Raw genomic sequence first — 115,343 nt, 5'->3', positions numbered from 1 at the left:
GAATGTCATCGGGGGCGGACTCATTACGCTTTTTAGCAATCAGGTAATTGGCAATTCCGATTTTCTTACAGGGGCTTTCCCTGCCGAGTACGGCAATGCGCTCGCAGCTGTTTTTGATGTGAAAATGCGCACTGGTAACACTTCCCGCTACGAGCATACGGCACAAGTGGGCGTATTAGGGCTCGACTTTGCTTCTGAGGGTCCGCTTTCACGCGCCAAAGGCTCTTCTTATCTTTTTAACTATCGCTATTCTGCTTTGGGATTACTCAATGATTTGAAAATCAATAAAACCGGTCAGCATATTAAGTACCAAGATTTTTCGTTTAAACTAAATTTCCCTACCGAAAAAGCAGGTACATTCTCTCTTTGGGGTATCGGGGGGATTGACAACACTCATAAAGATGCTTTAAACTCCCCAACCGACTGGAAAACTGATATCGACCGCGTGAATAACAATTGGGATACTTATGTGGGTACAGTAGGGTTGCGCCACCAAATCACCGCTGGCGAGTGCAGTTTTGTAGAATCACACGTCGCTTTTTCGGGTACTGATGACCGTATTAGCACCGATTACCTTTCCGATGATGCTTCTGTGTTCACCCCCGATAGCCGACTTAAAAAACAAAACGGCACACTCACTTTGGCGACCTCGCTCACTCATAAACTCTCTCCTTTGGCTACTTTAAAAGTAGGGATTTCATCTAAACAACTTTTCTACAAGTATAACCTCAGCGCTGCACAGGATTATGTGCCTTCCACTTATGCACGTATCGTCAATTCGGCAGGCAACACGCATCTTACCGAAGGCTATGCTCAACTCAAATACCAGCTATCGCCTTCACTTTTGGCTAACGTGGGATTGCGCACTCACTATTTTGGTTTGAGTAAAGAACTCTCTCTTGAAAGTAGGGCAGGATTGGTTTGGAAACTTTCCGATAAACACAGTTTGAGCTTTGGTTATGGCAAACACTCTCAAGGAGAAGATTTGAATGTGTATATGATAGAGGTAGGAGGCGTAGCTGTAAATAAGGATTTGAAACTTAGCGATGCACATCATTTTGTGTTAGGTTACGACTGGATGCTTACCGATAAATTGCGTTTCAAAGCCGAAGCCTATTATCAATATCTGTGGAATATACCAGGGGAAGAGGGTACTAGCTACTCACTTATCAATTTGCGACGGGCGTTGTATCTCAACAAAGCACTTGTGAATAATACCAAAGGGCGCAATTATGGTATCGACCTTACTTTGGAGCGCTTTTTGGGTGATAATTATTATTACCTTATCACGGGTTCTATCTTCAAATCCGAATACAAAGCGGGTGATAATGTGTGGCGTAATACGCGCTATAACAAAGGTTTTGTACTGAATGCCCTCTTTGGTAAAGAATTCTATTTCGCCAATAACCGCAAGGTGCTCGATGTGAATGCGCGTGTGAGTGTAACCGGAGGTGAGCGTTACAGTCCGATTTTGGAAAGCCAATCGTTAGCCCAAAAACGCGTAATATACGATGAAAGTCGGGCTTTTAGCGAGCAATTCCGCACCCTTACCTACGCCGACCTTACTGTGAATTACCGCATCAACCACCGCAAGAGCAGTAGCGTGTTCTCTTTCCAAATGAAGAATGTACTCGGTGCGCCTATCTATATCGACCATAATTACAATTACCAAACCGGCGCGATTGAGCTCAGCAAAGCTACTTTGGTGATTCCTAATATCAGTTATAAAATAGAATTCTAGTGCGAGCCGCACAGGCACTTTTCACTATTCATTATTCACTTTTTACTTATGAAAAAATATAATCACCCTATTTTGTTTTTTACCCTTTCCCTTGTGATTCCTTGGGTATTGTGGTTTGTGGTGGCTTATTGGAGTCACCAGCCAAAAGCACCTAATGCTTTTTGGACAGGCTTTTTTGAATTGGCAGGTTTGTTAGCGCCTATGGGCGTGGCTACCTACCTCTTTACACGCAATAAGGAGCTCTTATCCGACCTCAAAACGCGTTTTATAGGTAGAAATTTGCTCACCAACCGCTATTTTTGGATTACCCTCTTGTTTCCACCCCTTTCCATTGTCGTGGCACAGCTACTTTCGCTCGATTTAGGACATAGTCTCGACCAGTTTTACATTTCGGGAGAGCCTAGTTTCAGTTCAGCTCCTTTCAACGCTTGGTTTGTGCTCTGTTTGGCGCCAGTGGTCGAAGAATTGGCTTGGCATACTTACGGCACTGATGCTTTGCGTAGCAGGTGGACGCTTTTCACCTCATCGCTCATCTTTACCGTGTATTGGGGGTTGTGGCATTTGCCCTTGTTCTTTGTAAAAGACTACTACCAAAGCAATGTACAAGCCGAGGGGTGGCTCTATACAGCCAACTTTTTCGTGAGTCTGTTTGCCTTTGTGTTTATCATCAACTGGCTGTATTACAAATCGGGGCGCAACGTGCTGGTAGCCATATTGTTCCATTTGGTAGCCAATGTTTCCAACGAAATCTTCGCCACCCACCCCGATAGCAAACTGATACAAACAGGCTTATTCGCTGTACTAATGGTATATATATTAGTGAAAGAGAAAAAACTATTTTTCAGTGGAACCTAAGCCCCTAACACCTATCTCCTAATTTGGTTATTAGCAAATAAATACCTACTTTTGTGGAGTAAAAACACCTTTCAGTTATGCAAAAACAAAGAACAGGTATCATTCACTTTCTTACTAAAGAAGAAAGCGGACGGCAACACCCTCCTACGGGTGAAGTCTATTATGCCACCACTCATATTGCGCAACTGGATCAGCCCAATTGGAGTATCGTGATTACCTTTGACAAGCCAATAAAAGAGGATGAATACAGTGCTTTATGCCAAGTGAGATTCTTGTTTGACCACGCCCCTCACCCTATTTTGGACGAACTGAAAGAAATGGAGGTCTATGAAGGCGCTAAAATCGTAGGAAGAATTGTGTTTGAATAATGAAAATGCTATTAAACAAATTACCCTATTTACTGATACTATTTCGGTTTTTATTAGCCCCTACCATCTTGTGGGTGGCATATAAAGTAGAAGAACCTACAGCAAGACTATGGATAGTAGTCTTTATTGTATTAGGATTGTTATCGGATATTTTCGATGGGATTATTGCACGCTATATGGGAGTATGCACCGTGGCAATGCGGCGAATGGATAGTCAAACGGATTTGATATTTTGGCTGTGTGTGGGCGTGGTGTGTTATCACCTGAATCCTACCTTGATAGCTGCCTATCGGTATGAAATCATTGCCCTTTTTGTAATGGAAGGACTCTGCTATGGTGTGAGTTTTTGGCGGTTCGGCAAAGAAACTTGTACACACGCTTTTCTTTCCAAGCTGTGGGGTGTATGCTTATTAGTGGCTTTTATCTCGCTTATAGGCTTTGGTTATGGAGGTTTCTCTTTACTCTTGGCAATCTATTGGGGGCTTTTCTCACAATTAGATGTCATTCTTATCATTTTGTTACTCCCTAAATGGCAGAACGATATCCCCAGTGCTTATCACGCTTACCTACTGAGAAAAGGAAAACAAATAAAGAAACACAAACTATTCAATTAAATAATTAATAATATGAATTATCTGAGGAGATTAAAACAGAGTGGGGAATTTGAGTACTCTCTGGGTGCTAATGCGGATGAAATTAAGCATATAGAAGATGAATTAGGCATATTACTCCCTGAAGTATATGTAGATTTTCTATCGGAATGTGGGTCGTGTAATTATGGAGATGTTTACATCAATGGTATTTACAAAGAAGAGGGTAGCATATCCTATCCCGTTGTAACACTGACCAAGCAACTAAGGGAGGATTTGCATCTCTCGGAGGATTTCATTGTACTACACTACGAAGTAGATGAGTTTCTAACGCTATATAAAGTATCTAATAGAATTCGCCTAAAAGATGCTAAAGTTTTTGGAGCAGAGGTTTGCTGTAATGATAAGGGCATCTTTGAAATATATAAACCAACCCCTATGTTTGATTCTTTTGATGCATATTTTGAAGATTTTTTAGCTTTAGGGGAAGAAGAAGAGTAAACAAATGAAAACAGAAAAAATATTATTAGCAGGAGCAACCGGCTATTTAGGTCAGTATATACTGGCTGCACTCTTAAGAGAAGAATACCCGACCCGCATTGTGGTACGCAACAAATCGAAGCTCTCCCCTGCCCTACTCACACACCCACTATTGGAGGTAGTGGAAGCAGAGGTAACACAACCTGACACCTTACAAGGGGTATGTAAAGGGGTGCATAAGGTGATTTCTTCTGTAGGGATTACCCGCCAAAAAGATGGACTCACCTATGAGCAAGTAGACTTCCAAGCCAACAAGAACCTACTCGATGAAGCCTTGCTCGAAGGCGTACGTAAGTTCATATATGTATCCGTATTCAAGGGAGAAGCCATGCGACATATAGCCATTGGAGCGGCTAAAGAGCGCTTTGTAGATACGCTTAAGGCCAGTGGATTAGACTACTGTATCATACGCCCCAGTGGTTTTTATAGCGATATGACTGTCTTTTTGAAAATGGCGAAGAAGGACAAAATATGCCTATTTGGCAAAGGACAATATGCTATGAATCCCATTCATGGGGAAGACTTAGCCGAGGTCTGTGTCGCCCAATTGGAGGGTTATGAACGGGAAGTCAATGTAGGAGGAGCTGAGATTTTTACACAAACAGAGATGGCTCGTTTGGCTTTTGAGGTACTACATAAGCCAGCTAATATAAGTTATTTACCTGACTGGGTACGGCGTTTGATCCTAAAAATGGGCAAATACCTCCTCCCTAAAAGTATCTATGGTGCTATAGAATTTTTCCTTACCATTATGGCAATGGATGCTGTAGCTCCTATGCAAGTAGGTAAGCATCGGTTAAAGGCGTTTTTTGAATCTATAAATTCATCAGCTGATAGATATTATCTAAAACGATTAAAACAGAGTGGAGAATTTGAGTATTCTCTAGGGGCTAATGCTGAAGAAATTAAGCATATAGAAGAGGAATTGGGCATATTGCTTCCTGAAGTATATGTAAATTTTCTTTCAGAATGTGGTTCTTGCAACTATGGCGATGTGTATATCAATGGTATTTACAAAGAAAAAGACAGTATATCTTATCCTATTGTGGAACTAACTAAACAACTAAGAGAGGACTTACATCTCTCAGAGGATTTTATCGTACTACATTACGAGGTGGACGAGTTCCTAACCTTATATAAAGTTTCTAATAGGGTACGCCTAAAAGATGCGAAGGTCTTCGAAGCAGAGGTTTATTGCAATGATAAGGGGGCCTTTGAAATCGACAAACCTACGCCCATGTTTGATTCCTTTGAGGAATATTTCGAAGACTTTTTAGACTTAGCAGAAGATTAACCCAATGAAAACAGAAAAAATATTATTAGCCGGAGCGACCGGTTATTTAGGTCAGTTTATATTAACTGAACTCTTAAAAAAAGAATATCCTACCCGCATTGTAGTGCGCAATAAGTCAAAAATAGCGCCCGCCTTACTTACCCACCCATTATTAGAAGTAGTCGAGGCTGAGGTAACAAAACCCAATACTTTACTCGGTGTGTGCAAGGGGGTTACCCAAGTGATTTCCGCTGTCGGAATTACTCGGCAGAAAGACAAACTCACCTACGAGCAAGTAGATTATGCAGCTAACAAAAACTTACTTGACGAAGCACTGCGCTCGGGGGTACGTAAGTTCGTATATATTTCCGTATTAAACGGCGAAGCACTACGTCCTATTGCCATTGGGGCTGCCAAAGAGCGTTTTGTAGAGGCTCTTAAAACCAGTGGGATGGACTACTGTATTGTGCGACCCTCGGCTTTCTATAGCGATATAGCCACCTTTTTCAAGATGGCAAAAGAGGACAAAATACGTCTGTTTAGCAAAGGACAATACGTCATGAATCCTATTCACGGTGAGGATTTAGCCCAGGTGTGTGTAGCGCAATTAGAGAGCTCCGAAAAGGAAGTGAATGTAGGAGGGGCTGAGGTGTTCACCCAGTATGAAATCGCTGCTTTGGCTTTCGAGGTGTTACATAAGCCTGTGAAGGTCAGTTTTTTGCCTGATTGGGTACGGAAGTCCGTTTTGAAAATAGGCAAATATCTCTTGCCTAAAAGTGCTTACGGCACTATAGAATTCGTTTTCACCGTAATGGCAATGGATTCGGTAGCGCCAATGAAAGTAGGAAAACATAGGCTGAAGGCATTTTTTGAGGAACTAAACCAAAAATAATACTTCCTTAGGGAAAACATCAGCCTCTCCCAAAGTACATCTATATACCCTAAGAAAAATGAGAAGAAAAGTCTTTCCTAATGGAAAGACTTAAAATTTTCCTCTATTTTAGCCACGATTTTCTTAGCAAGTCGGAGGGCTTCAGTACCTTGTAGAAGCGTTACAATAGGAGTGGTATCATTCTCAATAGCATCGGCGAAGGTTTCTAATTCGTTAAGGATTGCATTGGAAGGGAGTACCTCTGGATATTCAAAGTATATCTGCTTACGTTCCCCTTCAGCATTCTGGAGAACTATATCATATTCATTAGGTTCCTTAGGAGCATCCTTCATGCGCACTACTTCCACTTTTTTCTCCAAGAAATCCACTGAGATATAAGCATCCTTCTGAAAGAAACGGCTCTTACGCATGTTCTTCATGGAGATACGACTTGCCGTAAGGTTTGCCACGCATCCGTTCTCAAACTCAATACGAGCATTGGTAATATCGGGGGACTTACTAATGACCGCCACTCCACTGGCTTCTATGTGTTTTACAGGGGATTGTACTACACTCAGGAGCACATCTATATCATGAATCATCAAGTCAAGTACTACGGAGACATCTGTTCCTCTTGGATTGAACTCAGCCAACCGATGTGCCTCAATGAACATAGGGTTTTCAATAGAATGTTTAGCAGAAAGAAAGGCAGGGTTAAAACGTTCTACATGTCCTACCTGTCCTTTAAGATGCTTTTTCTCTAATAGGTGAAAAATTTTCTCTGCTTCTTCTACGGTACTGGTAATTGGCTTTTCAATAAAAAGATGTCTGTTCGCCTCAATAGCCTTCATAGCACACTCATAATGAGAGAGTGTAGGAGTTACAATATCCACTACTTCCACTGCCTGAATGAGTTGGTCTATATTATCATAATAGGTATAGCCAAACTCCTCTACTACTTTTTGGGCTTGTTCTCTGTCTGGGTCATAAAAGCCCATGAGTTCATATCTTTGAGATTGACTAAGGAGTTTCAAATGAATTTTTCCTAAATGTCCAGCTCCTAGAACTCCTATTTTTAGTTTACTTTTCATCTTAATTCATAATTATTTTTTAGTAATTTCCATTTTCTCAGCGAAATATTCACAGAAATCACGCATAGTGTCGGTCATTTTTTGGTCTTGTGTCGCTTTATAGAAAGTATCTGCCATAGTTTGAAATGTTTGGTAAAAAAAAACCTTCATTTCATCCAGGGGCATATCCTTTGTCCACAGATCTATTCGGAGGGCTTCTTTGGTTTTATGATCCCATACTGCCAGAAACATAGCTTTTGCTTCTTGGCGGGAGATCCCTCCATCAGGAGCATCCCAAAGGATCCGTTCAGGGACACGGTTTTCATCCAGTTCTACTTTCAAATTTATTTCAGAAGTATGATTCATTTTCTATTTTTTAGGTTTATAATTTGCCTTTTTAAAGAGTTCCTCCGTAGAAATTAATCCTAATTTTTGGAGAGCCTCAGGATGTTTTTCCATATATTGTTTCACAATAGAAAGCCCTATGAATCGTCCTACACCTCCAGGGGATTGGTTGTCCAATTCTAAATAAAATTTGGAGAAAGGAGCTATATCGATAAATCTGCTAAGTATCTTTCTATCGGTACTATATAGGAGTTGATTTTCTATAAAATACCGCCATATTTGAGCCTCATTCTCCTGTGCCCATTGGTATTTTTCCTGAGTATATTTTAATATATCTTTCTCTTGCATAGAAGGTAAGAAACGTTGTGCTAAGTAAAGTATTTTTCCTTCATATACCATAGCATCCAAGAAAGTAGCATTCCGCTCAGGAGGAATGATTGCTCGAGCAAAAGCTAAAGCCACATCCACGGGGAGATACTTTTTATCCATTTCCTGTGCTATATATCCATCAATATCCACATAAAAGGGATGTTTCGCTCCTAAATAATTGTCCAGACCTATGACCAGTAAACTGTCTGCATATATCACTCGAGAAGAATAATCCACATCAGAGGTTACGGTAACTACCTTAACAGATTTAAAATGAGGAAAGTAATACTTGATATGCTGGTAAATACGCTTAATTTCTTTCTTCTCTTGAGAGAAATCTCCGAAAGTTCTCTCTGTTTCCGAGAAGAGCGCCCTTTGTAAAGAATCTGCCTGTTTCTCAAGCCATTCTTCATCTGTAGTATTTTCAGGAAAAAAAAGAGGATATTTAGCCTTTATTTGAACGAATTCTTTAGCAGGGGTATGAAAAAAAATAGAATCAATTCGTAATACCTTCACTTCCATAGGAATTTGAGCTATCTTCCTTTCAGTACGGTTACATCCTAATAGGATAAGACTTAGTGTTATAAATAAAAAATAGAAATATTTCATCTTCTAAAAATTCAGTGGCAAAAATAATAATTTTTATCGGAAAAATCACTAATTTTGTTGCTAATTTGTAAAAACAATGATGAAAGCTACTTATCAAAAATATACCCTACAGTTCAAGCGACCTGCGGGTACCTCGCGTGGGGTACTAACCGAGAAACCTACTTGGCTGCTGACCATAGAAGATAACGGACGTCATGGTATAGGCGAATGTAGTCCGCTGCCAGGTCTAAGTATAGACAACCTGTCCGATTACCAACACAGCAAACTTCTATGGACTTGTAATCATATTTCCTTAGGCAAAGATATCCTTTGGGAACAACTCAAGAGCTACCCCTCTATCCAGTTTGGAGTGGAGCAGGCTTTCCGTTCACTAGAAGCCCAAGAGGAAGGAGTGCTTTTTCCCTCAGCCTTCACAGAGGGGAAGGAGGCGATCCCCATCAATGGGCTCATATGGATGGGTGATAAGAACTTCATGCAGCAACAAATACGAGAAAAACTCTCTCAAGGCTTCCACTGTATCAAGATGAAGATTGGGGCTATAGATTTTGAGACAGAATATGACCTCCTTAAAGGCATTCGTCAGGAATACACACCTTCTGACATAGAACTTCGGGTAGATGCTAATGGTGCCTTCTCGCCCCTCGATGCCTTGGAAAAACTCAAACGGCTTTCTGACCTACAGCTCCACTCCATAGAACAACCTATTCGGGCAGGACAGTATGAGGCGATGGCTCACCTTTGTGAAACCTCTCCCCTACCCATTGCCTTGGATGAGGAACTCATAGGTATTGTTTGCCCTTATCGGAAAGAAGAGATGCTTCAATGGATAAAACCTGCCTATATTATCCTAAAGCCTTCACTCATAGGCGGGTACAAAGGTAGTGAAGAATGGATTTCTCTTGCAGAAAAAGAAAACATAGATTGGTGGGTTACCTCAGCCCTTGAGGGAAACGTAGGGCTTTCTGCTATTGCTCAATGGACTTTCACCCTAAAGACTAATATTCCACAAGGTTTGGGCACAGGAAGTCTCTATACCAACAATTTTCCAAGTTCTCTGAAAGTAGAAAAAGGAAAACTCTGGTACAAGCCTACATCCTCCTTATCCTGAATATGTATGTACACTCATCTGTGCTGTAGGTAGGTAGTTCACACCAAACCAACATATTAGCAGAAGAAGAAAAGCAACTCCTACAATTACAAAGCTCTGAAAAGGTTTCTTTTCTTTGTGATTGTACTTATGATGAAGATACACTAAATAGCCAAGCCATGTGATAAAAGCCCATGTTTCCTTAGGATCCCACGTCCAATAGTGCCCCCAAGCCTCCTTAGCCCATAATGCTCCAAAGAGCAAGCCAAAGGTGAGAAATACGTAGCCGACCTTAATGAGCTGGTCGGTTATTAAGAATACTGAATGTACCTCTCGTCCTTTTCTATAGCGATAGATGCCGTAGAAAGCGGTGAGTGAAGCCATACCCAGCATCGCATAAGCAAAGATATATACGATAACATGTGGGATAAACCATACACTCTGCAAGGCAGGCATCAGGGCTTTGTTCATCGTGTCGGGGTGAGTGAAGGTAAGCATTACGAACACAATCCCCATTACAGCCGAGTAACTAAGCATCCACTTTTGGCGATAGAGCAAGTAGATAGCATAGCCTATAAGCCCCATAAAGAAGGCATACCAAATACGTGTTTCAGCAAGGGTACGTAAGGGTGGACGCTCTAAGCTTTGCCAAAGAGCCACAATAAAAACCCCTACCCCTAAGGTAGCCACCAAATGACCGATAACCCCTATCTTTCTGAAGGCTCTGTTTTTGCTATAAATAAGCACCCCTCCTAATAGCCACAAGGCTACTGATAAATAGGTTACTATATCAAAATAAGACCACATTATTAATGATTAATTTTTAATGATTTGTCATTATGAATAGATTAAGAACTCTAATCCTTTTACTTTTTACTTTTTATTTTTTACCTCAAAGAGCATTGCTACACCTCCTGCAATAAGTAGGAAAATACCAACATAAACTAAGGGTAGCCAAGGGTCAGAGATAAGCTCTACGACACTGAGCTCTGACCAACGTCCCATGCGTTCATCATAACTGACCTGGTATATGCGCCATCTATCTACTTTGATAGGATGATTTACCTCTATTTTCTCTTCCAGGATCTCATTTTTCCCTTTTTGGTACACCAATATTTTTGATTGAAATTTGCGAGCCTCAGGGGGTGCCATCACTAAGGTATGTTCTTTGTCCAAATCAATAGCACGCGGTGAAAATTGGAAATTCCCTGCTGATATCCAATCGGTTTTCTTCTGATGAGTACGAAGGTCTTCTACAGTTACTTTAGCTGCATTAGTCGCTCCCCACATAGTATGATTCACATAAGTGCTATCGGTATTTGGAATTGCCTTTTCAAGATATTGGTGTAGGGTAATCCTCCAGTGAAGTAATGTGGTACTCTCCTCGTCTTTCTCAAGCATAAAACCCTGTGGTTTTTCCTTAGGTAAAGCTGAACCTGTGGAATCTATCACGAAGAGTTTATTAGGGTAAATATCTATACTGAACTCCTTGAGTTCTAAAGCAAGAGGGAGTTGTACTATTTGGTTATCCTCCGTAAAGGCACGCCATTCGGGCTTATCCTTGTATAAGTTCATCTTGAGACGTACAATATCACCTTGTCCCAATATACCTGCGAACATCGTAAGCCATAAGCCAAAATGATTGAGGAGGAAAGGGATATTCTTTCGTTGGTATACCATCGATCGCTTAAGGATAGAGAACCAAAGATTCATCAGTGCCAATAGGAAGATGATGCCAAAGTACCACGTTTTGGTAAGATCCTCTAAGCCCAATTTGCCCACGAAGCTATGAGCCACTTCTTAAGGATTTACATTGATACTTCCTAACCCGATAGTGAGCGTCCCAAGGGTTACGACTGTAACAATAGCAAAAGGTGCTGAAGAGAAGCGTACAATAAAGTTCGTTTTCCTACAGATAAAATATACAGCCGTAGTGAGTACCACAAAGGCAAAGCCCTCTATCACATTGTAAGGAAAGCTAAACCAGCTTTTGCTAATACTCCCTAAGGTGAGTTGTAGTACCAACCCTATCATAAGGGATACACATGCTACGAGAACAGCGAAAGGATATTGCTTCATTTGTTAGTGAAAAGAAAGCCCCAAAACTTCCTAAGAGGAACAATCTGCAAAAGAGATTATAAATTAAGGGGTCATTATGAAAATAAATATTATTAATGAGAAACTTTGCCAAAGTTTGAGACTTTGGCAAAGTTTGTATTTATTGCCTATATGGGCAAATTGCCTCTTGCTATATAGACAATTTTTGTTTTATGGGCAAATTACCTTTTGTTATATAGGCAAATTTTGTTTTATGGGCGAATTGCCATTCGCCCCTACATTGTCATTTGTAATTCATCATTACTTTTGAGTTACTAAACGACCTTCTTTTTTGGCTTCTTCTATCCATTTAGGGACGATTGTCTCCAAGAAGCGTTTCTTAGCAGCTTTTTCTTTTTCCATATCCAAACCTATTTCTTTTTGAGCTTTGGCTTTAGTGCTGATATCAGGCATTACGAAAGCTGCTTTAATATTCAGTTTGTTAGTGAGGTTATCCATATCAGTTTCGGCTTGCATAGCAAAAGTCATACCGTCACTAAGTACACGCATAGCTTCTACTGGAGCATGAAAAGCAGCACCATGGGAAGCGGTGATATAGTCCCAACGCCATTGAGATTTGCGTAACAAAGCCAAAATAGGTTTCATTTGTTCTTCAGTAGCACCATTATCCCATAAGAATTTGGCTTTAAAGTGATCCTTAGCCAATTGCTTTTCTAAACGGTTGCGCAAAGAGAATACAGCATTTTGACGGTCTTCAACATTTTTAACCAATTCTTTTTCACTTTGACGGTGGCAAGTTTGGCAACTTGCTGTTACGTTACGTAAGGGACTGCTAATTTGGTGATCAGAGAATTTCACAGCGCCATCGGTTTTGTAAGGCATGTGACAGTCAGCACAGGATACACCACGTTGTGCGTGGATACCAAATTGTGAAATTTCAAAGTCAGGGTGTTGTGCCTTGATAATAGGAGTACGGCTTATTTTGTGGACATAATCTGTCCAACCGGATTCATCATAATATTTCTCCATATCCTCCACTGCTTTTCCCTCATCCCAAGGGAAGGTAAGATATTTTTTATCTCCTTTGAAATAATACTCTACGTGGCACTGAGCACATACAAGTGAACGCATTTCTTGGTGAGTAGCCTTATTAATATCGCGACCTTGGCGAGCAAAAGCCTCAACAAGAGCAGGCTGAGAAATAGCAAGACTCATTGTTTTGGTATTGTGACAAGTAGCACAACCAATAGGGTTTACGATCTCACTACCCCACTTGTCCCAAGGAGCACTATAATAAGCTTCCAATCCTACTTTCTTCATTAGGCGAGGTACATCAGGGCTTTTACAAGTCCAGCAAGTACCTGGCTGGGGAGAATGTGTAGAATCGGTAGGGGCACCCGTACGGAGGATTTTGGTAACATCCTCAATGGCATGCATGTGTCCGCGCGGAGCATTGTATTCCTTAGAGAATGCATAACCTGCCCAAAGTATGACCATTTCAGGACGTTGCTCAAGCATATCGTCATCTTGACTGCTCATATACTTAGAATGAAAAGTGGTATCGGCAGTAGCTGCCCAAGAGTCATACTCGCGAGGATAGAACGGTGCATACAGTTCATTACGACACTCTTGATCGGCAAGGTTATTACCTTCTTTAGCAATTATTTTAGCTTCCGTTGATCTATTCATTATTGAACTTGCTAGTAGTCCTAATAAGAAGGTAACTATTGCCAATATACCTGCAATTAACCAATGTTTCTTTTTCATCATCATATAAATTATAATTTCATTTTTAGTGTTACTTTTTACTTTTAGTGGCTATTTCTTGTAGCCAATCGGGGATATTAGCGCTCATGTCATCAATAATAGGTACAGGAGCGTCAGGAGTAGCATTAAGTCCACGTACACGGCTGTGTGGCACCTCACGATGGCATTCCCAGCACAATTTACCATTATTGGCATGTGCCATAGGGGCAGTTACCTCACCCGCTTGTACTTCACTGACTAAAGTACTGTGGCAACGGATACAGTTCTCTTGTACTACCTTTTGTCCTGGAGCATGCATTTTTATTACTTGGGGTTCCATTCGAAAAGTAAACATGGTCGCATGGCGAAGCCCATCATTAGCTTTGAAATAGTACTTGCGAAACACATTATCATGAGGTACATGACAATCGTTACACACGGTATTACGTCCGTGTGAGGAATGAGACCATGTAGCATACTCAGGTTTCATAATATGGCAGTTTACGCACGCATTAGGATCGTCGGACAGGTAGGAATGAGCCTTAGAGATATAAAATACATACCCACTAAGTCCTATCAGTATTCCTACTAACGCAGGAATAAGGAACCGAAAAAAGCGATTCTTATTAACTGGAGTTTCTTTATTGGATACTGTCATATATACTATATATAGTTAAACTTTTTAATATATCTGCGTTGCAAAATTAAAAAAAATTTTTAATTTTGCAACGCAAGAACATCATTTACAGTATTTTATTTTCATTCTAAATAAAAATACTATATTAATTTCAAAAATTATAAATATGACATATTATGAAAGTTAATTTTTTATCTATCACAACATTGGGCATTGGTTTTATTCTGTGTCCCAATCTAGTGAAAGCACAGGAAGAGATTTCTACCACAGAAGGTTTGGATACAGAGCCACAAAATGCTTTCACTCTTTCCGCTCAATTACGCCCGCGTCTTGAGTATCGCAATGGTGCCTATCGCCCTTTACAAGAGGGAGAAGCCCCTGCTATTCTCACTAATAACCGATTGCGACTGAACTTTGACTACAAGCACAGTGATCGTTTGCATCTATACGTTTCTCTGCAGAACGTAAACGTTTGGGGACAAGCCCCTCAAATACAAGCGGTGGATAGAACAGGAGGCATGTCGGTCTTTGAAGCGTATGCGGCTTTCCCACTTGCCAATACACTCAATGCTAAGATTGGTAGGCAGGTAATCGCCTTAGATGATGATCGTATCTTCGGGTCACTTGATTGGCACCCTGCCGGTCGTAGTCATGATGCTGTGAATCTCAACTGGATGCCTTCTGAACAATGGACTCTTCGCAGTTTCTTTGCTTACAACCAGTCGGGCAATGCAACAGCATTATTGAACGTAAATACCCCCAGTGGGCAACACTTTACCCCAGGGGCTGGACAAGACTACCAACACTTAGAAGCCCTCCATGCCCATTACAGTATTAGTGAAGCACAACAGCTATCATTCTTGTTTGCTAATTTAGGATATCGTACAGATAACAGTGCCGACCAAAATATGCAAACGTTTGGAGCATATTATACTGGCAAAAGCAACCCGTTAAGCTATAGTGCTTCCGCCTATATGCAAACAGGTAAAAATGCTAGTGGTGCTAAAAAGAGTGCTTTCTTACTCGCTGCAAATGTAGGTTATAGGGTTACCCCTTCCTTTGGACTCACTGCTGGAGTAGATTATCTCAGTGGAAATGCTTCTGATGATACCTCCGGCAAGGATAAAGCCTTCAATCCTTTCAGTGGTACTAACCACAAGTTCTATGGCTTTATGGACTATTATTATGTAGGATTCACCCCTAATGTAGGCTTACTTAATCCTTATCTTACTGCCAATGTACGCACTGGAGAAAAGAGTAACCTCAGTGCTACCTATCACTTTTTTGCGCCCGCTGCTAAGTTTAAAACTGATAAGAAACACAATAGTCTCGGCAGTGAAATAGACCTTGTGTACAACCTAAAACTACAATCCTTCATTGGATTGCAAGTAGGGTACTCTACTTACTTTGCTAATGATGGAGCGAAAGCGCTCAAAAATACTCCCAACGCTCGCAGCTACCAAGATTGGTTCTGGTGTAGCCTCAACATCAATCCAGAAATATTTTCAGCAAAATTTTAAGGAATTCCTAAGAGGAGAGGCTTTCTGAAAAGGATAGCCTCCCCTTTTTCTTTATTTAGTACCTCAAGATCACTTCTTATTATCCAATAGAACTTCTGACTTCTCCAAGACAGCCCCATTATTCCTTAAAAAACTTCTTCTTTTATAGCATAATTCTCATAAAAAAATCGGATATTTGCACCAAAATACAAAAGAATGGAACAGGTTTATATCTTTACCCTTTTTGCACTTTTTGTTTTAGCCACTTTTGACCTTACTGTAGGGGTGAGCAATGATGCGGTGAACTTTCTTAATTCCGCAGTGAGTTCACGTGCTGCCAAACTTCGCACTATTATGATAGTGGCAAGTATAGGGGTTGGAATAGGAGCTATCTTCTCCAATGGAATGATGGAAATCGCCAAGAAAGGTATCTTTAATCCGGAGATGTTCTATTTTGAAGAACTGATGGTTATCTTTGCCTCCGTCATGTTAGCAGATATTGTTCTTTTAGACTTCTTTAATAATATAGGCTTACCCACTTCCACGACTATCTCCATTGTTTTTGAACTTTTAGGAGCTTCTGTAGGGGTTGCTTTTGTCAAGGAATTAAAGGTCAATGATAGGATTATTCATGTAATAGATGCTGTAACGGATTATATCAATACAGGCAAGGTAGGGCAGGTAATTTCAGCCATCTTTATGTCGGTATTCATTGCTTTTGTAGTAGGTTCCTTTATACAATTTATCACACGCCTTATCTTTACCTTTAATTTTGAGAGGAGGATGCGCTACTTTAGTGGTATTGTAGGAGGAATTTCCCTTACTGCCTTAAGTTACTTTCTAATCATCAAAGGATTAGGAGGACTTTCTTTTATTCATAAGGAGCAATTAGAATGGGTAGAGACCCACACCTCTCTTCTTCTGGGGTGCTTTTTTATTTTCTTTGCTTTCTTAGGGCAAATACTCTATTGGTGTAAGGTAAGCATCTGGAAGGTAATTATTCTTTCAGGAACTTTTGCTTTAGCTATGGCTTTTGCAGGGAATGACTTGGTTAACTTCATTGGAGTCCCTGTCGCTGCTTGGGATTCCTTTCAACTATGGGAGGCTGCAGGAACCCCCAACCATTCCTTAACGATGGAAGCTTTACGAGAGAATGCACAGACTCCTCAGATATTCTTACTGCTGGCTGGTCTGTTAATGATTCTTACCTTATGGTTCTCTAAGAAAACTTTGCATGTCATGCAAACCGAGATGAAACTCTCTCAGCAAAGTACTGGAAAAGAAAGATTTGAAGCTACAGGGCTCTCTCGTGGCATTGTCCGTTTCAGTGTATGGATTACCTCTGTGTTGGAAGAATTTATTCCCAAGAAAATATTAGAACGTATAAATAGTCGTTTTGAGAAACCCTTAGAAAGAGAAGATTCCTCATACGACAAGCCTGCTTATGATGTCATTCGTGCAGCAACCAATTTGGTAGTCTCCAGTAGCCTTATTGCTGTAGGCACTTCCTTCAAACTTCCCCTTTCCACTACCTATGTTACCTTCATGGTAGCTATGGGTACTTCACTTGCTGATAGGGCTTGGGGGAGAGAATCTGCTGTATTTCGCGTAGCAGGTGTGTTCAATGTTATTGGAGGGTGGTTTATTACCGCTGGCGCTGCCTTTGTTATGGGGCTTATTATCGCTGCTATTCTCTTCTATGGGGAAATTTATGCCCTAATTACCATGATATTCCTTGTAGGTTATCTGGTCGTTAGAAATGCTATTGCTTATCGGAAAAGACAAAGAAAAGAGAAAGAGGCTCAGAAGAAACGTTTTAATAAAGAAGACCTTATTACCATCAGTGGGATTATGAAAATTAGCTCCCAGAATATTGCAGGAGCCGTACAAACCATTGATGAACTCTACAATGAAGTGATAGATAACTTAGCGGTAGAGAATCATAAGGGATTAAAAGTTTGTAAGAAGAAAGCCAAAGCTCTCTCCTCCGATATAGAAGATCTGAAAAGTGATATTTATTACTTTATCCGCTCCATTGATGATAGTTCTGTAACTTCCAGTAAGTTCTATATTCTAATCTTGGACTACCTCCATAGTATGTCCAACTCTATCAGCTTTATTGCGGACACTAGCTATACTCATGTGGATAACAATCACAAAAAGCTAAAATACAATCACATACGTAACCTGAAGACCATCTCTGAGAAAATGCACCGCCAATTCCAGAAGATATTAGAAATCCTTAATATCTCCATGTATTCCAATTCTACAACACAGCTTATCAAGGATGTAAATGCTATTAAGGATGAGATTTCTGAGCTGATAGAGAAACAGATTCGCGACATTCGTACCACTGAGTCCAGCCCCAAGAATACCAAACTTTATTTCAGTTTGTTATTGGAAACACGGGTATTGATTCGTTCTATCATTAACCTAATGACACTGTTTAAGAACTTCAAAGACCAATACAAGGAGATTTAGAATAATAACCAATGATTATAATAGAAAAGTGCTTACAGCCCAAAACTGTAAGCACTTTTTAATGGTAATAGGTTAATGCTTATCGTAAGCGTTAATCATTGAATCATATTAAAATCCTAATTCTTTTTTCACATCATTGAACAGGTCTTTACCTTCAGCTACAATCACTCCTGCTCCTGTAGCGGAGTCCAATACATACTGATAACCCTGTGCCTTAGCTACCTTCTGTACAGCCTTTTTAGCTTTTTCCATAATAGGTTCTATTAAGGTTTGGCTCTTCTTTTGGTATTCTTCAGCAGCGGTTTGTTGTGCTTGACGGATATTATTTTGCATAGTCTCCAAGGCTCTTTGTTCCTTTTCAAGTTCTGCTTGTTTTTCTTTAAGTTGAGCTTCAGTAAGAGCATTTACCTTACGTTGGAATTCTTCTACTTTCTTTTGATATTCTTTTACAGAAGCTTGGATATCATTGGTATAGGATTGTTCCAATTTTTGTAACTGCGCTTGAGCAGCCTTCATTTCAGGCATTTCTTTAAGGAGCTTTTGAGAATCAATATGAGCTATTTTGACTTGTGCCATAGCGATAGTTGTTCCTCCAAGGATAAATGCAGCTGTAATTACCCAATTTCTAATTTTTTTTATCATTTTTCTATGTGTTAAATTATTTATTATTATTTGTTTGTTGCTTTTGTTGTTGTGCTTTTTCTGCTTTTTTCTTTTCTATTGCTTGAGCACGTTCTTGTTCTCTTTTTTGTTTTTCTTCTAATTGTTTTTGCTTGATACGTTCTCTTTCTTTCTGTCGCTTATCAAGGCTTTCTTTATATTTTTTCTCACGTTCTTCTACTTTACGCTGTCTTTCATCTTTGTACTCAAAGTTAAGGTTTTCCTTAAGCAAAGTACTTATTTCTTTATTCCTGTCCTCTGCATTATCTTTTCTCTTGAGCAATCGCAGAACTATCTTGGTAATATCATTTTTCTCATCTGCATAGATAGAGGCTGCATCGTCTGAGGTAAAAATATAATCATATTTTCTTGTTTTTCCTATCTGTTGTGCTATATTGAACACTTGGTCTTGGATAGGCTGGATGAGCTTCCAACGTTGTGTGATATAATCCCCTGTTTCGGCTCCAAATCGTTTTTGCTTATAATCATCCAAGTTCTGTTGTAATACTTGAATTTCTTCCTCTCTATCTTTGACCATCTCAGAGGTAAGGAGGGGCTTTTCAGCTTCAAGCTTTTCCTCACGGCTTTTTATATCGGCTTGCTTCTGTTCAATATCTTTCTCCCACTGAGCCACCTTTTGGCTAAGTTGTTCACTGGCTACCTTATATTCGTCCATGTTATTAAGGATATAATTCATATCCACATAAGCTATCCGTGTTGCTTTCTGTGCAAACAGTGGAAAGCTTAAGCACAACAAAAATAATGAAAAAGAAAATCTTTTTTTCATGGCACTTTAAAGACTATAAAATATCGTGCCAAAATTAAGCATTTTTTTTTGAATAACTCTGTTTTAAGAATTATTTATGCTTACTATAATGTTTTTTTAAAATCTTTATTAGCTTCTCACTCTTCTCTCAAGGACATTCCCAAGAGATATCTTCTACAGGAGAGGTCATTTCAGGACGGTATTCATAATGCCACCATTCTGAGAAAATAGACTTAAAATTGTACTTATTCATTACCTCCTTAAGTAGTTTACGATTCTCTAAGACCTCCTTAGGCAACTTAGTATAGCTATGGTGTGCTTTTTCTCCAAAGAAGTCAAAAGGTGTCCCCATATTGAGTTCTTTTCCTGTTTTAAGTTCTACTAAAGTAATATCCACAGCAGCTCCCCGATTATGCTTAGAGCCCTTAGCTGGATTGGCCACATAATGGGTGCCTGGTAGGATTTTCCACATCTTCTTTTGGATAGAAAGAGGGCGATAACAATCAAATATCTTAATTGCATACCCTCTTCTTATGAAATCCTTCTGTGCCTCCAATAGTGCTTTAGCAGTAGCTTTCCTAAGATAACATTTAGGGCAATCATACACCTTTTGTTTGAGAAAATTGTCAGTGGTGGCATACTTCATATCCAATACAAAATCCGAAGAAAGCTGTTCTATATTCACAAACTTGGTATGAATATCCTTAACAGATTTCACTCTTGGAAGGCTATCCTTAGGAAAAGTATGAGCTCCTATATGGATATTCCCCATCATAAGAAAGGTTATAAGGATACACACTCCCCTACTATACATCAGATAATTAATATTCATAAAAATAGTTTAATTAGGCATCCTTAGCCATCTGAGAAGTTCTTTGTAAGAAGGTTTCTTTCCATAGGAAAGGATTCCTATGCGATAGATTCTGGCTGCCACCCATAGGGCAAGGAAGAAGAAACCGTATAATAGTACTAAGGAAAGTATAATCTCTCCCCATGATACCCCGAAGGGGATACGCATGAGCATTACCACTGAAGAGGTCAGTGGTATATGAGAGAATATGACAGAAACGCTTCCATGAGGGTCTTCTATTACTGTAAAGAAGCCAATATAAATGGCTAATATCAAAGGGAAAAGTACCGGAAGAAGGAATTGTTGTGTATCTGTTTCACTATCCACAGCAGCTCCTATAGTAGCATAAAAGGAACTGTATATCAAATACCCTCCAATAAAGTATAAGAAGAAACAAATAGATAGTTTTACCAAAGGCAAAAGGCTTAGTTCCTTGAGTAAATCTGCTATTATATGAGGATTGGAAGTAGCCCCAGCAGTTCCTTGTAGAGAGGGTAATAGTGACAAAAGCAATATTCCCAAGAGGAGCCAGATAAGAAATTGAGTAATCCCCACCAAAGAGGTCCCTATTATCTTTCCTAAGAGCAAGGTATGGGGTCTTACAGAAGAGACTATCACTTCAACAATGCGATTTACCTTTTCCTCTATGACACTGCGCATAATCATATTTCCATAAACAATGATAAACATCATTAGCAAATAACCCGCTGTTCCTCCAAAAATAAGCCGAAGCCAACTTGCCATCTGAGAACTCCTATCTCCCGAATAATTTAGTAAAGTAATGGAAACATTCTCTTTAGCATTGGCTATCTGTGAAGGATTGATATTCTCCTGCTGTAGATTATGAAGGAAAAGACCTTGCTCTATAATTTGTTGTAATTTTTCTATAAAGGAAGGGCTTGGAGACTCTTCACTGAAGAACTGAAAATGGTTTGCTCTCTTATCTATATACAGGAATCCATATACTTGTTTCTCTTCGGATACTTTTTTGAGCTGTTCCAAACGACCCTCGGTAGTGTAAGTATAAGTGATTCCCTTCTCTTGAGCAAAAACTTGCTCAAAGTAACCACTCTCATCCAAAATATCAACATGATGTTGGGTTGCATTGTTCAACTGAGTAAGGTAAGCAATTAATAAGGACAAAGCAATCACTGCTAATGGACTTAAGAGTGTCATCAGTAAGAAAGATTTATTGCGTACCTTAGTGAGGTATTCACGGAAAATAATAAGGCGTAACTGTTTCATAACTTGTGCAAAGTTACAATTTTATCGGCAATTATCCAAAGGGTTTTTCACAAATAATAACTATTCTTTCCGCTTCTGAGGTTGTGGTGAAGAACAGATAAAGATTTCCACCTTCCTTGATATGGAATTGCTTACGAATCTGCTCAACAGAGAGAGGAAAGTTTCGTATAGTAATATTTGCCTGAGAGATTGCACTTTGCCTTACCATTGTTTTGGAAAAAGGTATTTTCTCTTTTATCCTAAAAATACGTCCTTGAAAATCAAGCAGATAATTTTCTCCTATAAGTAAATGAGAATCAGGCGCTACCTTCATAAGCCCATACTCTTGAGCAAGTAAATCAGTAGCTCCTCCCTTGAGAATAGAAGCATTGGGCTCATACAAATATTTTCCTTCTGTCCCATAAAATCCCACCACTGCTTTTTGTTTTTGTGACAGATAAAAAGAGAATATATCTGAACGATAAGCACACATATTAACCATTCTAACAAGTGTATTGGTTCTTTCCTTCTTTAATAAGAACAAAAGTTCTTTAACCTCATTTTCTACAGCTACGATGTGTACTTGAGCGGTTTGTGGAAGTTGAATAAGTGCCTGAGTGATATCCAGCATAGGAGAGGTTTTTATCAAGAGGGTATCGGTATATTGCCAAAGAAAATCCAAAGTATCAGGGACATTGGGTAAACAATCCTCTAAGAGGAAAATTCGCCTCTTCTGGTTATCTCGCCTTGAAGGATCTAAATAAATCACATCAAAGAAAAATCCCTTATCATAAAGATACTTATATGAGTCCTCACTTACACAGTGAATCTTGGCTTGTAATAGCTTGAAATTATGCTGCACAATTTCAGAGAGTTCCTTCTGAAGTTCGCAATGCGTAACACTTTTGCATCGCTGAGAGAAGAAATAATCATCCACCCCGAAGCCTCCTGTGGCATCAAGCAAATTTCCACTAACCAAAGAGGCTTTATAACAAGCTGTAGCTTCAGAAGAGGCTTGCTCCAAGGATAGCTTAGCCGGATAATAAATCCCCTCTGTAGCATACCAGAGAGGAAGTTTCGTTCTACTTCTTGCTTTTCCCTCAATCTGGGTGGCTAATTCTGCAGAGGTAATCCCCTCAAAAGGAGATTTTTTCAGAATGAGATTTGGAATATTAACTTTCAGATTCCTCTGTATAAAAGCCTGTACATCGGAATATAATATTCTGTAGTTCAGCATTTTATATTTTAGAAGTAAGCATTTGAACAAATTTATTATTAGGAAAAACTGCCTTAAGAATGACCTTGAGTACAGTATAAGCAGGAATTGCCACAACCATCCCTACAATCCCGAAAAGAGTTCCACTAATTAAGGTAATCAAAAATATCTCCAAAGGATTGGATTTTACTGAATTAGAAAAAATGATTGGCTGACTGAACACATTATCAATTAGTTGAGTAATAAGAAATCCTATAAGCACATAGATAGTTTTAGGGAGTATTACGCTTTGTACATCCGCATCCATAAAATTAGAAATAGTAAGTACAGAGATTACCACAGCCCCTATGATAGGTCCCAGATAGGGAATTAGGTTCAGCAGTGCACACAAGAAAGCTATAATCACAGCATCCCCTACCCCAAAGATAAGCAGCACAATGGTTAAAAGTACAAAGATAACGGTTAGTTGCAAAAATAATCCTACAAAATAACGAGAAAGTAAGTTCTTAATCTCCTCCAGTGTTTTCTTAATCTTAGGCAATCGCTTAGGATCTGCCAAACTTAAAAAGGAGTTACTAATAGCCGTTCCATCCTTCATAAAGAAAAAAGCAATGAAGAAGACCGAAAAGAGTCCCATGCCTAAGTTACTGATAATCTCAATAAAACCATTAACCACTGAGGAGACATCCTGCATATTAAGCAATTCGGGGATATTCGTTATATTGGATTCCAATTTCGTAAATCCTAAAGAAAGAAGAATATTATCCAAAAAGAGAAGAATATTATCATTCAACGCCTGGAAATCAATAGAAGCCAAATTCTTCCCTTGCGTAATTAACATAGGAATAAATAAACTCATAAGTCCTATAAAAAAACACATAATAAGCCCTATAGAGGTAATGGTTGCCCAAGTGTTCTTAAACTTTAATTTTTTCTTTAGGAATTGTATTATGGGACGTCCTATTAAGGCAAGCACAGAAGCCAATATAACATAGATAATTACATTCTGTAGCTTGTAAATTCCCAAGCATAGGAGGAATACTCCTACAATCATTCCTACGGCTTTAAGGATTCCCTGAGCAATTATATTTGCATTCATATTTTTCATATTTTCATTCAATAGTTGCTAAAATCATTCTATCATGATTTGATAAATCTTTTTGTAATACTACTTTTCTAAATCCTTTCCTATTAAGCATTTGTATCATTTCTTTTGCTAAGTATTGATTCATTTCAAAAAATAACTTTCCTTGCTTGGACAAATGTTGATGGGCTAATTCTGCTATCTTTTCATAGAAAAGCAAAGGATTATCATCAGGGACAAATAGTGCCAGATGAGGTTCATGTTCCAAAACATTAAGCGCTATTTCTCTTTTTTCTGAATTCCTTACATAAGGAGGATTGGAAACAATAATATCAAAAATCCGTCCTAAGTGTGTTACCTTTAGAATATCTTCCTGTAAGAAGTGAACAGAAACCTTATTCTCTTTAGCATTCCTTTGAGCTACTTCAAGAGCTTTTTCACTTATGTCCAAAGCAAAAACTGTAGCCTCAGGCAAGTATTTTTTTAGGGCAATTGCTATAACTCCACTACCGGTGCCTATATCAAGAATTTGTAAGGGGGTATTCTTAGGGGTTTCCCGCAATATCCATTCCACTAATTCCTCAGTTTCTTGTCTGGGAATCAACACATTATCATTAACAAAGAAAGACATTCCATAGAAGTAAGTTCTATGAAAAATATACTGTATAGGGACATTTTTCTTAAGCTCACTCAGTACTTTTGCTACCTTATTTATCTGTTCTATGGAGAGTTCTCTTTCTCTATAGAGAAAATAATCTGCTTTATTGATTGCCAAACACTCTTCAATAGTAATGAAAAATAGACTATTTCTCTCTGTTACATCATACTGGATAAGTTCCTGAAGGAATTGATTTTTAAGTGTTGTGAGTATCATTGCTTATTCTTTGCCTTACTTCCAAAGATTCCCTGTATCAGTTGCTTAAAGGTTTCAAAATCCACCTTATAAGTAAGTCCTACCCCTTGAGAGTAATCTATTTTATCAATAAGGTATTGTTGTAATTCATTCTCACGGTTGAATATCTTAGCACTAAGCCTACCGTCCTTAGTTAGAAGGAATTGGACTTCAAAATCTCCTGCTACAGCCGTTTGAGTAACTCCTCCTATAGGAATTCCTAACTTTCCATTAAAGAATATCCGATCCGTCACTTGAGTAGAGACGGTAATTCCTAATCGGTCAGAGCTATTGTAAGTTCTTTCAGGGGTTACCGTACCACTCTCATAGCTTACCCCTAAGTTAAGCTTATCATCATCACTCGATAGCAATTGATTAAAAATACCTGCTGCAGTCTCCAGCATATTGTAAGATAACAGTTTTTCCCCTGCAGTAGCATCACTCATAAAGTTCCCTTGTGCCAAGAGAGAGAAAGCTTGTAGCTGTTTCTTATCAGAATCCTCCAGGCGATAATTCAGTTCAGAGACCAGGCTCGGACTACTATCAGGGAAAGTAATATCAAAAACCGTTTGAGGGTGTGACAAATCTCCTTGTAAGTTTATCACCACTTGAGTTTGTATCTTCCTATTGTATTGATTGGAATCCAAGAGAACAGAGGGATTTACATAAAGAGTATAGGCAGCTTTTAGGTTTTGTAAGGTTGCCCCCATGGGGTCTCCATTCCATGAGATAGAACCATTAGGGAGTACCTTAAATTTCTTATCAATCAAGCCTTCATACTTAAAGTTATACTCTCCTGTAGTTGTGATAAAGTCCCCCCACATATTGAACTTACCATTGGTATTTATTTCTAAAAGAACTGTTCCCGCACCACGCCCTATAAGGCTTGAATTATTCTTTGGGTCTACGATGATTTCAATTTCTGCTGAAGGAAGAACATCCAAATCAAAATTCATTTCAAGCCCTTGATAGGTTTTTGAAAGGGTTTGTTGGTTATTCGCTTTTTCCTTAGAGGTAAATGTAATAAAAGAATCATCTCCGACCGTTTGAGTATCACTTAAAGGAATTTTAAATTTAGTTCCCTCTCCTGTTACTGCCTTCACCCCTATGGTAAGGTCATTAACATTTCCTGTTATGCTTGCTTTACCAATGATAAACCCAGTTCCATAGAAGAGTTCATTATCCTTAGCCTGAGTATTGAGCACTAAGAAACGCTTATTCTTAGTATCAAAATGGAGGTCTAAGAACCAATCACTAAAGTTGCGATGATAAATCTTTCCAGTAAGGAGCGCTTGCGTTCTATATACCTTATCTGTAAGTATTATATCACTGAATATTAAATTATTATCTTGCAATAATATTTGAGCATTAGGAGAGAGGTCAAGATCAATATTCAGATAAGGGACACCCATTCCTGTATTATCAAGGGAAAGTGTTCCTTCCACTTTTGGCATGGAGACTTGTCCTGTTATCTGTGCCTTTCCTGAGATATTTCCCCTAAGATTAGAAAGAATATCTTTGGCAAGTGGAGCAAAAGGTTTTAAGTTCAGCTTATCAATTTGTGAAGTAAGATTAAGATACGTGCCTCCATTCTTTATAAAGATATCTCCCCAAGTATGAAATCCTTCTCCTAAGCCATTGACAAATTCTAAGTTGGTATTGAAGGACGACAAGTCCTCATTTCCCTCAATCATAGCTTGTAGGTCTCCTAAATCATACTTATTTAACATGAATCCCTTTATAATCAGGTCAGAGGTAGGATAATATTTATTCTTCTGCTGAATGAGTGACAGATGTCCGCTTAGGATACCATCTAAGTCCAATCCCTCCAGTTCAGGAGTTATCTTATTTATATCTACTTTGTCAAAAATCAGATGAAGATCCTTATAATCCTTCTTTACAATTCTCCCATTAAGGACAATGGATTCATCTTTATGATGCAAATTAAAATTCTGGATCTGAATGGAGTCCAATCTTCTATCCAAAATGAGTTTATTCTCCTTAGTATTATCCATAAGCCATTCATTTCCCTTGAAATAAATGGTGGACTGCTTAAGTCCTATAACGGATTCTCGTTTTTCATTAATGGTATGATAGAACTTAAGGGTATAATCATCCTGAGAGTTCTTCCCGCCCTTGAATTCTGTCTGAAAGAATAATGTATCCGTAGTAGAGGTATTGAGCATATTGAATTTCTCCAGCTTATAGTAAGGATTTCCAATACTAGATATCTGCAAGAGAGATCTATACAAGGGGTTTTTCTTATCATATTCAAAATTAATCCCCTTGAGAGAATAGTTAGATATATTGATATAAGGAGAACGAAAGTTTATCTTAAAATCATTATCATCCCCCACTAATTTACCGCGAATAAAAGTATTCGGTGCTAAAGAAAGTTCTGGGAGGAAGATTTCTATAATCTTATTATATATCTTAAAATCAAAGGTAAGATATTGTCCTTTCATTACCTTGAAAGGTTTATAATTATCAAAACCATAAGCCAATGTATTGATTAATATATGCCCTACTTGAGAGAACTTAAATTCTCCTTGTATTTTTCCTGAGATAATATCGGGTGATTCCAAAGTAATTGTGCGAAGGCTTGTAGTATCTTTCTGAATCTCAATGGAGAAATCAGCAAAATCATATATTTGTGAGTTTTTCTGATAGGAAGCATTCTTAAGGACTACCTTTCCAACCATGTTATCCAGCGTATTTCCTGTAATATCCAGATCTATATTTCCTTTTACCTTAGCAATAGAATCCTTCTTAATAAAGCCTAACGCCTTCAAGTCTGCATGTTTCATTTCTCCAGAGAGCACGTAATTCGCCTTTTCTGAGGAAGTAATATCAGCCATTCCCTTAAAGTCCATCTTAAGATTATCATCTCCTATGGAAGCTGTTGCTTTGATTCTTTTACGGAAATACTCTGCATCTAACTTTATATTTTTATAAAGATAGTTATCATAAAGCACTGAATGAACAGTAGCTTGAAGAGATAGTTTTTCCAAACTTTTAGCACTCAGTCCCTTACCTACAAATTGGATAGCTGCAGAGAGTTTTCCCATTTGAGAGATTTTTAGTAAGTTTCCTAATTGTAATTGGTATGTCTCCAGAGTTCCCTTATAATTAGTCCTTTGAGGGTGTGCTATATCAAAGAAAGAACCACTTATAATAAAATCCCCTTTTTGGGTAAATATATCGGCATCCACAAGGAGATCTTTGGTTGTATAGGTGAACTCAGCCTCTCCTTCAAAGAAACCGAAATCTCGTAGCTCCTCTGGAAGGTTCTTTCCTAAGAGGTTCGGCATAAGTCCTACTAAGTCCGAATATACGGAAGCAAAATGAGGAAAATCTCCCCAGAACACAAAATCTTTCTCCTTATTGAAGGCATTCTTTATAAGGATATTCTCTCCCTCAATAGCCGTATTTTCATGATACAAATGTACATTCTTTACTGACAAATTATTAAGCGACCCACTAAGCTCTCCTTCTACCTCAAGTGTCCGCTCCATGGCGAATCCATCATAAAAACCATTGATGTCATTCGTACTGATATAAGAAGTTCTCATAGAGGCTTGTATACCTACCTTATCAAGGAAGTTAGAGAAACTACCTTGATTTGCTATAAAACTAATATCGGCATCTACCTGAGAGAAAGGCGTTTTAAGAAGCAGTTTATCTAAAGAAATAAGTGAATCCGAATACTGGAAAGAGGTTGAGAGGTCATCCACCTTCAGGTGGTTATCAAAGAGAAATGTTCCGTTCTTAAGTTGTAGCTTTATATCGGAATCCAAAATATCAAAGTCATGGATCGTTGCCGTCAGTCCATCTATCTCGGTGAGTACAGCATTAGTATTCTCAGTATTGTAATCACTTACCCGAAAACGCCCATTCTTAATTTTTATTGTATTGGCTCTCATGATGAAAGGTTCCTTACTTGGTGGAGTATCACTATCAAAACGAGAAACAAATATATCTAAATTAGAAAGAGTATCCCCTTTATAGGTTTTCATATCAAGGAAAAGCCTATCGGTTTCAAGAGTGGAAAAATACAAGTTTCCCTTCATCAGTTGCCTTAGGTTCAGTATGGGAGTACGAATCTCCTGTGCAGAGATAAGTGTATCTTTTTGATAGTCACGGATAAGTACTTGCTCAAGATTCACCATTCCCGTAAGGCTTACTGAGAGTTTTTCTATATGTATATCCACATTATAGTCCGCATTGATGCGATTCATAACCACCGATGCCAACTTTGTCTGTACGGAGGGGATCATCAGTAGTAAGAATACAAAAATCAGAATATAACAGATAATTTTTACGATATTTTTAAATATACGAAAAATTTTTTGAGTCACCTTCGTTTTGTCTATTTTTTTAGTACTTTTGCCTTGCTTTTACCAAGACAATTTTTGGGGCAAAAGTACAATAAATTTCTCTTCTCTCACTGAATAACCTCAAGAATTTTATCTAAAGAGAAGAATTTATCTTTTATTTGCGAAAAAAGCACTATTTTTCTTAATTTTAATAAAATGACATCTAAAAAACCCTATATATTAGCCATAGAATCCTCCTGTGATGATACCTCTGCTGCTGTACTTTGTGGAGAAAAAGTCCTTTCCAATATAATTGCCAGTCAGAAGATTCATCAGGAATATGGGGGAGTGGTGCCAGAGCTTGCCTCCCGTGCTCATCAACAGAATATTATCCCTGTAGTACATCAAGCTTTAGCACGAGCCCATGTAGCTAAAGAACAACTTTCAGCCATTGGCTTTACACGAGGTCCTGGTCTGCAAGGCTCTCTCCTTGTGGGAGTTTCCTTTGCTAAATCCTTAGCTCTTTCCTTAGACATCCCCTTGGTAGAGGTCAATCATCTGCAAGGACATATTCTATCTCATTTTATTGATAAAGAAGGAAATAAGAAACCTTCTTTTCCTTTCCTTGCCATGACCATCAGCGGAGGACATACCCAGATACTCAAAGTTAACGACTATTTTTCCATGGAGATTCTCGGAGAAACTCAAGATGATGCCACAGGAGAAGCTTTTGATAAAACTGCCAAGATATTGGGACTTCCCTATCCTGGGGGTCCCTTGATAGATAAATATGCCAAAGAAGGAAATCCTCATGCTTTTTCCTTCCCTTTTCCTAAGGTAGAAGGACTAAATTTTAGTTTTTCAGGACTGAAAACCTCCGTCCTATATTTTATACAGAAAAATGTAAAGGAAAATCCTAATTTTATTCAAGAGAATCTTTCTGATATCTGTGCTTCTGTACAATATACAATAATTGAAATTCTTATGCGCAAGCTCAAGAAGGCTGTTTCCCAGACAGGGATTCAGCAGATAGCTATAGGAGGAGGTGTTTCTGCTAATTCTGCCCTGAGAGCTACCCTACAGCACTATGCAAAGAAAGACCTTTGGGAAGTATTCATCCCTGAATTCCAATACTGTACCGATAATGCTGCCATGATAGGCATTGCTGCTTATTATAAATATTTGCGAAAGGACTTTGCTGATATGCATGTTACAGCACAAGCTAGATACAACTTTTAAGGTAACAGGTAATAGATTTCCCCTATTCCTCGCCTCATGCGACCTTTCAGGCTGTAGGCACTCGCTGACTATATTTTTTGTTTTTCACTTTCCTGCTCACTCATGCGACTTTACTTTTTACCTAAATAGATTATGAATATTGCTATTGTTTGTTACCCTACTTTTGGAGGAAGTGGTGTGGTTGCCACTGAATTAGGAGTTGCCCTCGCACAAAAGGGCTATCAGATACATTTTATTACTTATGGACAGCCTGTGCGGCTATCTTCTTTCCATAAGAATATTCATCTTCATCAAGTGTACATGGAGGAATATCCGCTATTCCGTTACCAGCCTTATGAACTAGCCCTTTCCAGTAAAATGGTTGAGGTGGTGCGTGAATATAATATTGATATCATACATGCCCATTATGCTATTCCTCATGCCTACACAGCCTATATGGCAAAACAAATACTACACAAAGAAGGACTTAAAGTAGCTATTATCACCACCTTACATGGTACAGATATCACCTTGGTAGGAAATCACCCTTATTACAAGACAGCTGTTACCTTCAGTATCAACGCCTCCGATGCAGTAACTTCTGTCTCAGAGAGCTTACGCAAGAATACCTATGAACTATTTGATATCCAAAAGGATATTTCCGTTATTCCTAATTTCATTGACATAGAAAAAAGGAAAAAACAACCTAAAACCTGCCATCGTGCCATGCTTGCCAATCCCGATGAACTAATTATCACTCACGTAAGTAACTTTAGAAAAGTCAAAAGAGCTTGTGATGTAGTACGTATCTTTCACAGAATTCTTCCTTACAAGAAAGCAAGACTCATCATGGTAGGCGATGGTCCTGATCGAGAGAATGCCCAGGCTTTAGCACATCAGTTAGAGATCCAGAATTATGTTACTTTTCTTGGTAATTATCTGGAAGTAAATGACATTCTCTGTTCTTCTGATTTATTTATACTTCCTTCTGAAACAGAAAGTTTCGGGCTCGCTGCCTTAGAGGCTATGGCAGAGGGAGTCCCTGTAATCTCAAGTAATGCAGGAGGTATCCCTGAAGTGAATAAGCAAGGCATATCAGGCTTCCTTAGCGATGTGGGAGACATACCGTCCATGGTGGATAATGCTCTTATTATCCTAAAAGACAGAAAAACACTTGCTCGGTTCAAAAAACAAGCCTTCGAGGAGGCTTCTCGCTTTGACGAAAGGAAAATTATACCCATGTATGAGAATGTATACCAAAAAGTTATGAAGGAAAAGAAGCTCTTTTAAAAAAGAGTTTCAGAAATTTTTCCTTATCTGAAAAATAAAAAGACTTTTTCCTACTTTTTTTTGAGAATAATTTCCTTTTTGAACCGGTTAATTTCATAAATAAACATTAAAATACAACCGTTTTGTTAAATATAAAGTTATTATCTTTTATTTTTCTATCATTATAATTTATTTATTTTGTGTAATATATCTATTATATTTCACTTATTTTGACTTTTTAGAAAAAAATACATATATGTAATTTTCTTTTCAAAAAAAGATGTATCTTTGTGGCATAAAAATACTAAATTAAATTTTAATGAAACTTTTAAAACTAACTTTTGCAGCTTTAATTGCCTTAAGTATTGCAAGCTGTAATGGAGGGTCAGGCTCTGGACAAGGGACTACAACCTCTGAAGGAAGTAACCAAAGCACAACAACTGCTACCCCAGAGAATACAACAACTCCTGCCGAGACCCCTGCCCCTGCAGGAGGAGGAGTGGATCTGAATAACAAAGGAATAGGTCCTGTAAAGAGTGTAAACCCTCCTTTGGGAGCTAGTGTAGACAAAGTTCTTGCTCAAAAGGGAGAGGAACTCTATAAGCTCAACTGTACTGCTTGCCATAAACCTACTAAGAAATTCATAGGTCCTGCTCCTAAAGGAATTCTCGAGAGACGTTCTCCTGAGTGGGTAATGAACATGATCCTTAACCCAGAGGAAATGGTTGCTAAAGACCCCATTGCTAAGCAACTCTTAGTGGAAGCCAATGGAGCTCCTATGGCTAATCAGCACCTTAGTGAGGAACAAGCTAGAGCCATCTTGGAATATTTCCGTACTATTGAATAATACATTTAGGTTAAAAGTCTGTCTTAGTTCTTATAAAACTAAATAGGCTTTACCTAATCAAACTTTAAGGATATAATATTTAATAAAAATTGTTTTATGAAGACAAGCAAATTGTTATCTTTGGCAGTTGCTGGAGCGCTTGTTGCCAGTTGTGGAAATGGCAATAATAGCAATAGTAATAAGTCAGGAGCTATGGGTGCTTCGGACGCTGCCTCTCGGGTATATGTAGCCCCAGGACAATATGACGAGTACTATGCGTTCCTCTCTGGAGGATTCAGTGGACAGCTTGCCACTTACGGACTTCCTTCCGGACGCCTACTCAAAGTAACTCCTGTGTTCTCACAAGACCCTGAAAAGGCGTATGGTTACAATGAAGAAACCAAACCCCTTTTGGAAACTAGCCATGGGTTTATTCCTTGGGATGACTCTCACCACCCTGACCTTTCTCAAACTAATGGAGAAGTGGACGGACGTTGGATCTTCATCAATGCTAATAACACTCCTCGTGTAGCTCGCATTAGCCTTAAGACTTTTGAAACAGAAGAAATCTTGGAACTTCCTAATGCAGCAGGTAACCACTCTTCTACTTTCGTTACAGAAAACACTGAGTATATTGTAGGAGGAACTCGTTTCTCTGTGCCTATTCCTCAGGAGGACGTAGCTATTAAGGATTACAAAGGTAAATTCAAAGGGGTTATCTCTTTCGTTAAAGTAAATCCTGAAACAGGGAAAATGAATGTTGAGTTTCAAGTACTCATGCCTGGTTTCAACTATGACTTAGCACACTCTGGTAAGGGAAAATCTCACGGTTGGGTATTCTTCACTACTTATAACACTGAAGAAGCAAATACCCTCCTTGAAGTAGAAGCCTCCCAAAACGACTATGACTATGTAGCTGCTATCAACTGGAAAGTGGCAGAGGATTATATCAAACAAGGTAAATTTACCGAAATGAAAGCTCCTCACTACCACAATACATACAGTGATGATACGCACACAGGTAAGAGTGAAGTAATAGAAACTGTAAAAATTCTTGATGCTTCTCAGCTCCCAGGATTGGTATACCTTCTTCCTACACCAAAATCTCCTCACGGAGTGGATGTTGACCCAACAGGGGAATATATTGTAGGTAATGGTAAATTGGCTTCTGAACTTACTGTACACTCTTTCTCTAAGATGCTCAAAGCTATTGAAGACAAAGCTTTTGATGGAGAAAAATACGGTATTCCTACTATCAAAATGGATGCAGTAGTAGCAGGTGTTGTTAAGAGTTCTGGACTTGGTCCTTTGCATACTGAGTTCGATGACAAAGGCAATGCTTATACTACTTTCTTTATCTCCTCTGAAGTGGTAAAATGGAAAGTGGGAACTTGGGAAGTATTAGACAGACATGCTACTTACTACTCTCCTGGACACCTTATGATTCCTGGTGGAGACTCTCGCAAGCCTTACGGTAAATACTTAGTAGCTATGAACAAGATTACCAAAGATCGTTACCTTCCTACAGGACCTGAACTTTGCCAATCTGCTCAATTGTTTGATATCTCTGGTGACAAAATGGAACTTCTTTTGGACTTCCCAACCATCGGAGAACCTCACTATGCACAAGGTATTGCTGCATCAAAAATCAAAGATCAACAGCTCAAAATCTATTCACTTAAGGACAATCATCATCCTTATGTAACTCGTTCCGATGCGGATGCTAAAGTGGTAAGAGAAGGCAACACCGTGCATGTATATATGACTTGTGTACGTAGCCACTTCTCTCCTGATAACATTGAAGGTATTAAAGTGGGAGATACTGTATATTTCCACGTAACTAACGTAGAACAGGACTGGGATATTCCTCATGGATTCGCTGTATTGGGAGCTCAAAATTCAGAACTTCTTATCATGCCCGGACAAACAGAAACTCTCGTATGGAAACCTACCAAAGTAGGGGTATGGCCTTTCTACTGTACAGACTTCTGTTCTGCCCTTCACCAAGAAATGCAAGGATACCTTCGTGTATCTGCTGCTAATGCCAATACTCCTCTTAAATGGAGTTTGGGTGGTGATTAATAACACTTAACTTAAATAACCAAAAAGGCTGGTATTCTTTTATCAGCCTTTTCTACAAAATTAAAAAATACAATGAAAGCACGAATATTAATGGTGGTAGCCTCTCTTTTGCTACTATTTCTTTTTCTTTTCCCCATTTGGAAAATTAAGTTAGATGCCCCTCAATATCCAGAAGGGATAAAGATGTATATCTGGATTAGTGATATTAATGGAAAAAGTAGTTTTTCCGCCCAAGAGACTGATCTTTCTATACATACTATTGATAATATCAATATTCTTAATCACTATATAGGAATGAAGCATATCCATGCAGAGGATTTTTGGGAATTCAAGTACTTCCCTTGGATTATTGGTGGTATGCTCGTATTGGGATTAATTATCGCCTTTGCTGGTAAGAGAATCCTTTACCTTGCATGGGCTGCCTTAATGGGTGTATTGGGAGTATTAGGTATGTATGATTTCTACCAATGGGAGTATGACTATGGTCATAACTTGAGTGAAACCGCTCAAATTAAAATCCCTGGTATGGCTTACCAACCTCCTTTCTTTGGAGGCAAAGAGCTCTTGAATTTCTATGCAGAATCATACCCCAGCTATGGTACATACGCTATGGTATTGGCTGCCATACTTGCCTTAGTAGCTTTCTGTGTAGCTAAAAAATGCAATAAGTGTAAAGTAGCATAATCTTTTTAAAGAAAATCATCTTGGCTTCAAGAGGAATTCCTTCAAGGCTAAGATGATTTTTTATTTATCTTAGAATACAAAACTAACCACCTTATCTACAATACATTAACTAATCTACTAAAAAAAATGAAAAAAGTATTTTTATTCTTAAGTTCTGCTTTTCTCATGGTTGCTTGTTCTCCAAAAGCAGAACCTATTGACTATGGTAAGGAAGAATGTGCTTTCTGTAAAATGACCATTGTAAGTCCACAATTTGCTTCCGAAGTAGTTACCCAGAAATCCAAAGCCTTTAAGTATGATGCTATAGAATGTATGCTTCAAGCTCCTCAAGAGGACAAAGTAGCCTTATACTTGGTATGTGACTATCTTCACGAAGGCAATCTTATTGATGCAACTAAGGCTACTTACCTTATCTCTAAAGAGATAGAAAGCCCAATGGGAGCACACTTAGCTGCTTTTTCTTCCCGTGAAGAAGCCCAAAAAATTCAAGAAGAAAAAGGAGGTGATTTATATGATTGGCAAGGCATTAAAGCCAAATTCGAATCTCACCAACACACTGAAGGACATCATAATATGCATGAGCACTAATATATTGACCCTCACTTAAAACTATGCTAAAAAAAATACTATTCCCTTTTCTTATTTGCTTTTCTCCTTTTTTGAAGGCACAAACCATACGAGTATGTCCTGAATGCTCTTTCCATAGTATTGCCAAGGCTATTGCTTCTGCTAAGGAGAATGATACTATCCTTGTAGAGAAAGGTACCTACAATGAAAATGACGTTCTTATAGATAAGCCTCTTACACTTCTTGGTAAGGACAGACCCTTTATCAATGGTCAATTCAAAGGAAATATTTTAAAAGTACATGCCGATAAGGTAACTATTAAAGGCTTTCGCATAGCTAACGTACCCTTCAGAGCTACCGATGAACAAGCCGCTATTCGCATAGATAAAAGTAAGAATTTTCTAATAGAAGATAACATATTAGAACATGTTTGCTTTGGAATCATGCTTCTCAAAGGAAAAGATGGTACTATAAAGAATAATAAGGTTTCTTCCAACGCTAAAGAACAATATAACTCAGGTAATGCTATTCATCTTTGGAGTTGTAATAATATTAACATCCTTGGAAACGAGGCTGCTAATTGCCGTGATGGCATTTATATTGAATTCTCCTCCAAGTCCTATATTGAAGGGAATTACTGCCATGGTAACCTTCGTTATGGGCTGCATTTTATGTTCTCCAATGATAACGAATATCATAAAAATAAGTTTGCCAGAAATGGAGCTGGCGCAGCCGTAATGTTCTCCAAACGAGTGAAGATGACCGAGAATATTTTCAAAGATAATTGGGGAGCTTCTTCCTATGGCATACTCCTAAAAGAACTCTATGATTCCGAACTTATAGGGAATACCTTCTATCGTAATACTATTGGTATTAATGGAGAGAACTGTACCCGTATGAAATATAGTGAGAATACCTTTACCAGAAATGGGTGGGGTATTCGCATCCTTGGTGGCTGTTACCAGAACGATTTCTGGGATAATAACTTCTTGAACAATACCTTTGACGTAGCTTATGATAACAATGTGAATGACAACAAGTTTCGCAACAACTATTGGAGCGATTATACAGGTTATGATCTAAACAAAGATGGCGTAGGCGATGTTCCTTATCGCCCTGTGAAACTCTTTTCCTATATCAGTAACCGAACTCCTGAGAGCATCGTGTTATTACGTAGTTTGTTCATTGATATTATGAATTTCTCTGAGAAAGTAGCCCCTGCATTTACTCCTGAAAACCTTATAGATGAATCTCCTCGTATGCAACCTTTTGTTAGAGGAAAAAAATAATATTTATTCCACTCATTCCCTACACCTACAGATATGATCGAATTTAAAGATGTACATAAGAAATATGGTAAATTAGAAGTGCTCAAAGGCGTAAGCTTCACTATTAAAGATGGGGGTATTATTGCTATCCTGGGGCCTAACGGATCTGGGAAAACAACCCTAATGAAGAGCTTTTTAGGCATGGTAGTCCCCACAAAAGGAGATATTCTCTTTAATGGTAAGTCCATTAAGGGACAATGGACTTACAGAGAACAAATCTCCTACTTGCCTCAGATTGCTAACTTCCCTAATAACCTTAAGGTAAAAGAGCTTATCACCATGATTAAAAATATCAAGAAGCTCCCTTGTAATGACCAAGAACTCATAGAACTTTTTGGCTTACAAAAGCACCTTAATAAGCCTCTGGGGAACCTCTCTGGAGGGACTAAGCAAAAGGTAAACCTTATCCTCACCTTTATGGTAGATGTACCTTACTTAGTATTAGATGAACCCACCTCTGGGCTTGACCCTATTGCTATTTTGGCTTTGAAGAGACTCATTTTAAAAGAGAAAGAAAAAGGAAAAACCATCCTTATTACCTCTCATATTCTAAGCTTTATAGAGGAACTTTCCAATGAGATTCTATTTATCTTGGAAGGAAATATCTATTTCAGAGGTACTCCTCAAGAACTCCTTACCACAACAGGCAAAGCAAACTTTCAAGAAGCTATTGCTGAACTTTTAAAAAACGAAAAATATGATTAAAATTATCCGATATACTTTCTTTGACCTTATCCGTAGCAGCTGGACCTATTTTTACTTTGGGTTCTACCTTCTCCTTAGTAGTATACTGCTCTTCCTCAACAATGATCTTTCCAAATCAATTATTACATTAATGAATGTGATTATCATTCTTATTCCGTTAATTTCTACTGTATTTGGAATTATGTACTATTATAATGCTCGAGAATTCATAGAGCTTCTATTGGCGCAGCCTATTCCAAGAAAGCATATTTTTTTAGGACAATATTTAGGAATTTCCTTATCTCTTTCCCTAAGCCTTATCATAGGACTGGGAATTCCTTTCTTACTCTATGGATTATTTCTTTCCTCAGAAATATTTAACTTTATTATGCTCATTATCACAGGAGTATTCTTAAGTTTTATTTTTGTAGGTTTTTCCTATCTTATCGGACTTTATCATGAAAATAAGATTAAAGGCTTCAGTTTAGCTATCTTCACATGGTTATTTATGGCTGTGATATTTGATGGTATATTCCTTATCTGTTTCATGGTATTTCGCCAATATCCTTTGGATACTTTCTCCTTAGTAATGATTCTGGCAAACCCTATAGATCTTTCTCGTATTCTCATTCTTCTGAAATTGGATATCTCTGCTCTTATGGGGTATACTAGTGCTTTTTTCAAGTCTTTTTTTGGTTCTACAACAGGGATTATGACTTCCTTAGGTTCTCTTTGCCTCTGGGTTACGGGTATCATCTGTATGATATTAAGAAAAATAAAAAAGAAAGATTTTTAAGGAATCCCATATTTTTTTTGTAACTTTGTCTTTTTAAACCAATATTTATAAAATAACTTATTAATTCCATATAATATGTATAAAGTAGTACTTTTGCGCCATGGACAAAGTGAGTGGAATAAGCTTAACCTATTCACAGGATGGCAAGATGTAGACCTCACCGAGCAAGGAGTTCAAGAGGCACGTGAGGCAGGACGTATTCTTAAAGAAGAAGGATTCCTTTTTGATATAGCTTATACTTCTGTGCTTAAAAGGGCTATCAAGACCCTTAACAATGCTTTAGAGGTAATGGGTGAACTTTGGATACCCACCTATAAGAGTTGGCGACTCAATGAAAAGAGTTATGGTGCCTTACAAGGGCTTAACAAGGCAGAAACTGCTGCTAAATATGGAGAAGATCAGGTACTCCTATGGAGGCGCTCCTATGATGTACAACCTCCCTTACTTGAAGAAAGTGATAAGCGACACCCCTCACATGACCGCCGTTATAATGGCTTAACAAAAGAGGAAAAAACAGCAGGAGAAAGCCTGAAGGATTGCTATAATCGTATGCTTCCCCTTTGGTTTAGTGATATTGCCCCTGCCATTAAAGAAGGGAAAAGTGTGATTATTGCTGCTCATGGAAATAGCTTACGTTCCTTAGTACAGTATTTGGACAGTCTCTCAGAGGCAGAAATCCTGAAACTCAACATCCCCACAGGGGTACCTTTGGTATATGAACTTAATACTGACCTTAAGCCCATCAAGCATTATTACTTAGGTGATCAAGATGCTATTGCTGCTGCTATTAACAGTGTAGCCAATCAAGGAAAATCAAAATAATTGCCATAACTCATTAAATACCAATAAAACAGGTGTATTTCCATCCCTGTTCTATAGAAATAAAAAGAGGTGAAATTCGTAAGTTTCACCTCTTTTTTATAAAACTATGCAAAATGAAGCTAATCAATAATCTCAAACCCTGTATACTTACGTAATACCTCTGGAATAACAATTCCTTCGAGGGTTTGATAATTTTCCAAAATACCTGCCAATACACGTGGTAAGGCAAGTGAACTACCATTAAGTGTATGTACTAACTGCGGTTTTCCTTCACCATTACGAAAACGGAGCTTAAGTCGGTTCGCTTGAAAGGTCTCAAAGTTAGATACAGAACTAATTTCCAGCCATTTTTCTTGTGCAGTGGAATATACCTCAAAATCATAGGTAATAGCAGAGGTAAAGCCCAAATCTCCTCCACAGAGGCGTAAGATACGATAGGGGAGTTTTAGTTCGTTTAAGATTCCCTTAACATGCTCTATCATTTGGTCAAGAGCTTGATAGGAACGGTCTGGATGTTCTATACGAACAATCTCCACCTTATCAAACTGATGCAAGCGATTGAGACCTCTTACATGTGCCCCATAACTACCTGCTTCTCTACGAAAACAAGGAGTATAAGCCGTACAACATATAGGTAAGTCATTCTCTGAAAGAAGTGTATCACGGAAAATATTGGTTACAGGCACTTCTGCTGTAGGAATAAGGTAAAGGTTATCAAGCTGTACGTGATACATCTGTCCTTCCTTATCAGGAAGCTGTCCTGTACCATAACCTGATGCTTCGTTAACCATGTGAGGTACTTGATACTCCTGATATCCTGCAGAAGTATTCTTATCCAGAAAATAAGAAATAAGTGCTCTTTGTAATTTGGCTCCTTTTCCCTTATACACAGGGAATCCTGCCCCTGTGAGTTTTACTCCCAACTCAAAATCAATAATATTATATTTTTTTGCTAATTCCCAGTGAGGGAGCGCTCCTTCAAACAAATGAGGAATTTCTCCAGATCGGAATACCGTAAGGTTATCCTCTGCTGATTTTCCTTGAGGGACTATCTCATTAGGCACATTAGGAATACGATAAAGGATTTGAGTAAGTTGCTCAGTTACCTCATCAAGTGTTGTACTAAGATTCTTTGTCAGCTCCTTATACTGAACTGTCTTTTCTTTAGCCTTCTGAGCTTCTTCCTTTTTCCCTTCCTTCATCAGAACTCCTATTTCCTTAGATAGCTTATTGCTTTGGGCGAGTACTTGGTCAAGTTCCGCCTGAGTAGCACGACGTTTTTCATCTAAGTCAAGAGATTTTTCAATAAGTTCTATTTCAGAGAAATGACGCTTTTTGAGTCCATTAATTACTTTATCTTTATTATCACGTATATAGCTGATTTGTAACATTTTGTTAGTTTTAAGTTGTAATTTTTATAGAAAGAATTATTTAAGTACTCTACTGGCTTTGGTATAAGCACGTTGCCAATAAGGTTCAGAAAGGCTTGAGACCATAACTCCTTGTGAAGTAGAGGCATGTATGAATTTGATATCATCTCCTGCCTCCACAATAATCCCTACATGACTTATACGATTGCGCTTACGGGTAGTCTTGAAAAAAAGTAAATCTCCCACAGTGGCTTGATTCAGTGGAATATCCTTACCTTGCGTAGCCATTTCCGTAGAGGAGCGACTTAAGTTTATATCTATGGCGCCAAATGCTGTACTGACAAATCCCGAACAATCCATACCACTACGCGTAGCCCCTGCTGCCTTATAAGGGGTTCCTATATAAGAGTATGCTGAGTCAATAAGTGTTACAATACGTTCTTCTCCTGAAAAAGCATCCATATTAGGCTTAGCGTATCCAGAACTTCTAAATCCCTTTTGCTCACCTACTTCATCTATCACTCTTTTTTCATATCTGGAGATATTCCCAAAATCAGTTGCTGCAATAAGCACTTCATCCTTACCTCCTTCCATATAAGAAGGATTATCCACAAGGGGACGATCTGGACGGTTCTGTGACTTCACCTCTGCTTGCCGCCCTATTCCAGCAGCAAAGAAGAAAATTGATATAAGAAGGAATATTTTTTTCATAGATTTACTTTTTAAAGTGCAAAGTTACGGAATTAATTGATTATTTGTATATTTTTTTAAATGTTGTTGATAAATAATATTTTTTCAACCTTTAAACTGTTAAATAAGCATGAACTCTTCCGTACAATTCATAAATATTTATTATTTTTGCCCTCAAAAACTATATGGTTCATTTGCTCTCTACCAAACAATTATCCCCTTACCAGATACAGCTTTTTTCTCAAGCAGGATTCTCAGTGGAGGCAATGAGTTTCATAGAAATAATCCCTCAGAGGGATATTCCTCCTTTTCAGCCCTCTGATTTCTACCTTTTCACTAGCCAAAATGCTTTTCTCTCCTTAATAGAAAATCCTATTTATAAGATTATTTCCTCAAAAAAAGCCTTCTGTGTAGGAGAAAAAACAAAGAAACTCTTAAAGAATAATCATTGGAATGTTATCGCTTCTTTTGAATATGCTCATGAATTAGGTTCTTATTTAATAGATCAATACCAAGAAGCCTCCTTTACTCTCTTCTGTGGAGACAGGCGCCTGGATACGCTTCCTAATATAATGAAAAAGAATAAGATAAAGTTTCAAGAGATCCTTACTTACCGTACCCTACTCACTCCCATAAAAGTAGAAAAACTTTTTGATGGCATTCTCTTTTTCAGTCCCTCAGCAGTGGAGAGTTTCTTGCAAGTAAATCACTTTAGGGATGAGCACATTTTCTGTATAGGGAGCACTACACAAAAAGCACTCCCAAAGGAGATAAATAGTTATCTTGCTAAGACTCCTACCATTGAGAGTGTTCAGGAATGTTGTATTAATATATTTAAAAAAACTAAGAATGATAAAAAATGACCTTTTTTTAAGAGCCTTAAAAGGCGAAATTACTGAGCGACCTCCTGTATGGATGATGCGTCAGGCGGGGCGTTATTTACCCCAATTTAGGGCTTTGCGTGATAAGTATGACTTTTTCACCCGATGCCGTACTCCCGAATTGGTAGCTGAGATTACCACCCAACCTGTGGAAATCGTAGGGGTAGATGCCGCTATACTTTTCAGTGATATTCTAGTAGTCCCTCAAGCAATGGGCATAGAAATAGAAATGAAAGAACAGGTAGGTCCCTTTCTCCCCTCTCCTATTCGCTCGGCTAAGGATATAGAGAAGGTACAAATCCCTGACATTTCTCATTCATTAGGATATGTTCTGCAAGGCATTCACCTTACCAAAGAACGACTCATGGATGAGGTTCCCTTAATAGGTTTTGCAGGAGCTCCTTGGACTATATTCTGCTATATTGTAGAGGGAAAAGGGTCTAAAACTTTTGACATAGCCAAATCCTTTTGCTTTTCTAATCCTAAGTTGGCACATTCTTTATTACAGAAGATTACAAATACTACTATTCTCTATCTCAAAGAAAAAGTAAAAGCCGGTGCCGATGCTTTACAACTTTTTGATAGTTGGGGAGGAGTACTTTCCCCTGAGGATTATCAGGATTTTTCCTGGCAATATACTCTACAGATTTTAGAGGCACTCTCCCCTACTCCCACCATTATTTTTGCTAAAGGTTGTTGGTTTGCTCTTGAGCAGATGAGCAAGAGCTGTGCTTCCGCTCTTGGCGTGGATTGGACTTGTAATCCACAGATAGCCCGCAGGCTCACCGGTGGCAAAAAGGTACTCCAAGGGAATCTTGACCCTGCATGGCTCTTGGCTTCCCCTGAACAAATACGTCAAAAAACGCACCGGATGATACAAGCCTTTGGTAAGGATCACTATATAGCCAATCTTGGACATGGTATTCTCCCTAATGTCCCCGTTGAAAATGCCCGTGCTTTTGTAGAAGCTGTAAAATGCTTTAAGGAGTCCTAATTAGTTCAATTGCCTTTGCTACCCCTGTGGAGGCTTTTTGGGCTATTACAGTAAGATCTCCCTTACTATGGAGGGAAGGATGTGGGTCTATATAGAAAATAGGAGTTCCTTCCTTAACATAATCCATAAGACCTGCTGCAGGATATACCTGTAGGGATGTACCTATAATCATTAGTATATCTGCTGTATATACCTCAGCAATAGCCTTTTCCAACATGGGGACTTCTTCGCCAAACCATACTATATGAGGGCGAAGTTGTGCTCCTGAGGGGCTTTTATCTCCCAGATGAATATCTCCTGGGCAAGGGAAAGTGGTGTTAGGGTCATCCACTCCCCGACTTTTAAGTAGTTCTCCATGTAGGTGAATAATGTTATGACTTCCTGCACGCTCGTGCAAGTCATCCACATTTTGTGTAATAATCACTACATGATATCGTTTTTCTAATTGCGCCAATAGGCGATGAGCCTCATTAGGAACCGCCTGCCTGAGCTGGCGGCGAAGCCCATTGTAAAAATCCAACACTAAGGTAGGATTCGCAGCGAAGCCTTCAGGAGTAGCCACCTCATTAACATCATAACCTTCCCAAAGTCCTCCTGAATCACGGAAAGTACTAATACCACTCTCGGCACTAATTCCCGCACCCGTAAGTACAACTACTTTTTGCATTTATTTTATTTAATAGTTTTTCTAGAATATCACCCTCTGTAGTTATCTTCTTATAATATTAGGGTTATTTATACTATATTGTAATACCTAATCTATTGAAGAAATAAAACTCTTTTGTTCACTGCAAAGGTAGTGCTATTTTTCCAAACCTACCTAAAATATTTATAATAAAAATAGCCCTTCTCAACGAAGGGCAATTCTTACGTATTTTACTAATAAAGAACTATTTTTTCAGTAGATCTCTGATTTCTGTCAAAAGCTCCTCTTGGGTAGGTCCTGCTGGAGCCTCTGGGGCTGACTCTTCTTTCTTCTTGAACCTATTAATTCCTTTGACCAACATAAACAATACGAAAGCTACACACAAGAAATTAATCACGGCAGCTAAGAATTTTCCATACGCTACTCCTTTCCAAACAAGTCCTTGCAAGTTTTCAGCACCTGTAGCCTTGAAAGCTGGAGTAAGTAGCAGTGGTGTAATCACATCGGCAACTAAAGAAGAAACAATGGCTCCGAAAGCACCCCCAATGATCACCCCTATTGCCAAATCAATCACATTGCCTTTTACAGCAAATTCTTTGAATTCTTTTAAAAATCCCATAATCAAATTTATTAAATTTATGGCGCAAAAGTAAATGTTTTATTTGGAATAACAAAGAAAAATCACAAAATATAAAAAATAAGTCCAATATTTAGCACACTACTTTGTATATTCTGTCCATTTTGAGTTTTCTCTCCCTTAAATAGAGGACGAAGTGCATACTGAATATATACATTCCATGTATTATGCCCTACTGCTATATATAATTTCCAGTCCATATATCCCTTGAGGTTAGGGTCAGAAAAACTATAAGAATCTGTATCACTTTTTAGCTTATAGCGTGAAGCAAATACATACGAAGGCTTGATTCCTGTATATACCCTCCAGAACTTATGAGAATAAGGGGTAGAAGTACGCCAACGGAATTCTATGGGGAACCCTACTGAATGTTGTTCATAGTAACAATCATCTACTCCCTTATCTTTGATAGATATAATATCATACACTACTTGTTCTCCTATGCGTTGTGCTTGCAAATTAATATAAGAAAGGCTATAAGTATAGTCTATCCCTGCCGCCAATCCTATGTTCCGAGCCTTATTCAAGGGAATATCTCGCTGATATCCTCCAAAGAGTCCCCGAGAGAAGCTATGTTGTTTCATATCCGAAGGTTTGGAAACAAGCCAATTATAGGTAATCCCCATATTGAACTGATCTTCTAAATATTTTGTATCTACCTCCAAAGAATCCTTTTGTGCATAAGCTATCATATTCAAAAGAAATCCTATACAGAGCATATAAAATCGCATAAACTATTTTTTAAGGGCAAAAGTACAAAATCCAGTAAATATAATTTCATTTTTAACAAAAAAAACGTACCTTTGCACAAGAAAAAAAGAACTGTAAAAACACCATAGTTATTCACTTTTAATTAATAATTAAAGAAGATGAATATATTAAGAAGAAACCGCAGACTCCGTGTTAATGAAACGATTCGCTCCCTTGTAAGGGAAACTACTGTAACCCCTAATGATTTTATCGTTCCCCTCTTTATCGTAGAAGGAAAGGGCGTGAAGGAAGAGATTCCCTCCATGCCAGACTATTACCGATACAGTTTGGATATCCTATCCAAAGAAGTAAAAGAACTCTGGAGCTTAGGGATCAAGTCTGTATTACTTTTTGTAAAAGTTCCCGATAACCTTAAGGACAATCAAGGTACTGAAGCTCTGAATCCGGATGGGCTCATGCAACGAGCCATCAAAACCGTTAAGGAAGCTACTCCTGATATGTTGGTAATGACCGATGTAGCCCTTGACCCCTATTCTCAGTATGGGCATGATGGAATCATCAAGAATGGGATTGTAGAGAATGATAGTACAGTAGCTGTACTTGCTCAGATGAGTCTTTCTCATATAAGAGCCGGGGCGGACTGGGTAGCTCCCAGTGATATGATGGATGGGCGCATAGAACAAATTCGCCTCTTCCTTGACAAATATAACTATCAAAACGCAGGAATTATGGCTTATTCTGCTAAATATGCCTCTGCTCTCTATGGTCCCTTCCGTGATGCTTTGGATAGTGCCCCTGTGGATTTGAAAGAGATTCCTAAGGACAAGAAAACATATCAAATGGATTTTGCCAATCGCTTGGAAGCTCTCAAAGAGGTAGCCATGGATGTGGAAGAAGGGGCAGATATGGTCATGGTAAAACCGGGCATTGTATATCTGGATGTAGTGCGTGAGGTAAAGAATGCAGTGAATATCCCTGTAGCCGTATATCAGGTATCTGGAGAATATGCAATGATAAAAGCCGCTGCTCAAAAAGGATGGTTAGACCACGATGCCATCATGCTTGAGCAAATCTACGCTATTAAGCGCGCAGGAGCCGATCTTATTGCCTCCTATTTTGCTAAGGACGTTGTCAAATTGTTATAAATTTCTTTTTCATTCTACTTAATTTTTTCAAAATCCTTCTGTAATTCTACAGGAGGATTTTATTTTTGTTTTTTTAAGTTAATTATTGTAGCTTTGCAGCATAATAGAACGTCATGAATATACGAAAATTTGCAGGTATTGACATTGGTTCCAATGGGGTACGCCTACTTATCGCTAACGTTTTAGAAGAAGAAGGGAAGGTACCTCTCTTCTCGAAGGGGAGCCTTGTGAGGGTGCCTATTCGCTTGGGTGCGGATGTATTTGAACAAGGTAAAATAAGCTCAGAGAATGCTGCCCGCCTAAGTGATACAATAGAAGCCTATCGCCTACTGATGAGGGTACAAGGAGTAGAAAAATACCGTGCTTGTGCCACCTCTGCTATGAGGGAAGCAACCAACGGAAAGGAAATTACTCAGCAAATCGCCCTGAGAACTGGTATCCCTATTGAGATTATTGATGGCGCTGAGGAAGCTGCTATCATTGCTAATACTGACTTACACACCCTTATAGAAGGAGACAAGAATTACTTATATATAGATGTGGGAGGAGGAAGTACGGAATTCACTGTATATACTCAAGGAACTATACGCGCTGCCAAGTCCTTCCCTATCGGAGGAGTACGCTTGCTCAAAGGAAAAGCAGACGATAAGCTATGGGATAAAGTAAAAGAATGGATCCAGACCTATACTAAAGGACTTAAGGAAATAGAGGCTATAGGTTCAGGTGGAAATATTAATAAAATATTTAAAACTTCAGGAAAGAAGAAAGATAGCCCTCTCACCTTACATTTCTTAGAGGAATTTCTCACTCAAGTAAGTGCACTCTCTTATGAGGAACGTATCCGAGAGTTGGAAATGAATCCTGACCGTGCCGATGTTATTCCTCTTGCTCTACAAATATATATCAAAGCTATGAAATGGGCAAAGATACATCATATCCTTGTCCCTAAAGTAGGACTCGCTGATGGAATTGTAAGACAACTCTATTTAGTGAATAGTGAATAGTGAAAAATAAACAGTGAGTAATAAGTAATGAGGGATTTTTACTTTGTCCTAAAGGCAGTGCAAAGGTACAACTTTTTTGTAGCTATGTCAAGAAAAAAAGGATTGAGAAGTGTCCACCCCAGAATAAGTAAAAAACGAAAAATGAATAGTGAAAAATATAGTCAAGCGAATACTTGGAACTTGAAAAGTCGCGTGAGCGAATCTATAAAGTGAAAAACGAAAAATGAATAATGAGAAATGGTCTCATTTGCCTTTTACTTTTTACCTTTTCTTTTAAGTATTGGGTCAATGATATTGAGGTTTTCAAAGGTAATGGCACCCCTTATCACGCCTGCAATCACATTATAAAGAGCATCTATAATATTTATCTTCAACTCATTCCTATGATAAAGGAGGCTTATTTCTCGGGCTGGGGAAGGTTCTTTGAAGTAATGTAAGTTTTTCTTTTCTCCCTCATTAAGGTCTAAAGTATGCAGATAGGGAAGTAAGGTCATTCCCATTCCTTCATTGGCTAACCTTATAAGCGTCTCAAAACTACCACTTTTTATCTCAATCATATTATTCCTAAACCTATTCAAAGAGCCGTTCTCCTGACAAATATTTAAAACACTTTCCCTAAAACAGTGTCCATCCTGAAGCATAAGCATTTCTTTTATATTAAGGTCAGAAACTTCAATTTTCTGATTTTCCTGTAAATGATACTTTTCATTAGGGATATAGGCTACAAAAGGTTCATCATACAGGAAGCGTTCTATAAGGTTCTTCTCTCCTAAAGGAGTCGCTACAATAGCCACGTCCAAACTTCCTTCATTAAGTTCACGGATACACTCTCGCGTGGTCATTTCCTCCACCTTGAGTTCCACCTTGGGATATTTTTTAATAAAGTTATTAAGAAACATAGGTAGCAGGGTTGGTGCTATTGTAGGGATAATCCCCAAGTGGAATTTTCCTCCGATAAATCCCTTATGCTGAGCGATAATGCTCTTAATTCGTTCGGATTCATTCACAATACTCTCGGCTTGTCTTAGTATCTTCTCTCCTACTTCGGTTATTCGAATAGGCTTTTTGGCACGATCAAAGATAAGTACATCTAATTCTTCCTCTAAGCGTTGCACCTGCATACTCAGCGTAGGCTGAGTTACAAAACATTTCTCGGCTGCTATACTAAAATTTTTATATTGAGCTACCGCCAAAATATATTGAAATTGTATGATTGTCATAAGACAAGTAATTTGGGATTCTGGGCAAAAGTAGTAAAAAAAGAGGAAAGATAAAAGAAAAAGGTAAAAAGTTTTGCAGAAATACCTTCTATTTTTCTATCCTTACTCCTTCCATACTTTTTCTCTTTCAGTAGGGTTATAGCCCCAAGGAGAGGAGGTATTTTCCATCTGGGTCATCATCTTATTGAGGGAGGCAGGAGCAGCCGATTGTTCCATGACTATATATCGGCGCAAATCCACAAGGATAGAAAGGGGGCTTATCTCCATAGGGCAAGCCTCCACACAAGCGGCACAGGTAGTACATGCCCAGAGTTCCTCTGGAGTAATATAATCTCCTAAGAGTTGCTTTCCGTCAGGGACAAAGGTACCCTTATTAGTTTCTATATTCTCACCCACCTGTTGCACTCTACGCCGAGTATCCATAACAATTTTTCGGGGAGAGAGAAGCTTGCCTGTTTGGTTAGCAGGGCATTCATCCGTACAACGTCCGCATTCGGTACAGGCATACGCACTAAGAAGCTGCACACGACTTAGGTGGAAAACATCCGAAGCGCCAAAAGTAGGCGTAGCTTCCTCCTCCTGTGAGGTCTCTTCTATAGTACCCAGCATCAGCTGGACTTCCTTAGTTACGGTAGAAAGGTTATCCAAAGCCCCTTTAGGCTTTATAGGGGCATAGTAAGTATAAGGGAATGCTAAAAGAATATGCAAGTGCTTGGAATAGTAAAGGTAGTTAAGAAAGGCAAATACCCCTATAATATGTAACCACCATGCACTACGCTCCATAACTATAAGCGTGGGAGTGGAAAGGGAGGAAAAAAGCATCGCTACCCACTGACTTACAGGAAAAGCGCCTGCCTTAACATAAGGAGTTATCCCTCTGAGTTGCAAAAGTGAATCACAAGCATTCATCCCCAAAAAGAGGAGCATCATTACCATTTCGGCACAGAGGATTCTATTAGCATCTCGGCGAGGTGCTCCTAAAAGTTCCCGCTTATGAAAACGAGAAATAGAAAGGAGATTCCTTCGGATATAGAATACGGTAACCCCTATAATGACCCATAAGGCTAAGATTTCAAAAGTGGCAATTAGTATATTATAGAAGGCACCCAAAAAGCTAAATATACGATGCGTGGAAAAAATACCATCTATTACAATCTCCAACATCTCCAGATTAATTACCACAAAACCTATATATACGAAGAGATGAAGTACTCCCGCTATTGGGCGTACCCCCATTTTCCCTTGTCCTAAAGCTAAGCGAAGCATACGCATAAGCCGCTCACGCTTATGGTCAGTAGTATCTGTTACTGTTCCTAAGCGAATATTACGGCGAAGCCTACGCATGTTTCTTACAAAGAAACTGATACTTGCCGAAGCTAATAGGATAAATACTATAGAAGCTATCAATGGTTAATAATTATGCCAATTGTGATTCATGGCTCATTTTGAATTTCTCACTTTTGATTCTTCTCAGCACGTTCAGAGATAGAAGGTTCCACTGTTTGAGGGGTTTCATAGGCTTGATTCTTCTTTCCAAAGACAGAAATATGCACATAGCGCTTAGGATTTAGACGAATATCCTCCATAAGCAACCCTAATTCAGAAGTAGCCGTTTGCAAGTTATTATACAATTTAGGGTCATTCAGGAGCTTGCTAATTGTACCATTGCCCTTTTCTATTTGTTGTAACAGACCATTAACCTCAGAGAGTGTTCCTTCCAGATGAGCCACCAGCTTTCCTACCTGTATTTTAGAGAGAGAGTCACTCAGATGGACAAAATTCTCCGAGATGGTATGCACATTGGTTAGTGATTTTTGTAAAGGCACCCCAGAGGAAGCTAGTATATTATTAAGACTTACTGAAGCCTTATTCATATTCTGCAGAGTAACATTCAGGTTAGCAAGGCTTTCCTTAATATCTTTTTGTGCTTTAGCATCCAGAGTATGAGAGAAGGTAATCATGAGAGAATCCACAGAATTAAGCACCTTATTAAGGTTTTTCGCTGTAGGTTCCAGGTTAGCCCCTATAGCATCCATAAGGCTTGCTTGTATACTGGAGGGTATGGTATCTCCAGGCTGAGCTGGGGTTGCACCATCAAGGGCAGGGAGAATTTGTAGTCCTGTATTTCCGAGCAAACTGCTATATATTTCAGCTTTGCTATTTTTGGAGAAAGTAAAATCCTTCTTGCAGGAAAAACTAACAACAATCTTAGCGGTTCGTGGATCTATCTTAATATCCTTAACAGCACCTACTGAGACTCCATTTACCGTTACATTAGTGCCTGTTTGTAAGCCTCCTGAGTGGGTAAATACAGCATGATAATTCCTATCCGTACTAAATAGAGGGGTGGATTTAAGAAAGTTATATCCAAAAATAAAACTCGCCACACCTAAAAGGATGATAATGGCTGTTTTAGCTTCTTTTGATAATTTCACTGTTATATTTATAAATAATTCGGGGGCAAATGTACAAAATAAAATGAAAAGTGAAAAATGAAAAGTGAAAAATGAAAAGTATAGCCAGCGAGTGCCCACAGTTTGGAGAGTCTCATAAGTGAATAGTGAAAAATGAAAAGTGAAAAATGAAAAGTGAAAAATGAATAGTATAGCCAGCGAGTGCACACAGTTTGGAGAGTCTCATAAGTGAAAAGTGAAAAATGAATTTTTTCACCCATCAATCTTCATTTTATACGTTAAAACGGAAGTGCATGATATCACCGTCCTTAACTATATATTCCTTACCTTCTACACGCATTTTTCCGGCTTCCTTAACTTTGCTCTCACTTCCATAAGTAATAAAGTCCTGATAGGCAATTACCTCTGCGCGAATAAAGCCTCTTTCAAAGTCGGTATGAATGACCCCAGCCGCCTCGGGTGCAGTAGCTCCTATAGGGATTGTCCAGGCACGTACCTCTTTAACGCCCGCAGTAAAGTAAGTCTGCAGATTTAGGAGCTTATATGCAGCACGGATAAGCACAGAGGCTCCTGGTTCTGAGAGTCCCATATCCTGTAGAAACATTTGACGTTCTTCATAAGTTTCAAGCTCTGCTATATCGGCTTCAGTGGCTACAGCAAGGACAATGACCTCCGCATTTTCTCCTTTAACAACTTGCCTGACCTGTTCTACATATTGATTTCCTTTCACTGCAGAAGCCTCCTCTACATTGCAAACATATAGGACAGGCTTAGCTGTAAGCAACTGGTAACTTCGGCTTAGCTCGGCCTCTTCTTCTGTAAGAGGAAGCGTGCGTACGGAAATACCTTGCAAAAGAGCTTCTCTATAACGAGTAAGTAGGTTAAGTTCCTTCTGAGCCAACTTATCTCCTGCCTTAGCCGCGCGAGTGACTTTTTCCAGACGCTTCTCTACTGTTTCCAAATCCTTGAGTTGGAGTTCCATATCAATGGTTTCCTTATCACGGATAGGATTGACACTCCCCTCCACATGGACAATATTATCATTATCAAAACAACGTAGTACATGAATAATAGCATGACACTCACGGATATTTCCAAGAAATTGATTCCCAAGTCCCTCTCCCTCGCTTGCTCCTTTAACTAAGCCCGCTATATCCACAATCTCCACCGTAGCGGGCTGTACCCGTTCAGGAGAAACTAATTCTTCAAGCTTTTCAAGTCGTGCATCTGGCACATTTACCACCCCTAAGTTAGGTTCTATAGTACAAAAAGGGAAATTAGCACTCTGTGCTTTAGCATTTGATAGACAATTAAATAAGGTTGATTTTCCCACATTGGGAAGCCCTACAATACCTGCTTTCATTCTTTGAAATTTTAAGGAGCAAAGATACAAAATTAATGATTAATGGTTAGGGATTAATGATTAATTATTTGTCAATAAGGCAATTTATAATGATTAATGATTAGTATAGCCTCCTGTAGAGATACAATTTGTTATGTTTTAGAAAGTTAATAAAAAAGAGGGTATAAAAATAAAAAGTAAAAAAATTTAAGTAAAATTATTTGATTTTTTCTTTATAAAAATCGTATCTTTGTAGGGTTATTAATAATTTGTCGTTTCCCAAGCCATTATCCTTGTATAGCACTCCTTGCTGCCGTGCCTTAGTGGCGGACTGCTTCAAAATGGATATACTAAGCACTAAAGGTTGGCAGGTGAAATCATTAATATTATATTTTTTTAGGGTTAAAAATTTTTCTGTTTAGAAAAAAAGTATTACTTTTGCACCCGAAAATAAATGGTGGTTTTAGCTCAGCTGGTTAGAGCGTCGGATTGTGGTTCCGAAGGTCATGGGTTCGAACCCCATATGCCACCCTTACACTCCTAATAAGTTGCCCCTTATTAGGAGTTCTCTTTATCTCCTATTTTTACCTTAGTACCTTCAGAGAATAATCCCTAAGAGCAGTAACCTCTAGTACTACCAACGTAGTGGTAGTTCCCTTTCAAGGGACTCAGTCGTCCTGGATGTCGGCATCTATGATTCTCAAAGATACTGCAACTTTACAAAAAACACTCCTAAAATCTTCTATAAAAAGGGACGTATTTTATTTGGTCTTTTCAAAAAGAATCACTACCTTTGTAGCTTAATGAGTGCTTACTAACTATCCCCAACTTAGTAAGGCTCTCTTACTTACTGTAGAACAAATATTTTAAAATTACAATAATGAAGAATTACGATGTGATTGTTATAGGAGCAGGTCCTGGCGGTTATGTAGCTGCTATCCGCTGTGCACAACTTGGGAAGAAAACAGCCATTGTGGAGAAGTATAATACTCTGGGAGGTACTTGCCTCAATGTAGGGTGCATCCCCTCCAAAGCCTTATTGGACTCCACTCATTTGCTTGAAGATGCCCATAAGCATGCTTCCTCTCATGGTATAGAAATTAATGGAAACATTATGGTGGATTTTGCCAAAATGGTAGAACGCAAGCAAGCCGTAGTGGATCAGAATACTCAAGGGATTAACTTTCTCATGAAGAAAAACAATATAGAGGTATTCCACGGAAAAGCTTCTTTTACCTCTCCTTGTGAGATTCAGGTACAAGCAGCAGAGAATGAAACACTTTCAGCTACTCACTTTATCATTGCCACTGGTTCCAAGCCCTCTACCTTACCCTTTATTACCCTTGACAAAGAGCGAGTTATCACCTCCACAGAAGCCTTAAGCCTTCATGAGGTGCCTAAACATCTGATAGTTATTGGAGGGGGCGTCATTGGACTGGAACTTGGACAAGTATACTTACGCTTAGGAGCTCAGGTTTCTGTAGTGGAATATGCTCCCAGCATCCTTCCTACTATGGATATCTCTATAGGAAAAGAATTAAGTAAAGTACTTAAAAAACAAGGTTTTGAATTCTATACAGATAGTAAAGTAAAAGAGGTAAGCCGAAAGGGAGATACGGTCATGGTGAAAGCCGACAGTCCTAAAGGGGAGATTGTCCTTGAAGGGGACTACTGCTTAGTGGCTACCGGTCGCCGTCCTTATACAGAAGGTTTGGGCTTGGAGAAGGCTGGAGTACAACTTAATGAGCGTGGACAAATAGCCGTTAATGAACATCTGCAAACGAATGTCTCTCACATCTATGCCATAGGAGATGTCGTACGTGGGGCTATGCTTGCCCACAAAGCAGAAGAAGAGGGGGTATATGTAGCTGAGCTCTTGGCAGGAGAGAAGCCTCATATAGACTATAACCTTATTCCTGGAGCTGTTTATACGACTCCTGAAGTAGCTGCTGTAGGAAAAACAGAACAACAGCTACAAGCGGAAGGGCGCCCTTATAAAGTAGGTCAGTTTCCTATGCGCGCTTTGGGTCGTGCCCGTGCCAGTCAAGAGACGGATGGCTTTGTAAAAGTATTAGCCGACGCTACTACGGATGAAATCCTTGGGGTACACATTCTTGGAGCACGAGCTTCCGACCTTATTGCACAATCGGTAGTGGCAATGGAATACTGTGCGAGTGCTGAGGATATTGCCCGTATCTGCCACGCACACCCCACTTATAGTGAAGCGGTGAAAGAGGCTTGCTTAGACGCTACTGCAAAAAGAGCCATACACATGTAAGTAAATCTTAAAAAGAGGCTACCCTTTTCGGTCAGCCTCTTTTTCTAAAGGGTCTTAAGGGTATGTTTTTTTACCCATCCGGTACGTCCATCGGCAATCTTAAGTTTATACCAATCCCCTACTTCATCCAATATTTCTACCTTTGCTCCTTCATGAAGCAGAAAAGCCTCCTTGCTATAGGTATTAGGTTCTTCAAAGAAACGCACTTCTTTATCAAAAAGGACTCCATAGAGGTTCCTATGCACATAGCGATTGACCGTATTTCCCAGAAAATAACTTCCCACAGAAAGGAATAGGAAGCCCAGCATTAGGGTAAAGAAGATACGCTTAAGCAATACTTTTTGAGAGAAGTAATACCAAAGGAAAAAAATCACAAATAAGCACATACTGACCACTGCCCACACACCCCATCCATTAGGGGAATTCCATCGGCTTAGGGTTTCCACAAGGCGCTGTGACCACATTTTAGGTAAGGGCGCTATTTTGTCCAAAGCCATTTGTTGTGCATATTTTAGGTTAGCTTGTACTTGTGGGTTATCAGGGGCTAACTGCAAAGCCTTCTCATAATAGTAGATACTAGGGGCTATATCTCCCTTTTTGTAATGTGCATTAGCCAGATTATAATACAATGCCTCAGAAGCTTGTCCTTGGGAGAGTATTTTTTGATAATTATCTATTGCTGTTTGCCAATCTTCCCTATTATAAGCACTTCCTGCTTGTGCAAAAAGCTCCTCCAATGTTTGAGCCTTTAAGGAGAAAAAGGTAAAAAGTAAAAGGCAAATGAGACCATTTTTCATTTTTCGTTCTATAAAGAGATTATTCCTTCTATCTTTCCTGCTTCCTTATAATAATGGATTACCTGGTCGGGACTATCCATCATAAGACGTATAGAATAACTGATATACTTACCATTTGAAGAGGGTTTTTCCTCAGTAATGGCTGCTGTATTCTTGAATACGGCTTGTATTTGTTCCCGTTTGTCTTGGGTGGCAGGGAGGATAAACTTATATAAGTATTCACTTGGGAATACGGTAGTTTGTTCCAATTCTGACTTTAGCTTTGCATAGAAGGCATCAAAGTCATGAGATGTTATGTTTTCTTGCATAATCGTATTTTAAGAAATTGTTTGTAATCTTATTTTTCAGGATCATTTCTATTATCTACACGCAGTTATCTGAACTTCATCAAGGGACTCCATTATTCCATAAGATATTAAAAATTTTCCCTCATTTTTAACAGTTAATCTGTTTTTATAATATAGCCTTAGCTCTTTGCATCATTTTCATGAGATACAAAATTTCTTTCTTTTACCTTTTCCAATAGCTTTTAACTATCAATTCAACCAGCGGTTAAAAGTAAATTCTCAAAAAAATAATCTATCTACTCTCACAGAAGGTTATTTTTTCCTTTTGTAGAGATAGTTTCTTATTTCGTCTGTAGAGATAAAGAAATATCCATAGCCTTTTTCAGTAAGTCCTGAAATAAGTTTTTTGTCTAATGACCAAATTTTATGTTTATATTGTAAATGAAAAGCAATGAAAGGAATATCATCTACATCTATGTTTTTTGTGATTTTCTCTGCTTTTAATAGGTTTTCTTTTGTTATATTCTCAGAAGCAAGAATAACAAATTTCTCCAATATACTATAAAAATTTTTCTTTATCTGCCTTTGAGTCTTCTTAGTAATCTTTGCAAGGTCTGGTAAATGTTCTTCTATTTCTTCTAACAGATAATCAGGAACTAAGAATTGTATATTTTTACTTTCAGTTAGTATTTTAGATATTTCACCGAGAGGAGCCGCCAAGGCACTATAAAAAATATTTGTATCTATGATAACTATCATAATGCAGCTTTTTCAGTTACTTTCTCATAAAAACGCTTTGCTGCTGCTTTTTTTGTTTTCTTGGAAAGAGCTATTATTTCTTCTTTGTATTTAAGAGGAACTCCGTTTTTATCTTCCTCCAATAACTCAGGGACAGGCTTTGCAAGCCCAGACTTTGCTTTCGCTTTAGAGGGGGCTTTTTCCTTGGTTTTTGTCTCTGTAAATTTTACAAAACTAAGTGTTTTTAGATATTCAACAATAGCTAATGCTTGTTTGCTACTGTTCTCAATAGTAAAAGTATAAGCCATAAGATTTTTAATTTTGAGTACAAAGGTACAAAAATTATACCAAAGAACCCGCAATCATTTTCTGAAAAAAAGTAAAAATGTTTTATTAGTATTTGATTTTCAGAAAGATAAAAGCAGTGAAAGTGATAGGCAGTTCTCCAAAAAATAATCTTACGTGGGAATATCGCCAATTCAAAAGAAAAGCCCTCCCTTTAGGGGAGAGCCTTTCAGAAATATGTAATGTCAAAAACCTAATTACAAGCCGTTGTTCGTACTTTACTTTGATGATGAGGATGCCTTGCAAGACTTGTTTTTACAGCAGCCTCTTGGGAAGGCGGTACTGCTATACACTCTATAGGAAGTTTATCATTACTATCCTCTGTAATCAATATTTGCTCTATATAAGGGAAGCCAAGTAAGTTCAGCTTTCTTACATTATGATTGTTAGGGAGTTCAATTTTCTTAAGGTTAACTGCATTTCCTGAAACAGTAGCTAAGGAGCCTCCAAGACTAATTTCCTCCAAATGTAACATCCCTGTTATATTAATATCTGCAACTCCAGTTGGATTAAGAATTAACTTCTTCAATTGGGTAAACCGTTGTAATCCTGCAAGGTTTGTTACCAAATTATCTACCGTTAATAAGTCCACTATTTTATCTACATCTGTTTGATATAACTTGCTCGCTGGGGTATAGCTGAAATATGTTCCTCTATCTATTCCCTTGAGTTTTTCTATTACAATACTCTTGAGTCTTTGGTCAGGGATGACTACTTCCGAGTTATTTCCTCCTCCGCCTCCTGCTTCATAAACCCCTGTACCTTCAGCAGCATTTAAAGCATTTGCTTCCGCAGCAGATTTTACTCTAATAGAAGTTATATTATTCTGTTGTGCACAAGCGGGACAGTTTCTTACGATTTGGAATCGCCCGGCGATTTCTGAACGGGAGAGGTCAGCGACTAAGGAGGTAAGGTCTAAATTTCCTGTAAGGCGGTTCCCCATAAGGTTTACACTGGTAAGCTTTGTCATTTGGGTAAAGAGTGTACCTACCTCAGAGAGGTTATTCCTGTCCAAAGCGAGCTCAGTTACCTTAGGTGTTCCTACCACGGAGATACTTCTGAGGTTGTTATTGATAATACTCAATTTTTCCAATTGGGGAAGGTCTTTAAGTTCTATTTCCTTCAAGGTTGCATTGGCAATTACCAAATTCTTAAGTCCACTGAGCCCTCTTAGGGAAAGTTTTTCATTCCCTGTGCTAAGGGTATTTTGTCCAGAAGAAGGTTCTATCTGTACCGTGGTTACTTTTTCAAAATATTCCAAGCCTTTGAAGGATTGTATCCCTGATTCTTCCGCTTTGATAACTCCTTGATACATTTTTGCTTCAAGGACAGAGATTTCCCCATCTCCATTAAGGTCAATAGAACCATTGGCACTACGCAAGATAGCAGCTTTTAGGATAGGATCAAGGTCAAGATTTCTATCTGTCTCATTGGTAGCACTATACTTTTGAGTATGTTCAGCTAAGTTAAGGCTTACTGCCTTTGCAGGCGTAGAGACACGAATCAGTTTTATATTAGGATTATTCCCATCACGTACTATCTGCACTTCTGTCCCTGCTTTAAGAGCGGAAAGAGCGGAGAGATTCAAGGTATCCCTCAGTTGGTTTCCTATAAGGACAATATTGGTAAGGGAAGTAAGGCTATTGAGACTCACATGGGTAAGGTTATTGTTACTTGCTTCCAATACTTTAAGGTTGGTAAAGTTCTCAATCCCATCTAGTGAGCTAATATTCTTCCCTGGTACACGGATTACCTCTACGGATTGGGCTTCTACACGGCTAATTTTTCCATTGCCATTGGTATCTGCCTTAGGCATACCACTCGTTCCGTTAAGCAGTGCATTTTTGAAGTTTTGGTCAGGGATGTATATTTCATCTCCTTCATCCTCCACCCATGCTCCATTTTTCTTTTTATAAACGATGTTTTTGGTGAGGGATAACCTACGAACGAAATAGTCCCCGTCCTTACCAGTAGCGTTATTCGCCATTTTATTATCTGTGTATACTTTTGCTCCTTCCTTATAGTTAGGTAAGGAAGCCAAAGGTGCCCACTGATTTCCCGATACTCGTCTGTAGAGTGTACGAGAGATTTTGTTAAAATAATAATTTCCTGCATTGGGTCCTGGTGCCTCAGTCCCTTCCGATACGGTGGAGAGCTGTTGAGGATCTCTTCTCTCAGGGTCTTTATTGTCCTTATTACAACTAATGGCGACAAAGACAAATGAGAGGCAGAACATGGTTACAAAAGTGTGTAAAAATCGTCTCATAATTTGCTTAGTTTTGGTTTAACATTACAATATTCATTTTTTAGTTTTAATTAGGTTTTAACTGAGCACAAAGGTAATGAATTCTGTATGAATAGCAAACTTTTTTATATTCTTACCCTTAAAAAAGCAATTATGAACTGACTTATCAACAACGGAGAAAATAGAAATTAATATTTAATTAACATAAGTAATTTATTATGTATTACATAACAAGCTTTTTATTAACAAAAAAGGGGAGATTTTCCCTTCCAAAAATAATTATACACATTTCGTGATTCTTTGTTAATAAGCTAAAATTTTTGCCATTTTTCTATCCATTGTGCAATTACATGTACCCAATCTTGGCGGTCATTTAGGCAAGGAATGTAGTTATAAGTATTTCCACCATGAGAGAGGAATTGTTCTTTGCCTTCGATGGCGATTTCTTCCAAGGTCTCCAGACAGTCCGCTACGAAGGCAGGGGTAACGATCGCCAGGTGCTTGATTCCTTGTTCTGCCAATTGCCCTAAGGTAGCATCGGTATAGGGAGTAAGCCAAGGGTCTCGTCCCAAGCGCGATTGGAAAGAGGTGCTATAGTGATCGGAGGTAAGGTTCAGTTCTTGGGCAACCGCTTTGGAAAGGGCATGACATTGGTGGCGGTAACAGTACTGATGAGCAGGAGAGAGGGTATTACAGCAAATGTCATTCAACTGACAATGTTCCTTAGTTACATCGGACTTATAGATATGCCTCTGAGGTACTCCATGATAAGAGAAAAGCAAGTATTCTCCTTCCTTATAGTACTCCTTGATGGAGGTTGCCAATACCTTAACATATTCAGGACGATGATAAAAAGCAGGTACTTCCGTGAGGGAAATATGCGGGTACTTTTTACGCAAAATCCTATGAACCAGCACCGAAATAGTCTCAATGGTGGACATGGCATACTGCGGATATAGGGGAATCAGTAATAATTCTGTTACTCGTTGCCTATCAAGGGCTTCTATGGCTGAGGCAATGGAAGGCTTTCCATAACGCATCGCCATAAGCACGGGAATATCCACCTGTGCCTGTACCTTATCGGTAAGGTTACGGGTGTGAACAATCAAGGGAGAGCCCTCCTTCGTCCATATTTTCCGATAAGCCTGTGCAGAACGCTTGGGACGGGTACGCAAAATAATTCCTTTGACCAGAAACGCACGGCTCAGGTAAGGCAAATCAATCACACGTGGATCCATAAGAAACTCCCCCAAATACTTCCGCACATCACCTTCTGAAGTAGAATCAGGAGAACCCAGATTGACGAGTAAAACACCCTTTGACATTTTAAAAAATTTTGCTACAAAAGTACGTACTTTTTTGTAGATATCCATAAACTATTATTGTTTTTTTCTATAGTTTAATTATTTGTCCTTGATTTTTTATTAATTAGAAAGATTATAAATTATTTATTTAAGATATATTTTCAGTTAAAAAACAAGTATTTCAAAAAAAGATTGTATCTTTGCCACAGCAAAAGATAATAACATGCAAGTAGATTTTTCATTTCAAGAATATTTAGGATTTTTAGCCTTCTTAGGGATTGCCACTATGGGTTTTTGGCTTATGATATTCTTACTTACTTACGTAGTTCCATACTGGGTATTTGGGGCTGCTATAGAGCGCTTTAAGGAAAGGCGAGCTGCCAAGAAGCTACGCAAACAAGAGCAAGCAGGTTAAATATGCATAAAGACATAGAAGAGAAGGAGGTAGATAAACTCCCTATTGTGAACAAGTTGGTTTATTTTCTTAAGCGAGTTCCTCTGGGGAAGGGGCGGGCATTTTCTCTTTATGATCTTCTACAGCTCTACACCATTGGGATTATTCGTGGCGCCCTCACCTATCGTGCCAGTGCTATTTCCTATAGCTTTTTTGTGGCTATTTTCCCTTTTCTGCTGGTGGTACTGAACCTTATTCCTTATATTCCCATTGCGGATTTCCAAGATGATTTTTGGGTTTTTATAGATAACCTACTTCCTCCAGGGACGCATGACTTCTTCAAAGATATTTTCTTAGATATTGCTAGTAAGAAGCGAGCAGGGCTTCTCTCCACTGTATTTGTCCTTTCCATATTCCTTACGACCAATGGGATTAATGCTGTATTTGGAGGTTTTGACACCTCGTATCATGTACATAATACGCGAGGAGTGGTCAAGCAGTATTTCATTTCCATGGGGGTGGCGATGCTGCTGGTTTTTTTGATTCTCTTCTCGGTCATTCTATGGCTATCCTTTGAGTACATCAGCCGCATGGGGTTCTTTGAGACTTTAGAAGCCAACAGATATCTCTTCCTTTTGGCGAAGAAGATTTTCTTTATTTTCGTTACTTATCTTTCTATCTCCATTCTGTTCCATTTTGGTTCTGCTGAGAGAGGTATTCGTTTCTTCTCGGCAGGTTCCCTTCTTACCTTAGTGCTCTTTATTCTGACCACTTATGGCTTTGGTATTTATATAGAAAATTTTGCTCAATATAACCAGCTTTATGGCTCTATTGGGGCATTACTCATCTTCTTACTATACATTTGGCTAAACTCCACCATTCTGCTTTTAGGCTTTGAGCTGAATGCCTCCTTGCTAAAGCTCAAGAAGGCAGATTAGCGGATACTTTTCTCCTTTGCTTCTAGGCATAAAAAAACAAATTCCAAACTGAAGTGTCTGGAATTTGCTATTTATAACTATCTACTTATTTCTATTCCTCAAGGCGAATATCCAATCCGAGTCCTTTGAGTTCGTGCATGAGTACATTAAAGGACTCAGGTAATCCTGGTTCAGGCATGGTATCCCCATGTACGATTGCCTCATAAGTACGAGCTCTTCCGATGACATCGTCGGACTTCACAGTTAAGATTTCACGCAAGGTACTGGATGCTCCATAAGCTTCCAATGCCCATACCTCCATTTCACCGAAACGTTGTCCTCCGAACTGAGCCTTACCTCCGAGAGGTTGTTGGGTAATAAGAGAGTAAGGACCGATGGAACGTGCATGCATTTTATCATCAATCATGTGACCGAGCTTAATCATATAAATGACTCCAACAGTTGCCTTTTGGTCAAAACGTTCTCCGGTACCTCCATCATAGAGGTAGGTATGTCCGAAAGCAGGTACCCCAGCCTTTTCTGTATATTCGGTGATTTGCTCCAGGGAAGCCCCATCGAAGATAGGGGTAGCGAACTTTAAGCCAAGTTTTTGTCCTGCCCATCCAAGTACTGTTTCATATATCTGACCAATATTCATACGCGAAGGCACCCCAAGAGGGTTAAGTACTATATCCACGGGGGTACCATCGGCAAGGAAAGGCATATCCTCATCACGGACAATCCGTGCTACAATCCCTTTGTTTCCGTGGCGACCTGCCATTTTATCCCCCACCTTAAGCTTACGCTTCTTGGCGATATATATCTTAGCCAATTTCATGATTCCTGCAGGGAGCTCATCCCCTACAGAAAGGGTAAACTTATCACGGCGGAGCATTCCTTGTAGGTCATTGAGCTTAATCTTATAATTGTGGATAAGGTCATTGATGAGTTGGTTTGTATGGTCATCGGTTGTCCATCCACCAGAGAGGAGATGGGTATAATCCTCAATTTCGCGCAATCCTTTTTGTGTATGTTTTCTTCCTTTAGGGATAATTTCTTCTCCTAGGTCATTGAAGACTCCTTGGGAGGTTTTTCCATTCACTAAGGAGAATAGTTTTTCTAAGAGTCGGTCTCTGAGCTCTCCTGCTTTGGCATTGAAGGCAGCATCCAAGGCAGCGATTTCATCTTTTTCTTTGCTGCGTTTTTGTTTTGTTTTCACTGCACGGGAGAAGAGTTTTTTACCGATAACGACTCCTTCCAAAGAAGGGGAAGCCTTCAAGGAGGCATCCTTAACATCCCCTGCTTTGTCCCCAAAGATAGCCCGAAGGAGTTTTTCCTCTGGAGTAGGATCACTTTCTCCCTTAGGGGTTACCTTTCCTATTAAGATATCACCGGGCTTGATATTGGCACCGATACGTACAATACCGTTTTCGTCCAAGTCCTTAGTAGCGTCCTCAGAGACGTTAGGGATATCATTGGTAAGTTCCTCCACACCGAGCTTGGTATCGCGAACATCCAAAGTATATTCATCAATATGAATAGAGGTAAAGATATCCTCACGGATTACGCGTTCGGAAATCACAATTGCATCCTCAAAGTTATATCCTTTCCAAGGCATAAAAGCCACTTTCATGTTGCGTCCTAAGGCTAATTCACCGTTTTGGGTAGCATATCCTTCGCAGAGTACTTGACCTTTTTTCACTCTATCGCCCTTGCGAACAATAGGTTTTAAGTTAATACAAGTACCTTGGTTGGTACGGCGGAATTTGATAAGGTCATAAGTGGTTAGTTCACTATCAAAGGAGACTAAGATTTCGTCCTCTGTTCTGTCGTACTTGATAACAATCTTTTTAGCATCCACATATTCGACAGTTCCTTCTCTTTCGGCATTCATCAGTACACGGGAGTCTGTAGCTACTCGTTGTTCGAGTCCTGTTCCCACGATAGGTGCTTCGGGGCGCAAAAGGGGCACCGCTTGTCGCATCATGTTGGATCCCATCAGTGCACGGTTTGCATCATCATGTTCCAAGAAAGGGATTAGAGAAGCTGAGATAGAGGCGATTTGGTTAGGCGCCACATCTATATAATTCACTTCCTCGCGAGGGACTATAGGGAAGTCCCCGTCTTCCTTCACTACGAGTCGTTCTTCTAAGATATTTCCCTGGTCATCCACCTGAATATTCGCTTGCGGAATCTTAAGACCTTCTTCTTCCTCAGCACTCATGTAGACGAGTTCATCAAGTTTTATTTTTCCATTTTCCACTTTACGATAAGGAGTTTCAATGAATCCCATAGAATTCACCTTAGCATATACCGCCAAAGAGGAAATTAGCCCGATATTAGGACCTTCAGGGGTTTCAATAGGGCAAAGGCGTCCGTAATGTGTATAGTGTACGTCACGCACTTCAAATCCTGCTCGTTCACGAGAGAGCCCACCAGGACCTAGGGCTGAAAGACGTCGCTTGTGTGTGATTTCCGCCAAGGGATTAGTTTGGTCCATGAACTGAGAGAGCTGGCTGGTACCAAAGAAGGAATTAATTACTGAAGAAAGTGTTTTGGCATTAATCAAATCCAAAGGGGTAAACACCTCATTATCACGTACATTCATACGTTCGCGTATGGTGCGTGCCATACGAGAGAGCCCTACTCCGAACTGAGCAGCTAACTGTTCCCCTACGGTACGTACACGCCGGTTAGAAAGGTGGTCAATATCATCCACCTCTGCTTTGGAGTTAATAAGCTCAATCAAGTATTTTACAATAGTAATAATATCTTCCTTGGTAAGGACTTGTTTTTCCATAGGGATATCCAAGCCTAACTTTTTATTCATACGATAGCGCCCTACATCCCCCAAGTTATAACGTTGGTCGGAGAAGAAGAGCTTATCAATGATGTCACGTGCAGTTTCCTCATCGGGTGGTTCAGCATTACGTAACTGGCGATAGATATGTTCTACCGCTTCTTTTTCGGAGTTGGTAGGATCCTTTTGGAGGGTATTATGAATGATGTTATAATCTATTGCTCGTTCATCTTCCTTATGCAGGAGAATTGTTTTTACATTGGCATTGATAATCTCATCAATATGTTCTTTTTCCAGTACAGTATCACGGTCAAGGATAATCTCATTACGCTCAATAGAGACTACCTCACCGGTATCCTCATCTACGAAATCCTCATGCCAAGTGTTAAGCACTCGGGCAGCCAAGCGACGTCCTAAGTATTTCTTAAGTCCTGTTTTGGAGACTTTCACTTCTTCAGCAAGGTCAAAGATTTCCAGAATATCCTTATCTCGTTCAAAGCCAATGGCGCGGAAGAGGGTTGTTACAGGGAGTTTTTTCTTACGGTCAATGTAGGCGTACATGACGTTATTGATGTCCGTAGTGAACTCAATCCAAGATCCCTTAAAGGGGATAATACGTGCTGAATAGAGCTTCGTTCCATTGGCATGATAGGACTGTCCGAAGAACACTCCAGGAGAGCGGTGGAGCTGAGAGACAATCACTCGTTCTGCTCCATTGATAATAAAGGTACCGCTACCGGTCATATAAGGGATCGTTCCCAAGTACACATCCTGTACAATAGTTTCAAAATCCTCATGCTCTGGATCCGTACAGAATAGCTTCAACCTTGCTTTCAAAGGCACACTATAGGTAAGTCCTCGCTCAATACACTCTTCTACGGAATAACGAGGAGGATCCACAAAATAGTCAAGGAACTCAAGTACGAACTGGTTTCTTGTATCGGTAATTGGGAAATTTTCCTTAAAGGTGCTGTAAAGACCTTCATTACGTCGTTCATCGGACTTGGTTTCCATCTGGAAGAAATCCTGAAACGATTTCACTTGAATATCCAAGAAGTCCGGATAATCAGGCACATGCTTTGTTGAAGCAAAATTGATTCTGGCAGGTTGGTTCGTAAGCATCTATATTTATTAATAAATGGTTAAAGGTAATGACTTATGCTCTAATGACTAAAGCATTTATGACATTACTATAGATTGTTAAGTATGGTGCACAACAAGACCCAGTTTCTACAAAAATCATTTTAGAAACTGGTTATCAAAGGGTTATTTTGTTATGGACAATACACTTCTTTCAAGGGGGCAAATTTACAAAATTTAATTATTATTTGTCAATTATTATTTGTTAATTATTAACCAATAATTGTTAATTACATTTTATTCCCTATCTTATTTAGAAAGCTGGTAGAAGAGCGACTTGTTTTGTCCTGTTTTAAAGGGAGTGTTCGCTATAAGAGAGCTATTCTCACACATTTTCCTTTAACTATACAGACGATTATTGTTGTAGATTATCTTTTATTCTTGTTCTTGGGAGGGTTCTTCTTGAGAGGGTTCCTCATCGGGCGATGAATCTTCAATAGTTTGTGCTTGTTCTTTCATTTTTAATTTTTCACTATTTTTATCCTGCTTAGCACTGACCGATAGAATAATGCCTAAGGCAAGGCAAGTCATCCAGATGGAAGTTCCTCCACTGGTGAAGAAAGGGAGGTTTTGTCCTGTTACAGGGAGTAAGCCTACGGAAACCCCCATATTGACAAATCCTTGGAAGACAATAGGGATTCCCACCCCTAAGACTAAGAGCTTTCCAAAGATAGTGGTAGCCTTCAGGGAGATCACCACAAATCTCACTAACATAATGATAAATAGGAATATAAGTCCTGCTCCGCCCCAGAGTCCATATTCCTCCACAACAATGGCAAAAATAAAATCGGAAGAGCCTTGTGGGAGTAAGTTTTTCATTACACTTTTACCTGCCCCTTGTCCCCAGAATCCACCAGAGACAATAGCCATTTTAGCGCGTTGGGACTGATAATTTTCTTCTTTGTCCTTATCCAAGAAAGTTTCTATACGGCTTTTCCAAGTATCGGCACGGTGAGAGAAAGCGTCCGGATACGCCCGTATGAAGAGGAGGAAAACTCCAAAGAGCAGTATACTCATCACCAAGATAGAGAAGATATACTTTAGTGGATATCTGCCAATATAAAGGAGTAAAAGCACCATGAAGAACATAATGGCTCCTGTGGAGAAGTTTGGAACGGTTACCATGGCTACGGTAATCCCTACGGGAATCCATAGGGCGAAAAGGCTTTCGTTAAAGTTAATCTTTTCCCCATAAGTATCTGCCAGATAAGAAGCCACGTACATAAGTAAGATAATCATGGCAAGGGCAGAGGGTTGGAAGGAGACTCCAAAGATATATATCCATCGGTTCGCATTGGCACCCTCAATAGTATTGCCCTTAAGCAGTACGAAGAAGAGCAGAATCCAAGAGACCAAGAGTCCCAGCCGCGAGAGCGGGCGAAAGAAGCGATATGGGAAGCGATGTACCAAGAAAATGATAAGGAGTCCTACGGAAATCAGCATAGCATGCCTTGCGAAATATCCATAAGTAGTAATTCCCGTTTTCTCCAGATACACTAAGTTACTGCTGGCACTATAGACAGGGAGAAAAGAGAGTGCGGCAAAGAAGAGCACCACCCCCCAGAGGGCGAGGTCTCCTTTGAGATATCGCGTAAGACGTTCCATAAAAGGTGCTATTAGAGCATATTCACATAATGCTTAAACTGATTGCCACGGTCCTCATAGCTTTGGAAAAGGTCAAAGCTGGCACAAGCTGGAGAAAGTAATACGGTATCTCCTTCTTCAGAGAGTCCACGACTTACCTGCACGGCATCCTCCATAGAGTGTGTTTCAATAATGGTGGGAACAATGCTTTGAAAGGTTTGAATAATCTTTTGGTTATCCAATCCTAAGCACACAATTGCCTTCACCTTTTGGCTCACGTAAGGAATTAAAGGGTTATAATCATTTCCCTTATCTTGCCCACCTACAATCCAAATGAGACCGTCAGGCATAGAGTCCAAAGCATAGTACACAGAATTTACATTGGTAGCCTTAGAATCATTGATATAACGTACTTCGCCTACTTCCTTAACAAATTCCAAACGATGTGGTACTCCTTGGAAAGTCATTAGGCTCTTACGGATGTTCTCGTTGCGAATATTCAATAATTTAGCAGCTACAGAAGCACCCATCACATTTTTGAGATTGTGCTTTCCTTTAATTGTCAATTCTCTTATAGACATTTCAAATTTATTTTGGTTAATAGTTATGTGAAACAATTTATCATCCAAGCAATAAGCCCCTTGTTCATTGCTTTTTTCTAAAGAGAAAGGAATACATTGCGCTTTAATATCCTTTCTTTTAGCTAATTCCTCTTGAAGGACAGGATCATCTGCATCATAGATAAGGAAATCCGCCTGTGACTGGAATTCAGTGATGCGGAACTTGGCATCTATATAGTTCTGAAACTGATAGTTATACCTATCTAAGTGATCAGGCGTGATATTGAGCAACAAAGCAATATGCGGGCGGAAAGAGGAGATGTCATCCAACTGGAAGCTACTAATTTCCAACACATAATATTCCTTAGGTTCCTGAGCCACCATACGGGCGAAGCTATTACCTATATTTCCTCCTACCCCTATGGAGAGACCTGCCTGCTCAAGCAAATGATAGAGTAAGCTGGTGGTCGTAGTTTTGCCATTGCTTCCGGTTACAGCGATAATTTTCGCTTGGGTATACCGAGAGGCAAATTCTATTTCCGAGATAATTTCAATTCCTTTTTTTCGTGCTTTTTCAATGATAGGCGCCTTTTGAGGAATTCCTGGACTCTTAATAATGCAATCCGCTGAAAGGATTTCCTGCTCAGAATGTTGTCCTTCCTCCCAGCAAATAGGCAGGGAGGCAAGTTCCTGTTTGTATTTTTCCTTTAAGGGAGCCCTATCCGATAGGAATACTTCCCAACCTTGCTTGAGACCGAGGATAGCAGCTCCTATCCCACTTTCGCCTCCTCCAAGAATAACTAACTTCATAATCTAAGTAAAAAGTAAAATCGCAATAGCGAATATATAACCGAAAATAAGAGGCAAAGATAACAAATATTCTTCACAGCATCCTGCTTTCTTGTCCATTATTTTTATTATCGTATTTTTAAGGTAATGAATGAAATCAAAGCTAAAATGATTCCTACAATAAGGAATCGCATGACTATCTTACTCTCATGGTAGCCCTTCTTTTGATAATGGTGATGCACAGGCGCCATAAGGAAAATCCTATGTCCTTCGCCGTGCTTCTTTTTGGTATATTTGAAATAAGCCACCTGCAAAATTACCGAGAGGTTCTCTATAAGGAAGATCCCACAGAGTACTGGTATGAGCAATTCCTTACGCACCATAATAGCAATCACAGCAATAATTCCTCCTATAGTAAGGCTTCCTGTATCCCCCATGAACACCTGAGCGGGGAATGTATTATACCACAAAAAACCAATAAGCGCCCCTGTGAAAGCAGCAATGAAAATGGTGGTTTCCCCTATATGAGGGATATACATAATGTTAAGATATTCAGAGAAGATGATATTCCCTGAAATCCAAGTGAATATTCCTAAAGTAAAGACAATAATTGCTGAGGTGCCTGCTGCTAAACCATCAATTCCATCAGTAAGGTTAGCTCCATTGGAGACCGCAGTAATGATAAAGATCACAATAGGAATAAAGATCACCCATACCCATTTCTTATAGTTCTTACCTGTCCACTTAATCAGAGAGGCATAGTCAAATTCATTATTTTTCATAAAAGGGATGGTTGTTTTGGTGGATTTGACCTCCTCCATCTCCTTAATAGAATGGTTGATCTGTGTCATTCGAGAGGCTTGTGCATTCTCATTCTTGACGGTAACACTAGGATGAAAATACAGGGTAGCCCCCACGATGATTCCTAAGGAAATTTGTCCTAATACTTTAAAGCGTCCCTTAAGTCCTTCTTTGTTTTTCCTAAATACTTTAATATAATCATCAATAAAGCCTATAGTACCCATCCACAGCGTAGTGACAATAAGCAATATTACATATACATTATCCAATTTCGCCAGGAGCAACGTAGGAATTAGCAAGGAGATGATAATGATAATCCCTCCCATGGTAGGGGTTCCTGTTTTTTCCTTCTGTCCTTCAAGCCCTAAGTCACGTACCGTTTCGCCCACTTGTAAGTTATACAATCGGTTAATGATACGCTTACCGGTGATGGTAGCAATCAGTAAAGAAAGAATGGCTGCCAGCCCAGCCCTGAAAGAGATGTACTGGAACATTCCTGCTCCCGGTAGGTTATAGACCTTATGTAAATAATCAAATAAATAATAAAGCATAATCCAAGTGAAAAGTGAAAAATGAAAAGTGAAAAGTGAAAAGTTCCTCACACATTCGCTTATGAGGCTTTACCTTTTACTTTGGTTTTACTTGTTTTTATACCAGTAGGTTAGACCTTATGTAAATAATCAAATAAATAATAAAGCATAATCCAAGTGAAAAATGAAAAGTGAAAAGTTCCTCACACATTCGCTTATGAGGCTTTACCTTTTACTTTGGTTTTACTTGTTTTTATAGATGTAATCAATATAGCAATAATCTCATTACAATCTTTCTCAAAACTATCTTTCATCTTTTTATCCAAATAATCTGTATCATACAAAAGAGAAATCCAATAGTTCGTTTCATTAGCTTCTTTCAAAGCTATAGAGAGTTTAGAAATAAAATCAGAAAGACTCTGTGCATATTCTGCCTCTCTTATTAAAGCACCTATAGATGTTCCACTTCTTAAAAGTTGTCTATTCAATACATATTCATTATTCTCCCTTAAAAACTTTGCAAGTTTTGCTATCCTAACAGCAAAAGCATAACTTTTATCTAATAATATCCCTCTTTTTTCATTATTCATTTTTCATTATTCATTTTTCACTAATCATTACTCACTTTTCATTATTAATTTGGCTTCTTCTAAGTCATCAAAGTGAGAACGATGTCCTTTGACCTCTTGGTAGGTTTCATGTCCCTTACCCGCCAAGAGTATGATATCCCCTGCATGAGCAAGATTACAAGCCACCTTAATTGCCTGTCGCCTATCGGTAATGGTCATATACTTGCTCTGGTGGTCAGGATTCACCCCTATTTCCATTTCCTTAAGAATTGTCTGAGGATCTTCCTCGCGAGGATTATCGGAGGTGAAGATCACCTTATCGCTCATCGTGGTGGCGATATTTGCCATTATAGGGCGCTTTCCCTTATCGCGATTGCCCCCGCAACCTACTAAGGTCAGGAGGTGTTGGGAAGGGGCTTTGATGCTTTTTATAGTTTCCAATACATTCTGTAGGGCATCAGGAGTATGCGCATAATCCACAATAACTGTGATGTTACCTGCCGATATAAAGTACTGGAAACGCCCGCTGACAGGTTTTAGCTCACTTATTTGTTTTGCTACCTCTTCCTTATCCATTCCAAGGAGTACCGCTGTGGCATAGATTGCCAAGAGGTTATAGGCATTGAACTGCCCAATAAGGTGTGTCCATATCTCCTGTTGTCCTATGCGTAAGACCAAGCCTGAGAACGCATTTTCCAAGATATTAGCTTTGAAATCAGCATAGGTTCTAAGCGCATAATTATACTTATGTGCCTGGGTGTTCTGCAGCATAAAGTTTCCGTTCTTATCATCTATATTGGTAAGAGCGAAGGCATCTTTTTTCAGTGTATCAAAGAACTTTTTTTTCGTATTGCGATACTCGGCGAAAGTCTTATGGAAGTCCAAATGGTCTTGGGTTAAGTTGGTAAAGATTCCTCCTGCGAAGCTTAGCCCTTCAATGCGATGCATGGCGATACCATGTGAGCTTACTTCCATAAAACAATGTGTTACTCCTTCCTCCACCATTTGGTGCATCCTTCTGTTGAGGGTAATCACATCAGGGGTGGTATTTTTTGTATCTATTTTCTGCTCATTGATGTAAATAGCAATGGTGGAAATGAGTCCTACTTTATGCTTTGTATTCCTAAAGAGATGGTATAACAAGGTGGCAATGGTTGTTTTTCCATTAGTTCCTGTTACCCCTACTAACTTAAGCTTTTGGGAAGGATGGTCAAAATAGTTAGCTGCTATTTGAGCCATTGCTATGGTACTATCGGCTACCTTTAGGAAAGTAACCTCTTTGGGCAATATTTCTGGGAGCTGTTGACAGACAATTACCCGCGCCTTCTTCTCAATTGCCTCTGAAATAAATGTATGTCCGTCCCTATTCGCTCCTTTGATCGCAAAAAAGAGTGTTCCTGTGGTAATTTCTTGAGAATTTTGGGTGATATTCTCAATATTTACCTCTTCATTTCCTACTATTTGGAGTATCTTAACTCCCTTACATAATTGTTTTATTGTTTTCAAAGTTACTCATTTATTATCATGTTACCCATCTGCTACCTATATCCTTCCGTTACAACAGTGTTAAGTGAATAGACTTACGTCCTCCGATGCGTTCTCCTGCGGGTATGGATTGTCCCTTAACCTTTCCTCTGCCTGTGATGGTTACATTCAGTCCTAAATTCTCCATGATAGCAATGGCATCCATTGCATCCATACCTACCACATTGGGGGCAATTGTTTTGTACTTTTCCATAATCTGGTTATAGCGTTGATAGCTTTTTTCCACTTGTGGTGAAGGGTGTTCTATATCATCAATAGTATCAATAAGTAAGGAGCTTGTATATATTTTTTGAGCAATACTCTTGAATACAGGTCCGGAGACATCTGCCCCATAGTACCCAATACTTTTATCAGGGTTATGGATGACTACAATACAGGAATACTTAGGATTCTCTGCAGGGAAGAAACCGGCAAAGGAAGAGACATAAGCGAGCTTTGACTTATCACTATAGTCCTTTTGAGCGGTACCTGTTTTTCCAGCCATAGAGAAATGTTCCGAATAGAGGCTTTTTCCAGTTCCATACTTAACGGTATTTTCCAATACTTTTTTGACCACGGAGGCTGTTTGTGGGGAGCAAACACTGCTATTGAGCACTTCGAGGTCAAATTTTTCTACAGATTTGTTCCACTGTTTCACCTCACGAATCATGCGAGGCTTAAGCATCACTCCATCATTGGCAATAGCATTATAGAAAGTAAGCACTTGTAAGGGGGTCATTTCCACCCCATAGCCAAAAGCCATCCACTCAAGGGCGATTCCACTCCATCCTTTTTGGTTAGGCTGAGGCAGATAAGGGGTACCTTCTCCTACGATGGGTAATCCTAACTTTCTGTTCAGATGCATTTTGTTCAGCCTACCGACGAATTTCTTAGGGTCTTTAGCAAAGAGGTCATGTACCATTTGTACAATTGCCGTATTGGAGGAGACCTGCATCGCTTTAGAGAGGTTAATCACTCCATAGCCTCTTCGGTTGGAATCCCATACTTCCTTTCCATAGAAAGAGATTACCCCTTTTTGAGTATCCACAGTATAGGTAGTATCAATATGAGCTTCTTCCATAGCGGTTACTAAGGACATGGTCTTAAAGAGGGAACCTGGTTCGTAGATTTCACCTAAGGCATAGTTAAAGCGTTCGGCATATTTTCCTTGCTGATTACGACCAAGGTTGGATATAGCCTTGATTTCTCCTGTGGCAACTTCCATAACGATGGCACATCCATGGTCGGCTTGATATTTTTCCAATTGTGCTAAAAGAGCGTGGTGAGCAATATCCTGAATATTGATATTGATAGTGGAGATGACATCATAACCATCCTTAGGTTCTATTTCATCACTATCCTCAATAGGTTTCCACTGTCCTTGCGCTATTTTTTGTTTAAGGTGTCGTCCTTCAATTCCAGCGAGGTATTTGCTGAAAGCGCCTTCCAGTCCTACTCTAAATACATTTCCTTGGTCATCCTTACGGTCATAGCCCACAATACGGTGAGCAATTGCCCCTAAGGGATATTCTCGGGAGGTACGTGCCTCCACGATGAGTCCGCCCTTATAGGCACCCTTATTAAAGAGCGGAAAGTTCTTAATTCTTCTGCATTGGTCATATCCTAATCCTTTGGCGATAAGCAAATATTTATTCTTAAGCCTGCGAGCATTCTTAAAGGCTTCCTTATAATAAGAAGCTGAATGAGAGAAAGCATGCGATAAGGAATCGCACAGGGGATTGAGATACTTATCAAAATTATTCTTACTTGGCGCCACGGCATCAAAATGGATATCATAGCGTGTTACCGAAGTTGCCAGAAGGCTTCCATCATCGGAATAGAGATTGCCACGACTGGGTTCTATGATAAACTCTTTAATGGTATTCTGAGCGATAAGGTCGGCATATTTTTTTCCATTAAAATAGAGGTTCACCAGCTTGTAAAGGATTGCTAAGGCAAAGATAGTGATTCCTATCGCCACCAAGATGGTACGTAGGTTCATCATTTTATCTTTCTGTACTTGTGCTTCCTTATTCATTCCTTGATGATTACCTTTATTTTATTAGGGGGGGTTTGCGATTGCTTCAGTCCAGTATCCTTTAAGGTACTCAGTACGGTTGATTCCAACTTGATGCGCTGCAGTCGGGAGCGTACATCCACAAATTCGCTGCGCAACTCCTTGACCTCCTCCCCCAGTTTGGCAATGGTATGTACTTTTTGATCAATCAGATGCCCACTATAAATCATTACAATACAAAGAAAGATTGTAAAGATAATAGCTATCCAGTTCCTTAGAGAGTTCTCCCCTACCAAGAAATCAGCCTTGAATATCTTAACAAATTTTTCTTTTACCTTATTCATTTATATAGTTACAAATTCTATTGTCTAAAGAAAACTCTCAGTTATCCATGAGATTCATTCTTAGCTACTGAACTTACGTTTTCCGTTCTTTCTGCGATACGTAACTTAGCGCTACGTGCACGGTTATTTAGGGCAATCTCCTCGGGGGAAGGTACAATAGGTTTTCCTATTTTCACAAAAGGAGGAAAAGTATTTCCATAGAAGTCCTTCTGTGGTTCTCCTGAGCATTGTCCATCACGGATAAAGCGTTTTACGAGCCTATCTTCCAAAGAATGGTAGCTGATAAGAGCGATACGTCCGCCTTGCTTGACCACCTCTGGCAACTGTAGGAGGAATTCCTCCAGTGCGGCAAGTTCCTGATTCACTTCAATACGGATGGCTTGGTACAGTGGTGCTAATACCTTGTTTTCCTTTCCTTTAGGGAGGAAAGCCTGTACTGCATTGCGCAAGTCCATCGTTGTCCTTATGGGACTTATTTGTCGCTGAGCGATTAAGGTTCTAGCTATTTGTTTAGCATTTCTAAGTTCTCCATAGCGATAGAGGAGTTCACTTAGCTCACTCTCTGTATAGGTATTGACTACCTCAAAGGCTGAGAGGGGTTGCTCCTGGTTCATTCGCATATCCAAAGGAGCCTCAAAGCGAGTGGAAAAGCCTCGCTGGGCAGTATCAAACTGATAGGAGGACACGCCAAAATCCGCTAATACTCCCTCCACTTGCCTTACTCCATAGAAGCGCAAAAAACGCTTTATATATCTGAAATTCTGAGGAATAAGCATAAAGCGTTCATCCTCTATTATATTACCCTGTGCTTGAGGGTCTTGGTCAAAAGCTATAAGGCGCCCGTTATGTGATAGTTGTGCTAATATAGCCCGAGAATGTCCGCCTCCTCCAAAGGTAGCATCCACGTAGGTACCTTCAGGGTTCAGTGCAAGTCCTTCTATAGTCTGGGAGAGGAGTACTGGTATATGATAGCTATTGTCCTGCATCGTCTCCCATAATTTTTTCGGTAAGAGCCATGAAATCCTCCTCACTTATACTATTAATTTCCTGTTCATATAGCTCTTTATCCCATATTTCAATAAAATTAAGTGCCGGTGCCAATACCACCTCTTTATCTATTTTGGCGAACTCACATAGGGGTTTGGGGATAAGGAAGCGACCTGTTGCATCCACTTCTGCTTCCTTCACGCCTGCGGTATATTTACGTAAATAGTCCAGATGTTGCTTGGAGAAAAGGTTCAGCTTGGTGCGCATTTTCTCCATAATCTCTTGCCATTCTCCTTGTGGATAAAGCTCAATACAGGGCTTAAAGATAGAAGGCTTAAGGATTAGATTCTCTTGTAATGCTTTGTCCAATACGGCTTTAAGTCCCACAGGGATAGTTACCCGTCCCTTGGAATCTGCCTTGCATTGGTATGTTACAAAAGAATGAATCATGGCACTTATATTTTGCGCCAAAGGTACAAACTTTTTCCCACTTTCCTCCACTTTTTCCCACTTTTTTTATCAACAGGAGAATTGATTTAAGATTATTATGTATTGAAGTAAGAGAGAAGATACTATGGTTAATTTCTTTGTCTAACCCATAGTGGTATTAAGGAGAGTCATTAGCGGTGTCATAAAGAGTGAAAGGAGTTATTTCATTTGTAAAAAATATGAGGCTACCCTTTCGGACAGCCTCATTTCTAACCTTTGAATTTTTATCAATAATACATTGCTCTATCATCCTTAATCTCAGCGGTCTGCTCAAGAGCAGAGAAGAGGTCTTGAGAAGCTCGGTTAAGCTTTTGATTTCTTAATATTCCCATATAAGAACTATAGTTAGGGAGTGCGGGAGCTACATCCTTTTGGATTACCTGAATCACATATACGCCATTGTCTCCTACAATAGGTTTGGATACCTTATTAGGAGGCAATACGAGAGCTGCTCCTGCTACACTTCCTTCGGCACCCTGTCCAGGGAGAATAGGGTTCTTAATGGACACTCCTTCTGCTTGCTGAATATTATTAGCTTCTCCTGCAGCTTGCGCTACTTGTTCTAAAGAAGATCCCTTCATTTTTTCTATAAGTTGTTTTGCCTTTTTCTCTTTGATGAGAATAGGAGCGACTTGGGCACGTGCCTCGGAGGGGGAAGCTAATCCTGCTTCTATTTTTTTAGTAAGTTGTGCTACTATATAGCCATCCTTAATATCAAAGCGTCGTACATCCCCCACTTTGGTATCTTTTTCAAAAGCCCATTTTACCAAGGGGCGGTTATCTCCCAATCCTGGTATATCCTCAGCGAGGGCTTCGAGATTATTAGCAGGAAGTACATCATATCCTGCCTTTTGAGCGAGGGCAGCAAATTCCTTAGGGTTTTTGATTGCTTGTGCATCAAATTCGGTAATCTTTGTATATACAGCATCACGAGTAGCTGCAGAAGGCTCTATATTACGTGTAATGGTAGCTAATTTCACACCTTCACGAAGGTCAGTAATCTTAATAATATGAAATCCGAAGTTAGTTTCCACTAGCCCTATATCCCCTACTTTGGCATGGAATACATAATCATTAAAAGGCTGTACCATCATTCCTCGAGAGAAGAAATCCAAGTCTCCTCCATTCTGAGCATTGGAAGCATCATCGGAATTGGCTTGAGCGAGGGCAGTATAGTCCCCTCCTGCTTTAATTTGAGCGAGGATTCCTTCCGCTTTAGCCTTAGCTTCCTCTTTGGTACGGGTAATGGCATCATTACCAGGAAGAGAACCTTGGTAAGCGATTAGGATATGACTAGCGCGAACTTCTCCATTAGGGATTTTGGAGAGCATACGTGTATACTTATATGCATTTCCATCTTGATAAGGTCCATAGAGTTCCCCTATGGAAAGGTTATAAAGGGTATCGGCAAAGTTCACAGGGAGCTTGTCCTTACTCACATATAGGCTATCGAAGGGGGTATCGGAATTTTCATTAACGAACTCAGCAATATCCTTTAGGGGTACCTGAGAGAACCCTGGAAGGGTATCGCTTTTTTGAGTTTGGTTATTATAGAGGATACGTGGGTTATTAAGAGCTTTGAGGTCTTGTTCAATAGCTTTTTTATCCTCTGGGGAGGCTACCTCTGAAGCCAATACGAACTGCAGGTTACGCATATCCTTTTGTTGATATTGTTTCTTATGAGCCTTTACATAGTCTTGGATTTCGTTATCAGAGATTTTAATTTGCTCATCAGGGATACTGCTATAAGGGAGTGTTACATACTTAATAGTTACCTTATCATTTTCTTGGTGATAGGCATCTTCTCCATCCTTTAGGGTAACACCGAGTCCTGCTCGGATAAGGCTAAGATATATTTCGCGTTTGGCAGTATCAAAGTAGCTTTTTTCTTCTTGTTGCCATTGTTTGTATACCGTAGGGTTGGATTGCTTAATTTGAGCGATTACTTGTCCGAACTTAGCTGGGGAGAATACTCCTTTATCATCCAAAAACTGGGGGTTCTGTGCATATTGAGGCACTTTGGAGATAATAGATAGGATTTGGTCCTTTCCGACAGAGATTCCTAATTTTTCAAACTGTTGGTCAAGGATTTTACTTTGTATGGTTTGTTGCCAGAGGGCATTGACCACATAAGCCTGTCCGATGCTTCCTCCCATATTACGGAGGGTGTTTTCCACCTGAGAGGAGAATTCCAGATAGGATATTTTATCGCCATTAACCTCTCCGATGACCAACTGATCAGGAGTTTTAGTTCGGCTAAAGATGCCTGAGATTACAAAGGCAAAGAGTGCTAACCCGATAACAAGGATTAGGAATACGGTTCGTTTTCTGATTTTTTCAAGAACGGCCATAATTAAGTTAATAGTTAATAGTTAATATCGCGATCCGCTCAAGGATTTACGCTTCATTTTTCACTCCACTTACCCTCTTTATGCGGCTTCACTTAGATACATTTTGGGGTGCGAAATTACGAATTTTTTAGGAAAATAGAAAAGATTGCTTTAAATATTTTTCATCTCCTTCCCTATGGTGGTTATAGGACAAAAAGTCTTACAGTAATCACCCTATTATCAGCCACTTCCTCCACTAAGAAGCGATAATTTTCGGTGGAGACTTCTTCATCCTTTTTAGGGATGGACTCATAGATATCCACCACTAATCCTCCTAGGGTTTCATAATTCTCACTTTCAGGGAGAGAGAGCTTATATTTTTCATTAAGGTATTCCACCTCCAAGCGTGCGGAGAATACATATTCTTTATCAGAGATTTTAATTTCCTTTCGTAGGTTTTGGTCATGTTCATCTTCAATTTCCCCGAAGAGTTCTTCCACAATATCCTCAAGGGTAATCAGCCCCGAGGTTCCTCCGTATTCATCAAAGATAACCGCCATACTCTGGTGCTTTTTTGTGAGCATATCCAGCACTTTGGAGATATAAATAGTTTCAGGGACAAAGGTAATGGGACGAAGGAAATCGCGGATTTGCTTAGGCTTCTTAAAGAGGTCAAAAGCATGTACATACCCAAGGATTTCATCTATATTTTCCTGATAAACAAGCACCTTAGAATAATTAGAGGAGACAAATAAGTCCCTAAGTTCCTCCACACTTTGGTTAATATCCACGGCGACAATTTCCGTACGAGGGATCATAATCTCACGTGCTTTCACCTGAGAGAATCCTAAGGCATTTTGGAAGATTTGCACTTCGGTATCCATTTCTTTATTCTCGGGCATATTTTCTATTTGTTCTGAGATATAGTTCTCCAGTTCCTCTTTGGAGAAAGTAAGGCGAGTAACATCCCCTTGTGTCCCGAAGAAGACCCGTAGGATATTATCAGAAATCCAGGTGACAAAATCCGATATAGGAGAGAAAATCACATAGAAAAAGTAAGCCACTGGGCTTAATGCCTTCAAGAGTGTATTGGTATAGATTTGGAAAAAGACCTTTGGGAGGAATTCGCCTGTGATAACAATCACCAGGGTGGAGAGTACCGTTTGCCAGAAGATATTATGGAAATTCTCAGGTAGATAACCGATAATGACCTTTCCCATTTCAATCCCATAAATAACCAAGGTGATATTATTGCCCACGAGCATGGTGGCAATGAACTTAGAGGGCTTACGGGTAAGTTTCTCTAAGATATTTCCTATCATTCCTCCTTCTTTTTTTTCAATTTCCAGCTGCACCTTGTTAGAGGATACATAAGCGATTTCCATGCCAGAGAAGAAGGCTGAGAGTAAAAGGGTAATGAGTATAACAATTATTGAGAAATACATTGTATTTAGATAAAAAATAATGTTTCACAGGCGATTATATGGATAAAAAGCAACCGATTTTTATTCTTTGATAGGAATAACACCGGTGATTTTGTGAGCTTTCAGGTGTGAAAACTTTTTGTCAAAGTCCATACCGATTCCCTTGGTGATACTTCCCTGTAGGGAATCAATATAAGTAAAAGGTTTTTCGGTAAATACCCACTCGCTTTCGGCTTGCCAAAAGAGTTGAGAGGTTTTGAGGATCTTACCATCATAAGTATTCAGTTGCACACTATCGCGGAGTTCCACCAGCTGAGTAGGTAGGTAATAGATAGCATACTTAGCTTGTATGATATTCTCATGCCGTTGGTCATCAAATAGGGTAAGCACAAGTCCATGAGGGAATTCGGTATAGGGGAATTTCTGATTGGAGAAATCTCTATTTAGAGAGCTTTCCAAGATTGTCTTCACCTTAGTGGAATCGGTATAAATGAGTCGGAAGTTTTGGGTTTCAGCGTTGGGAATTTTATCTATTCCCTGTAGCGTTACCTGCTTGTCCTCCTCACAAGCGAAAAACATTGTAAGGACAAAAAGCCTTACAATGTTCTCAATTATCAATTTAGTAACACAATCATTCATTGAAGTTGAGGGACTTTAACGGACTGTCCTATCCAGCACTTAAAGGTAATGGTTTTGCCTGCCAATCCTGATTTAAAGATATCGGCACGGGAAGGAGCCAGTTTCTCATAATGAGCGGCGAGTTTTTCAAGTCCGCCCTTTCGGGCTGTATTGGCAGCGAGCCAATAGACGGCTCTTTTTTCAAAAGAGGTGGTTCCACATTCGTTCGCCGAAGATGCATAAGCCTTTGCAATCACTTGGTAAGCAGAGGCATTGGAAGGATTGAAAGAGAGTGCCTTCTGTGCATATCCTACTGCAGTACTCCCCGAATACTTAGTGGCTATCTTAACCAAATAATTAGCTTTCTTAAGAGGGTCTTTTTCCAAATCCACCGCTTGGTTAAAGTACTTAACCGCTTCGGAGGTATTTTTTTGTTTTTCCTTCATAATTCCCAAATATAAGGCAGAGGAAGCCGAAGGAGCCAGCTGATAAAGGCGTTCAACGAGTTTGGCAAAGAGTGGATCCGCAGTACATTCTTTATCGGACATTCTCCCTGCAGCGCGGCGGAGCCATTCTGTATCATTCTTATTAGCCTCATAGTTCTTTTGATAAAGAGGAATAAGATTCTTGCAATCGGCAAGTTGACCAATCTTAGCATCCACATTTTCAGAAATACTCTTTAGGTTCTCTATACGAATACGCGCTACCTGTAATTGTTTTTTCTCCTTGTCAGAAAGGGTATTTGCCTCCTCCTTAGGAAGGAGTTGGTTCATGGCCACAGAGAGCTTATCATTCTCATTTTCAATAATTTCAGACACATTATCATAGACATCAAAAACGTCCTGCATGGTTTTCTTTCCTTCGTTCTTAAGGTCAAGGACTGTAGCAAAGTACTGATAGATAGCCATATCATCGGTAAAACTATCCTTATTGAGCTTATAGGTTTTGTCCAACAGGGAGAAGAGTTCTTCCTTAGTTCCCATGTTCTGTTCTATGAGTAAAGAAGCTAATCGGGAGTTCATCTCTGCCTCAGAGAATTTTTGAGGGAAATACTGATGAAACTTGTGATAGAGTTCCTGCAAATCCTTCACATACTTAGCCTTATCCGTTCCTTTGGCAATTCTATCCTTAAGAATACGCTCCCCATAGAGGAAGGTAGATTGGTAGAGTTCAGGGCATGTTTCATAGACGAATTTCCAAGGCTGGTAAGCTTCATTATAGTTCTTGACCTTAGCTGCTTCCACGAAAACAGAGGCTTTAAGCTGGCAATCCTCCTTTTGCGCATAGGTGGCTGAGGAGACTGCTAATGATAAGGTTGAGAGTAATAATATCTTTTTCATTCGTTTAATTTTAATAATTAAGTAATCCTTTGGTGCGACAAAGTTATAAAAAATAATGATTCTTTCATGGATTTATAGAGAAAAACCACATTCTCTATATTGTAATGCTATTTAGTTATATCTGGACTTTTGGAACCATTTATCATTAAGGGTAAGGGCAACCTTCAACATGAAATAGTTTTCCTTAAGAAAGGACTTTTCACCTTTGCTACCCCATACACCTCCTACTGTTATGTTAGAGAATCCTTGTATAGGGAGACTTGCTCCAAAAGTAATGCCAAAGTCATTCACTACCTTCCCTCTTAGAGAGATTCCTGTATTTTCATAATAAAATCCTGCACGATAAGTAACTCTTTTCCAATATTTTGTATAAGCACTATTGTTAGGCAAGTAATATCCGCCCACCCCTATACGGTAACCATCCTTGTAGGAAACAAAAGAAGAAGTAACGAAGGGGTTGGCATATTGGCTTCTGGCAACAAAAGAAGTGCTTGCTCCTATGAACCATTGGCTTTCCTTGCCTACTCCCGCAGAGAGAGAGAGTTCAGAAGGGAGGGTAAGGAAAGTACGTGCCATATCCCCTAAATCCATTGTTCGGCTATCCTTAATAACAAAGTTTCCGCCTGTAGGCTGCAAGGAGGTAAGGGTACGCGTATTGATGGAGCGTAAGGAGGCTTTGGGAATATATTGTACTCCTGCAAAGAGTGTAAACTCCTTAGAGAGAGGGTACTCATACTGAGCTCCCAGAGAAAGGCTTCCTCCCCGATAGAGAGATTGGCTTTCCTCACGCGTAACATACAATAGTACAGGGGAACTGTAGAGATTCTCTAAGGTAGCCTTTCCGAAATTAAAATGTCCGCTCACTCCCAAACGAAGTCCTTTAATGGGCTGATACCCTACCGCTAAGTAAGCACGATTCACCCCACCACTTCCTTCCAAGGCGTAGTAATGGGATTGTCCTGCCACTACTTCATTGGTGATAACCCTATAGCCCACTGAGGTATAAGGCTGCAAACCTATGGAAGCTCCTAAATGCTTATATATAGGGAAAGAAAGATTAAGGTAATCCAACAAGAAAGTGCGTTCACTATAGGAGGAGGTACTTGTTTTCATGGATCTGAAGTCATAGGAAGTTGCCAAGGCAAAGGTAGTACGAGCAAGCTTTCCTAAAGAAGCTGGATTACGGACATCCACACGTGTACTATCCACATAGGCGTCCACTCCGCCCATAAGAGCATTTTCTGTATTTCCATCAAATCGTTTTACTCCTAATCCATAATAAGAATAGGGGGAATTGGTACCCTTCTGTGCATAGACAAAAGAGGTTAAAAATAAAGCAATAACAACGTATATTCTCATTCTGTAAGTGAAAAATGAAATCATGAAAAGTGAAAAGTGACCTTTGACTATTCACTACTCACTATCCACCTAAATTACGGCTTGCAAATATCTAACTTTTTTAGGAGTTATACAAGGAAAAAGGATGTTAAGGGTGTTAAATTTTTGTTTATTACAAAAAATACTTTTATAAGATATTGGTTTACAAAGTAGTAAGTTTTCAAGAGAAAATATTTTTATTTTTTTAAAAAAACACTTGTGGGAGCAGAAAAAAAGTTTTACCTTTGCACCCGAATTAAAACCAATGGTGCCTTAGCTCAGTTGGTAGAGCAAAGGACTGAAAATCCTTGTGTCCCTGGTTCGATTCCTGGAGGCACCACTATTAGATTTAGAGTTTGATGAATTAGGAAAGGACTACTTTGTGAAAGGTAGTTCTTTTTTCATAGATACCCCATCCTTCATAAAAACCAACCTATTCTATTTTTTATGAATTCACCTAAACGCCTATTACTTTCTCCTTCCAAGAAAAACTGGGAGATCCCTCGAGAAGCGTTTTTTTCTTAACTTTTACCTTAATTAAATTATTAAATCAAATGTTACACCTACCTCTTGCTGAAGATAAGAAAATCTATTTTGCTTCCGATAATCATTTGGGAGCTCCTACCTACCAAGAGAGTCGTCCACGAGAGGCAAAGTTCGTGGCATGGCTCGATAGGATCAAGACAGATGCAGGGGCAATCTTCCTATTGGGGGATTTGTTTGACTTTTGGTTTGAGTATAAAACCGTTGTCCCTAAAGGTTTTGTGCGTACTTTAGGCAAGCTAGCTCAGCTAAGGGATAGTGGAATCCCCATCTATTTCTTTGTAGGGAACCATGACTTATGGATGGATCATTATTTTGAGCAGGAACTGGATATTCCTGTATATCGGCATCCGATAGAGGTAAGCTGTCATGACAAGCTTTTCCTCATAGGACATGGTGATGGGCTAGGTCCTGGCGATAAAGGGTACAAACGAATGAAAAAAGTATTTACCAATCCTTTTTGTAAGTGGCTTTTTCGGTGGTTACATCCCGATATAGGGGTGCGATTGGGACAATACCTGTCGGTGGAGAATAAGCTTATCTCAGGGGTTGAGGATATACACTTCTTAGGAGCGGACAAAGAATGGCTGGTACAATACTGCAAACGCAAGCTTGAGACGAAGCATTATGACTATTTTCTCTTTGGACATCGGCACTTACCCATGACCATAGACCTGGGTGGAGGAGCCACTTACATCAACACAGGAGACTGGATACACTACTACACCTACGCTGTATTCGATGGAAAAAAGCTGGAACTAGTAAAAAATGAAAAGTGAATAGTGAAAAATGAAAAGTATAGCCAGCGAGTGCCCACAGCTGGGTATGTGGGTGAATAGTGAAAAGTGAAAAATTAATTATTCATCCTTATACGAGTTTATCAAGTTATTCACAATTGCCTATGCTCCACTTCTTTTTCTTCAAGATTTGCATGGTTGCACGCTCTTTTTCGCTATCGGTAATAGATTTGTGCATATAAATGGTTCCCCCTCCATTTTCGTGTAGTGTATTCACACATCTTTTTAGTTTTTCTCCAGAGAGAGTGCGGTTAAAGCGTAGCTCTTTTAGTTTTTTATTAGCCCTAAGGTCTAAACCCGTTAGAGGTAAATCAGAAACTTTCAAGTAAGTAAGGGCGGTATTTTTGCTTAAGTCTATCTCTTTGATTTTATTATGACTCATATCTAACCTTTCGAGAAGCGGATGGTGAGTTACCTCCAAGGAGGTAACCTCATTGTAACTACAATTGAAAAGGGTTAGTTTTCCATAGACTCTCAGAGTACTTCCCTTAAGAGTATATTTTGCTGTAGCAGCACTCAAGCGTACATCAATGCCATTGTCATACACTCCATTATTATTAAGGTCTATCCAAATATCTTTTTTATCGGCTTTGGGAGCCTCTATGGTTAGTTGTATCTGGCTTCCTTTCTCTCGAGCAGTAGTCAACTGGATATAGGGGGCTGTTTCCTTAGGAGAATCAGGGACAGGGTTAGGAGTAGTGTTATCATTTTTAGAGCATCCTACCAGTGCTATAGTTGCTACAAGGAGTTCTCGCACTCCTTTTTTAAAGATTGCTATTTTATTCATGATTACTTTTTTAATATTGTCCATTCGTTGTTGTATGGATTACCTAATTATGTAATTTACCGATGCAAAGTTAGGTAATTTTTTTGTATTTTTGAATATTTTTCACTGTTTATTAGCGAGCTGTCCACAGGCGGCATCGATGTCCTTACCCCGTGAATAGCGGATAGTGAGGTTACCTTCTTGTAACTACAATTTTTTATGTCATTAAATTGTTGCTAATGATTTATTTTATGACTTTACAATAATTTTTTAAGTTCCTCTATATTAGGTAGTGCCTTACGCAGTGGTTCAGGCATCTCATCAGCAGTTTTAAAAGTAGCTATTCCCATAGGTTTATTATAACTACGTATCATATATTCTGCATAAGTTTTATCAGCATCTTTGCAGAGAATGATCCCTATACTAGGATTTTCATTGGGTTTTCGGATAAAATCATCTAATATATTTAAGTAAGCATTTAATTGTCCTAAATAGGCATTTTTGAAAGTACCCGTTTTAAGTTCTATAGCTACCAAGCAGGAAAGTTCTCTATTGTAAAATAGGAGATCTATGAAATGCAAATGTCCTAAAGCCTCTATTGGGTATTGATTTCCTAAGAAAGCGAAATCACGACCAAAAGTCATGATAAAATGTTTGATATTTTGAACTATCTGCTGCTCTACTACACGTTCATCTATTTCCTCTATATCACGTGCTCCAAGTGCTTCTATATTAATGAAGTCAAGTAAATATTCATCCTTGAACATCCTTATAGCTTTAAGTGCTTGCTGGGATGCAGACAAAGCTTGTATAAAATTATTAGGCATAGTTCCCTTATGGTGGTATTCATTGGAACGAATAGCTTGTTGCAAAGCACGTACGGAAAGAGATTCTTTTGCTGCTAGTTCAATATAAAACAAGCGTTCTTCTATCCCTTTTACCATCGTTATAATATATTTATGATGAGTGAAACTAATGTTCAAAAAATAGTTAGCAATAACCTCACCATAGTTTGATATCTGTGAAAATCTGACAATAGCATCTGCTGTATATATATTTTGAGAAATAGAAGTTAATTCGTCACTCTTGGGTGACGAATTATAATTATCTGATAATAAATTATTTGCCCATTCTTCATAAAAAATACGCATCATCTTTAGATTTGTTGCTGAGAATCCACGAAGTCCTGGTAGTTCACATTGCAATTGTTCACTAATATACTCTAAAGCACCTGTTCCCCAAAAACCTTTACGGGTATTCTCTGAAACGTATTTTCCTATGGAAAAATATAATGATAATTGTATAGCATTGACCTCTTTAGCCGCTTTATATTGACTTTCTAAGATGGCAGTTTTAATAGTTTCAATGGTAGTTTTATTAATCATCTTCTTTTGTTTTAGTTAGAATTTTAAGAATTCAGAAAGGAGTCTACTAACATTTTTAGTTTTCTTATTTCTATTTGCTCTACTCTCTTATTTCACTGTTTATTAGCGAGCTGTCCACAGGCGGCATCGATGTCCTTACCCCGTGAATAGCGGATAGTGGTAGTGATTCCTGCTTCTTCTAATTTCTTTTTATATAATAATAGGATTTTTTCATCGGCTTGGAGGAAAGCTCCATCGTCAATAGGGTTATACTCAATGAGGTTCACCTTACAAGGAGCAAAGCGGCAGAAGGCGACCAGGGCTTCTATGTCCTTGAGGGTATCATTAACTCCTTTCCAGACCACATACTCATAAGTGATCCGGCTTTTGGTATGCTGGTACCAGTACTGGAGTGCCTCTCGGAGTTCTGTAAGGGGGAAATTAACCGTCCAGGGCATAATGCAGTTGCGTGTTTGTTCTATAGCGGAGTGTAGGGATACAGCGAGCTTGAACTTGACCCTGTCATCCGCCATTTTACGGATGAGCTTGGAGATACCAGAGGTGGAGACGGTGATGCGCTTTGGGGAGAAACCAAGACCTTCTTTTTCAGAGGTAATGCGTTCGATAGCCTTGATCACATTGGGATAGTTCATCAGGGGTTCCCCCATGCCCATAAATACGATATTGCGCAAGGGACGTGCATAGTAAAGGCGGCTTTGCTGATCAATGGTGAGAACTTGGTCAAAAATCTCATCAGGAGAGAGGTTACGCATGCGCTTGAGCCGTGCCGTAGCACAGAAAGTACAGTTGAGGCTACAACCTACTTGGCTGGAGATACAGGCAGTAATCCGTGTATCGGTAGGGATAAGCACGGATTCCACATAGAGACCGTCATGGAGGCGTACAGCGTTCTTAATGGTGCCATCCTCACTGCGCTGCATGGTATCCACCTTAATATGATTGATGACAAAGTGCTCCCCAAGCAGCGTTCGTGTTTCTTTGGAGAGGTTAGTCATCTGGTCAAAGGAGTGGGCACCTTTTGTCCAGAGCCATTCATATACTTGGCTAGCACGGAAAGCTTTTTCTCCATGGGCGAGGAAAAAGGCTTGGAGTTCTTCTTTCTTTAAAGCACGGATATCCTTCATAAAATGAAAAGTGAAAAGTGAAAAATTTTTCATTTTTCACTTACTATTGGGGCTGCAAAGATACAAAATAAAGATGAACGATTTAAGATTCCTATTTTTTTTGTAAATTTGCACGCTTAACCTTAGTAGTTTTCAGAATATGTCCCTATTATGGCTTCCTTATAGACTATCCATGCGTATTTTTCTTTTCTTTATTCCTAGGCTTCCGCTCTTGACTTTGTTATCCTTTTTTCCTTGCTGGTCACAACAGCCCCTTCCCTACCCTATCCCACAAGATACTCTTCTTACCCAAGAGAAGGATACGCTATCCCTCGTACAAAGCAACAAGGAGGCTGATAAGGTGTTCTTGAGGGAACAGGATACCTTAGTGAATTCTTTTGCGGATAGTCTTACCTTGGCAAGTAAGCCCTCCTCTGCAAGGCTATGTGGGACTCCTTTGAGGAGACGTCCTTATGTAAATCCTTGGTCATTAGTCATTCCTATGGCACTGATAGGTCGGGGTATTTTTTCCATAGATTCGCGTTTTGACCACAAGCTCCAACACTACGTAACCAATAACATCAAGGGTAAGCTCCGTATAGATGATCACTTGCAATACCTGCCTATTGCAAGTGTATTTGCCTTTCCGAACCTTGGGATGCGCCCTTATCATAATCTGAAAGCACGTTTGTTAGTAGGGTCTACCGCCTACGCATTAACGGCGATATTTGTCAATTCCTTGAAGTATTCTGTCAGACAACTACGTCCAGACCGTAGTACCCACAACTCGTTTCCTTCCGGACATACGGCGACCGTTTTCACAGGGGTGGAGATCCTCTACCAGGAGTACAAACACTATGACCCTTGGATAGGGATTAGTGGGTATATAGTGGCAACCTCGGTGGGACTGTTGCGAATCTATAATAACCGGCATTGGGCATCGGATGTGGTAGCAGGGGCAGGAATAGGAATCCTCAGTGCTAAGCTAGCCTACTTGCTACTGCCTTACACTTCCAAGATTATAAAGAGAGAAAAACAGTCTGAAAAAGACCTTCCACAGTGGCAAAGCCTGCTATTGCCCACTTACGATTATAAAGAGAAAAGCGTGGGGCTCTCTTTGACGATTCATTTTTAAATCCTAAATAACCTGCCCTATTTTACTTGAGTTAAACACCCCTTCATTTTGTCTTTATAGAACCTTGTTTTTGGAAAAATTTTTTCATTTTTTGAAAATTGAAATAGAGTCATCATATTTGTGAGGAGTTACTAATACTCCTTGCTTGTTTATCATTCCCCATTTGCCGTTGCGTTTTACTCCTATTTGATCGCTATTAAACTTATCTATCTGTTCATATTGGCAAGGTACGATTAATTTCCCTTGCAGGTTGAGAAATCCCCAATAGCCATTAAGACGTACAGCTATAAGGTCATAACAAGTACTTATGGCATCATATTTACAAGGAGTTACTTCTTTTCCTTCTTTGTTGATACAGCCCCATTTGCCATTGCGTTTTACTTGTGCAAGAGATCTATCAAAATCTTTAGCTTCTTCGTATATGGCAGGCGTAATAACTTTCCCTTCGTGATCAAAAAAACCTTTTTTATTGTGTAGACTTACTATAAAAGTATCATAAGAAGGACCATAAACACTATCATAAGTATCAAAAGGGACAATTACTTTATGATTATCATCTACTACACCTTTTTTGCCTTCTTTGGTAACCAAACAGTAAATAGAACCTTGCCAGTATTCACTGAGTAGTTTGATGCTGTCATACATAACAGGAATAATAAATTGGTTATTCCTATCCATCATTCCCCATTTATTATCTTTGTTTAAAAACACACCGCTAAGTCCAGCTACCTCTACTTGGTCATAAACAAATGGGAGTATCATTTCACTTTTGTCATTAATACCTCCCCATTTATGGTCTTTTTTTAGGAAAGTAGTCGTATATCCTGTAAGGATTACCTCATCATACTGAAAAGGAGTAACGATTTCACCTTTTTCATTTACACGTCCCCACTTATTGTTTTGTTGCACACAGAAAGGATTTCCATCGGCATAACTAATTTTAAAATTATCATACACGAAAGGAACTGCTATTTTTCCTTTAGAATTAATAGCCCCCCATTTGCCATTTTCCTTTGCCCAAGCAATATTCGAAGGACATTCAAATGTGCTTAAGTCTTCATATCTCAGAGGAACAACAACCTTGTTATTACGGTCTACCAAACCGTATTTAGAAGTCTTAATACTTTGTACAATATAAATCCCTTCTAAAAAACTTACATCTACCGACTTGTATTTTTCTCTCCACTGAAGTTCTGCTATTTCCATTGCAGCAATGTTTGCACTGCTATGTATATACAGCCAACCCCTGCAATTATAATTATTTCTTCCCAAATAATCTTGTCCCATCATAATATTACTTATCAGTATTGCAACATATATTATGTACTGTTTCATTTTTATAAATATTTTGAAAGAACAAAGATACAAATAATAATGAAAAATGAATAGTGAATAGTGAAAAATGTAGCCAAGCGAATACTTGGAGCTTGGGAAGTTGTGTAAGCGAGCAGGAATTAAGTGAATAGTGAAAAACGAAGAGTATAGCCAGCGAGTGCCCACAGCTGGGTATGTGAGTGAGTGAGTGAAAAATGAAAAGTGAATAGCTATTCGCTTTTCATTTTTTCGTTATTCATATTAAAGAACTCCTTGAGTTTGCCTTCTTTTTCGTAGTTATAGAGCGCCTTGATAATCCATTGAGGAGGATACTTTCCATGAGTGAGGATGAAAATATGCTTAATCGCCTTGCTCACAGGATAGAGGAGGGTCATCAGTTCAATAGTGCTTTCAAAGAGTTCCCCACTAGCTGTTTTCGCTAAAGGGACATTAAGCAAAGCCAAAAGGATATAAACCACAGAGATAACTGCCATCATCTTAGCATTCTTATAGAGAAACTGCCAGAGGTTAAAGGAATGTTGGTGCAGATGATAGAGCGCCCCTACTGCCATATTCAAAAACAAGGCAACCCCTATTCCCAACAGAAAAGGTTCATGTAGCTGTAACCATGCAGAGAAATAAGAACCTACAAATACCAGAGGTGTACTATGTACCAAGGTGATTACTAAATAATACAGCCTATCACGCAAGGCAATTTTTTCTCCAGAATAGAAAAGGAGAATTAAAGAAACGAAGAAAAACATAGAATAAGTGAAAAATGAAAAGTGAAAAATGAAAAATGAAAAGTATAGCCAGCGAGTGCCCACAGCTGGGTATGTGGGTGAAAAGTAAAGTCGCATGAGCGAGTATGTGGATGAATAGTGAAAAATAGGATTTATTTATTTTCGTTTAGGAGGTTATGTATTTGAGGGATGACCTCTAAGGAAGCAAGAGCCTTTCGCCAAGGGGTATGCATCTGAGCAAGATAGGCTTTGAGGATGCTTATGCGCCTGAGGAGATATTGGTCAAAGATTTCTCTTTTGTCCTGTACCTTAAGCTGAGCGTCAAGGAAGAGGAGCTTTAGGGCAACTCCAGAGAGGTTTCCCATTCCTCGCATATTGTCAAAGGAGATATCGGGAGTTTGGGTGAGAGTGTATATCATTCTAAGGAGGGTATCCATCTCCAGTTTGACAGATTCAGGAGCGTTATGCCAAGAAATATACTGCATGGAGGCATCCTTATCTCCTTCAATCACCGCACCGGCTTCCCCTTTTTGGCTCCATCCGTTAATGGTTCCTGTAACAAATATTTTAGGGGAGGCATGGTAATCATTGGTTTCGGCAAAGTTAGAAAGCAGGTGCTCAAGTCGGTCAATAAGCGGATCTACTTGTTCGGTTTCCAGATGTTCTTGGGCGGCGTACACTACGGGGATTTTTCCAATAGAGATGGGTTTTGGATATCCTTCCACCAGGTGATAAGTATCGCTTTCACGCATCCACAGGTAGTGATTTTCAGCGGTATAAGTTTCAAAGTAATCCACTAAGGCAGCAGGCAGATTAGGATCTGGGAGAAGCCTTTCACCCCGATAGGCACGAGAGAAGGCAACCATATCACCCACCTGATTAAAATAAGGATAAAGAGTATCCCCAAAGGCAGGCGAGAAGAGGGCACAACGGAGCTTGAAGGCGCAGGGGAATCCGTAGGCAGAAGAAGGTTCCTTCAGCGGTTCAGGATACCACAGTTCTGCACATTCCCCAAAGGAGAAGACTGCACGGGCAATCCTGCGGTTCAGACTATTTTCCTTTGCTTGGGTAAGGATATGCTCAATGGTAGAGAGCATCTGCTTTTGAGTATCATCCTGTGGGGAGGCGAGGTAAGTTACAGGTTCACCAAAGAGAAAAGCTACTGCTCGCTTGATGATGAGCTCCTGCAGGGGCAGGGCAATACGGGCAACCTTCTCTAAGTGTTCGCCTGAATCGGTATGGACAAGCTTATCCCGACGTAGGGCAGGATTGTTAACGGCATGGAGAGCAGGGTTAAGAGCCTTCTGTGCCTTTTTAGTGTCCGGTAAAGGAGTGATGCGCCCTCGCTGTAATATCTTTATTGCCTGATTGGCAGGAAGAGAAAGAAGAAATGAAAACATAGTTAAGTGAAAAATGAAAAGTGAAAAATGTAGTCAAGCGAATACTTGGAGCTTGGGAAGTTGTGTGAGTGAGCAGGAATTAAGTGAAAAATGAAAAGTATAGCCAGCGAGTGCTCACAGCTGGGTATGTGGGTGAAAAACAGTTATTAATCATTAAAAATTAATCCTTTACTTTTTATCTATTGAAGAGTGCGGCGAGGTTATTTTTCTTAAAGGTTTTACGATGTTCTATGGTTCCAGTAAGCGCATCTGGGGCATCATCATGGGGGTTCGTATCGGCTTTGAGGTAGGAGGTGATGGCTTTGGCAAAGGCAGGGAAGCGTTCTCTCCATCCTTGAGGCATAAGGGTTAGGTGCTGTACTGCGGCGGAATAGGTAAAGATACGAGTAGCCTTGTTCTGTGTTTGGTAACAGGTACGGAAGTGGGTAAGGTCATTTCCCTGCTTAAGTGCACGTGCCTGCACATTGCGGGCGAAGACACGTCCGCCATTATTACTTTCAATGATACACTCCTGCACTTGATAGCGGGTAAGCAGGGAGGCAAGTGCTTGTTCGGTATACTCCATAGGTTCCTGCGTATAGAGAATATCCAAGAGATAGTTCGCTTGAGGAGTTTCCTTATAGATAATAGCACAGAGGTAGTCGCTACCGGTATCGGCAGTATCCACATAAGCCTTGGTGATTGCCAAGGGATCATTGGGCAGGTCCGTATATTCGTTAAAGGGCTCATACATAAGCCCTTCTTGAGGTTGTGGGTTTTGCTGGTAAAGGCTTTCAAAAACCTGTGGGTTTCGAACTCGTGTAGCGAGGAGTTTATTCAAGGAATGGCGCTGCGCCCATAGCGGTTCTCCTTCTGTACGTGGGTCAAAGGGAGAAGGAGCCCCCACCTTAATAGCGGGATATAGTACTACCTGCCAACCTTGCGGATTATCCTTTGGGTGGTAGGTACCTTCGTGGGAGAGGAGTCTTCCGGCGAGGTCATCGGGATGCCAACGTGTGAATACGATAAGTTGTTGACTGTTATTGTGCAGTCGGGTGGAGGCAACCGTATCGTACCAGTCGGCAACATGTTCCCTGACAATAGGAGACCAGGCGGAGAGGGCATCCTTATAGAGGTCGTCTAAGATAAGCACATCCACGGGTTCCCCTGTGAGAGCTCCACCTACCCCGAGTGTTTTGAAGCCTCCTTGGTGGGAGACAATCTCACACTCATCGGCATTGCGCAGGTAGGTAGTGGACATATTACGGGAGGCAAGGATGGTTTTTGGGAAGAGTTGATGATAGGTAGGGTCATCCATAATACGCTGTATTTCTCGGTTGAACTTACGTGCTTTGGTAGTATTATAGGAGGTAATGGCAATTTTCAGTTCAGGATTACGTCCGAGCAAGAAGGGTGGCAGTCGGCGTGTAGCTCCTTCACTTTTGCCATGCTGAGGGGGCATAAAAATCATGAGTTTCTTAACTTTTCCAAAGGCAAAATCCGTCAGGAGCTGGTAATAACGTTCATGAAAGGGAGCTGGCGAAAAAGAAGGGAAGGTAAAAGCGGTAAAGGAGAGCAAGTGCTTACGCGCTTGATAGGCAGAGAATAGTGCCTCCCATTTCTCTTCACTAAGAGCGGAAAAGTCGGGGATTATGGGTTCAGGAGTCTTTTTTTCGGGGACATCCCAGCCTTCTATCTTGGCAAGGAACGAAAGTGCGGCGATTTGTTCACGTGGTGAAGGGTATACAATTTTGTTGTCCTGTTGCTTGGGCTCACCCCGCGCAATTTCCCAAAGGAGGTCTAAAGCAAGAGCGTTCATAAAAGTGAAAAATGAAAAATGAATAGTATAGCCAGCGAGTGCTCACAGCTGGGTATGTGGGTGGAAAGTGAAAAATGAAAAGTGATTAATGAAAAATGAAAAGTGATTAATGAAAAACTTACACTTTGTTCTAATGACGATGCAAAGATACAACTTTCTTGTAGCTATGTCAAGAAAAAAAGGATGGAGAAGTGTCCACCCCCCTAATAAGTGAAAAATGAAAAATGAAAAATGAATAGTATAGCCAGCGAGTGCTCACAGCTGGGTATGTGGGTGGAAAGTGAAAAATGAATAGTGAAAAATGAAAAATGAATAGTATAGCCAGCGAGTGCCCACAGCTGGGTATGTGGGTGAAAAGTGAAAAGTGATTAATGGCTGAAAGAGGTTTGTTAATCTTATCATTCATTATCCAACATTCGTAATTATTTACTATTTTTGCACTTTCAAACAAAAACATTCTAAAAATTCACTTGTAATGAAAAAAATTTATGCTTTATGCTTCTTATTCCTTGCTATGGCATGCAAGAAAGATGACCCCGAGGTGCTCCCCAAAAGCAGTGAGAAAGACATTCTTTCGTTTGTCATCACTGTAGCGGACAAGCCCTATACCGCTAAAATCAGCGGTACGACTATCACCACTGAACTTCCTGAGGACACGGACGTTACCGCCCTCATCCCCACTATTACCCTTTCCAAAGGTGCCACAATAAACCCCAATACAGGAGTAGCACAGAATTTCTCTAAGGAAGTCCGCTACACGGTAACCGCCGAAGATAAGAGTACCAAAACCTATAAAGTAATGGTAACGGTAGAGAAAACCGAGCAACCACAGGTACCTATAGAGATAGAGCCTATCCCACAAGAGGCCACCAAAGGCAAAGCAGGTGGTGAGATAATTTCTTTCAATACTAATACCCTGCCGGTTAAGAAAGAACAAATCAAAGTGAAATTGGTCAACCGCAATGACCGTACCATTACTTACTCGCTAAAAGTACAAAAGATAGACAAAAAAGAAAGACGTATAGATGTAGCCTTACCCGCTACTTACAAGAATGGAGAATACCGCCTTGAAGCCACTTTTGATAAAGAAGAAGTTACAAGTGGATCCTTTGTCTTGGATAGTAGCATTCCTGCTTTGAGAGTCTTAGATATTAATCTTTTTGAAGGACCTGTTACCGTATTAGCAACTACTTCTCTACAGAAGTTTAACGCTTTGATCTACGCCAAAGAAGAATCCCTAGCAAAATATACGTATTACCTAAGAAAGAATGGGCAGGACTATCCCCTTGTGGTTACTTCTGCTTCCTCTTATAATGTTCATTTCTTAATGTTTGATACCCCTTCCACTCCACTGAATGGGGGCAAGGACTTTGATTTTGTTATCAAAGGTCAAGGGAAAGAATATGTGCTTCCCTTTGTAAATAGCGAAAAAGAACGCATAGAAGTAGTCGTAGCCCATGCTCCTGTGATTCGTACACTTTCCTCAACTACCCTAAAAACGGGGGATGAGCTAACGGTTACCGGAGAGAACTTTACTTATATGAGTGTTGGTCGTACTAATGGGGATTACCGACATTGTAGTTTGCTCCTGATGAAGGACGGAGCCGTAAAAGCGACCTTGGAGACTTACAATCACAGAGGCACCACCGCCACCTTTACCATTGATGATAGTGTCCCTTCAGGTACTTATAAGGTAGTATTCTCCTCACAGATTCGGCTAAAATCCGATCCTTTTTCGCAAGAGATTACCATAGAGAAAAAAGCGACTGCGCCCACCTCACGGCTAAAAGTTAGAGAGGCTGTGCTTTATGATAAGAATGCCAGCTGGCTTGCCAGACAAGTATTCGTTACTTTCACCGAAGAAATAAAGGATGCTCAGGTGAAAGCCCTTGTATTCCCCCAGCTAAGAATAGAGAATTTGTTATATTACCCTATTGCCGTAAGTTCCTCTGCCTTACAGGGGAATGATTACGAATATTTAGCCAATCATTTGCCTGAAGGCTATGTGCTCATAGAGGAAAATGGCAGGGAATACCAAGTAACCTTTTCATTGAAGAAAAAGAATTAGACAGGACAGGCAAATTAGGTAAGTTAAAGTGTAGTATTATGAATCCTTAAAATGCAACTATGATGAAAAAAGTCTTCTTCTTTCTCCTTATCGCTATGGTATTGGCAAGTTGCCGAAAGGAAGATAGCCATAGTGATATTCCCGCAAGCGACTACCGGCTAAGTGACGATGGACTTACACTCATCCGATGGAATAACCGCAATACCCCCCGCATAGATATGCAAGCCGATAGCAAACTGCGAGAGGTAAATACCATTGGCGAAGGTGCCTTCAAAGGCTGTGAGCATCTTAGAGCGGTAACCTTCTCTGACAATTTAAAAGAGATAGGAGCGGAAGCCTTTGCCGAGACTGACCTAAGTGAAGCGCTCCTGTTCAATTCTTATTCAAATGTAGTGTTAGGGGAGAAGGCCTTTTATCATTCCAAGATTAGAGAGGTGGTACTTCCCAAGACAAAAGCATTACCTAATCACATTTTCGCCAATTGTAAGCACTTGAAAGAAGTTACCTTTAAGGAGACAGGGCTTATAGGGGAGGGTGCTTTTTACGCTTGTGAAGCCCTTGAACAAGTGGATCTCACTCAGGCAGGTGTAAAAGGAATAGGGAAAGAAGCTTTTGCTAATTGCCAACGCTTAAAAAAGGTGCTTCTCTCGGTAACGATGAACTTAAAGCCTATAGGAGATAAAGCCTTTGCCCATTGTACTTCCTTAAAGCACCTCACCATTCTCGCTCTTTATCCTCCCTATTTTGAAGGAGACCCTTTCTTAGGTATTCCCAAAGCTACCTTTCCTAAAATATATGTACCAAGTAAGCCAGAGGATCTCATTGATACTTATAAAAGAGATCCTTACTGGAGGGCATTAGCCGATTATATTCAAGTTATTCCATAGCAATAGCCTCTTTGTAAAATGAGAAAAGTTTTATTATTCACCTCAATAGCAGTCGCCCTTATAAGTTGTTCCAAAAGCAATAGCGACCACCCCAACCCTGCGAAACCTAATCGCTCCACGGCGGATTATGAGCTTAGTGGCGATGGGCGTACGCTCATCCAATGGAAGAACCCCAATACTACAGTGCTTGATATGCAAGCCGATAGTGAGCTTCGGGAGGTCAATACGATTGCTCAGGGGGCTTTCAAGGAGCATAAGAACTTACAATCCATCACTTTCCCTAAGAACCTAAAAGAGATTGGAGCTAATGCCTTTGAAGAAGCTAACCTTAGTGGTGAGGTTCTCTTCAACACCGCAGCCATGGTTGATTTTGGAGAAAAGGCTTTCTTCAACACTCACCTTAAGAAAATAACCCTTCCTAATATACGTGTACTGCCTGATCGTGCTTTTTCTTCCTCCAATAATCTGGAAGAGATTCATTTTAATAAAATAAGCAAATTGGGCTTCGGAGCTATTAGTTGGAATTATATAAAGACCCTTCACTTAGAAGATACGGGACTTACAGAGATAGAGACCGTGGGTATTTCGGGTTCTTTAGAGATGGAAAGTGTTATCCTGCCTGCAACACTCACGGCTATAGGGTACGATGCTTTTTGGTATTGTAAAAAGCTAAAAACGGTAACTATCCATGCTGCAAACCCGCCTACCTTAGTAAACAACCCGTTTATAGCAGTCCCTTTAGAGAAGATTTATGTCCCTAAGGCTTCGGTAGAGAAGTACAAGCAAGCCCCTTTTTGGAGCCTCTTTGCCAGCAAGATTTACCCTAAACCCTGATAGAGATAACATTCATTTTATAATTGAGTCATATGAAGTTTTTATTTAGCTTATTATTATTTCCGCTCTTAGCGGTGGCGCAGCCTAAATATGGAGGTCCTATAACGCATATTGCTTTTCTCAGTTCCTATTCGTCCGAGCAGACAATAGCTACGCTTAAGAAGACCTTAGAACAAAAGGGAATTACTGTTTTTGCTACCATTGATCACCAAGCAGCCGCTAAAGCGGTAGGGGAAGAATTGTCGCCTATAACGTTGCTTATCGTAGGGAACCCTAAAGTAGGGACTGCTCTGATGCAGGAAGAACCTTTTATGGGAATTGAGCTACCCTTGAAAATCGTTGTTTATGAGCAAGATAAAAAAGTATGGGTAGGTTATAAGCCCATTGCTCCTATCGTGAAGGAATACCATTTAGAAAAGAGTAAGGGTATTGCTGAAAAAATAGACACCACCATGCAACAGTTAATAAGATTATCCATTGGCAATTAGGTTGTCGCACAATAGTAAAAATCCCTGTGCGGTAGTTCTGCATGGGGAGTTGTTAAGCGGATTAAAAAACACAAGGTGCATCCCATTAGGGATGAGTTAAAAAGGGTCTTAGCTTTGCCAGCTAAAACCCTTTATCATTATTGGTTTTTGGATACTTGTTTTTTATTTGTCTATTCCTATACATTTGAGGATAAAGGCGAATTCAAAGGCTGTATCCTTAATTCTACCGTAGCGACCTGTGGCACCTCCGTGTCCGGAATCCATGTCCATGTGTAGGATCAAGAGATTCTTATCGGTTTTAAGGGAGCGAAGCTTGGCTACATACTTAGCAGGTTCATGGAAGAGTACTTGAGAGTCATTAAGCCCGCCTGTTACGAGCATATTAGGGTAGTTTTGTGCTTTAATGTTATCATAAGGGGAGTAGGAAAGCATATAGCGGAAATATTCTTCCTCATTGGGATTTCCCCATTCCTCATATTCACCGGTGGTAAGGGGGAGCGTATCATCCAGCATGGTAGTTACCACATCCACGAAAGGCACATGTGCCACCACGGTATGGTATAGGTCAGGGCGCATATTGGTTACGGCTCCCATGAGCAAGCCTCCTGCAGATCCTCCTGCGATAGCTAACTTGTCGGAAGAAGTATACTTGTCATTGATAAGCAACTCACTGCAGGCAATAAAGTCGGTAAAGGTATTTTTCTTATGGAGGAGCTTTCCATCTTCGTACCATTGTTCCCCTAAGTCACTCCCTCCACGTATTTGAGCGATAGCAAAGACAAAGCCTCTGTCAATAAGGCTATAATAGGAAGTGCTGAAATACACTCTGGAGTTACTACCATAGCTTCCATAAGAATACAAGAGTGCAGGGGCGGATCCGTCTCGCTTAAGACCTTTTTTGTACACCACTGCCATAGGGACTTTCACGCCATCAGGGGCGGTAGCCCATAGTCGTTCCACGGTATAATCGTCAGGATTGAATCCTGAGGGCACCTCTTGTTCTTTGAGTTTGTTGCTTTTTCCTTCAGCTATTTCATATTCATAAAGGGTAGTAGGACGGTTCAATGAAGTGTATGAATAGCGGAAAGAAGGGGAGTCATACATAGGATTTTCTTTCAAAGAGACAGAGTATACAGGTTCAGGGAAGGAGACTACGCGTTTTTCCCCTTCTGCCACAGGGAGTGCTTCTAACTGAGTAAGCCCATTTTTGCGCAAGGACACCACTACATAATCCTTCAGTACATCAATTCCCTCAATACGTGTGTTGGGATCATGAGCAAGGAACTCTTTCCAAAGAGTACGGTCAGTATATCCTACCAAAGGTAGTTTGTACATTTCTCCATTGAGATGCTTATCATCCTTATAACGAAGGAAGAAATAATCCTTATGTGGGTATACGGCATATTCCACTCCTTGGGTACGCGGCAAGAAGACTTTCAGCGGCTGGGTAGGGTTATCTGCAGAGAGATAACGTGTTTCAGAGGTAGAGGAACTTCCATTGAACACCCATATATGCCTTTTGAGCTTATCGGCAGAGACATAAGTAGAGAAACGAGCATCATCCTCTTGGTAAAGAAGCACGGAGTTAGGGGCATCCAATGCTTGACGATGAATCTGGTGGGAGCGTAAGGACTTATCAATAGTACTATAGAAGAGGGTCTTGCTATCATTTGCCCAAGCAACGGAAGCAACTCCCTCCACACGGAAGTTGATATCGCTACCGGTGGAAAGGTCTCTGACTTTCAAGGTATATTCCGCATAGGAGCCTGTTTCATTATACAGATAAGCGGCTTTTTGATTATCTGGACTAATGAAATACCCTTCAAAGATGAAGGCATTTTTTCCTTCAGCCATCTGGTTCACATCAAAGAAGACTTCTTCAGGGGCTTCCATGGATCCTTTTCGGCGGCAATAGGTAAGATACTGTTTTCCTTTTTCGCTACGGTTGTAGTAGTAGTAACCATTGTCAAAGGTAGGATAAGTTTGGTCATCTTCCTTAATGCGTCCGAGAATCTCATTATAGATGGTCTCTTGCAGTTTTTTGGTAGAAGCCATTACTGTATCAGTATAAGCATTTTCTGCTTTAAGGTATTCTATGACTTTAGGATTGGTTTTGTCCTTAAGCCAGTAATAAGGGTCGGTGCGCTTTTCCCCGAAATTCTCAAAGGTTTCAGGGATTTGCTCAGCTACGGGAGCAGGAGGAAATTGGTCTTGATTGAAAGGGGTTGTTTTTTCCTCCTTCGTAGTGTGACAGGAAGTGATTGCGATGGCTATAGCTACCAAAGGCAATGCAATATTCATTCTTCTCATATATATATAATTAATAATTAAAGCCCGATTTGTATGAAATATGGACGTCTCTGCTACAGAATTTTAAAATATTAGTATATCATTCCGCTTATAGAGGCAATTTCACTATTCTTATTCTGTGAAAGTATATGTAAAGAACAACATTTCAGCGATTTATAGGTACAAATATACGTTTTTTTTGCAAATAGAAATCCTTTTTAATCACTATTTTTATCAGGGGTTCGTTCTGTAGGCAAAACAGCAAGAAAGTGAGAAATATTTTGTATATTTGCATTTTGCTTCTCTCTCCAAGAGGGGAGGGATGCTAAAGTATCCTTTATCCTTATAAAGAAAGGTGAGAGAGAAGAACTAATTTGTTAATTATTAGAGAGATGTATTTTATTATCAAGTCATTACATATCATCTTTGTGGTGAGTTATTTTGCGGGATTGTTCTACATAGTGAGGTTGCTCATCTACCACACAGAAGCCTTAAAGGGCAAGGAGGGGACAGAGCGAGCGGTGCTGCATCGCCAATATTGTTTTATGGAGGAGCGCCTATGGAACATCATCACGATACCCGCCTTAGTGATTGTGATCATCACAGGAATATACCTGTTATGGGAGATGCAATGGATGTTTTTATTTCAAGGCTGGATGCACATTAAGCTCTTTGGTGTAGGAGTGCTCCTTCTCTATCATTACTGGACATGGCGCACCCTCAAGGAGTTACAGCAAGGAGAGGTTCGCTACCGTTCGGTAAGCCTACGTATGACAAATGAGGTGGCTACGCTGCTGCTCTTTGGCATTGTCTTTGCGGTGGTGCTCAAGGATCTTTTCCTCAGATATTGGTGGGCAACCCTCTTGAGCTTTGTGGCAATGGGAGTGCTGATTATGGGGGTGGTAAAAGTGGTGAATAGAAATAAGAAACAATATTAATGATTGCTATTTACTTATGAAAAAATATGCAGTATTAGGGGGAGGTAGTTGGGCGACGGCTATCGTAAAAATCCTCACCGAGAGCCTACCACAGGTTACTTGGTACATGCGCAATGAGCGTGCCATAGAGCACATTAAGCAATATAAGCACAATCCTAACTACCTTTCCTCAGTGGAGCTCCATACCGATAAGCTTCATTTAACACACCAGATTAATGAAGCGGTGGATGAGGCGGACTATGTGATTCTGGTAATTCCCTCCGCCTTCTTGGTAGGGGAGCTGGAAGCCCTTGAGGTATCGCTCAAGGACAAGGTTATCTTCTCGGCGATCAAGGGGATCGTTCCTCAAACGGGCTTGGTGGTGGGAGAGCATCTGATTGAGAAATATGGACTGAACCCGATGAACATTGGGGTTATCACCGGACCTTGCCACGCGGAAGAAGTTGCCTTAGAGCGGCTTTCCTACCTTACCGTTGCCTGTGAAGACCTTACAAAAGCGGAGGAAATGGCTTCTGCCCTGCGATGTTCCTTCATACGTACCAAAATCAGCGAGGACATCATTGGGGTAGAATATGGGGCAATGCTCAAGAATATCTATGCGATCGCTGCAGGGATTGCTCATGGACTTGGCTATGGGGATAACTTCCAGAGTGTACTGATGAGCAACGCCATACGGGAGATGGAGCGTTATGTGGATGCTATACACCCCATCACCCGTGATGTGAACCAATCGGCTTACTTAGGCGACTTACTGGTTACAGGCTACTCGGCATTCAGCCGTAACCGTATGTTCGGCAACATGATAGGTAAGGGCTATTCGGTCAAGAGCGCTTTTATGGAGATGAGTATGGTTGCCGAGGGGTACTATGCGGTAGAGAATGCTTATAAGATTAACCAACGCCAAGCCCTACCCGCCTATACCCCTATCCTTGATGCCGTGTACCAGGTGCTTTATCAGCACAAGAACACACGGGAAACCTTCAGACTCCTCACGGAAAAGATAGACTAATATTAATGATGAATGACTATTTGAGGGTGCTTAGTTCTCCTTTGGCTTTAAGCAGTTCTATCTCGGCGAGTTTGAAGGAGAGCAATGCATTGGTATAGCTATTCTTAGCATCGGAGAGGGCACGTTCGGACTCGAGCAAGTCATTAAGGGAAGCCAATCCTTGGTGATAGTTATTCTGGGTATTGGTAAGTACCTCTTGAGCGAGCTTAACATTTTCCTTTTGGGTATCAATGGTCAAGAGGTTATTGGTAAGCTGTGTTTGTGCGTTCTCATAAGCTAAATCCATAGCCAAGCGTGTATCCTTAAGAGTTTCATTAAGGGCATCTACTTCTATTAGCGCCTGGTGTATCTTAGCTTTGGTTCCGAATCCTGAGAAGATAGGGATACTTAGTCCCAAAGAGATTGCGGAATAATCCGCCCAATATACCTTATTTTTTTCTCCATAGATTAGGGGCATTTTAGGTCCCATTCCTAGATATCCATAGGATCCCATTAGGGCGAGGGTAGGAAAGAGTCCTGCTTGTTCGGCTCGGGTATTGAGGGATAAGAGTTCTTTTTGCTTTTCAAGTACCTGAAGTTCGATACGCTTTGAGGCATCTCCTTTTTCAAAAGCGAGCTGGTAGGTTGCCTTGAAGGCATCCTTAGGAAGGTTTATAGGCTCAGTGATGGGCATCCCAATCATGTACTTAAGGGCATGTTCGGAGAGCTGCACCCCGCTAAGGGCTTGCTGTTGGGCAGATTTAAGGTTATTGAGGGTAACGGTTACACGGTCTAAGTCAATCTTCCTTGCCAGTCCTGCCTCAAAGGAGCCCCTAACCACCTCAGCAGTTTGCTCGGTAAGGGATAGGTTACTCTGCACGTTCTCCAGCACTTGGCGAGCCTGATACACCTGCCAATAGGCTTGTGCCACCTTCTCAATAACATCGTTCTGCGTAAGTTGTTCGTTAAGGATATAGAACTCACGGGTAGTACGAGCTGCCTTAAGTCCCATGAACACACTTTGGTTAAAGAGCATTTGGGTGAGCTTAAGTTCGGCTGAGGAAGACCATTTCTGTCCCAACTCCATTTTAAGGACACCTTCACGAGGAGGCATACCAGGGATCGCAAAGGTGGAGGCATCTATATAGGTAGCCTGCAACTTAGGATTATAGGTAAGGGAGCCCGTAGCGGAGAGGTTGGGCAGTGCATGAGCACGTACCTCTTGGATTTTGTATTCACTCTTCTTAATCTCAAGACGTGCTTTCTGAGCATCGGCTTTGTGCTGCAAGGCATACTGTATAGCTTGAGAGAGGGTAAGCTCCCTCTGTTGACCCCAGAGGGAAGCTACACAGGTGAAAATGGTCACTATGACAATAAAGAATCTATTCATTTGTTTTTAATTTAAATATATTATCATGAGTAATGAAGGTTATTTATTAATCCTTCATCATTGGTTATTTTTTATTTTCTGAAGAACTCTTTCGAGTTCCTTAAGTCCTTTTTCGTTAACGACAATTCTAAAGAAATACTCCAGGAGGGTATAGATCGTCTCCCAGAAGGCAAAATCACGTTCAGGAAAAGTATCCAGAAGGTTTCGTAAGTGCTGAACACCGATGTAAAAGGTCTTAAAGAAGGGGACATTAATCTCCTCTCTGAAGAGTCCTTCCTGCCAACCTTTTTTTAAGAGTAAATCCAAGAAGCGCTCGTCACATTTAATGGATTCACTATTGAGTCGTTCATAAGCTTTTGGGAAGTACCTCTGTAGTTCCCAGATAGGTCGTGCAGAGTTGATATTAAAGAAGTTCTGTACTTGCTTTTGGTTATGAAATACGTTCTCAATAACAGACCCCTCCCCTTCTACGAAGGACTCTACTCCTTGGAAAGGACCCTCAATGACATAGTCCAAGCAAGCTTCTACCAATTCATTTTTGGAGGAGAAATGCTCATAAAGGGTTTTCTTGGAGATCCCCAAGTTATGAGAGAGGTCATCCATGGTAAAGGTTTTGAAGCCATATTGCGTAAAATACTTTAAGGCTCTAGGGATAATTTCTTCTTTCATATAAAAACCATTGAACAGTGAATAGTTAAAAATTTTTCGTTTTTCACTTTTCGTTTTTCGCTTATTAGCGGGTGCAAAGATAAGGTAAAAAACTTAATAAACAAAAAAAGTTTCCAACTTTTTATTTATTTTTTAATTAGGGAGGGTTCCGCTCGGAAAAAGAAAAAGGAGCTATAAAGCTCCTTTAGATGAAAAAATGCACTTAATAGTTATTAAAGATTCTCTTTTGTGAAAGATATAGTAGTTTAGTTCTAAGGATAATAGTCTTTTATAAATAATCTGTATAATTGATTTGTCTGTTTAGTTTTTTTCTGTCTCAAATCACGAAAGACCTGTTATTACAATACACAAAAGAACAAAATTTAAGAACATAAAGGGGCAGCATAAGTGCCTACTGCCTGTCGGTATTATTGGTTTTTGGTTAAATCAAGGATTGCCTGTTGTTTCAGAGAGTGAAGCCTAAGCCTAAAGGCTTAGATCCTCAGCTCTAAAATAAAAACACAAAAAATCTAATTACTATATAAGAGATGATGAAAAATACTTCTCTCAAACATCAAAAAGTGCGATAAACTTCCCTGAGTAGGCTTATTTTTTTCAAGTAAGCACTAAGCACCTTTTCTATGGACAAAGTGCTTAGTCCCTACTGTACAAAATAAAAAACGCAAAAAAATCTAAACACTTATATTAAAAATCTATCAGAGTGAAAAAGAACTAATACTTTTTTTGATTTTTCAATCAATCATAAACTTTTGTATCTCTTTCATTTCTGGTGCAAAGATATAGCTTTTTTCGCTATTGTCAAGGGTTTTGTGGCTTTTCAGGCATGAAGTGTGTTTATTTTTACACGAACGGTAGGAATAGAATTGTTTTTAACAGTGAAAAACGTAGTTAAGTGAAAAGTAAAGTCGCGTGAGCGAGTATGTGGGTGAAAAATAAAAAAAGTTATTAATCATTAACCATTAATCATTATTCTTAGAGGCTTAAGAAGGTAAAGCCTATGCCGAATAGGGTCTGCTTATAATTATAGTCAATGAGGGAGTCTCCATATCCATGGGATGCCTGCAAGAGAATGCGCAGGTCATGACTCAGCGGATATATCCAACCGAGTTCCAGATATCCACGATTATTTTTGAAGTTCAAGTTATTACGTAGTCGCAGAGAGAATACATTTTTTCGGAAGGGGTATATGATCCCTAGCTCCATACGTCCTATATAGTTTTCTATCTCTGGGTTATCATCTTCTTTAGCTCTTTCAGTGAAGCGCTTCCACAGGCGGACATTCATCAGGGCGCTATTCCACTGGAATACTCCCATGAGGATAAAGCGGTTCCAGCTACGGGAGAGGGCAGCCTCCTTACCATTAGACTGATGATTGATGGAGAGTCCTGCCATTTTGACCTTAAAATTACCTGCCGAGAGGTTCATGGGGTAGGTGAAGATAAGCTCAGGCTCATAGTTGAGTTCGCGGAAGGGGCGAGAGAGCTTACCATTGTACATCTGCCAATAAGCTTGTTCGGTGAAGGCGACCCATACATCGCCTTTTCCAAAAGCATCCTGTAGGATTTTTGCCTTAAGACTCACCTGAAACTTGGCTTCTACATTTTGGTAATTGCGGCTTTCTGGGATGGGGCGGTCAGGGTTCAGGCTGATGGGTTGTTCAATAGGACGGGTATTATAGCGAAAGGGCATCACATACATAGGCAGGTAATCCACAAAGTGGAAGGTACCGCGCTGGTCTTGTGGTTCCAGTTCCCACATTCTTGCCAAAGCCCGCTCCACATCGGCATTACGACTATGGAAATCCGTAGGACTCATACGCTCCAAGGGAACTCCTGTAAGGGTATCCTTAATGACTTCCTCCTGTGCCAAAGCCATACCAAAGAGCAAAAAAAAGGTTATAAGAGAATATACTTTCATGTTATGAAAATCCTCCTTTGCACGAGGAAACGATTAAACATTATTTTCCGGTGCTTCCGTAGCCTCCTGTACCGCGTTGGGTTTGTGAAAGCTCTTCAGTAAGGGTGAAGGTTACCGTTTGGTGACTGGCGATGACCATTTGCGCAATACGATCGCCATCGTGAATAACGAAGTCCTCTTGGGAGAGGTTAATAAGTAATACACGAATCTCCCCACGATAGTCGGCATCAATGGTACCAGGGGTATTGAGCACCGTAATGCCATACTTAAGCGCCAAGCCACTACGTGGGCGTACTTGCGCCTCATAGCCAGCAGGGAGCTCCATATAGAGCCCTGTGGGAATTAGCTTACGCTCCATAGGATGAAGGGTAATAGGCTCAGAGAGAAAAGCACATAAGTCCATCCCTGCCGATTGAGGGGTTTGGTAAGCGGGCAGTGGATGCCCAGAGCGATTGATGATAAAAACGTTCATAAATAATGAATAGTTAAAAGTTAAAAGTGAACAGTGAATAGTGAATAGTGAATAGTGAATAATGAATAGTGAATAATGAACAGTTAAAAGTGAAGAATTTTTCACTTTTCGTTTTTCGTTTTTCACTTAACTACGTTTTTCACTTTTCGTTTTTCACTTAACTACGTTTTTCGTTTTAAAAAACTTTGGCAAAGATACAAAAATAATGATGAATGATTAATTTTTAATGATTAATTTTTCACTTTCCTTACTGCCAGACTGATATAGATAAAGAAGAAGGTCGTTCCCAGCAGCACATTTCTATCAAAGACATAGAAGTAAAGTAAGGAGAGGAGGGTAGCCAAGCCTAAGAATCCCAGAATACGCTTAAGGCGATAGGGTACTGGGTATTTTTTTTGTCCTATCCTCCAAGAGATGACCATCATACCTCCGTAAGCAAGGAAAGTAGCCACAGCAGCTCCCATATAGCCCCACAAGGGAATCAGCGTGAGATTGGCTACCACCGTAATTCCTCCTCCAAGGACTGAGATGAAAGCACCCCATGCCGTGCGGTCGGTAACCTTATACCATACCGAAATGCTGTGATAGAGTCCCAAACAGAGATTTGCCAAGAGCACGAAAGGCACTATCTTGAGCCCTTCCCAATAGGCACGATTAGGAATCAGCAACCACTTGAGTTGGTCAATATATACACAAACGAACAGGAGAATACCACCGGCAAAGAGGGCAAAATATTCGGTAATTTTAGCGTAGGTGGCAGGTGCATTCTTATCCCCTGCTTTAGAGAAGAAAAAGGGCTCCACCCCCAGCTTATAAGCCGTGATGAAAAGGGTCATGAATACGCCCATTTTATAACAACCTGCATAGAGCCCTACCACACTATCTGCCTCATTCTCTGGATATAGCATACGGATAAAAATACGGTCAAAAGCCTCATTAATGGAGAAGGCTATCCCGGCTATCAGTACCGGAAAGGCATAACGGAACAGGCGCTTCCACAGCCCCACATCCCAGAGAAAACCTATCTTCCGGTAGAGAGGAAGCATATAGAGAAAGGTAAGCAAACTGGCAATAAGGTTGGCTATAAAAATATATTGTGTTTTATCCTGAATAAAAGCTCCTTGAGGCAGCCTATAGCCTCTACTCTCCAAGAAGGGAAAATAAAGGAGAAATAGAAGATTCAGTCCCAGATTAATCGTAACATTGCCCACCTTGATAAGGGAGTAATGAAGGGACTTACCCTCATTACGGTACCAAGCGAAGGGGATCGCCACCAGGGCATCTAAGGCAAGGATCCACACGGCATAACGAATATAAGCAGGAGGATAGTCTAACCAAATGGCAAGGGAGGGTGAGATAAGGAGTCCCAACACCAAAAAAGTTACCGAAGTTAAGGTAAGGGAAGTAAGGCAGGTAGCCGATACACGGGCAGGAGCTTGGTTAGTGTGCATAAAGCGGAAGAAAGCCGTTTCCATGCCATAGGTAAGCAGCACATTGCCCAGAATCATATAGGCAAAAAGCCCCTGATACACCCCATACTGTGCCTGAGTAAGGGTGCGGGCACTGGTATGCAGGGGAGTTAACACCAAGTTCAACACCCGCGGCATCACCGTGGCTAAGCCATATATGATAGTATGCTTAAAAAGACGATTCATCCATTCAAGGAAAAAACAGTGAAAAATGAACAGTGAATAGTGAATAATAAACAGTAAAGTCGCGTGAGCGAGTATGTGGGTAAACAGTGAACAGTTAAAAGTGAAGAATTTTTCACTTTTCGTTTTTCATTTAATTTGTTTTTCACTTAAAAAAGGATTGCCCAATCCCTCGTGAGATTAGGCAGCCTTACTTTTAATTTATAATTAAAAAAATAAAGAAAAAAATCCAATAAAATATAATAATTATTCTTTAGGTACCTCCACATCAGTGCCTTAATAACTGTAGGCAAAGGTACAAAAATAAGAAAAAGATAAAGAGAGGAAAAATAAAAAGTTATCAACAATTCAAAAAAAATGAAGAAGCTACCTTAAACATAAGGTAACTTCTTTTTCAAATATTAAAACACTATGAATTACAATAGAAATGATTGCTCCTTAGAACTTAACTCCCAATCCGAAGGAGAGTACACTGTTCTTAAAATCATTATCCCGACTGATGTTGGCATTTCTCAAAGAGGTATTGTTCTTATCAAAGGCGTTGGTAAGGGAATGGGTGTAACGTGCATTGAGGAACAGATGATCCGTCAGATGCAAGGCGAGTCCTGCGCCTACTGCAAAGTCAAAGGAAGCATAAGCATCCTTTTCCACCTTGGTGGAGCTAGTCTGGTTTCCTATTACATAGGACACTTCCGGCTTACCCACTAGGAATCCAAACTGAGGACCTGCCTCAAGAGTCAAGCGACCGAGATTCACCTGTGCCATGACGGGGACATTAAGGTAGTCAAACTTAAACTGTTTTTCGGAGCTTACTCCTGCAGCGGTATATTTCCATTTGGCTCCTTCACGTGAATAGAGCAGTTCAGGCTGAATAGAGAGTACATCCCCTAAGGGTAGGGTTAGAAAGAGTCCTCCATAGAAACCACTAAGTGCTTTTACATCCGATTCCTGTACAGTTTTTCCACTCAAGGAAGCATAATTATACCCAGCCTTTGCCCCTAAACTCTGTGCGACTCCTTGGGTGATTCCTGCGATAGCAACCACTATCATTAATGCGAATTTTTTCATCTTTTTGCGTTTTAGTAATCAACAATAATTAATAACCAACGATTAATTATTCTCAATTGATTTGTTAATTCACTATGTAAAGTACAAAAACCGTGCCAAAAAAGTGAACAATGAAAAATGAAAAGTGAATAGTAAAGTCGCATGAGCGAGTATGTGGGTGAAAAATAATCATTAATCACTAACCATTAATCATTATTTTTTCATTTCTTTTTCCAAATCTTCCACGTGTATGGAGCGTGCTATAATGAACCCTCTCTCATCCAAGAGGAAGGAGGTAGGAATCCAACGAAGGGCATAAGTGGTGGCAGCATCGGACTTCCAAGCACCTTTGGCTAATGCCTGAGACCAAGTCAGCTGATCTTTTTTGATAGCTTTTTGCCACTGGTCAAGGTTGTCATCTAAGGAGATACTAAGGAATTCCACTCCTTTGTTTTTATAGGTTTTGTAGAGTTGTACAAGTTTAGGGCTTGCCTGTCGGCAGTCAGGGCACCATGATGCCCAAAAGTCAATCAGAAGCTTCTTTCCTCGGAAGTCTCTCAGGGAAATCTTTCTGCCTTGTGCATCCTGAAGGTCTACCTGAGGCGCCTCCATACCCGGTTGTATCTTGCTCAGGTGGTCAATGAAGGCATCGAGTTCCTGTATATAGGGATTCGTGTTTAAAGAGGGGTCAAGAGCTTTTCGCATCTGCAAAAGTTCAGGATATTCATAAAGGGAAGCACGTCGGGCAAGGAAATAAGCCAGTGCAGGAGAGTCAGGTGCCTCCTTAATTTCCTTAGGTAAGTCCAGCATATCGTGAGCTGCCATACGGTTATAGCGTTCAAAGAGCTGTCCTTGTTCGCTGGCATGGAGATAGTTAAAGTTCCAATCTGGATTGAGTTCTAAGGAGATATGAGTATTCTCTAAGTAGAGATGTGCCCGCCCTCCGGTACCATTGAGACGTAGGGCATAGATATAGGGCGTTTCTGCCTTACCTTCAAAGCGGAAGTATCCTTGCTCATCAAGTGCCGTGGAGTCCACCGGCAGGTAAGATCTGTTCTTATATTCATATAGGAAAACCCTCGCTCCTTCCCTTACGGGTGCTTTTCCTTCAATGACATAATGGTCGCTCAAGGAGACTTGTTCTCCTTCAGGGAGCGAAGCAACTTTCTCTTTAGGAGCCTGCTGGCAGGCTCCCAAAAGAAGTCCCCACCCTATTATAAAAAATCTATTCATAGTGATCAATAATTAATGATTAATGATTAATAACTCATTATTCTTAATTGATTTATTAATTCACTATACAAATCACAAAAATCATACCAAAAAAGTGAATAGTGAACAGTAAAGTCGCGTGAGCGAGTATGTGGGTGAATAGTTAAAAGTTAAGAATTTTTCATTTTTCACTTTTCGTTTTTCACTTAACTATGTTCTTTACTTTTTAATTTTGTAATCTGATACTGATATGTCCTATCAGTCCATCATGATTACCTTTACCTTTGTACTCATCCTTTCTGACCACATCTTTCCCTTTAAGAATATAAAGGGTTAATACAGAGTTCTCCGTAGGTTTTATGGCACGAATGGTTACTTGGACAGAGCTTTCAATCTTATAATCTCCTTCCCACTCTGTTTTTCCATTCATTTTTGCCAGTGCAGGATCATTAGTAATATCCAAATCCCTTACTTTTTTTCCTAATTCAACATCAATGGTCATTTTACCATCCTTTAGTACACCTCCTCCTGTAATAACTGCCTTTATGGTATACGTACCTGGTGTAAGTACCCCTCCTTTTGAACTATCACTGTCGCTTTTAGAACAACCTGTGAAAATTCCCGCTAATACAACTAGCACTAAAATAAAATAATGTTTCATTTTTTTTCTTTTTAAGTTATTATATATTAATGATTTGTTTTTTTTCCAATGATTAGATAGTAAAAGACTCCTATTCAAAGGAGCCTCTTACAATAAAACAATAAAACAATAAAAACACTTTATTTATGAAAAAACACTTAATTATATCAAAATATTCACTTCCTTTTCATCTTAATAAAACAACTCCCAAAAGTTTTTGGGAGTTGTTTGTTTAACAATTAACTTAATTGAAACTCCTCAATTAAAAAGCAATTAAAAAAAATATTATGAAAAAAACTCTATTTTCTACGAAAAAACATTTTTTTATTAAGCGAGATTCTGTAAGTTGATCTCTTGTATTTTTATAAAAAAGCCCCCGAAGTATCCCTCAAGGGCTTCAGAAATCAAACACATTAAACAAAAAAATCAATAATGTTATGAAAAGATTTTATCTTATAATGTTTTTTCTACGTGTTGCTCATCAGGAATAACATTTATTTCCACACGGCGATTTATTTCACGTCCGCGTTCGGTATCGTTGCTTTCCAATGGGCGAGAGAGTCCGTAGCCTTTCGCTTCCAAGCGTTTCTTATTGATTCCTTTATTAACAAGATAGGCTCTAATGGCATCGGCACGTTCTTGAGAGAGTTGCAAGTTATGCTCTGGTGTTCCTGTATTATCCGTATGTCCTTCTATGACGAAATTAAAATCCTCATTCTCTTGCATAATTTTGGCAATATTATCCAGAATAAATTCTGCTTGGGTTTTCACAATAGCCTTATCAAGGTCAAAAAGAATAGTTTTCGCATAGAGATTAATTTCCTTAGTTACACGTATGGTACGAGCCTCACGTTCTTCGGGAGTTTCCACACGGGTAATCGGACGTGCCTTTGTAATACGCTTTCGTTCTTTCTTTATTTTGGGTAATCTCTCACGCTCTACATGGTCTACAATGGGTTCTTCAAGGGCTTTGAAAGGGAATTTAACTACCACACCTACTCCCAACTGAAAATAATCACTTCCTATTCCACCTTTGAGAGAAGGATGATAGCTGGTTTGTACATTTGCTCCTATCACATCCGTGAACCAGAAATTCGCTCCCACTCCTGCAATAAAGTTTACTTTGGTTTTACCTTCTATAGAGGAGATGCCCAGTCCCAATTGTGGATAAGGATCAAGCCAAGGGAGTCCTTCCCAGAGGCGATTCAGATGATAGCGAGCACGCACATCCGCTCCAAAAAATGATTTTCCAGTCACTTTAGTACTTGCCTCTCCACGAAAGTAATTTTCATCGCGAGTAATAGAGGCATAAGCAAATCCTACCTCTGTAGTAATCCCTTTTCTTAGGTATCGGGATGCTGCCAAACGGAAGCCTACATTCATATCTGGGTAACCAAACCAATCCTTTACCATACCTGTGAAATCGGTAGGTACACGCATATCAACCGTACTGACACCTGCGCCAATAAGCCAAGGACGATAATTATCTTGTGCAGATAATATTCTGCTACTAAGTATCACCACAAGGGCAATAAGGATATATTTTATCTTGTACATTTCAGTCTTTTTATTATTAAACAACATTATTCATAGCCCTCCACACCTCCTTTGAAAAGGGTTGTAATCCAAGGGAAACGTATTTTATAATCCTCAAGGGCTTGCTTGGGCACCAGCAATTTTGCTGTATTATTTTCTCCTATAATTTTATAGTTAGGATCTCCATAGGGAGGAAAATATGTTATTTGTCCCGGTGTAGTTACCTCAATACGAAGTTCCATTAGTGAATTCTCTGTACCTCTAAGAGTGTTGTCCCACATGTAGGTAAATTTTTTACCTAAAGTAAGATATTGTAGTGTAGAGGGAAGAGTTCCATGTATTTTTGTTATCTCAGGAAGAACAAGTTTTTTTATTTTTGTTCCTTTAAGAGCATCATGTTCTATTGTAGTTACCTTACCCGCTATGATTGTTTCCAGGTTAGAAGAATTCATGAAAGATGAAGATTGGATTGTTTCCATGTTATTCAAGTCTATCTTCGTAATTTTAGGATTATTCCACAAAAACTCTTGTTGTACAGAACTACTACCTCCACCATTATAAACACTCTTGACTGTATAAGGCACTTTAGGAGGGGTCCTACGTTCATCAAAGCTACGCTTAGTTACATAAATAGGATTGGAGAGGGCTACAAGAAAATAACCGTTACTTTCAGTTCTCCAGAATTTAGTAACTCTTTTAATCACTACCGTGCGTTCCTGATTTTTTTGGTTCTTAACCTTAAAAGTAATGGGCGTATTTTCATCATAATGATTCAGTGCCGTTACTCTTATTTTCTCTCCTATTACTTGTACTTGTACGCGGTCACGTGCATTCTCTGGCAATAGAGAGTTACTATCATAAGTGTAAGTACCTGCAGGAAGTTCAATTTCCACATATCCTGTGGATTTCTCTTCGGTTTTATCTCCATCAATATCTTCTATTGTGAAGATTCCGTTTTTCCAACCTGTATCACGCTCGTTTACCACTACATTTAGAGTAGCTTTTTTAGATCCTTCGGCAAGAAGTATCGGATATGTTCCAACAGATTTAGCCTTTATTTTCAAGCGTGCAGGGGCGGTGAGCTTACTCACAGTGATTCCTTCTCCTGAAGTTTCGGTAAAAGTAAAAGCATCTGTAGCACCATCAATAAGGACGGTGCGTTCTTCTTTCTCTACCATGTGTATAGTATGTGCAGCACCTTCACGAAAATAGATACTACTCTCAGTGCTGGGTCTTGGTTTTTCACCCACACCATCATCGCTTTGAGTATTACATCCTACCAGAGAAGTAATTATTGTGAAAGCTACAAAAGTGATCGTTCTTTTTCTCATATTTATTTAATTTGTTCCGAGTGCAAAATAACAACTTATTTTTAATAATTCGCAGTACTTTAATAAATATTTAATATTTTTAGTATCAAAAAAATATTTTTTTAGCTTAATCATTACTTTTATATAAATTCTTTTCAAGAAATTAGTTGTTCCACAAAAATATATTCTGACTTAAGACTCCTTATTTGTTAAACACAAAATACCAAGCAGTTATGAATAGTGAACAGTGAATAGTGAAAAGTGAATAGTGAATAGTGAATAGTGAATAGTGAATAGTGAATAGTGAATAGTGAAAAGTGAACAGTAAAGTCGCGGGAGCGAGTATGTGGGTGAAAAGTGAATAGTGAAGAATTTTTCGTTTTTCACTTTTCGTTTTTCATTTAATTTGTTTTTTACCTTTTATTTTTAACAATAATTTAGTAGTAATTAGACTTGACATTACTGCAAAAAAGATGTATTTTTGTAGTCAAATAATACAAATATATTGTAAAATGTTTCTTATTGATAATTAAATCGTATGCAGATGAAAAGAGATTCTTTCATTTTTTATGTGGACTGGCTCAATGTCATTGATGAGCTCCCTCAGGAAATCCAATTGGAAATCTACCAAGCCATCACCCGATACGCCATTAAGGGCGAGGTACATTCGCTCTCTCCCATGGCTAACATTGCTTTCGGATTCATCAGGCAGGCGCTGGATAGAGATATGAAAAAATACCAGCAGGCAAAAATAACCAACCAAGAAAAAGGTCGTATGGGCAACCTAAAGAGATGGCATAAAGAACTCTACCAAGAGGTACTCTCAGGAAAGCTCTCCTTAGAAGAAGCGGAAAATATCGCTCAAGAACAAAAAAAATCGCCCAGCGATGAAACAAATCGCTCTGCTAAAAATTCCTCGCTTAATGTAAATGCCAATGATGATGTAAATGAGAATAATAATGATAACGTAAATGAAAATAATAATGACAATATCAATGATTATGTCAATATAAATAT

Annotated in this window: 98 protein-coding genes, 2 tRNA genes and 1 pseudogene (1 of these 101 running past the window's edge); 38 read left to right on the top strand and 63 right to left on the bottom strand. The window is 39.6% G+C overall.

The genetic code is table 11. From position 1 onward, the window contains the following. From HMPREF9071_RS03415 to HMPREF9071_RS03385, 7 genes are all read left to right on the top strand, one after another. Positions 1-1,741 carry the 3' portion of a TonB-dependent receptor gene (locus HMPREF9071_RS03415; protein ID WP_009745174.1) on the top strand. It extends 599 nt beyond the left edge of the window, so only the last 1,741 of its 2,340 coding nucleotides appear in the window; its start codon lies off the left edge, out of view; it ends in the stop codon at positions 1,739-1,741. 48 nt (positions 1,742-1,789) lie between these two features. Continuing rightward, on the top strand, positions 1,790-2,596 hold the full coding sequence (locus HMPREF9071_RS03410; RefSeq protein ID WP_009745173.1) for a CPBP family intramembrane glutamic endopeptidase: 807 nt from the start codon (positions 1,790-1,792) through the stop codon (positions 2,594-2,596). A gap of 77 nt (positions 2,597-2,673) precedes the next feature. Next, positions 2,674-2,964, top strand: coding sequence for a hypothetical protein (locus HMPREF9071_RS03405; RefSeq protein WP_009745172.1), 291 nt, complete (start codon positions 2,674-2,676; stop codon positions 2,962-2,964). Continuing rightward, complete coding sequence (locus tag HMPREF9071_RS03400; RefSeq protein ID WP_009745171.1) at positions 2,964-3,578, top strand: CDP-alcohol phosphatidyltransferase family protein; 615 nt, start codon at positions 2,964-2,966, stop codon at positions 3,576-3,578. The genes HMPREF9071_RS03405 and HMPREF9071_RS03400 overlap by 1 nt, the downstream gene beginning before the upstream one ends. Before the next feature lie 12 nt (positions 3,579-3,590). Beyond that, positions 3,591-4,055: an SMI1/KNR4 family protein gene (locus HMPREF9071_RS03395; protein WP_009745170.1), complete on the top strand. Its 465-nt coding sequence runs from the start codon at positions 3,591-3,593 to the stop codon at positions 4,053-4,055. A gap of 4 nt (positions 4,056-4,059) precedes the next feature. Then, positions 4,060-5,388 (top strand): NAD(P)H-binding protein, encoded by a 1,329-nt coding sequence (locus HMPREF9071_RS03390; RefSeq protein ID WP_009745169.1) that lies wholly within the window; start codon positions 4,060-4,062, stop codon positions 5,386-5,388. A gap of 4 nt (positions 5,389-5,392) precedes the next feature. Next, positions 5,393-6,259: an SDR family oxidoreductase gene (locus HMPREF9071_RS03385; protein ID WP_009745168.1), complete on the top strand. Its 867-nt coding sequence runs from the start codon at positions 5,393-5,395 to the stop codon at positions 6,257-6,259. 77 nt (positions 6,260-6,336) lie between these two features. Here the strand turns inward: HMPREF9071_RS03385 and HMPREF9071_RS03380 are convergent, their stop codons facing one another. From HMPREF9071_RS03380 to gldB, 3 genes are read right to left on the bottom strand one after another with little or no spacing between them, the layout of a single operon-like run. Beyond that, a complete protein-coding gene (locus HMPREF9071_RS03380) occupies positions 6,337-7,329 on the bottom strand; it encodes a Gfo/Idh/MocA family protein (RefSeq protein ID WP_009745167.1) in 993 nt (330 codons plus the stop codon). A gap of 12 nt (positions 7,330-7,341) precedes the next feature. Then, the gene (gene gldC / locus HMPREF9071_RS03375; protein WP_009745166.1) at positions 7,342-7,674 is read right to left on the bottom strand and encodes a gliding motility protein GldC; all 333 of its coding nucleotides are present in this window, start codon (positions 7,672-7,674) and stop codon (positions 7,342-7,344) included. A 3-nt stretch (positions 7,675-7,677) separates the two neighbouring features. Then, positions 7,678-8,631: a gliding motility lipoprotein GldB gene (gldB, locus tag HMPREF9071_RS03370; RefSeq protein ID WP_009745165.1), complete on the bottom strand. Its 954-nt coding sequence runs from the start codon at positions 8,629-8,631 to the stop codon at positions 7,678-7,680. Between the two features lie 79 nt (positions 8,632-8,710). Here gldB and HMPREF9071_RS03365 point away from each other — a divergent pair, with 79 nt between their 5' ends. Continuing rightward, on the top strand, positions 8,711-9,739 hold the full coding sequence (locus HMPREF9071_RS03365; RefSeq protein WP_040357980.1) for an o-succinylbenzoate synthase: 1,029 nt from the start codon (positions 8,711-8,713) through the stop codon (positions 9,737-9,739). On the opposite strand, the gene ccsA is transcribed toward HMPREF9071_RS03365, so the two are convergent. The 4 genes and pseudogenes from ccsA to nrfH form a co-directional block, all read right to left on the bottom strand. Beyond that, positions 9,731-10,525, bottom strand: coding sequence for a cytochrome c biogenesis protein CcsA (gene ccsA / locus HMPREF9071_RS03360; RefSeq protein WP_009745163.1), 795 nt, complete (start codon positions 10,523-10,525; stop codon positions 9,731-9,733). The genes HMPREF9071_RS03365 and ccsA overlap by 9 nt on opposite strands. Positions 10,526-10,591: 66 nt before the next feature. Continuing rightward, positions 10,592-11,797 (bottom strand): annotated as a pseudogene (locus tag HMPREF9071_RS03355) (cytochrome c biogenesis protein ResB). A 279-nt stretch (positions 11,798-12,076) separates the two neighbouring features. After that, complete coding sequence (gene nrfA / locus HMPREF9071_RS03350) at positions 12,077-13,543, bottom strand: ammonia-forming cytochrome c nitrite reductase (RefSeq protein WP_040358242.1); 1,467 nt, start codon at positions 13,541-13,543, stop codon at positions 12,077-12,079. 31 nt (positions 13,544-13,574) lie between these two features. Further along, positions 13,575-14,180, bottom strand: a complete 606-nt coding sequence (gene nrfH / locus HMPREF9071_RS03345; protein WP_009745159.1) for a cytochrome c nitrite reductase small subunit — start codon at positions 14,178-14,180, stop codon at positions 13,575-13,577. A gap of 155 nt (positions 14,181-14,335) precedes the next feature. Between nrfH and HMPREF9071_RS03340 the strand changes: the two genes are divergently transcribed. Continuing rightward, on the top strand, positions 14,336-15,679 hold the full coding sequence (locus tag HMPREF9071_RS03340; protein WP_009745158.1) for an alginate export family protein: 1,344 nt from the start codon (positions 14,336-14,338) through the stop codon (positions 15,677-15,679). A gap of 195 nt (positions 15,680-15,874) precedes the next feature. Further along, positions 15,875-18,139, top strand: coding sequence for an inorganic phosphate transporter (locus HMPREF9071_RS03335; RefSeq protein ID WP_009745156.1), 2,265 nt, complete (start codon positions 15,875-15,877; stop codon positions 18,137-18,139). 108 nt (positions 18,140-18,247) lie between these two features. Here the strand turns inward: HMPREF9071_RS03335 and HMPREF9071_RS03330 are convergent, their stop codons facing one another. The 8 genes from HMPREF9071_RS03330 to HMPREF9071_RS03295 all read right to left on the bottom strand — a co-directional run bounded on the left by HMPREF9071_RS03330 (position 18,248) and on the right by HMPREF9071_RS03295 (position 29,189). Beyond that, a complete protein-coding gene (locus HMPREF9071_RS03330; RefSeq protein ID WP_009745155.1) occupies positions 18,248-18,781 on the bottom strand; it encodes an OmpH family outer membrane protein in 534 nt (177 codons plus the stop codon). A 16-nt stretch (positions 18,782-18,797) separates the two neighbouring features. Then, positions 18,798-19,586, bottom strand: coding sequence for an OmpH family outer membrane protein (locus HMPREF9071_RS03325; protein ID WP_009745154.1), 789 nt, complete (start codon positions 19,584-19,586; stop codon positions 18,798-18,800). Between the two features lie 127 nt (positions 19,587-19,713). Further along, positions 19,714-20,397 carry a M15 family metallopeptidase gene (locus HMPREF9071_RS03320; RefSeq protein ID WP_009745153.1) on the bottom strand — a complete coding sequence of 228 codons (684 nt, stop codon included), beginning with the start codon at positions 20,395-20,397 and terminating at the stop codon, positions 19,714-19,716. A 9-nt stretch (positions 20,398-20,406) separates the two neighbouring features. Then, positions 20,407-21,660: an ABC transporter permease gene (locus HMPREF9071_RS03315; protein ID WP_009745152.1), complete on the bottom strand. Its 1,254-nt coding sequence runs from the start codon at positions 21,658-21,660 to the stop codon at positions 20,407-20,409. 31 nt (positions 21,661-21,691) lie between these two features. Further along, the gene (locus HMPREF9071_RS03310; protein ID WP_040357977.1) at positions 21,692-22,876 is read right to left on the bottom strand and encodes a hypothetical protein; all 1,185 of its coding nucleotides are present in this window, start codon (positions 22,874-22,876) and stop codon (positions 21,692-21,694) included. A gap of 1 nt (position 22,877) precedes the next feature. Continuing rightward, positions 22,878-23,954: an AI-2E family transporter gene (locus tag HMPREF9071_RS03305; RefSeq protein WP_040358238.1), complete on the bottom strand. Its 1,077-nt coding sequence runs from the start codon at positions 23,952-23,954 to the stop codon at positions 22,878-22,880. A 13-nt stretch (positions 23,955-23,967) separates the two neighbouring features. Then, positions 23,968-24,813 carry a peptide chain release factor N(5)-glutamine methyltransferase gene (prmC, locus tag HMPREF9071_RS03300; RefSeq protein ID WP_009745149.1) on the bottom strand — a complete coding sequence of 282 codons (846 nt, stop codon included), beginning with the start codon at positions 24,811-24,813 and terminating at the stop codon, positions 23,968-23,970. After that, a complete protein-coding gene (locus HMPREF9071_RS03295; protein ID WP_009745148.1) occupies positions 24,810-29,189 on the bottom strand; it encodes a translocation/assembly module TamB domain-containing protein in 4,380 nt (1,459 codons plus the stop codon). Before HMPREF9071_RS03295 ends, prmC begins: the two co-directional genes overlap by 4 nt. A gap of 174 nt (positions 29,190-29,363) precedes the next feature. Here HMPREF9071_RS03295 and tsaD point away from each other — a divergent pair, with 174 nt between their 5' ends. The 10 genes from tsaD (at position 29,364) to gpmA (ending at position 39,423) form a co-directional block, all read left to right on the top strand. Continuing rightward, positions 29,364-30,386, top strand: a complete 1,023-nt coding sequence (gene tsaD, locus HMPREF9071_RS03290) for a tRNA (adenosine(37)-N6)-threonylcarbamoyltransferase complex transferase subunit TsaD (protein ID WP_009745147.1) — start codon at positions 29,364-29,366, stop codon at positions 30,384-30,386. 132 nt (positions 30,387-30,518) lie between these two features. Next, a complete protein-coding gene (gene bshA, locus HMPREF9071_RS03285; protein WP_009745146.1) occupies positions 30,519-31,655 on the top strand; it encodes an N-acetyl-alpha-D-glucosaminyl L-malate synthase BshA in 1,137 nt (378 codons plus the stop codon). Between the two features lie 298 nt (positions 31,656-31,953). Next, positions 31,954-32,481: a cytochrome c gene (locus HMPREF9071_RS03280; protein WP_009745145.1), complete on the top strand. Its 528-nt coding sequence runs from the start codon at positions 31,954-31,956 to the stop codon at positions 32,479-32,481. A 96-nt stretch (positions 32,482-32,577) separates the two neighbouring features. Next, a complete protein-coding gene (nosZ, locus tag HMPREF9071_RS03275; protein WP_009745144.1) occupies positions 32,578-34,542 on the top strand; it encodes a Sec-dependent nitrous-oxide reductase in 1,965 nt (654 codons plus the stop codon). Positions 34,543-34,614: 72 nt separating this feature from the next. Continuing rightward, positions 34,615-35,226: a hypothetical protein gene (locus HMPREF9071_RS03270; protein WP_009745143.1), complete on the top strand. Its 612-nt coding sequence runs from the start codon at positions 34,615-34,617 to the stop codon at positions 35,224-35,226. 126 nt (positions 35,227-35,352) lie between these two features. Then, on the top strand, positions 35,353-35,814 hold the full coding sequence (locus HMPREF9071_RS03265) for a nitrous oxide reductase accessory protein NosL (protein ID WP_009745142.1): 462 nt from the start codon (positions 35,353-35,355) through the stop codon (positions 35,812-35,814). Between the two features lie 23 nt (positions 35,815-35,837). Further along, positions 35,838-37,082: a nitrous oxide reductase family maturation protein NosD gene (locus HMPREF9071_RS03260; protein WP_009745141.1), complete on the top strand. Its 1,245-nt coding sequence runs from the start codon at positions 35,838-35,840 to the stop codon at positions 37,080-37,082. 33 nt (positions 37,083-37,115) lie between these two features. Beyond that, positions 37,116-37,826, top strand: coding sequence for an ABC transporter ATP-binding protein (locus HMPREF9071_RS03255; RefSeq protein WP_009745140.1), 711 nt, complete (start codon positions 37,116-37,118; stop codon positions 37,824-37,826). Further along, positions 37,819-38,601 (top strand): hypothetical protein, encoded by a 783-nt coding sequence (locus HMPREF9071_RS03250; RefSeq protein WP_009745139.1) that lies wholly within the window; start codon positions 37,819-37,821, stop codon positions 38,599-38,601. The genes HMPREF9071_RS03255 and HMPREF9071_RS03250 overlap by 8 nt, the downstream gene beginning before the upstream one ends. Positions 38,602-38,676: 75 nt before the next feature. Next, a complete protein-coding gene (gene gpmA, locus HMPREF9071_RS03245; RefSeq protein ID WP_009745138.1) occupies positions 38,677-39,423 on the top strand; it encodes a 2,3-diphosphoglycerate-dependent phosphoglycerate mutase in 747 nt (248 codons plus the stop codon). Positions 39,424-39,542: 119 nt separating this feature from the next. On the opposite strand, the gene serS is transcribed toward gpmA, so the two are convergent. Then, positions 39,543-40,814, bottom strand: a complete 1,272-nt coding sequence (serS, locus tag HMPREF9071_RS03240; protein ID WP_009745137.1) for a serine--tRNA ligase — start codon at positions 40,812-40,814, stop codon at positions 39,543-39,545. 36 nt (positions 40,815-40,850) lie between these two features. Beyond that, positions 40,851-41,504, bottom strand: a complete 654-nt coding sequence (locus tag HMPREF9071_RS03235; protein WP_009745136.1) for a C40 family peptidase — start codon at positions 41,502-41,504, stop codon at positions 40,851-40,853. A gap of 164 nt (positions 41,505-41,668) precedes the next feature. Here HMPREF9071_RS03235 and HMPREF9071_RS03230 point away from each other — a divergent pair, with 164 nt between their 5' ends. After that, positions 41,669-42,346, top strand: a complete 678-nt coding sequence (locus HMPREF9071_RS03230) for a uroporphyrinogen-III synthase (protein ID WP_009745135.1) — start codon at positions 41,669-41,671, stop codon at positions 42,344-42,346. Next, a complete protein-coding gene (gene hemE / locus HMPREF9071_RS03225) occupies positions 42,333-43,358 on the top strand; it encodes a uroporphyrinogen decarboxylase (RefSeq protein ID WP_009745134.1) in 1,026 nt (341 codons plus the stop codon). Before HMPREF9071_RS03230 ends, hemE begins: the two co-directional genes overlap by 14 nt. On the opposite strand, the gene HMPREF9071_RS03220 is transcribed toward hemE, so the two are convergent. From HMPREF9071_RS03220 to HMPREF9071_RS03210, 3 genes are all read right to left on the bottom strand, one after another. After that, positions 43,345-44,025, bottom strand: a complete 681-nt coding sequence (locus HMPREF9071_RS03220; RefSeq protein ID WP_009745133.1) for an NAD-dependent deacylase — start codon at positions 44,023-44,025, stop codon at positions 43,345-43,347. The genes hemE and HMPREF9071_RS03220 overlap by 14 nt on opposite strands. A 223-nt stretch (positions 44,026-44,248) precedes the next feature. Continuing rightward, on the bottom strand, positions 44,249-44,623 hold the full coding sequence (gene mscL / locus HMPREF9071_RS03215) for a large conductance mechanosensitive channel protein MscL (RefSeq protein WP_009745132.1): 375 nt from the start codon (positions 44,621-44,623) through the stop codon (positions 44,249-44,251). A gap of 62 nt (positions 44,624-44,685) precedes the next feature. Next, positions 44,686-45,372 (bottom strand): outer membrane beta-barrel protein, encoded by a 687-nt coding sequence (locus HMPREF9071_RS03210; protein WP_009745131.1) that lies wholly within the window; start codon positions 45,370-45,372, stop codon positions 44,686-44,688. A 138-nt stretch (positions 45,373-45,510) separates the two neighbouring features. Here HMPREF9071_RS03210 and hemB point away from each other — a divergent pair, with 138 nt between their 5' ends. After that, complete coding sequence (gene hemB / locus HMPREF9071_RS03205) at positions 45,511-46,497, top strand: porphobilinogen synthase (protein WP_009745130.1); 987 nt, start codon at positions 45,511-45,513, stop codon at positions 46,495-46,497. Positions 46,498-46,610: 113 nt separating this feature from the next. Next, positions 46,611-47,501 (top strand): Ppx/GppA phosphatase family protein, encoded by an 891-nt coding sequence (locus HMPREF9071_RS03200; protein WP_009745129.1) that lies wholly within the window; start codon positions 46,611-46,613, stop codon positions 47,499-47,501. Positions 47,502-47,755: 254 nt separating this feature from the next. Here the strand turns inward: HMPREF9071_RS03200 and HMPREF9071_RS03195 are convergent, their stop codons facing one another. From HMPREF9071_RS03195 to ychF, 4 genes are all read right to left on the bottom strand, one after another. Further along, positions 47,756-48,721, bottom strand: a complete 966-nt coding sequence (locus HMPREF9071_RS03195; RefSeq protein ID WP_009745127.1) for a hydrogen peroxide-inducible genes activator — start codon at positions 48,719-48,721, stop codon at positions 47,756-47,758. Positions 48,722-48,823: 102 nt separating this feature from the next. Then, positions 48,824-50,065 (bottom strand): (Fe-S)-binding protein, encoded by a 1,242-nt coding sequence (locus tag HMPREF9071_RS03190; RefSeq protein ID WP_050784928.1) that lies wholly within the window; start codon positions 50,063-50,065, stop codon positions 48,824-48,826. A gap of 110 nt (positions 50,066-50,175) precedes the next feature. Beyond that, positions 50,176-51,156 (bottom strand): MlaD family protein, encoded by a 981-nt coding sequence (locus HMPREF9071_RS03185; protein WP_009745125.1) that lies wholly within the window; start codon positions 51,154-51,156, stop codon positions 50,176-50,178. A 250-nt stretch (positions 51,157-51,406) separates the two neighbouring features. Next, positions 51,407-52,498 carry a redox-regulated ATPase YchF gene (gene ychF, locus HMPREF9071_RS03180; protein ID WP_009745123.1) on the bottom strand — a complete coding sequence of 364 codons (1,092 nt, stop codon included), beginning with the start codon at positions 52,496-52,498 and terminating at the stop codon, positions 51,407-51,409. A 435-nt stretch (positions 52,499-52,933) separates the two neighbouring features. On the opposite strand from ychF, the gene HMPREF9071_RS03175 reads away from it, so the two are divergent. Next, positions 52,934-53,009 (top strand) — tRNA-His (locus HMPREF9071_RS03175). 348 nt (positions 53,010-53,357) lie between these two features. Further along, positions 53,358-54,755, top strand: coding sequence for a dihydrolipoyl dehydrogenase (gene lpdA, locus HMPREF9071_RS03170; protein ID WP_009745121.1), 1,398 nt, complete (start codon positions 53,358-53,360; stop codon positions 54,753-54,755). Positions 54,756-54,799: 44 nt separating this feature from the next. Here lpdA and HMPREF9071_RS03165 read toward each other — a convergent pair whose 3' ends face one another. From HMPREF9071_RS03165 to hemH, 6 genes are all read right to left on the bottom strand, one after another. Then, positions 54,800-55,552, bottom strand: a complete 753-nt coding sequence (locus HMPREF9071_RS03165; protein ID WP_009745120.1) for an SH3 domain-containing protein — start codon at positions 55,550-55,552, stop codon at positions 54,800-54,802. 8 nt (positions 55,553-55,560) lie between these two features. Next, positions 55,561-55,860, bottom strand: coding sequence for a DUF493 family protein (locus HMPREF9071_RS03160; RefSeq protein ID WP_009745119.1), 300 nt, complete (start codon positions 55,858-55,860; stop codon positions 55,561-55,563). Between the two features lie 291 nt (positions 55,861-56,151). Further along, positions 56,152-56,598, bottom strand: coding sequence for a PIN domain-containing protein (locus HMPREF9071_RS03155; RefSeq protein WP_009745117.1), 447 nt, complete (start codon positions 56,596-56,598; stop codon positions 56,152-56,154). After that, the gene (locus tag HMPREF9071_RS03150) at positions 56,595-56,885 is read right to left on the bottom strand and encodes a hypothetical protein (RefSeq protein WP_009745116.1); all 291 of its coding nucleotides are present in this window, start codon (positions 56,883-56,885) and stop codon (positions 56,595-56,597) included. The genes HMPREF9071_RS03155 and HMPREF9071_RS03150 overlap by 4 nt, the downstream gene beginning before the upstream one ends. 230 nt (positions 56,886-57,115) lie before the next feature. Beyond that, a complete protein-coding gene (locus tag HMPREF9071_RS03145) occupies positions 57,116-59,188 on the bottom strand; it encodes a leucine-rich repeat domain-containing protein (protein WP_117601728.1) in 2,073 nt (690 codons plus the stop codon). Positions 59,189-59,478: 290 nt separating this feature from the next. Continuing rightward, positions 59,479-60,540 carry a ferrochelatase gene (gene hemH, locus HMPREF9071_RS03140; RefSeq protein WP_009745113.1) on the bottom strand — a complete coding sequence of 354 codons (1,062 nt, stop codon included), beginning with the start codon at positions 60,538-60,540 and terminating at the stop codon, positions 59,479-59,481. A 154-nt stretch (positions 60,541-60,694) separates the two neighbouring features. Here hemH and HMPREF9071_RS03135 point away from each other — a divergent pair, with 154 nt between their 5' ends. Together HMPREF9071_RS03135 and HMPREF9071_RS03130 are read left to right on the top strand one after the other, a co-directional pair. After that, positions 60,695-60,886 (top strand): hypothetical protein, encoded by a 192-nt coding sequence (locus HMPREF9071_RS03135; protein WP_009745112.1) that lies wholly within the window; start codon positions 60,695-60,697, stop codon positions 60,884-60,886. A 2-nt stretch (positions 60,887-60,888) separates the two neighbouring features. Continuing rightward, positions 60,889-61,803, top strand: a complete 915-nt coding sequence (locus HMPREF9071_RS03130) for a YihY/virulence factor BrkB family protein (protein WP_009745111.1) — start codon at positions 60,889-60,891, stop codon at positions 61,801-61,803. 91 nt (positions 61,804-61,894) lie between these two features. On the opposite strand, the gene rpoB is transcribed toward HMPREF9071_RS03130, so the two are convergent. From rpoB to HMPREF9071_RS03055, 15 genes are all read right to left on the bottom strand, one after another. Continuing rightward, positions 61,895-65,704 (bottom strand): DNA-directed RNA polymerase subunit beta, encoded by a 3,810-nt coding sequence (gene rpoB, locus HMPREF9071_RS03125; protein ID WP_009745110.1) that lies wholly within the window; start codon positions 65,702-65,704, stop codon positions 61,895-61,897. A 393-nt stretch (positions 65,705-66,097) separates the two neighbouring features. Then, positions 66,098-67,327, bottom strand: a complete 1,230-nt coding sequence (locus HMPREF9071_RS03120; RefSeq protein WP_009745109.1) for an FtsW/RodA/SpoVE family cell cycle protein — start codon at positions 67,325-67,327, stop codon at positions 66,098-66,100. Positions 67,328-67,338: 11 nt separating this feature from the next. Beyond that, positions 67,339-68,676 (bottom strand): UDP-N-acetylmuramoyl-L-alanine--D-glutamate ligase, encoded by a 1,338-nt coding sequence (gene murD, locus HMPREF9071_RS03115; protein ID WP_009745108.1) that lies wholly within the window; start codon positions 68,674-68,676, stop codon positions 67,339-67,341. Between the two features lie 107 nt (positions 68,677-68,783). Next, positions 68,784-70,007 (bottom strand): phospho-N-acetylmuramoyl-pentapeptide-transferase, encoded by a 1,224-nt coding sequence (gene mraY, locus HMPREF9071_RS03110; protein ID WP_040357964.1) that lies wholly within the window; start codon positions 70,005-70,007, stop codon positions 68,784-68,786. 194 nt (positions 70,008-70,201) lie between these two features. Then, positions 70,202-70,576: a four helix bundle protein gene (locus HMPREF9071_RS03105; protein ID WP_009745106.1), complete on the bottom strand. Its 375-nt coding sequence runs from the start codon at positions 70,574-70,576 to the stop codon at positions 70,202-70,204. 27 nt (positions 70,577-70,603) lie between these two features. Continuing rightward, positions 70,604-72,061 (bottom strand): UDP-N-acetylmuramoyl-L-alanyl-D-glutamate--2,6-diaminopimelate ligase, encoded by a 1,458-nt coding sequence (locus HMPREF9071_RS03100; RefSeq protein ID WP_009745105.1) that lies wholly within the window; start codon positions 72,059-72,061, stop codon positions 70,604-70,606. A gap of 49 nt (positions 72,062-72,110) precedes the next feature. Next, on the bottom strand, positions 72,111-74,117 hold the full coding sequence (locus HMPREF9071_RS03095; RefSeq protein ID WP_009745104.1) for a penicillin-binding protein: 2,007 nt from the start codon (positions 74,115-74,117) through the stop codon (positions 72,111-72,113). Further along, positions 74,114-74,440: an FtsL-like putative cell division protein gene (locus tag HMPREF9071_RS03090; protein ID WP_009745103.1), complete on the bottom strand. Its 327-nt coding sequence runs from the start codon at positions 74,438-74,440 to the stop codon at positions 74,114-74,116. Before HMPREF9071_RS03090 ends, HMPREF9071_RS03095 begins: the two co-directional genes overlap by 4 nt. A gap of 41 nt (positions 74,441-74,481) precedes the next feature. Further along, complete coding sequence (rsmH, locus tag HMPREF9071_RS03085; RefSeq protein WP_009745102.1) at positions 74,482-75,426, bottom strand: 16S rRNA (cytosine(1402)-N(4))-methyltransferase RsmH; 945 nt, start codon at positions 75,424-75,426, stop codon at positions 74,482-74,484. Continuing rightward, positions 75,413-75,877 carry a division/cell wall cluster transcriptional repressor MraZ gene (locus tag HMPREF9071_RS03080; protein WP_040357962.1) on the bottom strand — a complete coding sequence of 155 codons (465 nt, stop codon included), beginning with the start codon at positions 75,875-75,877 and terminating at the stop codon, positions 75,413-75,415. The genes rsmH and HMPREF9071_RS03080 overlap by 14 nt, the downstream gene beginning before the upstream one ends. 266 nt (positions 75,878-76,143) lie before the next feature. Further along, complete coding sequence (locus HMPREF9071_RS03075; protein ID WP_009745099.1) at positions 76,144-78,267, bottom strand: peptidylprolyl isomerase; 2,124 nt, start codon at positions 78,265-78,267, stop codon at positions 76,144-76,146. A gap of 182 nt (positions 78,268-78,449) precedes the next feature. After that, complete coding sequence (locus tag HMPREF9071_RS03070) at positions 78,450-79,691, bottom strand: hemolysin family protein (protein ID WP_009745098.1); 1,242 nt, start codon at positions 79,689-79,691, stop codon at positions 78,450-78,452. A gap of 60 nt (positions 79,692-79,751) precedes the next feature. After that, positions 79,752-80,309, bottom strand: a complete 558-nt coding sequence (gene lptC, locus HMPREF9071_RS03065) for an LPS export ABC transporter periplasmic protein LptC (protein WP_009745097.1) — start codon at positions 80,307-80,309, stop codon at positions 79,752-79,754. Then, on the bottom strand, positions 80,306-81,628 hold the full coding sequence (locus tag HMPREF9071_RS03060; protein ID WP_009745096.1) for a hypothetical protein: 1,323 nt from the start codon (positions 81,626-81,628) through the stop codon (positions 80,306-80,308). The genes lptC and HMPREF9071_RS03060 overlap by 4 nt, the downstream gene beginning before the upstream one ends. A 111-nt stretch (positions 81,629-81,739) precedes the next feature. Then, positions 81,740-82,987, bottom strand: a complete 1,248-nt coding sequence (locus tag HMPREF9071_RS03055) for a hypothetical protein (protein ID WP_040357960.1) — start codon at positions 82,985-82,987, stop codon at positions 81,740-81,742. A 285-nt stretch (positions 82,988-83,272) separates the two neighbouring features. Here HMPREF9071_RS03055 and HMPREF9071_RS03050 point away from each other — a divergent pair. Continuing rightward, a tRNA-Phe gene (locus HMPREF9071_RS03050) sits at positions 83,273-83,345 on the top strand. A 214-nt stretch (positions 83,346-83,559) separates the two neighbouring features. After that, positions 83,560-84,327 carry a UDP-2,3-diacylglucosamine diphosphatase gene (locus HMPREF9071_RS03045; protein WP_009745094.1) on the top strand — a complete coding sequence of 256 codons (768 nt, stop codon included), beginning with the start codon at positions 83,560-83,562 and terminating at the stop codon, positions 84,325-84,327. A gap of 106 nt (positions 84,328-84,433) precedes the next feature. Here the strand turns inward: HMPREF9071_RS03045 and HMPREF9071_RS03040 are convergent, their stop codons facing one another. The 3 genes from HMPREF9071_RS03040 to rlmN form a co-directional block, all read right to left on the bottom strand. Beyond that, a complete protein-coding gene (locus tag HMPREF9071_RS03040; RefSeq protein ID WP_040358221.1) occupies positions 84,434-85,132 on the bottom strand; it encodes a hypothetical protein in 699 nt (232 codons plus the stop codon). 236 nt (positions 85,133-85,368) lie between these two features. Beyond that, a complete protein-coding gene (locus HMPREF9071_RS03035) occupies positions 85,369-86,496 on the bottom strand; it encodes a YhcG family protein (RefSeq protein WP_009745092.1) in 1,128 nt (375 codons plus the stop codon). 92 nt (positions 86,497-86,588) lie between these two features. After that, positions 86,589-87,620 (bottom strand): 23S rRNA (adenine(2503)-C(2))-methyltransferase RlmN, encoded by a 1,032-nt coding sequence (gene rlmN / locus HMPREF9071_RS03030; protein ID WP_040358218.1) that lies wholly within the window; start codon positions 87,618-87,620, stop codon positions 86,589-86,591. 139 nt (positions 87,621-87,759) lie between these two features. Between rlmN and HMPREF9071_RS03025 the strand changes: the two genes are divergently transcribed. Next, positions 87,760-88,734, top strand: coding sequence for a phosphatase PAP2 family protein (locus HMPREF9071_RS03025; protein WP_253908252.1), 975 nt, complete (start codon positions 87,760-87,762; stop codon positions 88,732-88,734). Between the two features lie 84 nt (positions 88,735-88,818). Here the strand turns inward: HMPREF9071_RS03025 and HMPREF9071_RS03020 are convergent, their stop codons facing one another. From HMPREF9071_RS03020 to terL, 4 genes are all read right to left on the bottom strand, one after another. Continuing rightward, entirely contained in the window at positions 88,819-90,069 is a 1,251-nt protein-coding gene (locus tag HMPREF9071_RS03020) for a WG repeat-containing protein (RefSeq protein WP_040357959.1), read from the bottom strand. A gap of 209 nt (positions 90,070-90,278) precedes the next feature. Next, positions 90,279-90,812 carry a hypothetical protein gene (locus HMPREF9071_RS03015; RefSeq protein WP_009745087.1) on the bottom strand — a complete coding sequence of 178 codons (534 nt, stop codon included), beginning with the start codon at positions 90,810-90,812 and terminating at the stop codon, positions 90,279-90,281. A 131-nt stretch (positions 90,813-90,943) separates the two neighbouring features. After that, positions 90,944-92,191: a phage portal protein gene (locus HMPREF9071_RS03010; protein ID WP_009745086.1), complete on the bottom strand. Its 1,248-nt coding sequence runs from the start codon at positions 92,189-92,191 to the stop codon at positions 90,944-90,946. A 175-nt stretch (positions 92,192-92,366) separates the two neighbouring features. After that, on the bottom strand, positions 92,367-93,989 hold the full coding sequence (gene terL, locus HMPREF9071_RS03005; protein WP_009745085.1) for a phage terminase large subunit: 1,623 nt from the start codon (positions 93,987-93,989) through the stop codon (positions 92,367-92,369). A 475-nt stretch (positions 93,990-94,464) separates the two neighbouring features. Between terL and HMPREF9071_RS03000 the strand changes: the two genes are divergently transcribed. The 4 genes from HMPREF9071_RS03000 (at position 94,465) to HMPREF9071_RS02985 (ending at position 98,266) form a co-directional block, all read left to right on the top strand. After that, on the top strand, positions 94,465-96,057 hold the full coding sequence (locus HMPREF9071_RS03000; protein WP_009745084.1) for a glycoside hydrolase: 1,593 nt from the start codon (positions 94,465-94,467) through the stop codon (positions 96,055-96,057). Between the two features lie 62 nt (positions 96,058-96,119). Next, a complete protein-coding gene (locus HMPREF9071_RS02995; RefSeq protein ID WP_040357956.1) occupies positions 96,120-96,944 on the top strand; it encodes a leucine-rich repeat domain-containing protein in 825 nt (274 codons plus the stop codon). An 18-nt stretch (positions 96,945-96,962) separates the two neighbouring features. Beyond that, complete coding sequence (locus tag HMPREF9071_RS02990; protein WP_009745082.1) at positions 96,963-97,778, top strand: leucine-rich repeat domain-containing protein; 816 nt, start codon at positions 96,963-96,965, stop codon at positions 97,776-97,778. A gap of 32 nt (positions 97,779-97,810) precedes the next feature. Then, positions 97,811-98,266 carry a DUF302 domain-containing protein gene (locus HMPREF9071_RS02985; RefSeq protein WP_009745081.1) on the top strand — a complete coding sequence of 152 codons (456 nt, stop codon included), beginning with the start codon at positions 97,811-97,813 and terminating at the stop codon, positions 98,264-98,266. Positions 98,267-98,428: 162 nt separating this feature from the next. On the opposite strand, the gene HMPREF9071_RS02980 is transcribed toward HMPREF9071_RS02985, so the two are convergent. After that, the gene (locus tag HMPREF9071_RS02980) at positions 98,429-100,576 is read right to left on the bottom strand and encodes a S9 family peptidase (RefSeq protein WP_009745080.1); all 2,148 of its coding nucleotides are present in this window, start codon (positions 100,574-100,576) and stop codon (positions 98,429-98,431) included. Between the two features lie 371 nt (positions 100,577-100,947). Here HMPREF9071_RS02980 and HMPREF9071_RS02975 point away from each other — a divergent pair, with 371 nt between their 5' ends. Next, positions 100,948-101,493, top strand: a complete 546-nt coding sequence (locus tag HMPREF9071_RS02975; RefSeq protein ID WP_009745078.1) for a CopD family protein — start codon at positions 100,948-100,950, stop codon at positions 101,491-101,493. Between the two features lie 16 nt (positions 101,494-101,509). Continuing rightward, positions 101,510-102,502, top strand: coding sequence for an NAD(P)H-dependent glycerol-3-phosphate dehydrogenase (locus HMPREF9071_RS02970; protein WP_009745077.1), 993 nt, complete (start codon positions 101,510-101,512; stop codon positions 102,500-102,502). A gap of 16 nt (positions 102,503-102,518) precedes the next feature. Here HMPREF9071_RS02970 and HMPREF9071_RS02965 read toward each other — a convergent pair whose 3' ends face one another. From HMPREF9071_RS02965 to HMPREF9071_RS02920, 10 genes are all read right to left on the bottom strand, one after another. Next, on the bottom strand, positions 102,519-103,871 hold the full coding sequence (locus tag HMPREF9071_RS02965) for a TolC family protein (protein ID WP_009745076.1): 1,353 nt from the start codon (positions 103,869-103,871) through the stop codon (positions 102,519-102,521). 57 nt (positions 103,872-103,928) lie between these two features. Then, entirely contained in the window at positions 103,929-104,540 is a 612-nt protein-coding gene (locus HMPREF9071_RS02960) for a TetR/AcrR family transcriptional regulator (RefSeq protein WP_009745075.1), read from the bottom strand. Between the two features lie 972 nt (positions 104,541-105,512). Next, complete coding sequence (locus HMPREF9071_RS02955; RefSeq protein ID WP_009745074.1) at positions 105,513-106,457, bottom strand: phospholipase A; 945 nt, start codon at positions 106,455-106,457, stop codon at positions 105,513-105,515. A 40-nt stretch (positions 106,458-106,497) separates the two neighbouring features. After that, positions 106,498-106,929, bottom strand: coding sequence for a dUTP diphosphatase (gene dut, locus HMPREF9071_RS02950; RefSeq protein ID WP_040357953.1), 432 nt, complete (start codon positions 106,927-106,929; stop codon positions 106,498-106,500). 230 nt (positions 106,930-107,159) lie between these two features. Then, on the bottom strand, positions 107,160-108,584 hold the full coding sequence (locus HMPREF9071_RS02945) for a lipopolysaccharide biosynthesis protein (protein WP_009745072.1): 1,425 nt from the start codon (positions 108,582-108,584) through the stop codon (positions 107,160-107,162). A gap of 435 nt (positions 108,585-109,019) precedes the next feature. Then, positions 109,020-109,649: a porin family protein gene (locus HMPREF9071_RS02940; RefSeq protein WP_009745071.1), complete on the bottom strand. Its 630-nt coding sequence runs from the start codon at positions 109,647-109,649 to the stop codon at positions 109,020-109,022. 192 nt (positions 109,650-109,841) lie between these two features. Beyond that, positions 109,842-110,861 (bottom strand): TlpA disulfide reductase family protein, encoded by a 1,020-nt coding sequence (locus HMPREF9071_RS02935; protein ID WP_009745070.1) that lies wholly within the window; start codon positions 110,859-110,861, stop codon positions 109,842-109,844. A 205-nt stretch (positions 110,862-111,066) separates the two neighbouring features. After that, complete coding sequence (locus tag HMPREF9071_RS02930; protein WP_009745069.1) at positions 111,067-111,501, bottom strand: hypothetical protein; 435 nt, start codon at positions 111,499-111,501, stop codon at positions 111,067-111,069. Positions 111,502-111,933: 432 nt separating this feature from the next. After that, the gene (locus HMPREF9071_RS02925; protein ID WP_040358214.1) at positions 111,934-113,037 is read right to left on the bottom strand and encodes an OmpA family protein; all 1,104 of its coding nucleotides are present in this window, start codon (positions 113,035-113,037) and stop codon (positions 111,934-111,936) included. Between the two features lie 26 nt (positions 113,038-113,063). Next, complete coding sequence (locus HMPREF9071_RS02920; RefSeq protein WP_009745067.1) at positions 113,064-114,347, bottom strand: leucine-rich repeat protein; 1,284 nt, start codon at positions 114,345-114,347, stop codon at positions 113,064-113,066. Between the two features lie 523 nt (positions 114,348-114,870). Here HMPREF9071_RS02920 and HMPREF9071_RS02915 point away from each other — a divergent pair. Then, the coding region (locus tag HMPREF9071_RS02915) for a DUF6291 domain-containing protein (protein ID WP_253908251.1) at positions 114,871-115,343 on the top strand (473 nt) is incomplete at its 3' end.

The sequence above is a fragment of the Capnocytophaga sp. oral taxon 338 str. F0234 genome (assembly GCF_000192225.1).
GTDB lineage: Bacteria > Bacteroidota > Bacteroidia > Flavobacteriales > Flavobacteriaceae > Capnocytophaga.
Note: the sequence above shows the minus strand (reverse complement) of the source record. Positions and strands in the feature narration are given on the sequence as shown.

Coding starts and splice junctions, on each gene's coding strand:
- HMPREF9071_RS03410 (WP_009745173.1), top strand. CDS start 1,790: ATGAAAAAATATAATCACCCTATTTTGTTTTTTACCCTTTCCCTTGTG.
- HMPREF9071_RS03405 (WP_009745172.1), top strand. CDS start 2,674: ATGCAAAAACAAAGAACAGGTATCATTCACTTTCTTACTAAAGAAGAA.
- HMPREF9071_RS03400 (WP_009745171.1), top strand. CDS start 2,964: ATGAAAATGCTATTAAACAAATTACCCTATTTACTGATACTATTTCGG.
- HMPREF9071_RS03395 (WP_009745170.1), top strand. CDS start 3,591: ATGAATTATCTGAGGAGATTAAAACAGAGTGGGGAATTTGAGTACTCT.
- HMPREF9071_RS03390 (WP_009745169.1), top strand. CDS start 4,060: ATGAAAACAGAAAAAATATTATTAGCAGGAGCAACCGGCTATTTAGGT.
- HMPREF9071_RS03385 (WP_009745168.1), top strand. CDS start 5,393: ATGAAAACAGAAAAAATATTATTAGCCGGAGCGACCGGTTATTTAGGT.
- HMPREF9071_RS03380 (WP_009745167.1), bottom strand. CDS start 7,329: ATGAAAAGTAAACTAAAAATAGGAGTTCTAGGAGCTGGACATTTAGGA.
- gldC (WP_009745166.1), bottom strand. CDS start 7,674: ATGAATCATACTTCTGAAATAAATTTGAAAGTAGAACTGGATGAAAAC.
- gldB (WP_009745165.1), bottom strand. CDS start 8,631: ATGAAATATTTCTATTTTTTATTTATAACACTAAGTCTTATCCTATTA.
- HMPREF9071_RS03365 (WP_040357980.1), top strand. CDS start 8,711: ATGAAAGCTACTTATCAAAAATATACCCTACAGTTCAAGCGACCTGCG.
- ccsA (WP_009745163.1), bottom strand. CDS start 10,525: ATGTGGTCTTATTTTGATATAGTAACCTATTTATCAGTAGCCTTGTGG.
- nrfA (WP_040358242.1), bottom strand. CDS start 13,543: ATGAAAAAGAAACATTGGTTAATTGCAGGTATATTGGCAATAGTTACC.
- nrfH (WP_009745159.1), bottom strand. CDS start 14,180: ATGACAGTATCCAATAAAGAAACTCCAGTTAATAAGAATCGCTTTTTT.
- HMPREF9071_RS03340 (WP_009745158.1), top strand. CDS start 14,336: ATGAAAGTTAATTTTTTATCTATCACAACATTGGGCATTGGTTTTATT.
- HMPREF9071_RS03335 (WP_009745156.1), top strand. CDS start 15,875: ATGGAACAGGTTTATATCTTTACCCTTTTTGCACTTTTTGTTTTAGCC.
- HMPREF9071_RS03330 (WP_009745155.1), bottom strand. CDS start 18,781: ATGATAAAAAAAATTAGAAATTGGGTAATTACAGCTGCATTTATCCTT.
- HMPREF9071_RS03325 (WP_009745154.1), bottom strand. CDS start 19,586: ATGAAAAAAAGATTTTCTTTTTCATTATTTTTGTTGTGCTTAAGCTTT.
- HMPREF9071_RS03320 (WP_009745153.1), bottom strand. CDS start 20,397: ATGAATATTAATTATCTGATGTATAGTAGGGGAGTGTGTATCCTTATA.
- HMPREF9071_RS03315 (WP_009745152.1), bottom strand. CDS start 21,660: ATGAAACAGTTACGCCTTATTATTTTCCGTGAATACCTCACTAAGGTA.
- HMPREF9071_RS03310 (WP_040357977.1), bottom strand. CDS start 22,876: ATGCTGAACTACAGAATATTATATTCCGATGTACAGGCTTTTATACAG.
- HMPREF9071_RS03305 (WP_040358238.1), bottom strand. CDS start 23,954: ATGAATGCAAATATAATTGCTCAGGGAATCCTTAAAGCCGTAGGAATG.
- prmC (WP_009745149.1), bottom strand. CDS start 24,813: ATGATACTCACAACACTTAAAAATCAATTCCTTCAGGAACTTATCCAG.
- tsaD (WP_009745147.1), top strand. CDS start 29,364: ATGACATCTAAAAAACCCTATATATTAGCCATAGAATCCTCCTGTGAT.
- bshA (WP_009745146.1), top strand. CDS start 30,519: ATGAATATTGCTATTGTTTGTTACCCTACTTTTGGAGGAAGTGGTGTG.
- HMPREF9071_RS03280 (WP_009745145.1), top strand. CDS start 31,954: ATGAAACTTTTAAAACTAACTTTTGCAGCTTTAATTGCCTTAAGTATT.
- nosZ (WP_009745144.1), top strand. CDS start 32,578: ATGAAGACAAGCAAATTGTTATCTTTGGCAGTTGCTGGAGCGCTTGTT.
- HMPREF9071_RS03270 (WP_009745143.1), top strand. CDS start 34,615: ATGAAAGCACGAATATTAATGGTGGTAGCCTCTCTTTTGCTACTATTT.
- HMPREF9071_RS03265 (WP_009745142.1), top strand. CDS start 35,353: ATGAAAAAAGTATTTTTATTCTTAAGTTCTGCTTTTCTCATGGTTGCT.
- HMPREF9071_RS03260 (WP_009745141.1), top strand. CDS start 35,838: ATGCTAAAAAAAATACTATTCCCTTTTCTTATTTGCTTTTCTCCTTTT.
- HMPREF9071_RS03255 (WP_009745140.1), top strand. CDS start 37,116: ATGATCGAATTTAAAGATGTACATAAGAAATATGGTAAATTAGAAGTG.
- HMPREF9071_RS03250 (WP_009745139.1), top strand. CDS start 37,819: ATGATTAAAATTATCCGATATACTTTCTTTGACCTTATCCGTAGCAGC.
- gpmA (WP_009745138.1), top strand. CDS start 38,677: ATGTATAAAGTAGTACTTTTGCGCCATGGACAAAGTGAGTGGAATAAG.
- serS (WP_009745137.1), bottom strand. CDS start 40,814: ATGTTACAAATCAGCTATATACGTGATAATAAAGATAAAGTAATTAAT.
- HMPREF9071_RS03235 (WP_009745136.1), bottom strand. CDS start 41,504: ATGAAAAAAATATTCCTTCTTATATCAATTTTCTTCTTTGCTGCTGGA.
- HMPREF9071_RS03230 (WP_009745135.1), top strand. CDS start 41,669: ATGGTTCATTTGCTCTCTACCAAACAATTATCCCCTTACCAGATACAG.
- hemE (WP_009745134.1), top strand. CDS start 42,333: ATGATAAAAAATGACCTTTTTTTAAGAGCCTTAAAAGGCGAAATTACT.
- HMPREF9071_RS03220 (WP_009745133.1), bottom strand. CDS start 44,025: ATGCAAAAAGTAGTTGTACTTACGGGTGCGGGAATTAGTGCCGAGAGT.
- mscL (WP_009745132.1), bottom strand. CDS start 44,623: ATGGGATTTTTAAAAGAATTCAAAGAATTTGCTGTAAAAGGCAATGTG.
- HMPREF9071_RS03210 (WP_009745131.1), bottom strand. CDS start 45,372: ATGCGATTTTATATGCTCTGTATAGGATTTCTTTTGAATATGATAGCT.
- hemB (WP_009745130.1), top strand. CDS start 45,511: ATGAATATATTAAGAAGAAACCGCAGACTCCGTGTTAATGAAACGATT.
- HMPREF9071_RS03200 (WP_009745129.1), top strand. CDS start 46,611: ATGAATATACGAAAATTTGCAGGTATTGACATTGGTTCCAATGGGGTA.
- HMPREF9071_RS03195 (WP_009745127.1), bottom strand. CDS start 48,721: ATGACAATCATACAATTTCAATATATTTTGGCGGTAGCTCAATATAAA.
- HMPREF9071_RS03190 (WP_050784928.1), bottom strand. CDS start 50,065: ATGCGTAGGCTTCGCCGTAATATTCGCTTAGGAACAGTAACAGATACT.
- ychF (WP_009745123.1), bottom strand. CDS start 52,498: ATGAAAGCAGGTATTGTAGGGCTTCCCAATGTGGGAAAATCAACCTTA.
- lpdA (WP_009745121.1), top strand. CDS start 53,358: ATGAAGAATTACGATGTGATTGTTATAGGAGCAGGTCCTGGCGGTTAT.
- HMPREF9071_RS03165 (WP_009745120.1), bottom strand. CDS start 55,552: ATGAAAAATGGTCTCATTTGCCTTTTACTTTTTACCTTTTTCTCCTTA.
- HMPREF9071_RS03160 (WP_009745119.1), bottom strand. CDS start 55,860: ATGCAAGAAAACATAACATCTCATGACTTTGATGCCTTCTATGCAAAG.
- HMPREF9071_RS03155 (WP_009745117.1), bottom strand. CDS start 56,598: ATGATAGTTATCATAGATACAAATATTTTTTATAGTGCCTTGGCGGCT.
- HMPREF9071_RS03150 (WP_009745116.1), bottom strand. CDS start 56,885: ATGGCTTATACTTTTACTATTGAGAACAGTAGCAAACAAGCATTAGCT.
- HMPREF9071_RS03145 (WP_117601728.1), bottom strand. CDS start 59,188: ATGAGACGATTTTTACACACTTTTGTAACCATGTTCTGCCTCTCATTT.
- hemH (WP_009745113.1), bottom strand. CDS start 60,540: ATGGATATCTACAAAAAAGTACGTACTTTTGTAGCAAAATTTTTTAAA.
- HMPREF9071_RS03135 (WP_009745112.1), top strand. CDS start 60,695: ATGCAAGTAGATTTTTCATTTCAAGAATATTTAGGATTTTTAGCCTTC.
- HMPREF9071_RS03130 (WP_009745111.1), top strand. CDS start 60,889: ATGCATAAAGACATAGAAGAGAAGGAGGTAGATAAACTCCCTATTGTG.
- rpoB (WP_009745110.1), bottom strand. CDS start 65,704: ATGCTTACGAACCAACCTGCCAGAATCAATTTTGCTTCAACAAAGCAT.
- HMPREF9071_RS03120 (WP_009745109.1), bottom strand. CDS start 67,327: ATGGAACGTCTTACGCGATATCTCAAAGGAGACCTCGCCCTCTGGGGG.
- murD (WP_009745108.1), bottom strand. CDS start 68,676: ATGAAGTTAGTTATTCTTGGAGGAGGCGAAAGTGGGATAGGAGCTGCT.
- mraY (WP_040357964.1), bottom strand. CDS start 70,007: ATGCTTTATTATTTATTTGATTATTTACATAAGGTCTATAACCTACCG.
- HMPREF9071_RS03105 (WP_009745106.1), bottom strand. CDS start 70,576: ATGAATAATGAAAAAAGAGGGATATTATTAGATAAAAGTTATGCTTTT.
- HMPREF9071_RS03095 (WP_009745104.1), bottom strand. CDS start 74,117: ATGAATAAGGAAGCACAAGTACAGAAAGATAAAATGATGAACCTACGT.
- HMPREF9071_RS03090 (WP_009745103.1), bottom strand. CDS start 74,440: ATGAATAAGGTAAAAGAAAAATTTGTTAAGATATTCAAGGCTGATTTC.
- rsmH (WP_009745102.1), bottom strand. CDS start 75,426: ATGCAGGACAATAGCTATCATATACCAGTACTCCTCTCCCAGACTATA.
- HMPREF9071_RS03080 (WP_040357962.1), bottom strand. CDS start 75,877: ATGATTCATTCTTTTGTAACATACCAATGCAAGGCAGATTCCAAGGGA.
- HMPREF9071_RS03075 (WP_009745099.1), bottom strand. CDS start 78,267: ATGGCCGTTCTTGAAAAAATCAGAAAACGAACCGTATTCCTAATCCTT.
- HMPREF9071_RS03070 (WP_009745098.1), bottom strand. CDS start 79,691: ATGTATTTCTCAATAATTGTTATACTCATTACCCTTTTACTCTCAGCC.
- lptC (WP_009745097.1), bottom strand. CDS start 80,309: ATGAATGATTGTGTTACTAAATTGATAATTGAGAACATTGTAAGGCTT.
- HMPREF9071_RS03060 (WP_009745096.1), bottom strand. CDS start 81,628: ATGAAAAAGATATTATTACTCTCAACCTTATCATTAGCAGTCTCCTCA.
- HMPREF9071_RS03055 (WP_040357960.1), bottom strand. CDS start 82,987: ATGAGAATATACGTTGTTATTGCTTTATTTTTAACCTCTTTTGTCTAT.
- HMPREF9071_RS03045 (WP_009745094.1), top strand. CDS start 83,560: ATGTTACACCTACCTCTTGCTGAAGATAAGAAAATCTATTTTGCTTCC.
- HMPREF9071_RS03040 (WP_040358221.1), bottom strand. CDS start 85,132: ATGAATAAAATAGCAATCTTTAAAAAAGGAGTGCGAGAACTCCTTGTA.
- HMPREF9071_RS03035 (WP_009745092.1), bottom strand. CDS start 86,496: ATGATTAATAAAACTACCATTGAAACTATTAAAACTGCCATCTTAGAA.
- rlmN (WP_040358218.1), bottom strand. CDS start 87,620: ATGAAGGATATCCGTGCTTTAAAGAAAGAAGAACTCCAAGCCTTTTTC.
- HMPREF9071_RS03025 (WP_253908252.1), top strand. CDS start 87,760: ATGTCCCTATTATGGCTTCCTTATAGACTATCCATGCGTATTTTTCTT.
- HMPREF9071_RS03020 (WP_040357959.1), bottom strand. CDS start 90,069: ATGAAACAGTACATAATATATGTTGCAATACTGATAAGTAATATTATG.
- HMPREF9071_RS03015 (WP_009745087.1), bottom strand. CDS start 90,812: ATGTTTTTCTTCGTTTCTTTAATTCTCCTTTTCTATTCTGGAGAAAAA.
- HMPREF9071_RS03010 (WP_009745086.1), bottom strand. CDS start 92,191: ATGTTTTCATTTCTTCTTTCTCTTCCTGCCAATCAGGCAATAAAGATA.
- terL (WP_009745085.1), bottom strand. CDS start 93,989: ATGAACGCTCTTGCTTTAGACCTCCTTTGGGAAATTGCGCGGGGTGAG.
- HMPREF9071_RS03000 (WP_009745084.1), top strand. CDS start 94,465: ATGAAAAAAATTTATGCTTTATGCTTCTTATTCCTTGCTATGGCATGC.
- HMPREF9071_RS02995 (WP_040357956.1), top strand. CDS start 96,120: ATGAAAAAAGTCTTCTTCTTTCTCCTTATCGCTATGGTATTGGCAAGT.
- HMPREF9071_RS02990 (WP_009745082.1), top strand. CDS start 96,963: ATGAGAAAAGTTTTATTATTCACCTCAATAGCAGTCGCCCTTATAAGT.
- HMPREF9071_RS02985 (WP_009745081.1), top strand. CDS start 97,811: ATGAAGTTTTTATTTAGCTTATTATTATTTCCGCTCTTAGCGGTGGCG.
- HMPREF9071_RS02980 (WP_009745080.1), bottom strand. CDS start 100,576: ATGAGAAGAATGAATATTGCATTGCCTTTGGTAGCTATAGCCATCGCA.
- HMPREF9071_RS02975 (WP_009745078.1), top strand. CDS start 100,948: ATGTATTTTATTATCAAGTCATTACATATCATCTTTGTGGTGAGTTAT.
- HMPREF9071_RS02970 (WP_009745077.1), top strand. CDS start 101,510: ATGAAAAAATATGCAGTATTAGGGGGAGGTAGTTGGGCGACGGCTATC.
- HMPREF9071_RS02965 (WP_009745076.1), bottom strand. CDS start 103,871: ATGAATAGATTCTTTATTGTCATAGTGACCATTTTCACCTGTGTAGCT.
- HMPREF9071_RS02960 (WP_009745075.1), bottom strand. CDS start 104,540: ATGAAAGAAGAAATTATCCCTAGAGCCTTAAAGTATTTTACGCAATAT.
- HMPREF9071_RS02955 (WP_009745074.1), bottom strand. CDS start 106,457: ATGAAAGTATATTCTCTTATAACCTTTTTTTTGCTCTTTGGTATGGCT.
- dut (WP_040357953.1), bottom strand. CDS start 106,929: ATGAACGTTTTTATCATCAATCGCTCTGGGCATCCACTGCCCGCTTAC.
- HMPREF9071_RS02945 (WP_009745072.1), bottom strand. CDS start 108,584: ATGAATCGTCTTTTTAAGCATACTATCATATATGGCTTAGCCACGGTG.
- HMPREF9071_RS02940 (WP_009745071.1), bottom strand. CDS start 109,649: ATGAAAAAATTCGCATTAATGATAGTGGTTGCTATCGCAGGAATCACC.
- HMPREF9071_RS02935 (WP_009745070.1), bottom strand. CDS start 110,861: ATGAATAGATTTTTTATAATAGGGTGGGGACTTCTTTTGGGAGCCTGC.
- HMPREF9071_RS02930 (WP_009745069.1), bottom strand. CDS start 111,501: ATGAAACATTATTTTATTTTAGTGCTAGTTGTATTAGCGGGAATTTTC.
- HMPREF9071_RS02925 (WP_040358214.1), bottom strand. CDS start 113,037: ATGTACAAGATAAAATATATCCTTATTGCCCTTGTGGTGATACTTAGT.
- HMPREF9071_RS02920 (WP_009745067.1), bottom strand. CDS start 114,347: ATGAGAAAAAGAACGATCACTTTTGTAGCTTTCACAATAATTACTTCT.